Origin of the sequence: Weizmannia sp. FSL W8-1119 (assembly GCF_038008605.1) — a bacterium.
Lineage (GTDB): Bacteria > Bacillota > Bacilli > Bacillales > Bacillaceae_C > Weizmannia > Weizmannia coagulans.
This window is the reverse complement of sequence record NZ_JBBOZL010000001.1, coordinates 3,047,667-3,163,009: the sequence shown is the minus strand read 5'-3', so window position 1 is coordinate 3,163,009 and position 115,343 is coordinate 3,047,667. Positions and strand designations below refer to the sequence as shown.

Sequence of the window (115,343 nt, the reverse complement as noted above, 5' to 3'; positions counted from 1 at the left end):
ACTGTCCCGCAATACGCCTTTATTGATCCAGTTATTTTTCCTTTTTTACGGGCTTCCGCAAGTCGGGATCAAATTTTCTGCCGAGGTTTGCGGGATTATCGGGATTATTTTTCTTGGCGGCAGTTATATGGCAGAAGGGTTTTCCGGAGGGCTTGCAGGCGTTTCGAAAACACAGATTGAATCCGGGCTTGCGATCGGTCTGAGCAGGTTCCAGCTGGCACGCTACGTCATCTTTCCGCAGGGATTGATGCTCAGTGTCCCGGCATTCGCCGCAAATGTCATTTTTTTAATCAAGGAAACCTCTATCTTTACCGTGTTGGCGATTCCGGAACTGACCAACACGGCACTTGACTTGATCGGGATGTATTACAACACGAATGAGTATCTGTTTATGCTCGTTGTGGCTTATGCCATCATTTTAATTCCATTGTCCATCTTGCTGACATGGCTGGAGAAGAAGGTGCGTTATGGGACATTTGGGAATTAATATCTTTTTTGAAGGAGCCAACTTTTTACGTTTACTGGGTGGATTATACGTATCGGCAAAAATTGCTTTTCTGTCCATCGTTTTCGGCGGTATCCTCGGCATCGTGCTGGGGGTTTTAAGGACATTGCACAATCCGTTGCTCCGCCTTTTACTCAGGCTGTATTTGGAGTTTTTCCGCATCGTGCCGACGATTGTCCTGTTATTTTTGTTTTACTATATTCTGCCGCAAAGCTTTAACATCAACTATAAGGCGGATACGGTCGGGACGATTGTCTTCAGCCTGTGGATGGCTGCCGAAATGAGCGATATTGTCCGTGGTGCGCTGATTTCTGTCCCAAGGCATCAGGTGGAATCCGGAAAAGCGGTCGGTTTAAGCACGGTTCAGCTTTACCGGTACGTGCTGCTGCCGCAATCAGTCCACTTAATGATTCCGGCGACCATTAACCTGATGACCAGAATAATTAAGACGACTTCCCTTTTGCTATTGATCAGCGTAGTGGATGTCATCAATGTCGGCCAGCAAATCATCGAAGCGAATAGCCACCGCTATCAGGATGGCGCGTTTTGGATATACGGTTTTATATTTATCCTGTATTTCATTTTATGCTATCCGCTTTCCCGGCTGGCAAGGCGGTTAGAAAGGAGGGGCAAAGCAGGGGCTAATGGCTGAACCTTTACTGAAAGTCGAACATTTAAAAAAATCGTACGGTGAAAAACAAGTGCTGGAGGATATCTCTTTCGAAGTGGAGGAAGGCAGTGTTGTTGTTCTCCTCGGGCCGTCGGGATCGGGAAAAAGTACATTGATCCGCTGCTTAAACGGTCTCGAAGCCTTCCAGGGCGGCACCATTCTGTTTAATGGGGAAACCGTGCGGCCGTCGCCGAAAAATTGGCGCAGGCTCAGGCAGCAGATCGGAATGGTTTTCCAGAGCTATGATCTGTTTCCGAATATGACGGTGTTGGAAAACATCCTGCTCGGTGCAGTGAAAGTCCAGAAACGGAAAAAAGACGAAGCGGCGCGCCAGGCAATGGGCCTGTTAAAGGAAGTCGGCATGGAGCAGTATGCCAATGCCTATCCGCGCCAGCTTTCCGGCGGGCAGAAACAGCGGGTGGCGATTGTCCGCGCGCTTGAGCTGAACCCGAAGCTGATGCTGTTTGATGAAGTGACCGCCTCGCTTGACCCGGAAATGGTGCGCGGCGTGCTCGAGATCATCCTGCGGTTGGCAAGAGAAAAGATGACGATGATTGTCGTCACGCATGAAATGAATTTTGCCCGGAAAATCGGGGATAAAATCTTGTTTTTGGAAGACGGGAAGATTCTCGAAGAAACCCCCGGGCGCCAATTTTTCACAAAACCGCAGACAGAGCGGGCGAAAAATTTTCTGGAAAGCATGGATTTTTAAAAGAAAAATATTTTGGAGGGTTAGACCATGAAAAAGCATCGATTGTTTGGTTTGGTTTCAGCATTTTTACTGATTTTGTCGCTGGCGCTTGCAGGCTGCGGCAAAAGTTCCGGCAATTCTTCAAGCAGCAATCCGTCCAGTGTTTCAGCCATTAAGAAAAACGGCACGATCAAAATTGCCGTATTCGGCGATCTTCCGCCGTACGGATGGGTCGATAAAAACGGGCAACGCCAGGGATATGATGTTGCGCTCGCCAAACAAGTTGCCAAAGATCTTGGCGTAAAAGTGAAATTCGTGCAAGTGAATGCCAACAACCGTGTGGATGCATTGAAATCGAATAAAGTGGATCTGGTTCTGGCGAATTTTACAGTCACACCGGAACGGAAGCAAGTTGTTGATTTTGCCAAGCCGTACATGAAAGTTTCCATCGGTGTCGTTTCACCGAAGAAAAAGCCGGTCACAAGTGTCAGCCAATTAAAAGGCAAGTCTTTGATCGTCAACAAGGGCACCACTGCGGAAAACTATTTTACAAGCAAACAAAAAGATGTGAAATTGCAAAAGTACGATTCCAAAACAGAACAGTTCAATGCGCTTAAAAACGGGCGGGCCGTTGCACTGGCGGACGACAATTCCTACCTGTATGCCTGGGTGAAAAACCATCCGGATTATACGGTTGGCATTAAAACGCTCGGGCCGAACCAATATATTGCCCCTGCTGTGAAAAAAGGGAATCAATCGCTCCTCAATTGGATGAACAAAGAAATTACGAAGTTAAACAACAATGGCTTTTTCAAAAGTGATTACAACAAAAATCTGGCGCCATATTTTGGCAGTGATATCCGTGCGGAAGACATCATTATAACGAAGTAAAAAAGGCAGGCTGCCGTTTTTGCAGCCTGCCTTTTCTTTAATTGGCGGGGCTTTTTTCGGTTTCCGCGGGCCGGCTTTGCTTTGTTCCGCGCGAAAGCAGAAACTGTTGTTTGTAAGGCTCGGTTGTGGCCGCACCATGGACGTACGTTTTATAAACATACGGAGACGTCATGGCTCTCAGCATCGCGCCGTAGTCCATATAAAATCTCACCTCATCGCCCGGCACGAGAACCGCATTTTGTGTATCCAAAATGATATGGTCGCTGCTTGAGCCAATGATATGGAACGGCCGGACAGGGGTAAGGCCTGAAACAAGCACATCATGCCGCCCTGCACTGACAATCGTCCGCCTTCTGTTGCCCCTGTCGATAAAGGTGACCTGTTCCCCGAATGCATTTTTGCCGATTGTCCCATACGGCACGGAAGGTTTGATTTTTGATTCGATGACTTCGGCAACAAAGCAAAAGGCATCCTGATATAAAGACGGAATGGTATGCCCGCCTGATGTTTCGCGGCCCAGCAAAATGGACTCGCCGAGCCGCACATTGTTTACGGCCCCGGCGTCTTTTGTTTTTACGGCCCAGTTGTAGTTGGCGGAGTTGCCGCCGGAAACATAAGGAAGTTTGAGGGAAAACAGCTCCTGCATGGCATGGACAAACCGGGAAAACGCCTGCATCTTCTGTTCGGTCGGGAGCACGCCTCCAAAGCAGGCAAAATTTGTCCCGATTCCGGCCAGTTCAATCCCGGGGCAGGTTAATATTTCTCTGATCACAGCAGGGGCATCTTTTAATAATATGCCTTCCCTCAAATCTCCCATTTCCACCATCAGGATGATTTTATGGGTTTTCTGTTGCCGCACCGCTTCAGCGGATAATGCGCGGATCGTATCCAGCTCCGTGTTCATGCTGATATCCGCAAACCGGACCGTTTTTTCCGCTTCGCTGATCCCGGGGGCACGGAGCAAAATCAAATCTGCCTTGATTCCCGCTTTTCTCATTTTTTCGATATTTGCAATTTTCGAGTCTGCGAGGCTTTTGATGCCTGCATCCACCAGGGTGCCGGCAATTTTTAAATCGGCTGCGACACCTTTCACAACGCCTGTAATGCTGATTCCTTTCCTCCCGAATAATTGTTTTAATGTTTTCGCATTATGCCGGATCTTCTCCAGATTGATTTCCACCCGTGGCAGAACGGCCATCAGGAAACCACTGCCTTTTTCAGGGAAGGGAAGAAATCGATCAGGGCGTTTATGATTTTGTCTGTGCCGGTTTTTAAAACATCCGTAACCGGAAGATGGTAAGTTTCTTCATAGCGGCGGATGGTGTCTTCCAGTTCGCTGTCTGCCATTCCATCATGGTTGAGCGTAATGCCGATGACTTTTGTCTTTCCGAAATGTTCAATCAGGCTGATTTCATCTTCCACTTTCGGCACTTCGGCAAATGGAAAATCGGATAAATATTTTCGTTTCGGGGCGTGCTGTAAAATGACTGCTTGCGGCCTTGCTCCTTTTAAAATGCCGGTTGAGCTTGCATATGCCGGGTGGCTGAGCGCGCCCTGGCCTTCCACGATGATAATATCCGGGTGTTCTTGTTTATTGGCCCGCAAAATTTCGCGCTCCAGTTCGCCGATTAAATATTGGAGCGGGAAAGCATCCATCGCAAACCCGTACTTGGCGCCCTGGATCAAACCTGTCTGCCCGGTTGCGATAAATGCCGGGCGGTAGCCTTTTTCCATGAATGCCTTTTCAATGCATTTGGCGGTTGTCCGTTTTCCGCAGGCCCCGTCTGTCCCGAGCACGGCAACGACAGGGGTGTTCATTTTCAAAATTTCTCCGGTAAACAAAGTCCATTCTTTTTTCGGCCGCGGTTTACGGATATCGCGGATCGTGACACCGCAAGCCTTTGCATGGGCCGCCATTTCTTCATCATCGGTTAAGAATTCCTGGAGCGGGTTAATGATGTTCAATCCGGCTTCCATTGCCTGCAGGATGACTTTTCTTTCTTCCGGCTTTAAAAAGGCGTTCGCCGGCGCGATGCCGAAAATGAAGTCATCCGGTTTCGGGCCGGAGTGGCTGAGCGCGTCTTCCAGGTCTTTGCAAACCGGAATGCCGCTCCATTTGTTGTCGAGGAGCATGCCGGCATCCTGCCCGTGTTTGCTGCTGTCAATGACGGCAGTAATGGTGTAATTCCCGGGTTCACGGATGAGCCCGTTTGCTGTTTTGCCATCTGTTGTGCCAAATTGGTTTTCGCAATACACAATTGCCCGCTTTTTCATTGCCATCCCTCCATTTATTGAAATTCAGGCAACACAAAAAGAACACCTAATGGCTTCAAATAGTAAAAATACTAAAGAAGATAGCTGTCCGGGTTTGCGTATGGGCATGCCGGAAACCCCAGGTTATTGGAAGCTTCCAAATATTATTATAACAATGTTGTGGAAAAAAGGGAAGCCGGAAGCATGCAACCAAGATAGCAAAGGGGGCCATTCCGCCGCCAGTCCGGCATTGGAAAAGCCCCCTTGCGTTTGGAAGCGGCGGGTGCGCGATTCAGTTAGCTACCCCGCTCTAATTCCCGCTGGTTTTTTTGATTTCTTCAAGCGGATAATCAAGCATATCTGCGATCGTTTCGGGTGGGGTGCCTTTGCTCAGCATTTTTTGATTGCTATTTGTACCCCTTCTTCAATCCCTTTTTGAATCCCTTCTCTGAGCCCTTCCTCTCTTTCACCGCGGATATTCGCGAGCTGGTCGCGTAAAATTTCAGCCGGGCTTCGTACAATACTTTGTTTTCCCGATTGGCACTCAAATTCTCCCACTCTTTGATTGCGTCAAGCACTTCCTACCCATTCATCGCCCATTCCTCCAGTTCCTGCAAAATGTCCATGTTAACCGTCTTTTTCCGGTAATCTGCAGCAGAAAGCATCATCAGCCACGGATAGGCTGCCGGCGGTTTCGCTTTTCTCCCTCGTCTATATTGTTTCCACTTAGCCCGGGTAATGCAGGTATTCACCCGAGTCTCATTTTAAAGTCGTGATAGCCGAATTCACGGACAATTGCGCAGTCGCCGTTTTTATATTGGATCGCGATGGCCGGAAGCGGCATGCCATTAAAGGTGGTATTTTTCACCATGGTGTAGATGGCCATATCGCCAAATACAAGGCGAACGCCTTCTTTAAGCGGCTTATCGAAGGAATAATCGCCGATCGTATCGCCGGCGAGGCATGTTTGGCCGCCAAGCCGGTACGTATACGGTTTTTCGCCCGGCTCCCCGGCCCCGATGAGCGGCGGGCGGTACGGCATTTCCAGCACATCCGGCATATGGCACGAGGCGGACGTATCGAGGATCGCGATGTCCATGCCGTTTTTCACCGTGTCAAGCACTGTCGTGACAAGATAGCCGGCATTTAAAGCAACAGCTTCGCCCGGCTCAAGGTAGACTTCCAAACCGTACTTGTCCTGCATTCGCTTGATGCATTTTTCGAGCAAGGGAATGTCATAGCCTTCCCTCGTAATATGGTGGCCGCCGCCGAAATTGATCCATTCCATTTGCGGCAGCCATTCCCCGAACTTTTCTTCAACGGCATTCAGCGTTGTCTCCAGATCGTCCGCATTTTGCTGGCAGAGCGTGTGGAAATGGAGGCCGGTTACGCCGTCCAGAAGATCAGGGCGGAACTGTTCCTGCGTCACGCCGAAGCGCGAGCCCGGCGAACAAGGGTCATAAATTGCATGCCCGGTCTGTGTCGAGCATTCCGGATTGATGCGCAGGCCCGCCTTTTTCCCGCCTGCAATCACGCGGCCTTTGAATTTCTCAAGCTGTGAAAATGAATTAAAAATAACATGATCGCAAATCGAGACGATCTCATCGATTTCATCTTCACGGTAAGCGGCGGAAAAAATATGGTTTTCTTTCCCCATTTCCTCATGCCCGAGGCGCGCTTCATACAAGCCGCTTGCTGTTGTCCCGCTCAAGTATTTGCCGATGAGCGGGTACAAAGCAAACATCGAAAAAGCTTTTTGCGCCAAAACAATTTTACACCCGGTCCGTTTCATCACGCCGTTTAAAATTTTCAAATTGTCTTCGAGCTTTTGTTCATCAACTACATAGCAAGGCGTCGGCAGTTCTTCAAATCGCATCAGTCGACAAGCTCCGGATTATAGCTTTCTTTCCACGGCAGGCCCCATTTGTTCAGAGCTTCCATGAACGGATCAGGATCGAACTCTTCCACATTATAAACGCCTTTTCTGTCCCATTTGCCCTGGATCAGCATCATCGCGCCGATCATCGCCGGCACGCCGGTTGTGTACGATACCGCCTGCGAGCCGACTTCTTTGTAGCAGGCTTCATGGTCGCACACATTGTAAAGGTAATAGGTTTTGTCCTTGCCGTCTTTTTTGCCGCGGAAAATGCAGCCGATATTCGTTTTCCCTTTTGTGCGCGGGCCGAGGGAAGCCGGATCCGGCAGCACAGCTTTCAGAAATTGCAGCGGCACGATTTGTTTGCCTTCAAATTCAATCGGCTCAATTGAAGTCATGCCGACGTTTTCCAGGCATTTCAAATGTGTCAGGTAACTTTCGCCAAACGTCATGAAGAAACGGATCCGTTTAATGCCAGGGATATTTGCGGCAAGCGACTCCAGCTCTTCATGGTGCAGCAGGTACATGTCGCGTTCGCCGATTTCAGGAAAATCATACACGCGTTTGATCTCCATCGGTTTTGTTTCGATCCATTTGCCGTTTTCCCAGTAGCTGCCGTTGGCGGAAACTTCGCGGATGTTGATTTCCGGGTTGAAGTTTGTTGCGAACGGATAGCCATGGTCGCCGGCATTGCAGTCCAAAATATCAATATAATTGATTTCATCAAAATGGTGTTTCAGGGCATAAGCGGAAAATACGCCTGTTACGCCCGGGTCAAAGCCGCTGCCGAGAAGGGCGGTAATGCCGGCTTCTTCAAAACGTTCGCGGTATGCCCATTGCCATTTGTATTCAAATTTTGCCGTGTCTTCCGGCTCATAGTTCGCGGTGTCGAGATAGTTTGTTTTTGTTTGAAGGCAGGCTTCCATGATGGTTAAATCCTGGTAAGGCAGCGCCAGATTCATGACGACATCCGGTTTCACTTTTTCAATTAAAGCAACCAGTTCATCGACGTGATTGGCATCGACCTGTGCAGTCGTCACTTTCGTTTTTCCGCCGTCAAGCTTTGCTTTTAACGCATCGCATTTTGATTTCGTGCGGCTTGCGATGCAGATTTCTTCAAAGACTTCGCTGTTTTGGACACATTTATGCGCAGCGACCGATGCCACGCCGCCGGCCCCGATAATCAACGCTTTTCCCATTCTTCTGTCTCCTTCAAATAGAATTTTTGCATAATAAAAAGCAAGTGCAATCCGCATACGTGCGCACAACACTTGCTTGAAATCATCATCCTAAGAGCCCTTGCCAAAATGCTATATCCCCTGAAACTGTAAGCAGTCAGACAATTAAAGGTCGTTGATTTATTCCACTAAAGAAAAAAGACGTTTGTAGGAACATTATGACAAATGTAAAAAGAAATTGTGAGTTTTTGATTTTAATGGGGTAAATTTATTTATTATAAGTGTCTAAATTTTTCCACTTTGGTCGGTTTTGGGCGGGTTTCAATAGATTAGGCTACTCATTCCTGTGGTAAATATTGTAAAACGGAAAAGGATGATTTTTTTTGAAAAAAAAGAGCCATGAAAGCCACTCCTTTGTTAAGATATAAGTACGACCAAATATCCAGGGAGTGATTTCATGACTATTTCTATTCTAACACAAACCAGAGACTTTTCAATACAACAAAATTTGATTCCCCACAATTGGCAAGACTATGCCGATATACCATTTGTCATTCCAGCCATGTGTTTCCCATGGGAGATTTTTAAGCCGATTGAACGAGAATACTACACCCTTTTATATTTGCACCTAAAAAATGAAAGAGCACATGATCCTTCTAATGAAATACAACCGGCACTATTTTCAATAACGGAGGAAGAAGACAAGTCTGCGTCTTCATTATTTCATCTCCCTTCCACTGGGAGAAAACCGCATCCTTTCATGCCCTTTTTTCGTGCTTTTGAACTGGCCTCTTTACAGTATATTGAAGTGATGGTGGAGAGTGTCTATTTGCAAGTGAAATCAAACCCGCTATTTGCCACCATGTGTGGATTTACGGAGAAAATTCCGAGCTACCGTTCCTTTGCTCGTTTTGATCAAATCATGACAACAAATGGTCTTTGGGAAAAAGCCCGGCTATTGGTTGTTGAATATAATAAAGGGGAAGGCGTGGTTGAAACGAATGAGGAAGCAGCCGCCGTGGATACATCGCATATAGAGGCAGAAGCAACCTTGAATAAAACAAGGAAGACGTGTTCTTGTGAGGGTAATTGCGATTGCCCCAGAGTCCTTACGGACGACAATGTAGGGGTAATGCGTAAAAGTAATGCAGTCTCCTATATTGCGCATAAATTATCAATGGTATGCGGGGTGAGATCCGGTTTGCCTTTGACGCGGGAAGTATTTAAAGGAAATACACCCGATGGGAAAACATTAGAACCGACATTGGAAACGTTTAAGGCAGAGCACCCCGAGATGGCTGAGCAGTTGAGCTTTATCCTGGCAGATGGAATCTACCAAACGCCGGAAAATCAAAAAGTGACAAAGGATGTATTACAGGCGAAATTGGTGGCACCGATCAATCCACGGAACCGTAAAGATAAACCAACTACCGCCCGGGGGATTGAAAAAATCAACCGGTACGGCACTCCCATCTGTATCAGTGGACATAAAATGGAACTTAGAGGATCTGATCGGGAAAAGGGGCAATATATTTACACTTGTCCTGTATTTCATCCAAATGCCAAGCAAGAAGGTCTCACCTGCCCGCTAGCGAATCACGCGGAATGTTGTAATGGGGCAGCACAAGGAAGAGTATTTAGGATAGACTTTGATCAAACGCCTCAAGTAGATGTCGAGTTGCCTCAACATGGTCGCACATTTGAAGTGTTATATAGTGCCAGGACGATCATCGAAAGAATCTTTGGCATTTTAAAAGACGGATACAGTCTCCGTCGTGTTCACAAGCGTGGGAAACAGGCAGTTGAAGCTCATGTAGATCGATGCATGATATCTATGCACATCATGGCAAATATGGCGTACCATCAGACAGGAAAGGCCAATTGTGGATGGACACGCAATCGGCTGCAAAGAGCAAATTAAGTTATTCACAGGTGGATATGTGAATAAATAAAATGAGCGTTTCCTTTCCACAAAGGGTAGTGAAAAAAACCCATTTTGTGAAGGCGGGATACGTATGCCCTTTTTTTGAAGGAAAATGACCGTTTTACTTCTATTGAATTGAAAATCTGGATGAAAAGGCAAAAAAATCGGGATAATTAATTTTCCAGAGCCTCGCTCAAGGGTATATTTTTATTTTGGCAGAGGCTCTAAAAAAGCATGCATATCCGCATAAACAGATATACGCCTGCCATAAAAGTCCGTGGACAATATGGAAGAAAGCTTTATATTCTTATAGGATCAGAGTCTATATAGCAAATAATTACTTTTACCACTCTTATTGATCGTTTCACAAGTTGATGTGCACAAGCACCGGTTGTAAAGTAACCAACTTATAAAATTTGAGTTTCCCACTCAATCAATAAGGCAACCAAAAGTTGCCGATTCGGCATTTGGCCCGGCACACCGATGCCTTTACTCCACTGGCCAAAATTATCTGCTTGGAAAGACTCCTGATGCTGAATATATGCCTTCCAAATCATGCTCTTCTATCGTATCAGCACGGACTTAAAATAGCAAGAAGAAAAATTTTCTTAAACCATATCGGGACGGCTGCGTTTCAAAGGGGGGCTCCTCCCCGGATCTCTATTTTCCAAAACGGTATGCCCGGATGGCTGAAAAAACGCCATCATTCCGGTATGAGTTCCAGTTTTGAGTGGATCGTTACGTCATTAAAATCAATGCCCAATTGAATGGCAGTTTGCGCCACCTCCGGACGGATGCCGGAAAGAATGCATTTTACCCCGATTAACCGCAGCGTCTCAATCAGCCGGAAAATTTGCTGGGCGACCATCGTATCGATGACGACCACGCCGGATAAATCAATGTACAGAAGGAGAACGCTTTTTTCTGAGCATTGTTCGAGTGTTTTTTCCAGAATAATTTTCGCACGGTTGGAATCAATTTCCCCGACAAGCGGCAGCAGCGCGGTATTTTTGCCGACCATAATGACGGGGGAACTCAGCTCTTTAATCATTTCCTGCTGGGACTCCAACCGCTTTAAGGAATAATAGTGGTTTTCTTTCATAAACCTGAGCATGACATGTTCGAATGTCCGGATGATCGCCCTTCTCCAAAAATTCAGTTCCTCGTATGTATATTTTCCCTCGTGGGCTGCAACAAATGAATCAAACAGATCGAGATATTGTTCCTGCGTGTGGAAGAACTCGCGCAAAATAAAGTGGTTCGGTGTGGAAAGATGCTCTTCATCCTGTGCAACGTTCATTACCCACTTTTCAAAATGGTGTAAAAATGTATCTTCATCTTTTAAAAACACTTCACAAAACTGGACGTGGAACTCGTGGTTTTGCTCTTTCAGTTTTGCAACCACTTCGGGGTCGGTGGACGCATAAACCCCCTGCACGGTGCTTTTGTCGAGCGATGCGTACCAGTCTTCCGTCAATTGCCATGTTTTTTCAAGGAAAAATTGATGCAATGCCTGTCTTAGCTCCATTTTATCACCCGCATGATGTAAGATTTAATTGATTATCATTATCATTTTCGCAGTTTCTTTGTCTTTCTATTTTAAAATAAAATTCTATTTATTGAAATAGAAATGATGGATTTGGGAAAGAAAAAACCCGTTTTCTCTATAGAATGAAAAAACGGTGGGACACGATTCATGATGGTGTCCCGCCGTTTTATATTTCATTGGTTTTTTTCAGCGGCTTTGAAACGCCCGCCCGTTTTTTTCTGCTGTTATTTTATCGCTTGCCACTGCCAGTTTTCGATTTCCGGTAGATCTGTGCCTTCTTCGCGGATGTACGCGTGATGCTTTTGCAGCATGCCGTCCATTTCGCTGATGAGGGCTGCATGCCGGGATGCATCGGGCAGGCTTGACACCACTTCTTTTACAAGGTCAAACCGGTCCATCTGGTTCATCACGCGCATATCAAACGGCGTCGTGATATCCCCGTTTTCACGGTAGCCGTGCACATGCAGATTGCGGTTTGCACGATCAAAGAACAAGTCTTTGATCAGGCTTTCGTAGCCATGGAAGGCAAAAACAACCGGTTTGTCCTTTGTAAAATAGGCGTCGAACGCTTCATCCGAAAGGCCGTGCTAAAAAAATCCGGGAATGACCTGGAAGCGGGCGGGGAACGATGCCGCACATTGGTTGGGCATGCCAGCGACTGAATTTGGGAAAAAGAATGAAACAAGCACCGTTCCGGAACATGGAACAGTGCCCCTCCTTAGTTTTCGCCCGTTTCCTGTACCCAGACAGAAACGCTGCCGCCGTTCACCGGAAATGCCGCATAGCCGTCTTCGCCAATTGTAATTTTTTCCTGCCGGTTGCCGGTGGCGTCCACCCAAACCTCGCCAGCGCGCTCTTTTCCGGCAAGCATTCTTTTTTCGCCGTTCTCGCCGTTTGAGATGACGACGGCACAGCCGGAATGCGGCATCTCCGGAACGCCGCGGCGTACCCAGCCGATGGTGTTCGGATGGTCAAAATAATCATCCTGCTCGCCATACGCTTTTTCCCGCCGGACAGATAAAAGCGGGGAAAGGGCGCCTTTTTTTCCGGGAATCGGATGGTCGCCGCCGATGCCGTACATATCCCCGTAAAAGACGCACGGATAACCGTCTTTCCGCAGCAGGATCAAAGCATAGGCGCTCTGCTTAAACCAGTCGTCCACCCATGATTCCAGCGATTCGTTCGGCTGTGAATCATGATTATCAACAAACGTAACAGCATTCAGCGGGTGTGTTTGGACGAGCGTATCTTGAAAAATGGTCGTGAGGTCAAAATTGCGCCCTTTTTTGGATGCTTCATGCAATTTATAATGAAGCGCAACATCGAACAAATCGATTTTAAACTGGACATGGTCGAGGTATTTTTGGCACGCTTCCAGCTGCGGGTTCCAGAACTCGCCGACAAAATAAAATTGGTCTCCGCGGTGTTCCATTAAAGCAGCGGCAAAGTCTCGGATAAAGTCATGGTTGATATGCTTTATGGCATCGAGCCGGTAGCCGTCGCAACCAGCCGTATCGGCCAGCCATTTTCCCCATTCGATCATTTCTTTTTTGACATCCGGACGGTTGTAATCAATGTCCGCGTACATCAAGTAGTCGAAGTTTCCAAATTCGTTGTCGACATGCTCATCCCAATGCTTATTTTCCCCGACAATGCGGAAAATGCCTTTCCGCCCTGTCCGGTTGTCATAATCGACGCCGGTGAAATGGGTGTGGTCCCACTTAAAAGCAGAATACTTATCTTCCCGGTTTGTAAAATTAAATTTTGTCCAGCCTTCTATTTCAAACGGTTCGGAAATTTCTTTGTTGCGGTCCATCGGGTCGACTTCCACCACTTGGAAAGCTTCGGTTTCATCCGCGCCCGCTTTATGGTTCATGACGACATCGATATAGACCTGGATATCTTGCTCATGGCAGGCGCTGATCGCTTCATGTAATTGCTGTTTCGTCCCGTACTTTGTCCTGACGGTGCCTTTCTGGTCAAACTCCCCAAGGTCGTAATGGTCGTATACCCCATAACCATTGTCCATGTCTGACTGCCCTTTTGTCACCGGCGGAAGCCAGACGGCATCAATCCCGGTTTTCTTTAATTCAGGCGCCATTTCTTTCAGCCGGTTCCAATGGCTGCCGTCTGCCGGCGTATTCCATTCAAAAAACTGCAGAATCGTATGATTTCGTTCCAAGAAAAATACCCCTTCCAAAAGAACTAGGTTGATGCGTTTAGTATAAGTGAATGCGGAAAAATTTTCAATCAATTATGATTTTAAGCATGCCAAAAAGCGAATAGAACAAGGGCACTATTCCCGCTTTTTATCCCGAAAAACCTGTTTTTACAGGCAGGCTTTTCTTTCGCTTTCAAAAATACGGTTCAAATCCGGCTCCCGGCATGGGACTGCCCGCCCAATTTGGTTGTTTGGCCGTTTCATCTATTATAAAATAGTGATAAGTCTGTAAAAAGGGTGGGAAACCGATGAAGAATGTGCTGGAAAAGTTTACGGGAGCATGCGCCGGAAGGAGAGGGAGATGGGTAACGCTTGCTGTATGGATCCTGGCCGTGGCCGTTTTGTCTGCCGTTTTTCCGAATGTGAATAAAGTAACGGATAACAGTGCAGCAAATCTGCCGGCTTCAGCCATGTCCGCCCGGGCTGAAAAGGTGGCCGAAAAACAGTTTCCGGATGCAGGCACGCCGCTTCTTATCGCCTGGTACCGCGAAGGCGGCCTCTCGCAGCAGGATTACGGAACGATTGCTAAATTGTACGCGGATTTAAAGAAAAACCCGCTTCCCGCACAAAGTTTTATTCCACCGTACGAAAAAATGCCGCCGCAGGTACTGGGCAGCCAGGCTTCAAAAGACGGCACTACGATGGTTACGCCGGTATTTATGGAAAAAAGTGCAGGAACGGATGAACTCGCTGATAACTTGAAAGAATTGAAAAAGAGAGTGACATCCCTCGAATCGAAAGCCGTTTTGAATAAGAAACTGGCGGATACCGGCCTGCATGTCCGCTTCACAGGGCCTGCGGGCATATCCACGGATGCGGTGTCCCTATTTAGCAAAGCGGATATCACCCTGCTGGTTTCGACCGTGCTGCTTGTGCTGGTGCTCTTGATTGTACTGTACCGGTCGCCGATTCTGGCGCTTCTCCCGCTCATCGGTGTCATATTTGCTTACGGGGCAATCGGGCCGATATTGGGTATTCTTGCAAAAGAAGGCATCATTACAGTGGATTCCCAGGCCACTTCGATCATGACGGTCCTCTTATTCGGAGCCGGCACGGATTACTGTTTATTTCTTGTTTCGAAATACCGTGAATGTTTGCTGGAAGAAGAAGATAAGATAAAAGCGCTGCACACGGCCATCCGGCATTCGGGCGGCGCGATCATGGTCAGCGCGATTACGGTCGTGCTCAGCCTGTTCACATTGCTTTTTGCGCACTACGGGACGTATCAGCGGTTTGCTGTTCCGTTCAGCCTTGCCATCTTTATCATGGGCATTGCTGCATTGACACTGCTGCCGGCGCTGCTTTCCATTTTAGGCCGGGCTTCTTTCTTTCCGTTTATTCCGAGAACAGAACAAATGGCCAGCGCCCTGGAAGCGAAAAAAGGGAAAAAGATCCGCCGTCATGCTGCGCATGGGAAATGGAGCCGGAAAGTGGGAGAAGCGGTCACAAGAAAGCCTTGGCTGATCATTGTGCTGAGCGTCATCATTCTCGGCGGGCTCGCTTCCTTCGTACCGAAAATCGCGTATACGCAGAACTTGATCGAGTCGTTCCCGAAAGATATGCCGTCACGTGAAGGCTATGAAATCATCGCAGACCATTTTTCGCCGGGCGAGCTGGCGCCTGTCCAGGTAATCGCAAATACGGAAGGAAAAGGCGCGAATGTAAAGGCAGCGCTTGAAAAACTGCCGTTTGTTGACACCGTAACCGGGCCGCAATACGGGGAAAAAAATAAACAGTATGTATCTTACAAAGTACAATTAAAAGATAACCCGTACAGTGAAAAAGCAATTCAATCCAACCCGGTGATACAAAAGCAATTGCAAAAGGCCGGCCTGTCCAAAAGCCAAATCTGGATCGGCGGCGTTACCTCTTCCCTTTATGATACGGCAAAGGTGACTGAAAGGGATATGAAGGTCATTGTCCCGTCTGTCATTTTCATCATTGCCATTTTGTTGCTGCTGTATTTGCGGTCACTCGTTGCCATGGTTTACTTGATTCTGACAGTTCTGCTTTCCTATGTGGCGGCATTGGGCGCAGGCTGGCTGCTGATCCATTATGGGTTGGGCATTTCTGCCATCCAGGACCTGATTCCGCTCTATGCATTTGTATTCCTTGTCGCCCTTGGCGAAGACTACAATATTTTCATGATCTCGGGCATTTGGAAAAATAAACAGCATTTGCCGCACAGGCGCGCGATTGCCCTTGGCGTAACAGAAACAGGTGCTGTCATTACCTCAGCCGGGCTGATCTTAGCCGGAACGTTTGCAGTTTTAACGGTGCTCCCGATCCAAATATTGGTTCAGTTCGGCATTGTAACCGCGATTGGCGTCCTGCTGGATACCTTTGTCGTCCGCCCGCTGCTCGTGCCGGCGATTACCACCGTGCTCGGCCGCTATGCTTTCTGGCCGGGAAAATTATTTGCGAAAGCGGAACCTGTAAAAAGTGAAGACTGATCGCTTTTATTTCGAATGAATGAAAGATTCTCTCGTTCAAAGGGTTTACAGGCGCCGCATCATTTTCTAAAATGGTAAGGAACGCCTTACCCGGCATAGAGCAATTGTGTGTACAGCTGTTTCACTGGCTCAACCAGGACCTGTTTTCAGGAGCGAATCATTCGGATATCTAGATAGACTATATTATTATATAGCTTTATGTAGATTTTCGGAACCAGGTATTGAACAGTTGCATAAGCATGAGGTTCATAGCAAACCCTCTATAAAAAACTATGGATAAATGGATCAAAAAGCCATGTCCATACGGGATATGGCTTTTTTCATCTTATTCAGGCACGGGTCTGCGCCTCTCTTGGAAAAAATGGCGGGAACAATTTTTGATAGGAGGTTTTTTTATGGCTGGAAGAAAACAGGAAGAAGGATTGCAGGACTTGACGTTGCTAGGCAACCAAAAAACAAAATACCCGGCGGATTACGATCCCGGGGTGCTGGAGGCGGTTGACAATCTGCATGCGGGCCGTGACTATTTTGTAAAATTCAACTGCCCGGAATTTACAAGTCTGTGCCCGCTTACCGGACAACCGGATTTTGCGACCATGTATATTTCTTATATACCGGATAAAAAAATTGTTGAAAGCAAATCCCTGAAACTGTATCTTTTCAGTTTCCGCAACCACGGCGATTTTCATGAAGACTGCGTCAATATCATCATGGACGATCTCATCAAGCTGCTCGATCCCCGCTACATTGAAGTGTGGGGAAAATTTACGCCGCGCGGGGGCATTTCCATCGATCCGTGGTGCAATTACGGGAAACCGGGCACCAAATATGAAGATATGGCCCATTTTCGCCTGATGCATCACGATCTGTATCCTGAAAAAGTGGATAACCGGTGAGGGGGATACAGATGAATGCATACTTAAATGGCATGTTTGTCGGGCTGCTGATTTTATCGAATATCATTTCTGTGAAGCTGTTTCATATTGGCGATGCGATTGTGCTGCCCGCTGCCGCCATCATTTACATTTTTACGTATCCCCTTGTTGATGTTACAGTGGAAGTTTACGGGAAAAAGGCGGGCCGGGCAACGGTTCAGGCAGGCTTTCTCACCCAAATCCTTGCCCTGGTTTTTATCGTGGCCGCCATCCATCTCCCGGCTGCCCCTTCTTTTCAGCACCAGGATGCCTTTAAAACGATTTTAAGCGGCAGTTTCCGCGTCGTGTTGGCCAGCCTGATTTCGTATTGGGTCAGCCAAAATCTCGATGTTTTTGTATTTCATAAGCTGAAAATAAGGCACGGTAGAAAAAACTGTGGCTGCGCAACAATGCTTCCACGATGTTCAGCCAGTTGATCGATACGTCTATTTTTATCGTGATTGCTTTTTACGGAACGGTGCCGGCCGGGATGATCGGAACGCTGATTCTCACCCAGTATATTTTTAAATTCGCAGCTTCGATCATCATGACCCCGGTTGTCTATTTGCTTGTCGGCCTGATCCGCAAAACCCGGAGCGAAAATGGGCTGCAAACCGTCCAGGAAGCAGTGGAAAAAGGAAACGCATAAAACTTTACAAGAACGGAAGCGGCTTCTTTTGTGCCCGGCCTGGTCCGGTATGAAGGAAGCCGCAACTGTTTCCGGCAAAATTAACGGGTTGCGAATGCCGATTTACCGATAAAAAAATCATTCCCAGCACCAACCGGAAATGAAATATTGCAGCATAAAAAGCAGCACATAGCCATCTTGCTAATTACCAGAATGAGGAAAGAAAGTTTTGAAAAATTTTCTTGTAAGGGGTTACTACGCGTGATACAATTCTTAAAAGCTAGTAAAAATTTTGTAATACTGGGGGATATTTTGTGTTCAAAAAACATTTAGCGCGCCTGCTGTCGATTTTAATGATTGCGTCCTTGCTGCCCATGCATGCAGGTGCTGAATCCAATGATTCCGGTTCGGGCCATTCAACAGAGAATTCGACAGCGAGCGCCGGTACCGGCCAAAATGAGGATTCAGCGTATCATGAACTTGTGTCGGATAGGGATGCCTATTCCAAAACGTATACCAACAATGAGGGGGATTTTAAAAAGGAAATTTATCAAGAACCGATTCACCGCAAAGATGACGGAAAATGGGTAAACATTTCAGACAAACTTGTGGAAGATGAAGATAACGCCAATGTAGTAGAAGCAGATAACACCACATTGGATGCAACTTTCCCAAAAACTTACAAGACCTCTGACAAAGATATGACCTTCTCTGTTGGAAACCATGACATTATCTTTTCCAATCTCTCTGCCTCGGACGGAAGTACAACCACTGCTGCCAACCCTTCAGCCCGAACAAAATATGAAGACAATCAAATAATGTACCAAAATATTTTTAATGGCATTGATTTGCGGTATGTTACATTCAACGAAGAAGTAAAAGAAGATTGGATTATTAATCAGTATACTGGAATAAACCAATTCAACTACATCATCAAAACAGACCTGGCTGCCCGTCTGAACGGCGATGGTTCAGTCGGTTTCTATCAGGATTCTGATTTTAAAGATCAGGTGTTTGTACTGCCGCGCCCACAAATGGAAGATTCCAATTACAATGATGGACTGGGCAGTGGTGTAAAGTCAAATGATTTGCATTATTCCTTATCTGCTGATGGGGATGGCCAGTATAAACTCAGCTTAACTGCAGATAAAGACTGGCTGGAATCAAAAGACCGCGTTTATCCGGTTTATGTAGACCCTTCTGTTTCCTTAGATGTCAATGCAGATACATTCGTGGCGAGTGCATATCCCACGACAAACTATAACAAAGAGTGGGATTCTTCCCAGGGTGAGTATGTCCTTAAGGTTGGGAAATATGACAATACAACCGGCACCAATTATGCCTATATGAAGTTTGCAATCCCTTCTGATTTAAAAGGGGCAATCATTGATTCGGCGGATTTAAAAGCCTATATCACCCATTCTTACTATGCCACAACTAAAACAAGCATATGGGTGGACCGGGTACAATCTTCCTGGTCGGCTGATACAATGAATTGGAATAACAAGCCGGGCTCAACAAACATTACAAGTACGACAGCAGCCCGGAACCAATGGGCCACCTTCAATGTAAAAGGCACTGTTCAGGGAGTGGTGGATGGTGAGTATCCAAACTACGGTTTTAAATTCCATGAAAATGGCAATGGCCAAACATATTGGAAAAAGATTACTGCTTCAGAAAGTGCAAATAAAGCAAAACTTGTCGTCACGTACCATTATCCGGAAATGAAAAGCCCGACCTTGTCTGCTGCACAGACATCGGCCGGTTCTGCAACAGGCTATGTAAATGTTTCCTGGCCAAAAGTGAACAATGTGGAATCTTACAGCCTGCAGATGTATGACGGGAAAAGCTATGAAACCGTTTATAAAGGAACGGCAACGAGTTGGACTACAAAGGGGAAAAAGATCTTTCCGAAGTCGCCGTATTCCACCAGTTCCGCTTTTAAATCGGACGGGACGGGTGTCGAGCTGCCGGTTGATCCGAGTGCCTTTTACAGTGCAAAAAGCGGCACGGCCACCAAAAATAAAAATTATCAGTTCCGCGTGATTGCCAATTACCCGGGAGGAAGCAGCCCCGCCTCCACCGTTGTATCCAAGCCTATTCCAAACGGCCTTGTAGATACGCCGGACAGGCCGGATGTAAAAGCGAGCGCTTATTCTGAATCCGATTCCGTAAATAAAGGAAGGGGATGGCTGGATATATCGTGGGATCCGGTGGAAGGGGCAACAGGATATATCGTCCGGATCTATAACGGAAAAGACTATCAGGATTTTAATGCCGGAAATGCCACCAGCTGGTCGACCAAAGGCCAGAAACTGTGGCCGACAGATAGTGAAATTGCTGCCGGAAAGTATTTGCTCCACCTGGATAAAACAGGCGCGGAATTGCCGATTGACCCAAATCCGGTATACAAAAATGCAGTGGCCGATGGCGGAGGCTATGATTATTTTCACCGGTATTCGATTACCATCAAAGCAGTCTGTCCGGCGGGAACCACACCGTCAGCCGATACGAATTACGGATATATCCCGCTGGAAACGCCGAAAAATGTTGCAGCAACAGCGGAACTTGCAGACCCTGTGAGTGCGAAGGGTATTTTAAACGTCAAATGGGATGCTGTCACAGGAGCCGGTGGTTACTTGGTGGAAATCTCAACGGATGGCGGAAAAACTTTCCGGTCACCCGTGGATGTCGGAAAAGTGACCTCCTGGAAATCGACAGGAAAACTGGAGCTGGATCCTGGTAAAGGTTACCAGGTTAGGGTAAAGGCATATCGGTACAATGATGCGATAGCCCCATCATCTGAAAAGGAAAAAATCAGCGGTCCGCGGGGTGTCAGCGCCGCATCTGCAATCAAAACCGTCAACATGGCATCACGCGAGGATCTCCTTGGTCTGGAAGATGATTTCACATATGGTACCCATACGATGGGAAATGCTACTGTTTCCGTCAATGTTACAACCGGGAACCTGAATATGGCCATCACAGATGCTTCACTCTATCCACGTGGGGTGCTGGATTTTGATTTTACGAGGTCTTATAATTCAGGATCCACACGCAGCTCCGCATTTGGCACAGGCTGGACATTCGCCGGGAATGAATCGCTTGTAACAAAACCTTCATCATCTAATCTGTATTATGATGATGAAGACGGAACGAGGCATGAGTTCGTTTATAATCCAGGGAACGATTCGTTCACTTCGCCAAAAGGAAAATATCTGTCCTTAAAGAAGCAGACAGTTAATGGCGCTTCAGGTTTTGCTTTAACTGATAAAGACGGATTTACCAAACTGTTTGAATCTGCCCCCACTTCAGGTACTTACCGTTTGTACGCTTATCAGGATACAAATCATAATACGATCCGGTTTAAGTATACAAATAATCAACTGACGGAAATTGCTGAAACCGACAGCTCAGGCAGTACAATTGGCAAAAGCATTACGCTTGCGTATAATGCGGACGGCCTGGTCAGTAAAATGGCTTACAATAATCGCTGGATTGAATACCAATACAACGATGCGGACCGCCCAAAGCTGTTAACAGATACAGTGACGCATGCTGAAGGCACAAGCAAAACCATTACCAATTCGTACGATTATGAGGATAACGGCGACCGGTTAAGTTCCTTTACGGACGGGAACGGCAATGAAGGGACAATGGAATATAAGGATAACGAGATTACGGTTGTCACACCGCAAAAAGACGGAGCATCATCTGTCTCAACAACCTATAATTATGATTTGCCAAATAACAAATTTACGGTAACGGATTCAAATGATAGCCAAAAAGTTTATCACCGGAATACAGCAAACAATACGTTTGCCGTAACGGAAACGGTTGATGAAAATGGGAAATCGGGCACCGTACAATATGATGCAAATTATAATATAATCAAGTCGACCGACGCAGAAGGCAATACAGAAACGAAGGTATATGACGCAAACGGTAACGTAACGAAAGAAACGGATGCAGAAGGAAATGTGACGACATATGCCTATAATGCTCAAAATTTACTCACATCAAAAACAGATCCAAAAGGGGTTACGACTACTTACAGCTATGACGGGAATCGGAATCTCACCGAGACGCAGGTAGGGGACGAAATCACAAAATTTGAGTATGATGCATATGGACGGCAGACGAAAGAAATTTATCCGAACGAGACGTATACGGAAACAGCCTATACCGACCATACTGTTACCGAAAAAGATGCAAAAGGGAATACCACAAGTACGACATACGATGATAACGGCCAGATTGTGTCCCAGACGGACGGTGCCGGAAGGAAAACTTCTTATACGTATGATTCACTGACGCCTGATTTAAAAACTTCCGTAACAGACGGAAACGGTAATAAAACGAGCTATACGTATGACAACAACGGCAATATGCTGACAGTGACAAATGCAAAAAATGTTACAAAAAGCTATACGTATAACAATAACAATCAAGTATTGAGCGTGACTTTGCCGGTCGGTTCGGGATCAGACCCGATGAAAATGCTATATACGTATGATGAAGATGGCAACCTACAGACCTTCAAAAAAGCATCGGGCATTTTAGAGACGTACCAGTATGATGAGGCAGGGCAGCTAACCGGGACAACTGTTGCGGACGCATCAGGAAAAAATGAATACAACATTGCCAACACTTATGATGATAATGGACAAGTAACGAAAACGGCGTTGAAAGATGCGACAGGTGCAGAGATTCTCGCTAAAACCTATGCCTATACGGATAACGGCCTGGTGTCCCAGTACAATCAGGGAGATTCTTATCAGATCAACAATGAATACAACGATGATGATTCCTTGAAAAGCGATACGTATTCGTATCATTCGCAATCTGTTGTAGTGAAAAACAATTACACATATATAGAATCAGGAAAAGCAGATACAGTAAATACAACGCTGAATGGCGATACGCTGTTGCAGTTCCAATACGGGTATGATCTGGATAATCGGAAAGATTCATTAACAGCCAATAACGGCCTGTTTAAGCAAACCACCACTTTGGATACCGCAAACAATATCCAAAGTATCCAGTATTTCAAAGGAAGCAGCACAACAGCAGCTGCCCAGTTTGCTTATCAGTACGACGGATCAGCCAATATCACAAAAGAAACAACGGCAAAAGGCGATACAAGTTACACGTATGACCAGAATAACCAATTAACGAAAGAAATATTGCCGGATGGCACGACGAATAGCTATACGTATGACGCGGTCGGAAACCGGACGCAGGCAACGGTTAACGGGAAAACGTCCAATTATACGTATAACGATGCCAACCAGATCGTGAAGAAAAATGGCACCGCCTTTACGTATGACAAGGACGGCAATTTAACGCAGGATGAAAATGATAAATATACGTATAACGCGTTGGGTCAGATGACGAAAGTTACCACACTCAGCGGAACAACTGTTGCCGAGTATACGTATGATGAAAACGGGCTGCGGACAAAGAAAACCGTTGGAACGAAAACAAATGAATACTACTATGACCAGGACAACAATTTGTCCATGGAAGTAGTGAAAAACAACGGTACCATCACGCAGTACAAGTATTACAAATGGGATTCAGACGGTACAACACCGCTCGGCATGATCATTCGCCAGCAGGATAGCACTGGACAATGGGCCAATAAAGCATACTTCTTCTGGACGAACCATCGTGGGGATGTCATTTCCATTGTGGATCAGTCTGGAAACGAAGTGGGTTCCTACACTTATGACGCATACGGGAATGTGCTGACTGAAACTGGTGAAATTGCCAAATACAATCCGATTCGGTATGCCGGGTACTATTATGATGCTGAGACGAAGGATTACTATTTGAAAGCGAGGTACTATAACCCTGCGAATGGGACATTTTTAGCAATGGATCCACAGCCTGGGGACAAAGATGATCCTTTTTCACAGAATGAATATAATTACGTTAGCAATAATCCAATAGTGAATGTGGATCTAGATGGCGAGATAAAAATAAGTATAGGTACTTTAAAAATCATATCCAAGCATGTCGCTAAAGGATTTCGTAATGCTTGGAAATATATTTCTAAGTATGTAAAAAAAGTAAGAAACAAAATGGGTTTTAGGATAATAAAAGTGGGGAGAATAAAAAATACTGGTAGTAAGGAAAAAGGAAGGTGGGGGATTCTTTACTCAACTACTAGAAAAGGAAAAAGAATTTATCGTTCTATAGAATTTCACCCACCTGAGCACGGACATGGTTATCATATTCAATGCAATAAATATTCTAAACACAATGGAAAATGGATTAGAGGTCATGTTGTATGGCGAAAGACTATAGGAAAAGGAGAATAGGAAGTTTGCAGATGTATTACTCTTTTCAAATATCGACATTTGGTAAATATAATAATGAGACACATGAATATGAAACGATAGAAAATGTAATTTATGAAGTACTAAACCTACTAAAAAATATTAATTTTACCATGTATCAATATACAATTTCAACTTCAAATGATGCTTTAGAATCACCCTTAATAACTATTCCGCTCCAAGGAAAAAAACGTTTCTTATTTGGCGAAAAAAAATTTATCATATGTGAAGCAAACGATGCAAGCTTTTATAGGGATAGAATTGTTTCAAATGATAAATTATTTTTTATTGAAAAGGATAAATCTATAGATCAGATATTTAAAAACAAAACTTTTACTGAAGAAAATTTTAAAAGTGATCTATTAAACATAGTTCCTCTGATTGTTGAAATCTATGAATCCGAAGAGATCACAATAACTTCAGCATTAAAAGAATATATTTTATTTATAGCAAACAAGTTATAAGAGTATATTAATATTTTTCTTGAAGGTGTGGGCTAATAACAAAAAACGGAAAGATTTTCTACCACTTAAATGGTCAGTCAGATTTAAGTTAAATGTTGGATATTAATAACTAAAACTTGAAAGTAAAAAAAGTGAATAACCGGAAAGATTCATTGACAGCCAATAACGGCCTGTTTAAGCAAACCACCACTTTGGATACCGCAAACAATATCCAAAGTTCCAGTATTTCAAAGGAAGCAGCACAACAGCAGCTGCCCAGTTTGCTTATCAGTACGACGGATCAGCCAATATCACAAAAGAAACAACGGCAAAAGGCGATACAAGTTACACGTATGACCAGAATAACCAATTAACGAAAGAAATATTGCCGGATGGCACGACGAATAGCTATACGTATGACGCGGTCGGAAACCGGACGCAGGCAACGGTTAACGGGAAAACGTCCAATTATACGTATAACGATGCCAACCAGATCGTGAAGAAAAATGGCACCGCCTTTACGTATGACAAGGACGGCAATTTAACGCAGGATGAAAATGATAAATATACGTATAACGCGTTGGGTCAGATGACGAAAGTTACCACACTCAGCGGAACAACTGTTGCCGAGTATACGTATGATGAAAACGGGCTGCGGACAAAGAAAACCGTTGGAACGAAAACAAATGAATACTACTATGACCAGGACAACAATTTGTCCATGGAAGTAGTGAAAAACAACGGTACCATCACGCAGTACAAGTATTACAAATGGGATTCAGACGGTACAACACCGCTCGGCATGATCATTCGCCAGCAGGATAGCACTGGACAATGGGCCAATAAAGCATACTTCTTCTGGACGAACCATCGTGGGGATGTCATTTCCATTGTGGATCAGTCTGGAAACGAAGTGGGTTCCTACACTTATGACGCATACGGGAATGTGCTGACTGAAACTGGTGAAATTGCCAAATACAATCCGATTCGGTATGCCGGGTACTATTATGATGCTGAGACGAAGGATTACTATTTGAAAGCGAGGTACTATAACCCTGCGAATGGGACATTTTTAGCAATGGATCCACAGCCTGGTCAAGATAGTGATCCGGTTTCGCAGAATGGCTATACGTATGCGAAAAATAATCCAGTTATGCTTACTGATCCTAATGGGGATGTTTCTCGGAAGCATTTAATTTATGCAATTAAATATGCCATAAAATATTGGCTGGCAAGCTACATCGGATGGGATAATGCTAGTTGGGTTATGGGTTCTGTTTGGGCTTCTGTTGGTGCAGGGAGTGTTGCTTACAAAATTGAACGTGCTAGAACGTTTAGAGAGGCTCTTTTAAAACTAAGTAGAAGAGCAGAAAGAAAGGCTATTTTAAAAGTAGCAAGAAGGGCTGGGATGAGAGCAGCATTGAGGGTTGGAATTAAAGCAATTTTACCCTTTAGCGTGGTTGAAGATGGATATGTATTAACCCAAATTACGAAAGTGCAAAATTGCACTAGATAAAATCCTGTAAATTGGAATTATACGTAAGTAAAATGGAAACATGGACCAAATATGGAACTGTGGTGGCTATTTTCGGGTTGTTAAGGTCATACTTTCCCCCTCCCCACATTTGCGGGCATTTCAATTTCCAGTATTCCGTTTCATTCGCCACGTTCAGTCAATCAGCCGTACACTTTGGATCATTTGCCGGAACGCCTTTTTATTGACGTATGTTTCACAAATATTTAAAATGACACGCCGGCTGTGACAGACCAGTACGCCAGCGGCGTAGATGAATTCTCTCCGGAACCGCCTGATCGTATAGGAGCGATACGCTGGCGGACAGTGTTCTTTTTTAAAGATCTCGAATAAATTGTAGGCCAGCAGTTTAATCAGTAAGTCCATTTGGTTGGCGTCAAATGAATGCGTTGAAATCTTGTCCATTGAGAATCCGTATTTTGACTCTTTGATAAAGTTTTCCATGCAAGCCCTTTGGTTATAGAATCTCCAAATATCAATCGGTTCCCAGTCCATACTTGTCACAATCGCTTCATATTTCCAGAGAGCATCACAAGCTTGAAGCTGGCTTTCTTCATACTTGTCCGCTTTGCGAATGACCGCAACTCTTCTTGGCTTTTCCCAGGTACTTGCCTGGTAATCAACGGCTTTTCCCTCTATCACGGTCAATCCGTCATCAACATAGCGGATCCACGGTGAATCATCGTCTTCAACCCTTTTCTTCAGCCTCGATGTCCACTTCAGTTTGCCCGTGTAACCGATCCCTCGTTTTTCCCAGTAACTGTAGAACGGTTCTCCGCCGAACCCTTTATCAAAACGGGCATAACGAATAAGGTAATGGGGAGAAAGCAACTGGTAAGTTGCTTCTGCAAAGTCGGTTACTCCTTGAGAAGAATGGGAATTTCCCTCTCTAAGCTTGGCGTTTAAACAAAGACGGGATCTCCCCTCAAACACAAGAAGAGGGTGGTAACTTTTTCTCCCCGGTTTGTGGGGATTTCCCCCAACCTCCGCATTCTCCTGATCTCCATAGACGGTTTCCACGGTCGAATCAAAATTTAGAATGAGCTCCTTGTCCATCCAGGGTTCAATCAGATCCAGCATGCGTTCTTTGAATTCAAGATCAGCTTGCTCCATCTTTTCCAGCCTTAACAGGTCCTTATTTAAAAGGGTATAGTGCGGGCATTTCCCGCCCATAAAAGCCCTGATTAAAGGATCATCCTGCAAAGTCCGGAAATGGAACAGCCGGGAACAATTGGCCAGCCAGCCAATCATCAGGTATACAAAGATTTTGCTTAAAGGATACTGGGCATTATAATTTTTCAAGCAGTCAAAATCCCGGAAGGTCTGTTCAATCTTCATTCTTTCCAGAAACTGCAAAATCGGGAGCAGCCCGCTAAAATGCGTACTCTTCTTTAAATGAAACGCATAGTTGATTTTCGAGACAGAGATGGTATAATTCACCTTAAAGGTGCCCTCCTTTCTGGTTTGGTAGTTTTCTTCAAACCCAATTATACCAGAGGTTCGGGGCATCTTTTTATATTATGCTTCTGCTTTACTTTCGTAATTCAGGATAAAAACTAAAATGGAAAGTCCTGTCCTCTGCCTAATTGGAAAAATTAGGTGGGGGAATTTTCAATGACAATGTGGGGGATTTTTCAGTTGACAATTACATATAAACAAACAAGGATTATTTATAAGGCAATTAGTAGATATATTTTACGTAAGATTATCAAAGACCATAGGAATTGCGTCGAAATATTCAATAAGGCAAGCCAAAATGGCGATGTTTGTCCCCACGCATTAGCATTTATTTGGTGGAAAATGGAGTGTGAGGGTATAGATGCACCTTGGAAAATGGAAAAACATACAAAAATTCCCAATACTTATGATTTTGAATGTATAAAAGAACGATTCAGTATATTTCTTCATGGAACATTTATGACACATATTGAAGAAATATTAAATCCTATCAGTAGAGAGGAAGAGTTTGATTTCTTAAAATGTAATGTTAGTAGCATAAATTTTATTCTAAATAAAATCATTTCACATTTATTAATTGAGCGTTTTATTAAATGGGTAGAGGTGGTACAAAACCCAAAAAAATTCAAGCAACTCCATCCAGATGATACCATTCCTATGTTTCTAGCAAAAATTCCACACGATTATAATGAGGAAATTGAGTTTTATTTTCCTAATGGTCGTTTTAAATACATGATAAATCTCATAAAGGAGATCAATGACCAAGTAAATTGTCCCATGAATAAAGCTAAAAAATATCCGGCATATAGATCTCCTATTAGAATAGTAATGGATAGTATGTGAAACCAATTTGGTTCAATAACTTGGAAATTAAATCACTAGAATTTGCAAAAAAATTTTAATCGTGAATAATAGAGTTGAGTGATGCTTAAAATACATTTAAAATTTTAAGGTTGATTTAAACTAAATTTTTTTGAATAGTAAAAACGCTGTATCCTGGTATATATTTTTTATGTTTTGAATAAAACAAGAAATATGAAGAAAAAAATTTGAAGGGATGAGGTCCAATGTAAACTCTTTTTAAATTATTCTTCGTTATAATGAGATTAATTTTAAAGGAGTGAATGAATTGAATAATTTCCGTTCCTTTTTGTTTTTGTGGATCGGCCAAACGGTATCCAATGCTGGCGATATTTTTTATATTGTTGGGATTATCAGTTATTTATATGTGGTTTCGGATTCGGTTTTTGTGGTATCCCTTATCCCGTTTGTCATAACATTCTCAAGATTTATTGGTGGATTAATAGCACCATGGATACTTGACAAGGTTTATCTAAAACAAATTATTGTTGGTTCTTCATTTGGGAAAGCGTTTTTATTGGTATTTCTACTGATAGGAATGCATTTTTCTAAGGGGTTAAACACTCTAGCATTTATAATCCCTTTTGTTAGCATTATTGCATTTCTGGACGGTTGGCAGACACCTGCACGAAATTCCATGATTCCTGTAATAGTAGGAGAGGAAAAATTAGTTAAGGCAAATAGTTTACTTTCAATAACTGACCGAACAGTTCAACTCGGTGGATGGCCGGTTGGGGCGATCATTGTTGCTGCCTTAAGTGGTAAATATTTAATAACAGCTACTTGTTTCCTATTTTTTATATCGAGTTTTATGATGCTATTTGTTAAATATACTCAAAAAGTACAAAGCAGCCAAGGTAATAAAACAAAATTATGGCATTCTTTAAAAGAGGGGTGGAAATACATTTGGAATACACCTACCCTGTTGACGGTTTCTGTAATGGATGCAATAAATTCAATAACAGGGGCTGTATGGATAGCAGCTATTCTTTACGTTTATGTTGATGAAATTTTGCACAAGGGAGAAGCATGGTGGGGATATATTAATTCCGCTTTCTTTGCCGGACTATTGTTAGGTGGAGTTATCAGCTTTAAATTAGAAAGGTTTTATAAAGAGAGAAAACGATATTTAATTATCTATGGTTCTCTTTTGACAGCCTTATTTACTTTATTATTTGGGTTTCCTTTAAGTCCTTTTTGGGCCTTAGGATTTTCCCTATTAGTAGGAGTACCGACTCAAATTCAGGAAATTGCTCAACTTTCACTAATTCAGTCCAGTACTCCTCAAGATATTCTTCCGAAAGTGTTTTCTGCTAGAGATGTGATTTTTACTGGTCTGTTCGGAGTTTTTGCATTGATATTCGGAATGTTTTCTGAATTATTTGGAGTGAGGTCAGTTTTCGTTATCTCATCGCTTCTTCTTTTGGTTTCAAGTGTTTGGGCTTATATGAGACAAAAATATCTTGACCCAGTCAAATCAACCTTATAATTCAAATAAAAATACCAAACTAAACTTTATTAGTTTGGTATTTTTTTGCTTTGTTTAGTTCATAGGTTGCCAATTCGTATTGTTTATTGGTAAGGGTTGTTTTGAATGTCTTCAAATAACTCTGTAAGTAATTCACTTTGTCGGTTAAAGACTTAGTCTTTAATAAGAAAGATAAATCTTGTTCAATTAAGTAACGAAGGATAAAATGTAATGTATTATGCTCATTATTGGAAGAAAATCCACCAATTACGATTTTATGGTGAATAATAAAGTGCTTCAATTCTTCTTGCACTGCATCTAGCATTTCTTGGGCTGGACGGAAAGGGATATTTGGAAATATTAATATCAAAGTTTTGTATTTTCTATCGGAATTTACTGGAGGTAACTGTTTAAATTCATATATTTTTTCTTCAATAAATGCACTGAGGTTTTCTATGGAGTACTGTTCCACTATTTCATACCATACTCCATTTTTAACTAGTGCTGTAGGCAAAAAAGGACAGTATCCGGCCTCTTTACGTTTTGCCATCTCTAATACTAATTTTTGTGCATTCTTTAAACAGGAAATTACTTGGTTTTCATAAATGGCTTGACAGACATTCTCGACATCTTTATTATTTATGGGTTTTGTTATTATTTTGCATCACCTCAACAAAACAATTATCTATAATATAAGAGGTAGCATAGCTTTCTTTATACGGTACTTTGTACAAGGTTGTAAAACTCTTTATCTATGTCGTCTTTTGTGAAACCTAATCCTGGAACGAACAAGCTGGTTGCCACCGAAATATAACTGTGAAGATTATTCAATTCATTTAGTTTACATGATTTGATTAGGCTTTTATTTGAGTTTGAGTTACAACCAATTAGGACTACGTTATGATTTAAAGGATAAAACTGGATGAGGTATTTTTGTAACTTTTCAAGATGATTGTTTTTAGAAAGATCTTCGTAATCCGTTCTGGAGTTACCCACAGAACAAATATGGTAAATATACAGATCAATTTTAGGCTCGATTTTAAGCTGGAATAACAATAAACGGTTTGCATCTATAATTGTAGCTCCGTGGTCTAAAGGGTCGATCTTTAAATCGCTAATCATCGTATCAAAGCTAGAAATACCTTCAATAACATTCAAGTGTATTAAATTTTCCATTGCCATTTTGTTTAAGCTTTTTATCCAAGATACACCTATATAGGGATGACCTGGAACAAGTACCGCAACATCTTTAAACTTAGAACTTACTTCTATAATTTTACTAACTATTCGTTTGTAATTCTCTAGGTCTTGAGCCCCGTTTTTGTACAAATCAGACAAACTTTCCGCATTTTTAACTCCAATACTATTTGTTAACCAATCATGTAATTTATCTTCAATGGGAAAATAAAGAACATAAGATGATTCTCTGATAATTTTAATGCTTTCTAAGGTTAATTGTTTTCGTCCTCTAACGCCTGCACCTATGATGGTGATATGCGGTAACACTTTAGGTTCTTGATGGGAATATTTCATCTTGAATCCTCCCATATGCAAAATGTTTTAATGATTCATCAGCTAAGTTTAACAAGTGCTGCATCCTATTGCTTAGAATCTGCCAACTATCCCTTTGTGATTTGAAACTATCAATTGCATTTTTTGTCTTGGTTATTAGTTCTTTAGAATTACCATGTACACTTACTTCGCTATCGTCATAATTTAATCTGTTTCTTAAATTTAGTAATTCGATTCCAACAATAATACTATGGGCTACTCCGTTAACGGGTCTAGGTTGATTTCTGATAGCAGAAGGTACCCATGTGTTTGGATTCATAATTTCTGAAGGTTTGTCGTAATGTTTGTTTACTAGGTTATCAAAACCAAGTAAATTATGGGTTAACTCGTGAACTAAGGATTCTAAAACGTCAAACATACTCCAATGTTCATCGGGTTGAATCCAAACCACTCCTATAGCTTCAGGAGTAGTAGCAGAACCAGCGAATTTTATGTTAGATGTTAAGGCTATGGTGTCAACCGACAAAAAGAACAATGAATATATATCGTTTAACTGTTGCATGCTTTTCATAGCAGCATTTAATTTATTTAGATTAGATTTATTTACAGCCTCTAAATTATTTTCATTATGTGACCTTATTTCCTTTTCTAAATCGAGTATTTTTATTATTTCTATCAATTGGTGGCCTGATTGTATAATACATGGTTTTAAGGAGTTGCTATAAGTTATATGAGGATTGTGTTTAATAAGGTAATCTGTAATTGCTTTTTTTAATATCTGAATGGTAACTGTTTCTTTATTCTCTAATTGCCCATGTGTTAGAGTACAAAGCGTTTTGAAAACATTGTTAACTCCGACTAGAGACCACATTTTTCACTTCCCCCTTACTTCCCCCTTATTGTAGTTCTCCATAATTAACCTACATTCAGCCAAAAGATCTTTGCCAAAATCAGTAAGCATGTTTTCTCTTTTATCGGTTTCTGAAATGGATTTGATAGAATTGTTGACCATTGGTATCAACTCATTAGTAGGCGGATGTAAAGATCTTTTTTTATAATGTCCTAATACGCGTTCTCTTAAAAGCAAAACTTCTATTGCAACCAGTACACTATGAATTGCTTTATCGAAAGGTCGCACCTGGTTTCTGATGGCTGACAATGCAAATGTTTGAGGGTCGGTCAGTCTGTTTACGTCATTAAATAATCCAAATCGCCATTCGTGGAGAAATAGTAACGTGTGGCCAAGCTCATGTACTAATAATTCGTACATATCTTCATCTGTATAATGACTTCGTGGGTCAATAAATAAGACCCCAACAGCTGCACTTGTAGTACCACCTGAAGCAATTTTGGAAGAAACATTAAACACTGAATTCATAACTAAATTAAAAACCCATGAAAAACCAGGGTGCCTTTCTCCAAGGGTTAAAATAGAGTTTTTTGTTCTACCTAGAATACCAGCAGACTGTGATTGTCTAGACTGTTCCATGTCGTAAAAGGTGTCATCAGCAAGGGATTCGGTACTAAACACTTCCATTAACTTCTTTATAGTTCTTAGATCTGTAATAAACTCGGTGTTTATTTCTTTGGAATGAGGCACCCAAGGTTGAATTTCAGTAATTAATTTATTATAGGAGATTTTTAACGATTCAAATGATGTGAGGATGCTGTTATTTTGATATGGTTTCGTCAAAACATTAACCGTTTGTAAAACTGATTTTTCTCCTCTTAAAAAAAGCATATAATCCCCTTCTTTCTTGGAAATTAAAAGTGTAAATTGAGAAATACCCGCATAAATCAATTGATTATATGCGGGCTGTTACAATTAACAATTATTTATTATCGACATAAGGGGGTTCTGATTTCTCTTCGAAAGGATCCACTGCATACATCCTCCAAACCATTCTTACAGTATCGTCTGACTGTGCTTCTAAGAGGTTTGATTGTGCTTGAGATACTTCCTCTTCAGTTACTTCATTAGCAATCTCAGACAACAAGCTATCAAGAGATGGACTCTGCATGAAAATTACCCTCCTAATATTTTGGTGTGATCCGGATCAATTCTTATATTAACAGAAAAGACTAAATTTGTAAATATTTTTATGTAGGTAATTTGCATCATTTTCCAAATGGTAATACTGCTATTAAAGAAAGAAAATAGAAGGACATATGATTAAAATAATCTTTTAGTGTCTTTGAAAATACACGAAATGGAATATGATATTCAAATTTGCTGAGCAAGTACAACTTTATCTGATACCTGAATCCGTGACGAAAATATAACAAACGCCGTTAATAGGTAGATTTCCCAAGAGTAAGGATATAGTAGTGTCCGACTATTCGATAAATGCACTTTTAGTGATTCAGTATGTAAAAATTTCCCTGTTTCATTCGTTTTTGTGCACGCCAAATAAATCTGCAAATTTCCATTTTTTGCAAGTTTTCGTTTTTATTTCTTTTTTCCTAGTAGTCTATTGATCGGGATGTTTAGTAAAAGGCTTGATACAAACGAGTAAAGACCGGTAACCATTTGTTGGTCTCCGCGACTTTTAATTTCCATTGCCGGCCACGGAAAACCAGCTTTGAGGCCAGTGTGATCATATTCTGGATGACGGTTCGGATTCTTCTTCTTGTTGTTTTCTTTTTCAATGGCGTATCTTGTTTTTTCAAGCTTTCTTGTCCAATCAAGCGAAGCAAGTTATACGCAAATACACCGAAATGGAGCACAAGGCCATTCGTTTCATATTTGCCTGACGGCAGCCGTTCGAGATCCAGTTCTGATTTAATTTCACTATGGAACTGTTCGCAAGTGCCATGGTTATGATAAAGAGAGATCACCACATGAGGCGGCACTTCAAGGTCCGTCCAGTAGGTTTCAAATTCATACTCGGGAATTAAAAAAATTTGTCCGTCTCTTGAGATGGTTCTTTCGGTCACTTTAAAAACTTTTCGGATGCTTCGCTCCTGGTCCTTAATTTGAATGGTTTCGGGGATGGATCCAAGGTAAACCTTCTTTCCTTCCCGTTCTTCACAACAGATCCCATATTTTCGGGCAATGTACAGCCAGTCCTCAGCTTTTTCCTTACGGGGATTGCGTTTGATAATAAAGCTTGCATGGTTTTCTAGGAGAATAATGAGATTATCCCGGCTGTCATTTCCGGAATCAAGCCTGAAAAGCAATGGCTGATCTGTTAGTTTCCGGGCAGATTGAATGGTTTCCTGGATGAAATTTGGTGTACCTTTTTGGCAGTGGACACTTCCCTTTCGCATCTCAACATGCAGGCAGTAACCTTCCTGTCCCATGTAAGCGAACATAGGGGCATAACCGTCACAGCCTTTATAGGTTCTTTCTACCCCTTCCTTTTTTGTCTTGGAGTTATCGAAAGGGGAGACATCCAGATCAACCGGGATATACGGCTTGTCTTTGGCGTAAACCGGGCTGATTTCCGCATTTGTATGGCGAATCAGATCCAGCGATTCTTCGTGCAAGATCGTTTTCCATTTTTCCACCAAGGCGGCCTGGTCCAATCGTTGCCTGAGAGTCGGGCTGGAAGGAACCCTCTGGATATCCAAAGCCAGTGCAAAAAAAGCATCATCACGGAAGGTTTCAATATTGTCATAATCACTTTTTCCCTGGCAAAGCAAGCCGATATAAGATTTAGCCACATCGCCATTGGAACAAGCCGGATACCGGGAGATATCAGGGAGTTTATAGGCATTCAACCTGGAAACTAAATTCGTTTGATTTAGTAAATTTCCTACTATCGCTAAGCCAGCTTGGGCAACAATTCGTTCTTTTGTGGGTTCTATCACAAACTTTTTCATGAGATCACCTGAATGTGGAATGAATTTAATTTGTCTGATATACCAATTATACTAAATTTTATGCGATTTGTTTGCCTTTAAGCGGAAATTTCGTCACGGATTCAGGTAAGTGTTAAATTTTTTTAAAAATTTTGTTGACGCTTACCGGTAAGAATGATATTATCATATTAATAATTTTGAACGTGTTAAAAAAATAATACGGGGTGATTTTTTTGATAACAAAAGTTAAACGTACTAACGACTATCCAATTCCATTTTCTGATGGCGATAAAAATTTTTTTGACTCTACGTATCAACAAGTTTATTCTCAACTACTAGACAGAGAAGTAGATGACCAAATTAGATTTTTAAAAAGGAATCTTTTAAATGAGATAGAGAATCCTCATATTCTTGATTTTTGTTGTGGGCATGGCAGACATTTATTGAGATTATGGAGAGATGGTTATAGTGTGCATGGCCTTGATATTAATGAAGATTATCTCAAACTTATAAATCAAAAAACCAGTGGTGAAGTAACAACTTTTTTAGCAGATGGGAGATACTTTAAATCAGAACAAAAATACAATGTTTTACTTAATATGGAAACATCAATTGGATATTTAAACGATGATGAAAATTTTAAAATGTTAGAGTGTATGTATTCTTGCTTAAATTCAAACGGAAAGCTTCTCCTTCATCTTGCAAATAGAGAGTATTTAATTAAAAATTTCAATCCCTTAGTTTGGTTTGGAAACGAACAAATAGGGTTTTCTTTAGAAAGGAGGACTTTGGATTTACAAAGCAGTTCATTAAGTATTAATCAGACTAGAATTATAGACAACAAAGTCACTAAATATAATCTCAAACTAAGATTATACAGCTTAAGCGAGATTGCAAGTTATTTAAAACAAGTAGGATTTAATATTGAGAATGTTTTTGGTGATTTTAGTGAAAGTAAATATTCAATAGAGTCTCCTAGTATTATTTTAATTTGTACTAAATAATTAAAGGAGGTGAGAATAATGCTGGAAAAACAATTTGAACAAAGAGGCGTTGTTATTATCATTATTCCTGACTGATTTAAGTGTAAAAAGGTCATGTGCTCTAATTTTTTCTGCACATGACTTTTTAAAAAGTTTCGTTTTTTTCATTCTAATACGTATTAATGTATAATTACATATTGTAAAAATAATACGTTTAGGATGTGTTTATGTATGGACAATGTTTTCTATGTAAATAATCTAAATCAATTAAAAGCCTTAAGTGATCCCTTTAAGGTAAAAATTTTATGGGAAATAGACGAAGTACCCAAAACGGGGAAAATGCTCGCCGATCAATTACATTTATCTCCGTCAAAAGTAAGATATCATTTAACTGAACTCGAAAAAGTTGGGCTTATTAAAGTTGATAGAACGGAGGAAAAAAACGGTATTATCCAAAAATTTTATCGTACAGTTGCAAAGGTTATTTCTCTTGAGAAGGTAACTCCATATATAAATAAAAATAATGCAACGCTCAGTGCAGGATTAAAGGAAAGTATGATGATATCTTTAAACAGATCAGTACAAGTATTGGCGGAACAGAAGATCGTCGATGTTTCTGATATGAATCAAGTTACGGGAGATTATTATCTAAATAGGGAAGAAATTGAAAAGCTGAAGATATTGTTAAAAGAAATATATTCGCTCTTAAAGGATGTAAACCAAAAAGATTTAAATCAAGAAAAAGAAGGTGAAAAATATCACATCAACTTAACTGTTTTTAAAAATAGTTAAAACGGGTGGTGAGTATAGTTTTGATATTACTTAAACAGCAATCCTCCTTCTATTTTTTTTTAGGCCAATTTATTTCACGCTTTGGTGACGGAGTAACTACTACTATTATTTTGTATATTATTGGAACTATGTCGGAAGATCCTTTTTTAATTGGTCTTGTTCTTTTTGCACAATATGGTCCTATGCTTTTATTTGGATTTTTTACTGGAACAATAGCAGACAGATTTCCTAAACATTATCTAATGATCGGAACTGATTTATATCGGGCCCTTGTTATGCTAGCCATGGTTTTCTCAACACATTTTATTTGGTTATTAATTGTTTTAGTTTTCCTCTCTGGTATTGGAAATTCAATTAATTATCCAGCCAGATCTTCATTTATTCCTCATTTAGTTGGGGAACAGCATATTACAGAAGCTTTAAGTATTTCTCAAAGCATTAATTCAATTATGCAAATTGCCGGACCAGGTATAGCAGGGATATTGCTTGTTCTTGCATCTCCCTCCAATATACTCATGATTGATGTTGTAACTTTCTTGTTATCAGCACTTTTTACAGGTATCACCGTCAAATTGATTAAATATAAACAAACATTCAGCGAAAATCATCGTCCAAATCCATCAATATGGAGCGCTGCAAAAGAGGGGATAAAAACAGTTTTTGAATTGGCACCACTTACATTTCTCATTGCTTTGATCATGCAACTTATGTTTGCTGTGGGTATTTTTAACACTACATCTACTTCGTTATTGCTGCAGGTGTTCGATGTTTCCAGTTTTCATTATGGCATGATTGAGGCTATGGTAGGTGCAGGTGCATTCATAGGTGCTGCAATGGGCCCATTTTTGTTAAGACATTTCAAGCCGGGTCATCTCCTCTTTTTTTCAACAGCCTTAATGGGTGTATGGATGATTTTGATTGTTCCTTTACACCAGTTTTCTCACGTTTATACTATTCCGTCTTTATATGTTTGGGTCTCCATAATCGGATTGATTAATGCGTTCCTCAGTATCCCAATAAGCAGTTTGTTTCTTGGTCTAACGCCAGATATTTATAGAGGTAGAGCAATGGCTATTTTACAGATGTCGTCTAATACTGGATTGCTACTAGGGATAGTAATTTCGGGACTACTTTCCAAATTTTGGGGGTCCATATTCGTAACTGCCATTTCCGGTACTTTACTAATTCTAATTTCGATCATCACAATTAATATGAGGGGGTTCAAGGCACTCCTAACGATTGATAAGAAAGTAAAGAAAGAGCCTCTGCCAAAATAAAAATATACCCTTGAGCGAGGCTCTGGAAAATTAATTATCCCGATTTTTTTGCCTTTTCATCCAGATTTTCAATTCAATAGAAGTAAAACGGTCATTTTCCTTCAAAAAAAGGGCATACGTATCCCGCCTTCACAAAATGGGTTTTTTTCACTACCCTTTGTGGAAAGGAAACGCTCATTTTACTTATTCACATATCCACCTGTGAATAACTTAATTTGCTCTTTGCAGTCGATTGCGTGTCCATCCACAATTGGCCTTTCCAGTCTGATAGTACGCCATATTTGCCATGATATGCATAGATATCATGCATCGATCTACATGAGCTTCAACTGCCTGTTTCCCACGCTTGTGAACACGACGGAGACTGTATCCGTCTTTTAGAATGCCAAAGATTCTTTCGATGATCGTCCTGGCACTATATAACACTTCAAATGTGCGACCATGTTGCGGCAACTCGACATCTACTTGAGGCGTTTGATCAAAGTCTATCCTAAATACTCTTCCTTGTGCTGCCCCATTACAACATTCCGCGTGATTCGCTAGCGGGCAGGTGAGACCTTCTTGCTTGGCATTTGGATGAAATACAGGACAAGTGTAAATAAGCCCCCCAACCCCCCGAATCTTCGGGGGGCTCCCATTTGGATGAAATACAGGACAAGTGTAAATATATTGCCCCTTTGCCCGATCAGATCCTCTAAGTTCCATTTTATGTCCACTGATACAGATGGGAGTGCCGTACCGGTTGATTTTTTCAATCCCCCGGGCGGTAGTTGGTTTATCTTTACGGTTCCGTGGATTGATCGGTGCCACCAATTTCGCCTGTAATACATCCTTTGTCACTTTTTGATTTTCCGGCGTTTGGTAGATTCCATCTGCCAGGATAAAGCTCAACTGCTCAGCCATCTCGGGGTGCTCTGCCTTAAACGTTTCCAATGTCGGTTCTAATGTTTTCCCATCGGGTGTATTTCCTTTAAATACTTCCCGCGTCAAAGGCAAACCGGATCTCACCCCGCATACCATTGATAATTTATGCGCAATATAGGAAACTGCATTACTTTTACGCATTACCCCTACATTGTCGTCCGTAAGGACTTTGGGGCAATCGCAATTACCCTCACAAGAACACGTCTTCCTTGTTTTATTCAAGGTTGCTTCTGCCTCTATATGCGATGTATCCACGGCGGCTGCTTCCTCATTCGTTTCAACCACGCCTTCCCCTTTATTATATTCAACAACCAATAGCCGGGCTTTTTCCCAAAGACCATTTGTTGTCATGATTTGATCAAAACGAGCAAAGGAACGGTAGCTCGGAATTTTCTCCGTAAATCCACACATGGTGGCAAATAGCGGGTTTGATTTCACTTGCAAATAGACACTCTCCACCATCACTTCAATATACTGTAAAGAGGCCAGTTCAAAAGCACGAAAAAAGGGCATGAAAGGATGCGGTTTTCTCCCAGTGGAAGGGAGATGAAATAATGAAGACGCAGACTTGTCTTCTTCCTCCGTTATTGAAAATAGTGCCGGTTGTATTTCATTAGAAGGATCATGTGCTCTTTCATTTTTTAGGTGCAAATATAAAAGGGTGTAGTATTCTCGTTCAATCGGCTTAAAAATCTCCCATGGGAAACACATGGATGGAATGACAAATGGTATATCGGCATAGTCTTGCCAATTGTGGGGAATCAAATTTTGTTGTATTGAAAAGTCTCTGGTTTGTGTTAGAATAGAAATAGTCATGAAATCACTCCCTGGATATTTGGTCGTACTTATATCTTAACAAAGGAGTGGCTTTCATGGCTCTTTTTTTTCAAAAAAATCATCCTTTTCCGTTTTACAATATTTACCACAGGAATGAGTAGCTTAATCTATTGAAACCCGACCAAAATGGAAAAATTTAGACACTTATAATAAATAAATTTACCCCATTAAAATCAAAAACTCACAATTTCTTTTTACATTTGTCATAATGTTCATACAAACGTCTTTTTTCTTTAGTGGAATAAATCAACGACCTTTAATTGTCTGACTGCTTACAGTTTCAGGGGATATAGCATTTTGGAAAGCCCTAGTTAACGAAAGAAGTATTGCCGGACGGCACGACAAACAGCTATACGTATGATGCAGTTGGAAACCGGACGCAGGCAACGGTTTTATGAAAAATACTTGAACATCTATTGATCTTTGGAATTCTATTGATAGTACAAATTTATTTAGAAGAACATGAGATTTTGCCGCTACATGCTTTTAAAATAAGAGGCGATTTTAGTTGGACTACATTCCTTTTATAAGGAGCAATCTAAAGAGAGGGAAAAAATATACCGGTATGGCGGTTCTGAAAACGAATGGCCGGATCATCAATTATCGAAAGAAGTATTGCCGTACGACACAACCGGCATATACAGGAAAAGTTCCTCAATGAATCTGTTAAAAAACCAAAAATTGCTCAGACGCCTTCATCGGGGATTGCCATAACGTCATTCAAAAGCAAAAAATCGTGCTGCCGCCAGGGCCGGAAACAGGCCAAGGCGGCTTAGGCACGGGGATTTTCTTTAATCGATCGTTATCAGGCCATCTGTTGCTTTTGCACGGAGACTGGCCATGATTTGTACGCCGGAACTTGTGCCGATCCGTTCGGCGCCTGCTTTGATCATCGCAAGGAACGCTTCGGCGTCGCGTATGCCGCCTGCAGCCTTTACTTTTACGCCGTCCCCGGCAATTTCTTTCATTAACTTGACATCTTCTATCGTGGCCCCGCCTGTTCCAAACCCGGTAGAAGTCTTGATAAAATCGGGCTTCACTTTTCCGGCAATCCGGGCCAGCGCCTCGATTTCATCTTTTTCCAAATAGCAGTTTTAAAAGGTCACTTTTGAAATGACGCCTTCTTCCCTGCAAATGCCCGCAATGGTTTCCATCTCTTTTTCAATATAACGGTAATTTTTATTTTTCACTTCAGACCGATTCACGACATAGTCAATTTCGTCTGCCCCGTATTTGATCGCATCTTGTGTTTCAAATACCTTGGTTTCAAGCGTGGTCTGCCCGAGCGGGAAAGAAATGGCTGCGCCGACATGGATATCCGTACCCTCCAGCAAGTGTTTGCAAAGGGCGGTTTGGACGGAGTGGATCGCCACCATTTTAAAATGGAGCTGTTGCGCCTCCCTGCAAAGTGATTCCATTGCCGCTTGATCCGCGAACGGCTTTAAATGGGTATGGTCAATCATCTGTGCCAGCTGGTCGATTGTGTAATGTTTCATATTCTTCCTTCCTTTCATCATCCATCAATATCGTCATAACGCAAATTGCATGTGAAAGGGTTTGTCTATTTTGCGGCAGCGGGCAAAAATGCAATCGCTTTAAAAATGTGTATTAATATCTTTTACATATGGACTAATACAGTTTTGTGCAAAACAAGCATTTTATAATTTTTTTCATGCAAAAACCTTGTTTTTACCGCATATATAGGTTTAATATATAAATGTGAACTTTTTATGAACAAATATAGTACAGATTTATTTTTTACTATAACAGTTTGTATGCCAAATGCCGAAGGGTGCAAGAACAGCGGAGAAAGAAGGGATCATTGGCCAGGTTTGCCGCAATGCGGATAAAGGAATTAGGAGATTGAAAGCCGGCATTTAGGGGATACTAACGAAAAATAAATGGAAAAGAAGGGGATTGACAAATGGCAAAAACGATAGCGGATTTGCTGATTGATTCATTATTAAATGCAGGTGTAAAAAGAATTTATGGGATCGTCGGGGACTCTTTAAATGCAGTGCTCGACTCCATCCGGCGTTCCGGGCGGATTGAATGGGTCGGCGTGCGCCATGAAGAAGTGGCCGCTTTTGCAGCCGGCGCAGAGGCTACCTTAAATAACAGCATTGCGGTTTGCGCAGGCAGCAGCGGCCCTGGAAACTTGCACCTTATCAATGGGCTGTATGACTGCAACCGTTCGCGTGTGCCGGTATTGGCGATTGCCGCCCATATTCCGAGCAGTGAAATCGGAAGCGAGTATTTCCAACAAACACGGCCTGAATTGATTTTCAAAGACTGTGCGCATTTTATTGAAACAGTACAACGCCCGGAACAAATGCCTTTAATGGTAAATATGGCGATGCAACAGGCGGTCGCAAACCAAGGCGTCTCCGTTCTTGTTTTGCCTGGTGATGTTGCAGGCCTGGATGACAACGTAGCAGTGCCGCAAGTACCGGTCCATGTTGCCAAACCGGTCGTGAAACCGTCAGAAGAAGATTTAACACAGCTTGCTTCTTACTTAAACGACGGGAAAAAAGTAACGCTGCTTTGCGGTGCGGGTTGCCAGGGTGCCCATGACGAAATTATGGAACTGTGCAACAAACTGAAATCGCCAATGGTTGTCGCGCTGCGCGGCAAAGAATTTTTGGAATACGATAATCCTTACTTTGCCGGGCTGACAGGTTTGATCGGATATTCTTCCGGCTATGACGCCATGATGGAATGCGATACGCTGCTGATGCTCGGCACAGACTTCCCGTACCGCCAATTCTATCCGAAAAACGCAAAAGTGTTGCAGGTCGACATCCGTTCCGAACATCTGGGACGCCGGACACCGCTGACACTCGGCGTTGTCGGGGATGTAAAAGATACGGTTGAAGCTTTGCTGCCAATGATTCAGGAAAAAGACAGCAGCAAGCATCTTGAAAAACATGTCAAAGCTTATCAAAAAGTAAGAGAAGATCTTGATAAATTGGCTGTTGGCAAACCGGGACGCAAACCGATCCACCCGCAATATTTGACAAAACTGGTCAGTGATTTGGCGGATGAAGATGCCATCTTCACTTGCGATGTCGGTACACCGACATTGTGGGCGGCGCGTTACGTGCAAATGAACGGAAAACGGCGCCTGCTCGGTTCATTCAACCACGGTACGATGGCCAATGCGCTTCCACAAGCGATCGGCGCGGCTGTTGCACAACCTGGCAAACAAATTGTTTCACTCAGCGGGGACGGCGGCCTGTCCATGCTGATGGGTGACATGTTAACGCTCCGCCAACATAAACTGCCAGTTAAAGTCGTTGTCTTTAACAACACGGCATTAAGCTTTGTTGAACTGGAAATGAAAGCAGCCGGCTATCCGGAAACCGGAACAGGCCTTGACAGCCCGAACTATGCAGCCATTGCCGAAGCGATGGGCATGAAGGGGATCCGTGTGGAAGACCCGGCTGATCTGGAAGGGGCACTCCGTGAATCATTTGAACATGACGGCCCGGCCGTGATTGATGTTGTCGTAAACCGCCAGGAATTGTCCCTGCCGCCTAAAATTACGTATGAACAAGCACACGGCTTTACGCTGTGGATGCTGAAAGCCGTATTAAACGGCCGTGCCAATGAATTAATTGATTTGGCTAAAACGAACTTGATCCGATAATCAAAGAAAAAGCCCGGTATCCGTCATGGGAAACCGGGCTTTTTCTTTTAAATAAGGGTTTTTTCGTATTTTTGAATGGTGCTTGTGGCCGCCGAAAAGCTGCCGGAAAAGCGGGCCCGGCAAATGGTATGCAGGTTTCCGCGCACCGCCCAATATTACAGAAGGGGCGCCCCATCCGCCAGTTTCAGGCTTTTGGGGCGCCCCTTTTTAGTTATTCGTTTTCCAAATGGAGCAAATTCAGCAGTTTAAAGAACAGGCTTGCGATAATGGCGACAACTGTTGCAAGCCCCATCCCGCTTAATGAGGCGGTACCGATATTGATCGTTGCGCCGCTTAAGCCGACAGCGAGAACAAGGCAGGTCAGAATCAAATTTTGTGATTTTCCGTAATCCACTTTTTGTTCGACAAGCATCCGCAGGCCGCTTGCCGCAATGACGCCGAACAAGAGTAGAGAGATGCCGCCCATAACCGGCTGCGGAATCGATGAAATGAGCGCCGCCAATTTTCCGCAGAAGGAAAGGATAATGGCGAGGACCGCAGCACCGCCGATCACCCATGTTGAGTAGACACGCGTAATTGCGAGCACACCGATATTTTCGCCGTACGTCGTATTTGGCGTGGCACCGACAAAACTGGATATAATTGTGGAAATTCCGTTTCCGAGCAAAGACCGGTCAAGCCCGGGGTCCTTGGTTAAATCTTTTTTGACAATATTGCCTGTAACGATTAAGTGGCCGATATGTTCCGGAATGATGACGAGCGCTGCCGGCGCAATCATCATGATGTCGGACCAGTTCAGTTTGATTGGATAGTACGTTGGCAATGAAATCCAGGCTGCCTCCTGGACGGGTTTGAGGTCGACAATCCCGAATGCCAGGGAAATCAAGTAGCCGCAAATGATCCCGATTAAGATCGGAATGATTTTAAGAAAGCCGCGCAGGGTGACCCAGCAGACTACTGTAATGGCAAGTGTTAATAAGGAAACCGTGATGGTCTGCGGGTCCGGGCTCCAGTGTTTCACGGAAGCACCCGACTGGACAAGGCCTGCCATCTGGGCAGCGGTCGGGACAAGCTGGAGCCCGATAACGGCTACGATCGCGCCCATTGCAGCAGGCGGAAAGACAACCTCAATCCAGCCCGTGCCGGCAATTTTAACGATAAGCGCAGTGATGACAAGAATAATGCCGACTGCAAGGAATCCGCCCAATGCGTAACTGTATCCGGTAAGGCCCGCATGTTTTGCAAGAACGGCAAATACCGGCGAGATGAAAGCAAAGCTGGACCCGAGATAAGCCGGGATTTTTCCTTTTGTGATCAGGATATAAAGCAGCGTCCCGATCCCGTTCATGAATAAAATGGTCGCAGGATCAATTTTAAACAGGACAGGAACGAGAACGGTTGAACCGAACATGGCAAACAAATGCTGAAAACTTAGCGGCAGGCTTTTGAGAAAAGGTAGTTTTTGGTTAACTTGAATTTCATGCTGTTCCATATTTCTCCCCCTCAATGGATTGGTAAAATGCGAGGCAGGGGTTTTCCAGGAAGTGCCCTTTTGGCAAAAAGAAAGCACCTTGCCCGAATGAAAGCAAGGTGCATGGAAGTGCACATTTATCCGGAACCTTGCCAGCCTCACGGGACTGTTTTAAAGGCATTCATTCATCTTTTGTCCTTGCTATTATGGCAGTTCCAGCCGGGTTTGTCAATTCTTATTTTGCATTTGCCGGCTTTTGAACCGCGGGATGTGCCAAGTTTTCTATCGCCATGGTGCCCCCTTTCCCGGCGCTTTATCGGACTGGTGTTGGCTGTTTAGAAAGTTCTTTTCCCGATAACCTGTTGAGCGATGATTGCCCTCTGGAAAAAGGAGCCATCATACAAATCCTCAAGTCATCTTTCCTTGGAATAACACCACCTTTTAAAAGGCAGATGCTTTACTCTCCGTCCTCTTCGAAACTTATGCGAAGGCCTTTTATTTTTCTTAAACGATCCATTTCATACTGGTCATCGGTCAATATATAAGCCATTTGTTCATGTGCAATACTCACCAGCCATGGATTCTCCGATTTGTAAAAAGAAAGATCCTCAGGGAGTATTGGCTGTTCCCATCCGAACAGGGATTTAGAAAACTTTAGAATTTTATCCTTTGACAGTTCATTTGCGGAATAATAATATACATACGCCGTTTCACCATCCAACTCAGTCCCTGCCCATTTAGATGTTTCTTTCTTTTCTTTTAGAAAAGGATGCAATTCATTTAATACAGGATCGTAATCATTCAGTGGACCAAATTCTTTTCGAATCACCAAATGAAATATATCACATCTTTCAAATGCAAAATCGATTAAATCTTTATATACCTTATTTTTGGGATTTTTGTCTATATATATCAAACTTACCACTCCTCAACTCATTTAACTAGGGGCACCGAAAAAAGAATGGGCACCTGCTAGACGTATGCTTTTTCCATGTTTATACCCAGTAACTGGATGATAATGATAAAATTTGTTCTTGCCATTCGAATCTTTCTCTGCCGCAGTAACTTTTCCTATAGGGCTGGCGCTCTTTGCAATAGATTTAGCACGCTCTTTACTGTCGGACCAAGTATTATCATGGCTTTTCAACCTGCTCACCGCTTTTGATCGGGAAATTCCATCACCAATAAATAAGCCTTTTTTCTTATCAAGGTACGCTTTAAAATAATGATAGTTTTTGTTTCTCTTTTTTATAAACTCGGAGTATGCAATATATGTAGCTCCAGATATGGTTACTGCTAAAGAAGCAGCTAACAAATGTGAAAGTAATACTTCACCTATTTCAACTCCTATCGGAATTAAAAATGCAAACGATGCTTCGGCAACATTATTATCAAAGTAATATTTTTTATCTGTATCTAAGTCGATAAATACTGCTTTAATTTTGTCACCATAAGCATCTTCTATTTCAACAGCATATTTCTTTGTTAAGGTATTGCCACCATGTTCTGTTTCCTTGGAAGTTAAAGTAACTTTGTTTGTATCTTTATCCAACTCTGCAGTTACTGTTGCTTTATCGACATCATCTTGTATTTCTGTTATGTTATTAGAAGTATCATCAGTAAAATCAAAATTTTTCTCAGATATATCACTTTCTAATGTAGCATTATTATACTCAGAATTTCCAGTACTATCTTCTATATCTTTTGACGAGTTTTCACCAAAGTCGATATTATTGCGCTCTGCACTCTCGCTATTAATGTCTGTGCTTACTTTTAATGTGATTGAATTGGCAGTATCAGATACTTTTACTTGACTGCTATCTATACCTTGTTCTTCAAGTGACTTTTCAATGTTCTTAGAATTTATTTCATTCATATTTATGGAGTTATCGGCAAATGTTGCTTTTTGAGGTAAAAGACTCAAGAAAATTATTACTACAATAATGCAACTAATGAAACGTAGACTCCTCATTTTTCTCACCCCTTAATAAATTAACATCCTGTAGTCATACTTTGATTTACATTGAAGCTTTTTAATTGATATGCTTTTCTTTTTAATAGTTGTCATAACCTTCGCATGGGATGTCATATCGTAGCCGCTACCAATTAATAGTGAAAACAATCCTGTTACAAAAGCCGCAGACATAGAGGTGCCGTTATATAAAGAATAGGAATTGTGAATATTGGTACTTAATATATCCTTTCCTGGTGCTACGACATCCACTTTACCTTTCAATGAAAAGTTAAGTAAATTGTAATTCTGATCGAGAGAACCTACTGAAATAACATTTTTATATCTTGCGGGAAAATCGGCATTCCCAATATAGTTATTTCCAGCAGCAGCAACTACAATTATTCCGGAATTTATAGCTTTATTTACAGTTTTTCGTAACATATCAGAATCCGCCTTAAAGCCAAAACTAATGTTAATAATATTGACATGTTGTTCAATACACCAATTTATTCCTTTTACTACTGATTCCAATGTCCCTTTGCCTTTTTCGTCTAAAACTTTAACAGAATATAATATAGAGTCAGGATTTACCCCAATTACACCGATACTATTATCTTGTGCAGCAATTATTCCGGCAACAGCTGTTCCATGTCCCAAAACATCTTCAGTTTTGCTTGAACTTATCGAATTAATTGCATCAAATTCTTTTATAACTACATTTTGTAGATCAGGATGATTTTTTTTAATTCCGCTGTCAAGAATTGCGACTTTAACTCCATTTTTAATATTCAATCCTCTTTTTATTGTTGCCTTTACACCCCATGGAGTTATTTGTTTATTAGCATTTCTTTTAAGCAGGGTAAGATCGTCAACTTGTTTTGCATTCTTACAGTTCTGAAGAGTAAATTCATCAATTTTTAGATGTTTTATGATAAAATGACTTATCCACATTTAGAAAATTTTTCCATCTATTTTTTCTGCTTTCAAAGTCAAAAAGAGCCGAATTTGCAAATTTCTTTTTTAAAATTGTGGATAACTTCAAAAAAACCTTTTTTTACATCACATCCTTTGCTATAATATAACCATTAAGTAAACCTTACTTGTATTGGCTTACTTAAATGGGTGAAATCCTCGTCTGTTAAAATGCGTGTCCGAAACGATTCCAACAGATTTGAGGATTTTTCTTTTGCCGTTTTTTTGAGTGCTTTTAAGATTGACGAACCTTTTTCAAACAGCTGTCTAATAATATCTGTTATTTGAACTAATAAATAATGATTTTTCATGGCTGTGTAGTTTTGGCTATTGGCATGTTCTATATTGTAACGATTATTTTTTTGTTCGTTAAATCCTTGATTTTCAATCTTCCAGCGGCTTCTTCCTGCAGCGATGAGTCGTTCCACGTTCTTTTTCGTGATTTTAATATCCGTTATAAATACATACTCTTTCGATTTCCCATCCTCTGTTTTCATTGTGGCCTCCATCAGATTGACCGTTCTGTCTTTGTAGGCAATATCATTCACCCAAACTAATGAATTCTGATCCTTACTTTGTTCCAGCTCTTTTATTGCCTTAAACTCCGTCGAGATACTTTTAATTCTCCCTTCCTTAAATCTGCATATATATTTCCATTTGTGCGCCCTGCACAGATTAAATACCGTTTCACATGCATAGAGACTATCTCCCAAGATACAAATCGGTAGTCTTTTAAATATTTTTTTTATTTTCTTTGCCAGCCTGTCGAAGGCTTTTAATTCACAATCTTGCTTAGAAACATTTTCTGATTCATTTTCGATAAATTCGGAGGCAATACTGAAGACCATATCCCCCACGACAAGCTTGGCTTCAAGTACATGGTGCATATAAAGTACGTTCGTTTCTCCTGTTTCTTTATTTGTATATGCCCGTCTCAGGCAGTGTTTACAATGTTTCTCATGAAAGGTGTGTAATCCAGTTCCATCAATGATGACACCCCAGTACTTTCCTTCAATTCGATAAGACTCGAGAGACCTTTTTTTCAATAATTCTTTAATCATATACGTTCTAATTTTTTCTAATTCATTTACATCTAAGCCAGATAAAAAGTCGTTAATTGTATCATAATGTGGAAGTTCTTCAAGAGAATCTAAGCCTAACACCTTCCCTACATTTTTAATACATTCTTCTTTATTAAAACTCTCACTCATGTTTCTCATGGATTTTAGGCCGGTCATATTTTTCAACATCATCGTAAATAAAAGGACCTCTGGACCATAAGTGATATAGCTTTGATGTCGGTGGTCTGCTACCTTTTTTAGGTTATTCATCAGGTCTTTGAAAAAATGCTTCTGAATTTTAAGGAACTCGAAAAAATAATTTGCTTCTTTTTCACGATTTCTTTTTTCTTTTCTAGTAACCAAAATAAAAACCCCCTCAAAACAGCCAAGTTTAATTAGGGCTTGCTGAACGAATCAAATTTTAGCTTGTATTCGACTTGTCACTAAGCCATGCCAAAATATTCGTCCAGCAAGCTCTAATTATTTAAATTATTACATATTTAGCCGCATTTTTGGGGGGAATAGTTAAATTATCACGAAAAATTTTTACTCCTCAGAGCTGGCATTCTTAAAGGGTTGTATACAATTTGTACTATTTTGATGTTCCCTTCCTTTCTGATAGTTTTTTTTAGAGATTTTAATGCTAATAAGTCCAATAGATCCGAATATTAATACAAACACTACTAATACAAAAACAAACATCTTAAACCATTTTGAAATATTGTTCCCCCCTTTCAATGAATTATATTTTATAGCAAGACTGTTTTTTTTGTCAACACAGTTTTTTGTTTTTTTTTAGAATATTTAATTGAATCTCTTAAATAGGGCTTGCTGAACGAATCAGATTCTGTCAGATACAAGCCAAATTGCGGTTATTAAAATATAAAATAGTGTTGTGTAAAAATTTCAAAAAAAGAACCCTGAGCTTCCGCTCCAGATTCATTATAAGGAATTGAAGGGCTACTACTGTTTCACTGGTCTCCTGAAGGCGTGCTCGAATAAGGCCTAGCCCATACTTGCGCTTGCCTTCGCCAAATTTGCTTTCAACGGCATTACGTTCGGAGGCATCCTGCCTTGCCACGCGTTCTAAGGTTTTGTCTTCCGTTTTGGATGGGCGTCCCAACCTTGGCCCACTCAGACGAATGCCAAGAGATTTGCAGTATGCCAGGTTGTGACGGTTTCGGTAGATTTTATCTGCTAAAATCGCTTCTGGATAAAATCCGAACCGGTTGTAGTAGTTCTCAGTAGTAGTTCTCAATAGATTCTCTAAGGGTGATCCCTTCATTGTAATTTTCCCAGTCGAGTTGCTCAATCAAGGCATAGCCATCTACAACGCTAATGGCGACTTTTGAGCCGAATACCACGTTCGCTTTTGCCTTGCCACGCACAATTGGACGGACATGCGGCTGGGAAATGCACACAATCCGGTGGTCAATCCGATGGGTTTTCTTTTTGTACATTCCTGCCTGTTGGCAGTATAGTTCATGAATCACGAGGAGTTGTCGGTATTCATCTTTACTCAAAAGAGACAGAGAGCTTTGGGTAATGAGATTTCCAATGATCTCCAGATTCCATTTCACATATCCGAGTTGTTTGCCGACAGCTTTCCGGATTTTCCAGACACCAGCTTTGCGTTGCTTAGCGACAGAAAGATAGTCCTTACAGGCCCCTTTTTCTGTAGGTCCGTGGATTTTGTAACTTTCCTTTGTGCGGTTCATGCAGTACATCAATGATATGTTCCAGTTTCTCACGAGCTTCGTTCAATAGCCCCAGGTCAGTAGGGTAAGCAATATTAGCCGGTGCACAGGTTGCTTCCAGAATGAGCTTTCCTTTGTTCTTCATTTTAGGAGACGCTGATCCAGTTGAATTCTTTTCCGAAGCAGAACCGGAAGGTTGATGATCATCATCGTTGTCATTTTCTTTAGATGCTTCTTCCGATTGGCGTTCTTGTTCTTCCAGAACAATCCATTCATTCAGTTCATTGATGATGTTTGCACCCAAACGTTTTCTAAAACGAGTCATCAGAGAATGATCGAATGGGGCTTTTTCCGGAATTCAGGCAACCCGATAAAATACTGAAGATACGGGTTTTCCGTGATCTGTTCGACTGTTTCCCGGTCAGATAGCCCAAGCCGTTCTTTGATATAGAGAGCCCCAAGAGCAACTCTGACAGAATAAGCCTTTTCACCTTTGAATTTTTTCTTGAAGGACTTGGCATACTTTTCTTCAGCCCACCAAGGGATTAATTCAGCAAGACGGACCCAGCGATTTTCTTTATTTAATTTTCCACCGAATGGTAGAAAAAAATCTTCTACAAAAGTTAATTGATGTTCGGTCTTTTTGTACATCGTAGCGGCCTCCAAGTGCAAGGTTTTTTACACGTTTCCTATAAAATCCTTACACTTTATATTAGACAAAAGTAGCCAAAATCCTTGTCAAATTTTTGTTTATTCAGCAATCCCTAATTAAGTAAACTTTTCTCTTGACTTCCAGCATAAAATGAATAAAATAGTTAGAGTACCGAAAGTTTACCCTCTCTAAATAATTGAAACGCTTTCTTTCTCCCGCTTGAGTGGCGGGAGTTTTCTTCAAAACTTCTGCCAAACGAAAAACCATCTGCATTTCCGGCATAGTTCCGGTATACAACGTTTACACTAACATCATGAATGGGGGATTGGAATGGAAACAATGAATACAAAAAATAGTTCTATCAGGATTGTCCCTTTTTTTGCGGTGATGATGGCTGGCGCACTGGTGGCGTTTTTAAACCAGACGCTGATTAATGTTGCCCTCCCGCAAATTATGAATCATTTACACATTTCCGCTTCTACGGCAAACTGGCTTTCTACGATTTACATGCTCACAAACGGGATTGTCATTCCGGTCACGGCGTACCTTATGAGCCGATTTACAACAAGACAGCTGTTTTTGTTCTCCATTGGGCTGTTTGCGGTGGGGACGCTGATTTGTGCAGTCGCACCAGGGTTTTCTGTGCTGCTCATTGGCCGGGTGGTCCAGGCGGCCGGAGCGGGGATTATTTTTCCGCTGATGACAAACGTCATTTTCGTGCTGTTTCCACCTGACCGGCGCGGTTTTGCAATGGGGATTTTCGGCGTCGCAATGAACTTTGCACCGGCAATCGGGCCGACGCTTTCCGGGTGGATTGTGGAAAACCACTCGTGGCGGACGCTGTTTTTCATTATTTTGCCGATCGCAATCATTGACTTAATTTTCGCTTTTGTTTTTGTAAAAAATGTGACGGAAACGAGCCGGCCGAAACTCGATAAAATCGGTGTCATTTTGTCTTCGCTCGGTTTCGGCGGTATTTTATACGGATTTTCAACCGGCGGCACGAAAGGCTGGGACAGTGTGGAAGTAATGACGACGCTGGCAGTCGGGGTGATTGCTTTCGGCTTGTTTGTCTGGCGCCAGTGGGTCATAGACCATCCGATTTTGGAATTCCGCATTTTCCGTTATCCGGTGTTTACGCTAACGATGGCGATTAATATTATTGTGACGATGGCATTGTTTTCGGGCATGATTTTAATGCCGATTTATATGCAAAACGTGCGTGGTTTCTCGCCGCTTATGTCCGGGCTGATGCTTTTGCCGGGCGGGGTCATCATGGGGATTATGTCGCCGATTACAGGGCGGCTGTTTGACCGCTATGGTGCAAAATGGCTTGCTTTAATCGGGCTTGCCATTACCATTGTGACTACTTTTGCATTGACCCGTCTGAAATTGGATACATCTTTTACTTATGTCGTCACCATTTATACGATCCGTAGTTTCGGGATTTCTATTTTGATGATGCCGATCTTTACGGCCGGGTTGAATGACCTGCCGCTTGCGATGAATAAATACGGCACTGCGATGGTGAACACCTTCAGGATGGTAGCAGGCGCTGTCGGGACGGCCTTTTTTGTCTCGGTCATGACGAATAAAGGGATTGCGCATACGAAGGATATTATGGTCTCCAGTCAAATTTCCCCTGCGGATAAAATTCATGCGGCGCTTGCTGCAAGGCAGGGAACGGTGATGGGGATCAATGATGCCTTTATGGTTGCCACCTACCTGGCTGTGATTGCCTTTATTCTTGCTTTCTTTATCCGGAAAACCATCCCGCGCGACAGCCTTCCGGAAAATACAGCCCAGCAGGTAAAACCGATAACGGAATCATAATCAAAACGCGGTGTCCTAAAGCCGGCAGTAGCTGGCGAAAGGACACCTTTTTATCTTGTCCAACGGCATGAAAGAGGCCTGCCTTTTTATTCTGGTGCAGCGGGGTGTTCAAACTAGCCCTCTCTGAAATGATTTTAAAATCTCTGCAAATGCCTGTTTGGTTTTGGTGGAAAAATATAAATAGGGCTTGCTGAACGAATCCGACGCTGAGTTTGTGCCCAATTTATCTGCAACCTCTGTCTCAAAATATAGAAGAATCCATTTGCGAAAAGGGGTGATTTGATCTTCTCCGGACGTTGAATCGGCTTTCGCGTGCAGGCATTTCCCTGGATTTGTTGTAAACCCTTGCATTTAAATGATCGCCAAAGCTGTCAGCATCCTTGCCAAATCTAGGAATCTCGCTTATTCAGCAAGCCCTAAATACAAAAAAACCGCTGGAAATTCACCTATTCCAACGGTTTTTTTCATTTCTGGCCTTTTTAAAAGCCCCGGCAGTCGAAATATCGGCTGTTTTGTTTACGCTCTTGCTTCAAACCGTTTTGCAATTTCAACAATGACTTGGACGGCTTTTTCCATTGTTTCCACTGAAACGTATTCGTATTTGCCGTGCATGTTTTCCCCGCCGGCAAAAATGTTTGGTGTCGGTAGCCCCATGTAAGACAGCTGTGACCCGTCCGTGCCGCCGCGGACAGGAGAGATGACCGGCTCAATGCCAAGGCTCTTCATGGCGTCATGCGCAATATCGACAATTTCCTTTACCGGTTCAATTTTTTCTTTCATGTTGTAATATTGGTCAGCCAATTCCAGTGTAATGTTATCTTCGCCGTATTTTTCTTTTAAGCGGTTGACAATCGACTGGAGGTTTGCCTTTTTTGCCTCGAATTTTTCGCGGTCATGGTCGCGGATAATGTAGTACAGTTTTGTTTGCTCGACATCTCCGTGGATGGACAGGAGATGATAAAATCCTTCATAACCTTCCGTCCGTTCCGGCACTTCATCCTCGGGCAGGAGGTTGTGCAGTTCCATCGCAATTTTTGCCGAATGGACCATTTTCCCCTTTGCGCTCCCAGGGTGGATATTATTGCCGCGGACTGTAATTTTAGCGGAAGCGGCGTTAAACGTTTCATATTCGAGTTCACCGAGCGGGCCGCCATCCATCGTATAGGCAAAATCGGCACCGAACGTTTTCACATCAAATTTATGCGGCCCTCTGCCGATCTCTTCATCCGGGGTAAAGGCGACCCTAATTTTGCCGTGTTTGATTTCAGGGTGCTTCAGCAAATAGTCCATGGCCGTCATAATCTCCGCCACGCCGGCTTTGTCATCGGCGCCGAGCAGCGTCGTGCCGTCCGTTGTAATCAAAGTCTGGCCGATATAATTTTTTAAGTTCGGGTATTCATCCGGAGATAGGACAACCCCTTGCTCTTTGTTCAAAACGATGGCCTTCCCGTCATAGTTTTCGATAATCTGCGGGTTGACGTTTTTTCCCGTAAAATCTGTCGCCGTGTCGACATGTGCCAAAAATCCGATGACCGGGACTTCTTTATCTGTATTGCCAGGCAAAGTGGCAAAAAGATAGCCGTTTTCATCCAGATGGACTTCCTCCATGCCGATCGATTCCAGCTCATCGCGAAGCATGCGAAGGAGTGTCCATTGCCCGTCTGTGGAAGGGCAATGGACACTCTCTTCGTTAGACTGTGTGTCGACCTTAACGTATGTAGTAAATCTTTTCATTAACGCTTCTTTCATTATCTTCACTCCTCATTTTCGGTATGTCTATATTTTACCAAACCCGGCCCAAAAGCTTGTATTTATTCGCAATATTTTTGGTAAAAAGTTCCGAGCGCATATTTGTAGTTGGGATGCCATGGTTTGTCTTTTCCGCAATAATGGATAAATACGGTGTGCTTTTTAATCCACTCTATGTCCTGTTTTTTAATAAATGCGGCACGTTCAAAAAAACGGGCGTCATAGTTATACCGGTAGCTTTCGGCAGGTTTTATTTTGTTCCAGAACAGGGCATTGAATACGTCCTGGTCGGGCAGGAGCAGCTTCAGTTTATTTTCCTCAATGAATTGAAAGATTTCCTCCACTTTCACATGTTGCCGGATCAATTCCAAATTCATAAGGAGGACGCCGGTGTTAAAATACCCTTTTGCATTCGGGGTCCGTAGGCGCAGTTTATTGATCAGGCGGGCCTTTTTTGCCGAGTGCTCATGTTCGGATGCAATAAAAAAATGCCCTTCAAAATCTGAGTAATAAAATGCGGCGGCGGGGTTGATACAGACGATATCGGGATCGAGATAAAGAATCCTGTCAAGATGCTCCGGCAAAAACAAGTGGGCAGTAAGCCGGTAGTACATTTCTGAAGTGTAATGCCTGAGGACCGGCGCATCTTTAAACAGATCCGGCGGAATCCGCACCGGGAAAAAATGGTGCCCTTTCTCTTCAATATAGTGATGCAGCCCGGAAAGTTTTTCTTCAGAAATGGTGGAATGTAGCAGGTAGATCGAAAACTCTTCTTCGGGATTGTTTTGGATAAGAGAGTTTATTAACACTTTCAGGGGAGGGAGGTAATTTTCATTTAACGTAACAAGGATATTCATGGCTTTTCCACCTTTTGGCTGTAGTTTCAACTACTTCCATGATACAGGTTTCCTTTTCCGCAAACAAACCTTTTGGGTTCCGGAAAGATGAGCCTTTTTTCACCGTACAATCCTGGCTGCCCGCTTGCAGGGAAACAGTGCATGATGCCTGTAGAAACCGTGCACCCTCCGGCGTTTCCACAGAAAAAAAGCCTGCCATTAAAATGGTCAGGCTCTGAGAAGCGACAGTCTTTCCCAAGGCTTTGAAAGCCAGCGCCGGGTGGCAAAGATGCCCCGGAACCATTCGTCAATGCCCTGTGCAATCCAAATGCCGAGCAGCCCAAGGCCGAAATGCACCCCAAGGACATAGCTTAAACCGGCTGCAAATACCCACATGGAAAAAATGCCAATCATGACCGGGAAGCGGACATCGCCTGCTGATTTCAGGGAACTCATCAGCACGATATTCATGGCCCGCCCCGGTTCTGTAAAAACAATGGCCCAAAGAATCGGGATGCTGACGGCGAGAATGTCTTCGCTTTTCGTAAACACGTGCAAAACAGGCGAGCCGATGAGCGCAATCACAAGCGAAGTAAAAAAAGAAGCCATCATTGCAATCTTTAAAGTTTTCATCCCGCGCTTCAGGGCGCGTTCATACGTTTTCGCACCGACATACCGGGCGACAAGCAGCTGGGTGCCGGATGCAATGGCAAGGGTAAACAGATAACAGATCATCGAAATATTATTTAAATAAACGCGCGCAGCCAAGGATGCTTCCCCGAGTACGGCGATAAACCCGGTAATCACCAGCTGGGAAAACTGGTAGGAAAAATTTTCGCCGGCCGAGGGAATTCCGATCTCAAGCAATGCACGGATATCTTCTTTCTTTATAGAAATGATATCACGGATGCCCATTTTCAACGCGAGCCTGCGGTAGACAAGGAAAAGAAGCGCCGATACCGCAAAAACGCGGGCAACCACAATGGCCCACGATACCCCGATGACGCCTGTAACCGGGAGCCCGAAAATGCCCGTAATGGCCAAAATGTTCCCGAAGATGCTGATTAAATCCATTAAAACGGTGACAAGCATCGACTCCTTCGTATAACCGTGGCTTCTCAGCACTGCGCTTAAAGCGAGGGAGATGGACTCGAGAAAAAGGGAAGCCCCGCAAATTTTGACAAATGTCAGCGCGTATTGATAAACCTTGCCGTGAATGTCGAAAAACCCGAGAAGCAGTTGCCCGAACAGAAAAACAAAAAGCCCGACGGCAAGGCCGAACCAAAAATTCAGACCGAAAGCGGAATGGGCGACCTGGCGTGCCTCTTTCATTTTCCCGGCACCAAGATTCTGCCCGATCAGGATAATCGCGCCGACGGATGTGACATTAAAAATGAGAATAAACATATTCAACAGCTGGTTGGCCACGCCCACCCCGGCAGCCGCATCATCGGCATAGTGGCCGAGCATAAGGGTTGCGATGATCCCGATCCCCATATGCAAAGAAAGCTCAATAAAGAGCGGCCAAGAAATCTGAAACAGGGTCTGGTCTTTGTAATATTGCTGTTGTGTTGTCAACAATTTCCCCCCTTTTATATGATACCCCAAGCCTTTTATACCGGTTTTATTGCCAGGCCTGGTGGATGTTCATTCTTCAATACTATGAAACATTGTAGCCTTTATTGCCGTACTGTCAATTGGAATTTTGGAAAAACCCGTGAATTTTTTATGGAGGGCGGATATTGGTCATGTTTGCGCATTTGTTTGCATGTTTTCAAATCTGTTTACATGTTTACGCAAGCGCAAACACTTGTATACAAAAATGCAAACTTGTTTGCAAAGCTGTAAACATGGCTATATGACAACATTTTTCAAAAGTTTACAAGCCGCAAACAAGTTTACATTTTCGTTAAAAAAGTTCAGAGTATTGATTATTTTTATAGACTCAGATATTCTTAGAGTAAGCCAAAGAAAGCGATACAGGGAGGAAAAATGAATGGGAAAGACGCGGATTGCCGCAGTCGATGTAGGCAATGATTCTTTAAAAGGCATTTTTGGAAAAATGGAGTATGAGCTCAATATCCCGAACGTCATCGCGCGGGATATAGAAGACCGGCCGGTAATCGGCATTGAGGAACTGGACAGCAAAGATCCGCTTGAAGGCATCCATGTAAAAGTCCACTCCCCTGCTTTAAAGGAAAATAACGTGATTTACCGTGTCGGGGAGCTCGCAACCAAAAGTGATAATGCAACCGAACTGGACCCTGGGAGTAGCAAATCGGAAGAGGACCAGACCCTCGTCCTGCTTTTTACAAGCCTTGCGCTTGACGCAGTAAGGGAAGAAAACGCCAAAGTTTTTACCCGCAACCAGAATGTGATTGATGCCAATTACACACTTGGGACAGGCCTGCCGCTCCGCGAAGTAAAAGAGGGGAAAGATGCGGGCTACCGGTCGCAGTTGCTTGGATCCGTCCACCAGGTGGAATTTCTTGTCACGCCGAAATACCAGGGATTGAAAGTCAACCTGAAGTTTGACGAAATCAAAGTGTATCCGGAAGGCTTTGCCGCTTTTATCAATCTCGTCATGGATAACGATTTAAACATCATTAACCGCGATTTGATTGACAAACGCATTTTGATCCAGGATATCGGCGGCCTCTCAACGGATATCGCCGTGATCAAAAACAGGACAGTCGATGATGACCGGGCGCAGGGCTTTAATCTCGGCGTATCAGAAGCGCTTGAACAGATCCGTGAAGAAATCCGCGTCAAATACGGGGTCGAACTGGACAGCCGCCGCGATGTGGTCGATATTATCACGAAAAAGCATGACCGCAACCATATTATGGTGAAAGGCAGCCGGACAAGCGTGCACGACATTACAGACCGCATCCTGTTTGACCTTGCGAAGAAACAATACCGCCTGCTCCGGAACGTTTGGCAGAAAAACTCGCAAACAGAGATTTGCTATTTTGTCGGCGGCGGTTCTGTTGTCCTGAAAGATTACTTAAAAACGTTGAACAACAGCCTTGATGGCTACAATATCGATTTCTTTGAAGATGAAAAAGAGAGCATCTGGATGATGGCCAATGCTTACTACAAATTAATTTCGGATTATGTGAGGAAAAACAATAAACCGGAAGACAAAGGAAAGAAACCGGTCGAATCCAAATAAGGTGAAAAAATATGGAAAATCAAAGCGGGATGAAGCGGGGCCAGACGATTGCGTTCCGGATCCCCCAGGATACGCCCGATCATATTTTAAAAGAGTTGTCAAAGTTAAAAGAAAAAGAGAAACGGAACTTCTCCGCCAAAATAGCCGGGTATGTGATACAGGGCGTGAACCAGTCGCTTGTAAAAGACAAAGAAACGATTACAATTCCGCTGCCGCGCAAACTGACAAAAGTGCAGCATGACTGGCTGAAGCATGAACATTCGGAAGCAATGCTCGGCAGCATTGTTTACGAGCTGATTCAGGATCCGCTCCGGGCGACTTCGCTTTTTGCTGCCCTCTCGAAACAACCTGTTTCTATGGATGAGACGCTTTTTTTACAGGAAGACGAATTGCCACAAACTAGTAAAGAAGCGGACGCGGAACCGGTTCGATCCGGTGGTGAGCCGCCTGGATCGGATGATCTTGATGCATTTGACTGGAGAACTGCCGCCACCGAACCGGCACCGCCTGATGCGGAAGCGCCGGAAAAAGAAGATGCGGAAGACCTGCTCGGGGATTTTCTCGCCAGCATGAATAAATAAAGTGCGCAGGGTGAACCCCTGTGTGTCTAAAACTTGTACGAAATGTAAGGGGATGGCACAGATGGAAAATGTAATCGAAGTTGCCGATGTGAGCCTTGTGCGCGACGGCAAAAAACTGCTCTCGGACATTCACTGGACGGTCAAAAAAGGGGAGCATTGGGCTGTCCTCGGCTTAAACGGTTCCGGCAAAACCACTTTGCTCAATATGATCAACGGGTATATTTGGCCGACAAAGGGCAGCATCAAGGTGCTCGGCAAAGCGTTCGGAAAAACAAGCCTGCCGGAACTGCGGAAATCAATCGGCTGGGTCAGCTCCTCCATCCAGGAAAGGATACCGCGCACCCAACTTGCACGCGATGTGGTCATCAGCGGCAAATATGCATCCATCGGGCTGTATGAAGCGGTGGATGCACAAGACGAAGAAAAAGCCCTGCGCTTGATGGAACAATTGCATTGTGCCGCCCTTTTTAGCCGTGCTTATGAACATTGTTCGCAAGGAGAGCGGCAGAAACTTTTAATTGCGCGTGCGTTAATGGCGGAACCGCGCATCTTAATTTTGGACGAGCCTTGCAATGGACTGGATTTGTTTGCCCGGGAAATTTTGCTGGAAAGTGTAGAAGAGCTGGCAAAAGATAAGCACGGATCGACGCTTGTATATGTCACGCACCATCCGGAAGAAATTTCTCCCGTTTTCCAAAAAACATTGCTGATCAGAAACGGGGAAGTTTTCCGGCAGGGCCGGACTTCCGAGATGATTGAAAAACAAGTGCTTTCCCGCTTTTTTGAGCATGAAATTCAGGTGGAGTGGCGCGGAAACCGGGCTTTGTTTCAAGTTGTCTGACGATTGAAAAACAAAAAAATATAAAATAATGAATTGACAAATCCCGAGCCGTCCACTAATATTTAAATATAACAAATGAATAACTTATCCAGAGAGACTGAGGGACAGGCCCGATGACGTCCAGCAACCTTCAAATCTTTTTTTGAAAGGTGCTAATTCCTGCAGAATGGTTCATTCTGAGAGATAAGTCACTTGACCGGCAAACCTCTTTCGAATGAAAGCGGGTTTTTTTTTGCTAAAAGGAACAGAAGGAGATTTCAACATGCTGGTATTAGAAGATATTCATAAAGTATACGGCAAAGGGAAGGACAAAAAGGTTGAAGCGTTAAAAGGCATCAATCTGCGTGTTGAAAAAGGGGAAATTTTCGGGGTGGTCGGCTACAGCGGCGCCGGGAAAAGCACGCTGATCCGATGCGTAAATCTGCTCGAGCGGCCGACTTCTGGGAAAGTGCTCGTTAACGGGATCGACCTTGTGCGCCTGCCGCCTGCAAAGCTGCGCCAAGAGCGGAAAAAAATCGGCATGATTTTCCAGCAGTTCAATCTGCTTCAGTCAAAGACGATTTTTCAAAACGTAGCCATGCCGCTTGTGCTGGAACACCGCCCGAAGGAAGAAATAAAGGCAAAAGTGGCAGAATTATTGTCTTTTGTCGGGTTAGAAGAGAGAATGCACCACTACCCTGACCAGTTGTCAGGCGGCCAGAAACAAAGGGTTGGCATTGCAAGAGCCCTTGCGACAGACCCGGACATCCTGCTTTGTGACGAGGCAACATCGGCCCTTGACCCGAATACGACCGAAGCCGTGCTTGCCCTTTTGCGGAAAGTCCGGGACGAGCTGGGCATCACGATTCTTATGATCACCCATGAAATGAACGTCATTCGTGACATTTGTGATAAAGTGGCAGTGCTGGACGGCGGAAAAATTGTGGAGCAGGGCCCGGTAATCGACCTGTTCACAGAACCGAAAACGCAAATTGCGAGAAGCTTTGTGAAAACCGTGCTGAATGATTCGATTCCGCCGTCGGTGCAAAAACTGATCGATGAAAGCAGCAAAGACAATCCGCACGGCATTTACCGGATCCTGTTTAAAGGAGCTTCCACCAATATGCCGCTGTTATCCAATACGGCAAAACATTTTTCAATCGACCTGAATGTGCTTCATGGCATGATCACCGAACTTCAGGGCATTCCTTTCGGCAACCTGCTTGTCGAATTGAAAGGCGACCCGGAAGAAATGAAGCGGGCCATTCAGTACATCAACGATCACGAAGCCATCATTCGGGAGGTGGAGAAAAATGGCATTTGATTGGTCATGGTTTTGGCCGCAATTTTTCACGGCAATGGGCCAGACGCTGTATATGGTGGCTGTATCATTAATCATTTCCATCATCATCGGCGTTCCGGTCGGCGTGATCCTCGTTATTACCCGGGAAAACGGCATTTGGGAAAACAAATGGATTTTTAATATTTTAAATGTGATTATCAATATTTTCCGGTCGATCCCGTTTATTATTCTCGTTGTCGCGATCATTCCGTTTACGCGCTGGGTTGTCGGGACAGCGATCGGAACAACGGCAGCGATTGTGCCGCTCGTTTTGTACACTGCTTTTTACATCGGGCGGCTCATTGAAAGTTCACTGCTTGAAGTCGACAAAGGGACAATCGAACTTGCGCAGTCAATGGGGGCGACGAACTGGCAGATTATTTGGCGGTTTTTGCTTCCGGAGGCAAAGGCGTCCATGGTGCTCAATTTAACGATTGCCACCATCGGGCTGATCGGGGCTTCCGCGATGGCGGGCGCGGTCGGTGCCGGCGGGATCGGGGATTTGGCGATCACGTACGGCTACAACCAGTTTCAGACAGGCGTCATGATCGTTACCGTTATCACGCTGGTTATTTTCACCCAGCTTGTCCAGACATTGGGCAACTTTCTTTCCAAGAAAATCCGGAGAAAATAATATTGGAAAAATGGGTTACACCTTTTTATAAAAAATGAAATGCAGGGGGACTTAGAGCGATGAAAAAATTTGCGATTCTATTATTGGGGCTGATCCTGGTTTTGGCAGGATGCGGGGCCAAAAACAATTCGGGCAGCACAAGCACAAAGACAATCAAAGTCGGGACAACCACTTCTGAAGTGCCGACATGGAATTTAATCCAGAAACTTGCGAAAAAGAAAAATATCAATATCAAGATTGTCCGCTTTGACGACTATGTTCAGCCGAACCTCGCATTAAGCGACGGGGAAATTGATATTAACGCATTCCAGACGGTTGTTTATTTCGATGACTTTATAAAACAACGCAATCTGAAGCTATCGGCGATCGGCACAACGAATATCTGGCCGATGGGGATCTACTCGAAAAGGTATAAAAAGATCAGCGAAGTAAAAGACGGCGACCAGGTTGTGATTCCGAAAGACCCGACGAACCTCGGAAGGGCTTTGCTTTTGCTGCAAAAAGCCGGCTTGATTACGACGAAAAAAGGTTTCACAGGCAAAGGCGGGCTTGAAAATGTCGCTTCAAACCCGAAACATTTGAAAATTACTGCCGTGGATGCCGCCCAAACACCGCGCGGCCTAGATGATTCGGCACTCGCTGTGATCAATTGCGATATGGCCATTAATGCTGGCTTAAACCCGACGAATGACTCCATCTTCCGTGAAGATGCGGGCAACAAAGCGTATATCAATATTATCGCAGCCCGGACAAAAGACAAGAATGACAAAACGCTGAAAGAAATTGTAAACATTTATCATTCAAAAGAAGTCTCCGACTTTATCAAAAAGCATTATAAAGGCGCAGCCGTCCCGGTCAATAAACCGGTATCGTATTTAAAAGACTATAAGCAAACACAATGACGGCAAAAAGTTTCACAGCAGCCCCCTGAAAAACAGCGGGCTTTCAGACAGGCGGTTTATCCGCCCCATGGCAGAAAGAACGGCAGGATACGGTTAGACCGGTATCCCGCCGTTTTTTAATTGATTTTGGGTTTTGGACCGTTGCTTTTTTTACTTTCCTAAAACCGGGGAAGTCATCTATAATGGAAGAAAGGGTTTTCAATACGGACGGGTGGAAAAACAAAGGGGGGATTGCTAACTGCTGAAAATAAGTTATAGAAGTTGCAAAAGTTATTGACTTTCAAATCTTATCAGAATATATTTACCTATAAGGGAGGCGAGCCAAGTGGAATATTATTCTAGGGCTTGCTGAATAAGCAAAATTTCTAGATTTGGCAAGGATGCTCACGACTTTTGCTTAAATTGAATGCAAGGGTTTTATAAAAAATCTAGGGAAAAGCTTGCACTTCAAACGCACCCTATATGAAGGAAGGCCTTCGTTTTTTCGTGCTTCCTTAACGTAGACAGCCTCTATGTAAAGGAACAACGTTATTTTTCCGCGCTTTCTTAACTTAGACGCGCCCTATGTGAAGGAAGGCCTTCGTTTTTTCGTGCTTCCTTAACATAGACGGGTTCTATGTGAAGGAAGACCCTCGTTTTTTCGCGCTTCCTTAACGTAGACGCACCCTATATGAAGAAAGACCGTTCATTTTCCTCGCTTCCTTCACATAGGGCTTGCTGAGAATAAGCAAAATTCCTAGACTTGGCAAAAATTTAATCTTGCACTTGAAAACTGGTTCAAAGTATAGAGCAGACAGAATCGTATTTTCAAAGATGGATTCTTCTATATTTTTAGGCAAATCTTGTTGACAAATTGGGTACAAACTCAGAGTCGGATTCGTTCAGCAAGTCCTATTCTAAATTCGCCCTCTTATCCTTGGATATTTGCATTTTGCCGGAAAACCGCTTTTACAGCGTGCATAACTTATAAAATATAAGCGTTGAGAATGACAAAAAAGGAGGCTTTCACCAAATGAATGCGATTACAATTGTAATCGGCTCCATCTGTATCTTAATGATTGCTTATCGTTTATATGGTACGTTTATGGCCGTAAAGGTGTTAAAGCTGAACAATGATACGCCGACGCCGGCACATGAGTTTAACGACGGGAAAGATTATGTGCCGACCAATAAATGGGTGACGTTCGGCCACCATTTTGCGGCGATTGCGGCTGCAGGCCCGCTTGTCGGACCCATTTTGGCAGCGCAGTTCGGCTACTTGCCGGGCCTCTTATGGCTCTTGATCGGCGCTGTTATCGGCGGGGCCGTACACGATGCTGTCGTGCTCTTTGCCTCCATGCGCCGGAAAGGGAAATCGCTTTCTGAAGTGGCGAAAGAGGAAATGGGGCCGGTTGCCGGGTTCTGTACAGGCCTTGCCATGCTGTTTATTATTGTGATTACGATGGCCGGCCTTTCCATGGTTGTCGTAAATGCCCTGCAAAGTAACCCATGGGGCACCTTTTCCGTGGGGATCACGATCCCGGTTGCAATGGGCGTTGGCTTGTTTTACAAAAAAACCGGCAATTTGAAGCTGACCACAACGATCGGTTTCCTCCTGATCGTAGCGGGCGTTTTTGCCGGGCCGTGGATCCGCCATACGGTAATTGGCGAATGGCTTACGTTTGATCCGAAAAGATTGGCCATTATTCTTCCGGCTTATGCATTTTTTGCTGCGGCCCTGCCGGTATGGCTGCTGTTGGCGCCGCGTGATTATTTGAGCAGCTTTATGAAAATCGGCGTATTTATTGCCCTCATTATTGGTATATTTATCATTAATCCGCCGATTCATATGCCGGCGCTGTCGCAATTTATCCACGGCGGCGGCCCGACGATGACAGGACCGGTCTGGCCGTTTATTTCGATCACGATTGCCTGCGGTGCGATTTCCGGTTTCCATGCCTTTATCGGCTCCGGCACAACGCCGAAAATGCTCGATAAATGGACGGATATCAAGCCGGTTGCATTTGGCGCCATGCTTGTCGAATCGCTTGTCGGCGTGATGGCGCTTGTCGCTGCGACCGCCCTGCAGCCCGCCGATTACTTTGCCATCAACTCCACGCCGGAAGTCTTTAAGACACTCGGCATGCATGTTGTCAATCTTCCGCATTTAAGCAGTGAAATCGGGATGGACCTGGCTGGCAGAACCGGGGGTGCGGTAACGCTTGCAGTCGGCATGACGTATATTTTTACAAAAATCCACTGGTTTAGCAATCTTGCACCCTATTTCTATCAATTTGTCATTTTGTTTGAAGCCGTGTTTATCCTGACGGCGATCGATTCGGGGACACGGGTCGCGCGCTACCTGCTGCAAGACTTTTTAGGGGAATTGTATAAACCGCTCAAAAAGACCGACTGGCTACCGGGATCCATTCTCACAAGCGCCGCGGCCTGCTTCATGTGGGGCTATTTGCTTTACTCCGGCGATATCGGTTCAGTCTGGGCGCTGTTCGGCGTATCGAACCAGCTGATGGCCTCGATCGGGCTGATTGTCGGGGCAACCGTCATTTTGAAAATTGCCGATAAAAAACGGTATATGTTCACTTGCCTGATTCCGCTTGCGTATTTGTATGTTACGGTGAACTATGCCGGCTATTGGATGGTGAAAAATGTTTACCTGAACCATGCCGCGCCGGGCTACAATGTACTGAACGGCATTTTGTCGATCATTATGCTCATTCTCGGGCTCGTCATTATGATCTCCGCTTTCAAGAACTGGTACAGCCTGCTGAGAACGCCTGCCCTGCCGGATTTGGAGGCATCGGCAAGGAAGGCTTGATGCAAAACTTGCCGAATCCGCTTTAAAGGAAAAACTTTGCATGCACCAGCTGGTTTAATGTACAGGCATTCTTGGGGGGGGATATCAGATAAAAGCGGCGGGACACGATTTACCGTGGCCCCGCCGCTTTTATCATGTATGCAGCCTGTTTTACAGGGGGAGTCTAAAGTTGTATCTGCTATTGGTTCGGAAAGCGCTTCACTCAAAAAATTTTAAAAATTTCATAAAGCCTCTGGTCTTTTCTCCGTAAAGTTGTTATAATAGATCGAAAATAATAATTTCACGTATTAGAAAGGGATGCTATCGGTTTGAATCAGGTTATCGAATTAGTGAAAGCAGATGTGAAAAAGGAAAAACCGGCTGTTGAATCATTGGGTTTTGGCAAACATTTCACGGACTATATGTTTGTCATGGACTATAATGACGAAGAAGGCTGGCACCAACCACGAATAACACCGTACGCACCGCTTGTATTGGATCCGGCAGCAATGGTATTCCATTACAGCCAGTCTGTATTCGAAGGATTAAAAGCCTATCGCGCAAAGGACGGCAGGGTTCTGTTGTTCAGGCCTGAAAAAAATGTTGCCCGGATGAATGTGTCTTGCGCGAGGTTAAGCATCCCGCAAATAGACGAGACCATTGTGCTTGATGCCATTAAGCAGCTTGTTAAGCTTGAAAAGGACTGGATTCCGGACGGGGAAGGGACATCGCTTTACATCCGCCCGTTCATTATTGCAACGGAGCCCAGCCTTGGCGTACACCCGGCACACGAATATAAATTCATGATTATCCTTTCTCCTGTTGGTTCGTATTACGGCGACCAGCTGAAACCTGTCCGCATTTATGTGGAAGACGAATATGTCCGGGCTGTCCCGGGCGGCGTCGGCTTTACAAAAACAGGCGGCAATTATGCAGCAAGTTTGAAAGCACAGGAAAAAGCAGAGGAGTCGGGCTACGACCAGGTGCTCTGGCTGGACGGTGTGGAAAGAAAATATATTGAAGAAGTCGGCAGCATGAACATCTTCTTTAAAATCAACGGAGAAGTCGTCACTCCGAAACTGAACGGCAGCATTCTCGGCGGTGTCACAAGAGACTCCGTTATCGCGCTGCTGAAGTACTGGAATGTCCCTGTAAAGGAAACGAAAATTTCCATTGATGAAATTTATGACGCTTATAAAAAAGGGCATCTGGAAGAAGTGTTCGGCACAGGAACGGCAGCTGTGATTTCCCCTGTTGGCGAACTCGGCTGGAAGGATATTGCGATGAAGCTTCCAAATGCTGAAACGCCGGATTCGGTTGCAAACCGGCTTTATGATGCTTTAACCGGCATCCAGCTCGGAAAAACGGAAGATCCGCTCAATTGGACCGTCGAAATTAAATAATTTTGACATTGAAGACGGCGCGTTTAGCCAGTTTTTCAATAAAAAGCCGGCCCTGAAAAATGGAGCCGGCTATTTTAATGGCCGGCAAACTGTGGTTAAATAATTGCAGGTGAATCGATAGGGAGAAATGAGCATGTATCAGAATGAAGCCCAGCAGGTCATGAAGGTTTGCCTATTAGCCGGAAAAATCATGCTGATGAGCGGCGCGGAAACGTACCGTGTGGAAGATACGATGTCAAGAATTGCTGCAGCTGCCGGGATCAGTGGGTCGCACAGCTTTGTCACCCCAACAGCCATTATTTTTTCACTGGACGGGGCGGAACTGACAAAGTTGATCCGCATCTCTGAACGTTCAACGGATTTGAGAAAAGTCGACCAGGTCAACAGCATCTCGCGGCAAATCAGCAACCGGGGCATCACCCTCGAGGAAGCGTATGGACAGTTGAAAAAAATTGAAACGGAAGAGGAAGCTTACCCTCTCTCGCTGCAATTTGTGGCTGCGGCGATTTCAAGTGGCTGTTTTGTCATCATTTTTTTAGGCGGCTGGATTGATTTTCTGCCTGCGTGTATTGCAGGCGGCCTTGGCTTTCTCAGCACGCATTCCATCCACCGGTTCGTAAAGGTGCGTTTCTTTGCTGAATTTGTCGCTTCGCTTGTGATCGGGATCACGGCTTACATCCTTGTCCATGCAGGCATCGGCCGGGAACTGGATAAAATCATTATCGGTTCTGTTATGCCGCTTGTTCCGGGGCTGGCGATTACCAACGCATTGCGCGACCTGATGGCGGGGCATCTTTTTTCCGGCGTCACAAAAGGCGCAGAAGCATTTTTGACCTCATTTGCCATCGGTGCCGGCATCGCGATTATCCTTACGATTTTTTAAAGATGCCTGCGCTTTTACACATCTCCATGATTACAGTTTTTCAAAAGGGTGACGGAAGTTGTTCCAACAGCTATTAACCAGCTTTTTTGCTTCGGCGGGATTTGGCATTCTTTTCAATGCACCGAGAAAATTGTTGATCCAGTGCGGGATTACCGGCATGATCGGCTGGGGCATTTATTTTCTATTTTACTTGTATGAGCAGAACGTCGTGTATGGTACGTTTATTGCTGCTTTTTTCGTCGGGGTGATCAGCCAGGTGTTTGCCCGTTTTTATAAGACGCCGATCTTGATTTTTACGGTCGGCGGGATTATCCCGCTTGTGCCAGGCGGCCTTGCGTATGACGCCATGCGGCACTTCGTCCAAAACGATTATAACGGCGCCGTATCGCTTGCCGCAAAAGTGCTGCTTCTCTCTGTTGCAATTGCGATCGGCCTGGTGGCTTCTGAAGTGACGAACCAGTTTATCAAAAAACTGCCGGACAGACGGCCAAAAAGAATGAAGTAGCCTTAAGCCGGGTTTGCTTGAGAGCCCGGCTGTACTATATAAGTCGAACTAAACATTCCTATTTCTTTACGTGTTGCCAGAAGCAGTCTATCCTTGTTTATTGCAAAATTAAAGTGCAGAGATGTGCAAAATTTCTATGCAAATGGTTATGCAGAGGGGCTTTACATGGAGGGGTAGCCATGATAACCTGTTTGGGTTTGCCAAATCTGTTACAGCTGGCCGCTTGGCAAAAGAATCATGGCTGCAGAGGCTCCATGTCAAGCCCTTAATAGCGAGAATTCAGATTGAATTTTTATGCGGTATAAACGAATTTATATACTGCAATACTCTGCACTTTTTTCTTGCAAAAAACATATCCTGATCGTAATGATTTTGACGCGAAAAACAAAAGTGCATTTTAAATAGTAGCAGAGGAACTGACACATTTTGTATATTGATAAAGCTGTATTCGGCTTCTATAATTAGGGCTTGCTAAACGAAACCAGTTTTGACTTTATCAGCAAACTTTGCCTCAATATATAGGAGAATTGATTCACCCTTCTCTATTCGTTGAATCAACTTTCGAGTGCAAGCTTTTTCCTGGATTTTTTAAAAAATTTGCATTTGGTATAGGTAGAAAAGCGATGGTGTTTGTAAGTAGTAACCCCCTTGCCGATGGTGAAGCAATACAGGCAACAAGGACATCAATTCCGCAACAGATTGGATAAACAATCTTTAAAGCCATAGGGAAACTCTTTTCACGGAATTATAGGGATAGACAGCATTGACTGATTGCCCAGCGATAAATGAGTAATGTTTATACAAAGATAAGTCTGCGTGTCCGCTGCCACACTTATTTGTGCTTGGAAAGGCAATCTACACATATAAACACGGTCACTTCATCACCTCGACGTGATTTTTAGTTAACTGTTACCCCTCTGACTTTAGAATAATAAAAATGACGCTCAAGGCAACATTTATTTCATTGCGTTTTGTACCTTGGGTAAAGCGAAAGGAATGAGTATAAACTTGAACAAAAACATTTACATCATCAGGCATTGTGGATTTAAGTCAATATTTTGGACACCAATAAGTGAAATTTAATTTTGATCTCATGCCATATTTTTCATGACATCGCTGGTCGCTTGACATGGAGCCTCTGCGGGCGTGGTGTTATGCGAAGGGCGAAAGGGGCAATGATTTCTTTCGCATGGCAAACAAGCCTGCCACACCCGCCACTCCATGTAAAGCGGATGCTTGTAAAATTGTGAAGAGCACTACGCTGCCCCTTTGATACTGTCTTCTGTCTCTTGTGGCGTCATATAGCCCAAGCAGCTATGAATCCGTTTCCGATTGTACCAGCCTTCTATAAATTCGAATAAGGCTCTTTTGGCAGCTTGAAAGTTCAAATAGTTGACTCTGTAGATCTCTTCCTTTTTCAGAATTGCATGGAAAGACTCAATGCAGGCGTTATCGTATGGGCAACCTTTTTTACTGAAGGAGTGTTTGAACTGCTTCTTTTCCATGTATTCTGCAAATTTCTCGCTTGTATACTGGGATCCCAAATCAGAATGCAAGATCAATCCCGGACCTGGACGTTGTGCCTGATAAGCGTTTTCTACTGCCTTTAAAGCCAGTTCAGTCGTCATGTGGCGGTCAAAAGCGTAACCGACAATCTTTCTGGAATGTAAATCCATTACGGAAGCCAGGTAGCACCAACCGTCTCTCAAAGTATGAATGTACGTAATATCCGTAACCCATTTCTCGTTGATGGTTGTCGTTGAGAAGTCCTGGTTCAGCAGGTTATCGTGTTCTTCCATCTTGCCCTTATTGGAATGGGGACGGTACTTTTTTCTGATAATGGAATAAATGCCTGCAGCCTTCATCAAACGCTGAACCCGTTTCAGGCTGACTTTGAGCCCTTCTTTTTCAAGCATATGGCGGATCTTCGGCGCTCCGTACCTCTGCTTGCTTTCCGTATGGATTTTTCGTATTCTGTCTGTCAACTCCCGGTTTTCCCGTTTTGTTTTTGACTCTTTTTTTTGTTTGGATTGATAGTAGGTACTTCTCGGCACGCCAAGGACCGTACACATGGTTTTAAGGTCATAATGGTGTTTGGCTCTTATCTCGTCAATCATGGATATAACAGTGGTTTGATCTACTTCTTTGCGAATATGGCCATAGCTTTTTTTAAGATTTCGTTTTCCTCTTTCAGCCGGTGCAATTCTTTTTGCAGGTTCAGAAATTCTTCCGGGGTAAAAGAGCTCCCGTCATCCAGCTTAACCGGTTTTTGTTTTCTGATCCATTTGTAGATTGTCGTTTCAGACAGGCCATATTCGCTGCAGATCTGTTTTACTGGTGTTCCAGTTTGATAAAGCTCAACCACCATTTCTTTAAATTCAGCATGATAACTTTTACGTTTTTCGCTTGTGTTACCCATATCAGGACACATCCCTTCGTTAATATTATATTTCACTAAAGGGTGTCCATGAAACTATACTAGCATCATTGGTTTATCTTTACGGTTCCGTGGGTTGATCGGTGCCACCAATTTCGCCTGTAATACATCCTTTGTCACTTTTTGATTTTCCGGCGTTTGGTAGATTCCATCTGCCAGGATAAAGCTCAACTGCTCAGCCATCTCGGGGTGCTCTGCCTTAAACGTTTCCAATGTCGGTTCTAATGTTTTCCCATCGGGTGTATTTCCTTTAAATACTTCCCGCGTCAAAGGCAAACCGGATCTCACCCCGCATACCATTGATAATTTATGCGCAATATAGGAGACTGCATTACTTTTACGCATTACCCCTACATTGTCGTCCGTAAGGACTCTGGGGCAATCGCAATTACCCTCACAAGAACACGTCTTCCTTGTTTTATTCAAGGTTGCTTCTGCCTCTATATGCGATGTATCCACGGCGGCTGCTTCCTCATTCGTTTCAACCACGCCTTCCCCTTTATTATATTCAACAACCAATAGCCGGGCTTTTTCCCAAAGACCATTTGTTGTCATGATTTGATCAAAACGAGCAAAGGAACGGTAGCTCGGAATTTTCTCCGTAAATCCACACATGGTGGCAAATAGCGGGTTTGATTTCACTTGCAAATAGACACTCTCCACCATCACTTCAATATACTGTAAAGAGGCCAGTTCAAAAGCACGAAAAAAGGGCATGAAAGGATGCGGTTTTCTCCCAGTGGAAGGGAGATGAAATAATGAAGACGCAGACTTGTCTTCTTCCTCCGTTATTGAAAATAGTGCCGGTTGTATTTCATTAGAAGGATCATGTGCTCTTTCATTTTTTAGGTGCAAATATAAAAGGGTGTAGTATTCTCGTTCAATCGGCTTAAAAATCTCCCATGGGAAACACATGGATGGAATGACAAATGGTATATCGGCATAGTCTTGCCAATTGTGGGGAATCAAATTTTGTTGTATTGAAAAGTCTCTGGTTTGTGTTAGAATAGAAATAGTCATGAAATCACTCCCTGGATATTTGGTCGTACTTATATCTTAACAAAGGAGTGGCTTTCATGGCTCTTTTTTTTTCAAAAAAAATCATCCTTTTCCGTTTTACAATATTTACCACAGGAATGAGTAGCTTAATCTATTGAAACCCGCCCAAAACCGACCAAAGTGGAAAAATTTAGACACTTATAATAAATAAATTTACCCCATTAAAATCAAAAACTCACAATTTCTTTTTACATTTGTCATAATGTTCCTACAAACGTCTTTTTTCTTTAGTGGAATAAATCAACGACCTTTAATTGTCTGACTGCTTACAGTTTCAGGGGATATAGCATTTTGGCAAGGGCTCTTAGTTAAATACCTTATGGTTTAAACGGAATTATAGATACCTTGGTTGGAAGAGAAAGTTAAATTAGACGCCAAGAGAGTTATAGAAATAGTTTCCTAACTTCCTGTTATTTTGGTTGGCAGCAATGTCTTCCAAGTAAATAGCTAAATCCATTTATTCAATGGGACATTGAGAGAACGCTATCTGAAACACTGTTCAAGAAGCGCGAGAAAGTAACTGAACTTGAAACAATCCATCAGGATGTCTCAACTCCTCTTATTCATCTTTGTACAGAAATATTACGGCAATTTACGCACTTCGGAAAATACTACTGAGCTAGGAGAGCAACCGAAGCACGGCAGCCGAAAGTGTACAAAAAGAGTGTCCTGAAATACTCGATTTTTAAACCTTATCGAGAAAAACTTGACACATATAACTCTAAATTTAGTATTTTCAATTAGCTTAATATGATACAATTTGTTTTTGGTGGGACAATTCCCGTATAAGCTATACGGGAATTGTCCTTTTCCTTTCTCTAGAGATAAATACGAGGAAATGAAACTCGTCAAATTCCAGACAGGCAATACAGTCAACTTACGTCTATTTTTGGATGTAAGGAACATATTATAAAATCTCGTAAAAGAGAGTTCTAAGGTAAATTACAACATTGACAAGCTTTAATACCATATTTTGATGCTAGTGCATTCTTTGCATTTTTTAACTCCTTAGAGTACTCCAAACAAATGTTTTGGTAAAGTTCTTTTTGAGATATATCGCAATCCTCTATGCACTTCGACATTTTTAATAAATCAATTTTTAGTTGATTATATTTTTCCAGCTCTTCTTCAATACTCATTTATTACACCTCACTCTAAGAGTAAAGGTGGTACCCGGATTTGAACCGGGAAATGAAGGTTTTGCAGACCTTTGCCTTTACCTTTTGGCTATACCACCGTTCATCATATAAAGTGAATGCATTTGCATGAAATGAAACTATATTTTCTTGAAAAAACTCAAAAAAAGAGGTATAGCTTTCTTGAAACAAATATTTCGCTTGCTTAAGTACAAATTTACCTTAATTTTTGAATGAACTTTATCTAAAATGATATCTTCTTATTTTTGAGGGATTTTCTATAGAATTCTATTTAATTCGACATTTTTAAAGTTTCCACCTGCAATGTATTATTCGACTTTATCTTCGAAATTTTATGTTATAAGTGTTGATAGATCATACCTGCATCCTTACATCTAAAAATTGAAAAATTTCTCCTCGGAGCCGGAATTTAAAACAGCTCTGAGGAGTAAAAATTTTTCGGGATAATTTAAATATACTTCCCAAAAAAGGGGCTAAATATGTAATAATTTAAATAATGAGAGCTTACTAGACGAATATTTGGCAATGCTTACTGACAAATCGGATAAGCTAAAATTCGATTCGTTCAGCAAGCCCTAATTAAACTTCGCTGTTTTGAGGAGGTTTTTACTTTGGTTACCAGAAAAGAAAAAAGAAATCGTGAAAAAGAAGCAAATTATTTTTTCGAGTTCCTTAAAATTCAGAAGCACTTTTTCAAAGATCTGATGAATAACCTAAAAAAGGTAGCAGACCACCGACATCAAAGCTATACCACTTATGGTCCAGAGGTCCTTTTATTTACGATGATGTTGAAAAATTATACCTAAAATCCATGAGAAACATGAGTGAGAGTTTTAATAAAGAAGAATGTATTAAAAATGTAGGAAGGTGTTAGGCTTAGATTCTCTTGAAGAACTTCCACATTATGATACAATTAACGACTTTTTATCTGGCTTAGATGTAAATGAATTAGAAAAAATTAGAACGTATATGATTAAAGAATTATTGAAAAAAAGATCTCTCGAGTCTTATCGAATTGAAGGAAAGTGCTGGGGTGTCATCACTGATGGAATAGGATTACACACCTTTCATGAGAAGCATTGTAAACACTGCTTGGGACGGGCATATACAAATAAAGAAAGAGGAGAAACGAACGTACTTTATATGTACCATGTACTTGAAGCCAAGGTTGTCGTAGGGGATATGGTTCTCAGTATTGCCTCCGAATTTATCTAAAATGAATCAGAAAATGTTTCTAAGCAAGATTGTGAATTAAAAGCCTTCGACAGACTGGTAAGGAAAATAAAAAAATATTTAAAAGACTACCGATTTGTATCTTGGGAGATAGTCTCTATGCATGTGAAACGGTATTTAATCTGTGCAGGGCGCACAAATGGAAATATATATGCAGATTTAAGGAAGGGAGAATTAAAAGTATCTCGACGGAGTTTAAGGCAATAAAAGAGCTGGAACAAAGTAAGGATCAGAATTCATTAGTTTGGGTGAATGATATTGCCTACAAAGACAGAACGGTCAATCTGATGGAGGCCACAATGAAAACAGAGGATGGGAAATCGAAAGAGTATGTATTTATAACGGATATTAAAATCACGAAAAAGAACGTGGAACGACTCATCGCTGCAGGAAGAAGCCGCTGGAAGATTGAAAATCAAGGATTTACCGAACAAAAAAATAATCGTTACGATATCAAACATGCCAATAGCGAAACTACACAGCAATGAAAAATCACTATTTATTAGTTCAAATAACAGATATTATTAGACAGCTGTATGAAAAGGGTTCGTCAATCTTAAAAGCACTCAAAAAAACGGCAAAAGAAAAATCCTCAAATCTGTTGGAGTCGCTTCGGACACGCATTTTAACAGACGAGGATTTCACCCATTTAAGTAAACCAATGTAAGGTTTACTTAACGACTTCATTATAGCAAAGGATGTGATGGAAAAAAGGTTTTTTTGAAGTTATCCACAATTTTAAAAAAGAAATTTGCAAATTCTGCTCGTTTGGACTTTAAAGACAGAAAAAGCGGATGGAGAAATTTACCAAATGTGGATAAGTCATTTTAACATAAAACATCTAAAAATTGATGAATTTACTCTTCAGAGCTGTAAAATGTATGTTGTAAAATTTTACTCGAAGGGGCAAATGAGTGAAAAAAAATGGGAAGACACTCTATCATCTAAATGTACACCATGAAATGAACATCTAGAGAGAGGTCTTCCCATGGATATTATATCAATAATTGCTGGATTATTAAAGGATACAAAGAGTCTTATTGAATTTGAAGAACAGGTTAAAATTCTGATGCAAAAAGTTTTTACACAATGGGTTGGGGATGTATTTGAGGAGTTAGATAAAACAATTAAACAAAAGAAGTTGGAGGAAGGCTGGGAGTACTGCCGGAGTGATAACAGAAGCGTTCAGTTTCTATTTGGAAGTGTGACTTTTAAACGTTCATTAATGCGTGATAAGAGAGGGAACCCACATTATCCCTTGGATGAATGCTTGGGGCTGGTACCCCACCAGAGATATAGCCCGTTAGTGGAATTAAAGGTGGCAGAGTTGGCAAGTGAGAACACCTATCGGGAGGTGGCGAATATTTTAAAAGAATGGACAGCCGTGAGTCTTAGTCATACAACTGTAGGGGAAATGGTGAAACGCGTAGGAAAAACGCAGGCAGAAGCCGACAAGGCCCTTGTAGAAGAGATGGAAATAGCTGCTTCACTGCCTGATGGGAAGAAGGTAGACTACCTGTTTTCCGAAGCAGATGGCGTATTCATCCGGGGACTGGAAAAGAAACAGGGTATGGAAGTCCACCATGCCATTCTCTATGAAGGTTGGGAAACCAATGGAAAAAGGGTCTCCCTGCGTCAGCCCACAGTCATCATGACGACGGAAGACATTCAGACATTTTGGGATGAAGTCCAAGCCACAGCTGCCAACACCTATTCCCTCGAAAAAGCGCATGTCATTACAAACAGTGATGGAGGTGCTGGGTACACAGCTGAACGGTTTCAAACAGCATTCTCACAGTCGGAATTTCCGGTGCTCAACCAGCTGGATACCTACCACGTTGCACAAGCCATCATAAGGACATTTGGGGGCGGAAAGAGCGAGATCAAGGAGCAAATTAGAAAAGCGATTAGAATGCATGACCTGGACCAATTCACGTTATATTTGGATACGCACGAAAGCACCTTGACGGATAAAAAGGCCCTCAAGAAAATCAAGGAATTCCGTTCGTATATCTTGAAAAACTGGGACCGCATTTTTGACTGGAGAGACAGGGTGAAAAACGTGCCGGAAGTTGCGAGAGGCCTAGGAGCGATGGAATCGAATCAAAGGCATATCTCCTTCAGGATGAAAAAAAGGGGCATGCATTGGAGTGAACTTGGCGCAGAAGCCATGGTGAAAATCAAACAAGGCATGCTCAATGGCACATTGAGAGAAGCCTATCTGAAACACCGTTCAAGAAGCGAGAGAAAGCAATGGAACTTGAAACAATCCATCAGGATGTCTCAACTACTCAAGCAGCCTGTACGCCCGTCAGTGGGCGTAAAGCACGGTAGCCGAAAGTGTACAAAAAGAGTGTCTTGGAATACCCGATATTTAAACCTTGTCAGGAAAAACTTGACACATACCTGTAAAATGAGCGTCTTGACAATGGAATTCAATTTAATTTATAATAAAATCATACTAGTCTTTATTCTTTGGTAAAAACATTATTATGGATGAATGTGCTTTAAAAATGTTGTATTAAACATTGAAAATGATTTAGCTGTACTATTAATATTTCAAACCATTATAAGTTTTTATGGGTTGTTTAGGCATTTAGGAGGGCAGTATTAATCTGAGTTTTGTTAAACTATATACTTGCGTGGAGGAGAGGGAAAAATGGATAAGGAAAACAGAATTTTTAGCAAACTTTCTTTTTTTATGTTTATCATCGGACTTATTCTTTTTATAATTGCAATTACCTTGTTTTTAACTGGGCAAGATATAAAATATTATACTCGTTTTCACCATTGGGGCTGGTTTGCTTGGAGCATAAGCTTCTTAGCAAGTATTGTTTCATTTGTTAGAAAAGAGCCTGGAAAATTAAAAATTATTCCTTATATTGGCGCTCTTATTTTTGGAGTTATTATAGTAATATGTCTTCTGTACTGGAGCTTTCATTTTGTATAGAATTTGATGAGGGACTAGTAATTAACAATCAATTACTAGTCCCTTTGTTTGTGCGCCGTGTATGGCGATTCGCTAGGCGGTGAAAGTCCGCTATGGAGGTAGGTAGCGACCAACCATTAGCCAAGAGCAAGTGTGTCCATTGTGAGATGGAATCTGAGGGAAGCTGGAGGCAAAATTCCGACCCGAGGAACACGAACATCATTAGGCGTACTCTCACAGCTTATATTCGTCATAAACAGAAATTGAGGTTGTATCGTTATGCAGTACACCAATAGGAAGATTCAATTTTTTTAGTGCTTTTAATGCAAGGGTGGAATAGACTTTCCATGCTTCGGCTTCATACAAGTAATCTAATGCTCTTCCTAATGCATCATCATTTAATTGATCGGGTGAAACCGATGTATCGAAAAGCATCTCAGAATCTAGGTTTTGATAGAATTCATGAACCTTATAAAGGGGCTTGCCACTGCATAAAATGTTTAAGACAAGGGCTTTAATCCTTGTTCCGGGTGAGATATGACAACGGACAGAATCCCATTTGACTAAATCATTAATGGTCTTTTCGAGTTCTATTTCATCACACAGTTCAGATAAAAGTTGAGACGGCCCCACATGTAAGGTTAAAATTTGATCTGACATAAAAATTTCCTCATCTTCCCCTAGTTAGATAATCATTCAATTCTACAAAGAAGGAGAAAATTCCTTTAAAAAAATCACAAAATGGAAAAATTTACGTGGGGAATATGCGCTCACAGGGTAAGGCTGCAAAACAAGTCAAAGCCCAAAAGCTATCCGGATGTGGAAACGTAAATGGTGCGGGTACATGGAATGAAAGTGAATCACCTTACCACGGGAGGTCTCACGGACAGGTGGAAACAGAGTATGAAACCTGGTTGAAACAAGATTTGCCGTGGTATGTGTCAAGTTTTTCTCGACAAGGTTTAAATATCGGGTATTCCAAGACACTCTTTTTGTACACTTTCGGCTACCGTGCTTTACTTGCTCGGTGTAATTTTCGGAAAAGATGTAATATTTCCGTATAAAGATGGATAACGGGGATGTTGAGGCGCGCGAAATTCACTCGCTTTCCGCGGGCGGCCGGCGAGCCTCCTCGCTCGTACCTCGCTGCGGGGTCTCTCCTGGCTCGCTTTTCCCGCAGGAGTCTCGTAAATTTCGCGCGCCTCAACGATCAGTCCCCACTGAGCCAAGCTTAAAACGAAAGCTCTAATATTTTGCTTAAATGTCCCATTGCCGATGAACTGCTTGAATGCAGGGCAACTGATCCGTGCTTTACGCCCACTGACGGGCGTACAGGCTGCTTGAGTAGTTGAGACATCCTGATTAATTGTTTCAAGTTCCGTTGCTTTCTCTCGCTTCTTGAACGGTGTTTCAGATAGACTTCTCTCAATGTCCCATTGAGTATGCCTTGTTTGATTTTCACCATGGCTTCTGCGCCAAGTTCACTCCAATGCATGCCCCTTTTTTTCATCCTGAAGGAGATATGCCTTTGATTCGATTCCATCGCTCCTAGGCCTCTCGCACCTTCCGGCACGTTTTTCACCCTGTCTCTCCAGTCAAAAATGCGGTCCCAGTTTTTCAAGATATACGAACGGAATTCCTTGATTTTCTTGAGAGCCTTTTTATCCGTCAAGGTGCTTTCGTGCGTATCCAAATATAACGTGAATTGGTCCAGGTCATGCGTTCTAATCGCTTTTCTAATTTGCTCCTTGATCTCGCTCTTTCCGCCCCCAAATGTCCTTATGATGGCTTGTGCAACGTGGTAGGTATCCAGCTGGTTGAGCACCGGAAATTCCGACTGTGAGAATGCTGTTTGAAACCGTTCAGCTGTGTACCCCGCACCTCCATCACTATTTGTAATGACACGAGCTTTTTCTAGGGAATAGGTGTTGGCTGCTACAGCTTGGACTTCATCCCAAAATGTCTGGATGGATTTCGTCGTCATGATAACAACGGGATGGTGTAGAGAGACTCTTTTGCCATTGGTTTCCCATCCTTCATAGAGAATGGCGTGGTGGACTTCCAAACCCTGTTTCTTTTCTAGTCCCCGGACGAATATACCATCAGCTTCGGAAAACAGGTAATCTACCTTCTTTCCCTCAGGTAGTGAATCAGCTATTTCTAGCTCTTCTACAAGTGCCTTGTCGGCTTCAGCTTGCGTTTTCCCTACGTGTTTCACCATGTTCCCTACAGTTGTGTGACTAAGGCTCACTGCTGTCCATTCTTTTAAAATATCAGCTACCTCCCGATAGGTGTTCTCACTTGCCAACTCTGCCACCTTTAACTCCACTAACGGGCTGTATCGTTGGTATGGTAAAAGCCCTAACCATTCATCCAGAGGATAATGTGAATTCCCTTTCTGGTCATGCATTAGTGAACGTTTAAAGGTCACATTTCCAAATAAAAACTGAATGCTTCTGTTATCACTCCGGCAGTACTCCCAGCCATCCTCCAGCTTTTTTTGCTTAATTGTTTTATCTAACGTCTCAAATATTTCCCCAACCCATTGCGTAAAGGCATTCTGGATCAGAATTTTAACTTGTTCTTCAAATTCAATAAGACTTTTTGTATCCTTTAATAATCTAGCAATTATTGATATAATATCCATAGGAAGACCTCTTTCTAAATGTATTCGCCCACAAGCGTACATTTAAATGATAGAGCGTCTTCCCATTTTTTCCACTCATCTGCCCTTCGAGTAAAATTTTACACATACTTTGCCGTGAGAAGTCAGCAGAAGCCATAGTACGGAGATGTCTGGGGCATCGAAGGAAGGGCTGAACTAAAGGAAGTGGAAGTCAATGAAAGTTACCGAAGAAACGAACAAATGCAGAAAACAGGAAGAAACCTGCTGTCAAAAAGATACTGCGGAACAGGAAGGATATGACAGAGGGCATAGTTTCAAGAGGATAACCGAAAACAACACCACTAACACCAACAGACAGAACGAATGGATGCTCGAACGAATCCTTTCAAGTAATAACCTGCACCGTGCCTATAAAAAGGTAAAGAAAAACAAAGGTGCGGGCGGTATCGATGGAATGAATACAGAATTACAGGAAAAAGCAACGGATTAAGCGTAGAGGAAAGAAAAAAAAGGCTAAATGACACTGTCCGAGGATGGGTAAATTACTACAAGCTAGCGGATATGAAAAATCTGGTAACCAGACTGGACCAATGGACACGAAGAAGAATGCGAATGGTAACTTGGAAAAGATGGAAGAGAGTACGCACAAGATTTCATTGGTTCAAGAAATTAGGGATCAATAAAAGAAAAGCGTGGGAATGGGCTAACAGAAGAAAAGGCTACTGGAGAATCTCCAGCAGCCATATCTTAGCCAGAACCCTTACAAACGAACTCTTTCGAAGAGCAAGATATATAAGTTTTCTGGATTATTATCTGTCTGTACGGTCGTAAACTTTAGAACCGCCGTGTACGGAACCGTACGCACGGTGGTGTAAGAGGTCGGCTAATTAAATAATGATTAGTCCCTACTCGATCAAGAGCTCCTAGCATAGGAAGGCCGCGCGTTTTGCTACGAATGCAGCAATAATTACAGATTTTCCAGGAGAACTTGTTTTATTAGCACACTTTATTAGATTTGCGTCACATGTGCAACGATTTGGTGGTGATGTCCGGTAGTGTTTGTATTTACCGTAACAGGCATCATGGGATTTACAACATGAATCAAGCGCATTTACCGGTTTACCACTCCCACAACCAGGTCCGCACCAATTATACTTTACTTTACCAAATTCACAACAAGTACCATTCTTAAAACACAACGTTGAATATTTTTTAGCCATTAGTTGTGACATCTCCTTCGCTTTCACTACTCAAATCTTCAAATTCATCAATAGGTAAAGATAATGTAGTTTTGTCAGTAACTTCTTTGGAATGATCAAGCAGTTCGAAGTCTATATACATTAATAAATTTTCATGAGTGTGATCGCCTTCCTGGGATAAAAAGGCAATTTGTAAGGTTAGATTCGATGTATCTTCCTTTAAATTTGAGCTTTTAATTAAATTTATATAGGCAGTGTCTCCAAAGCGAAAGAATATGTTTGTTTGCTCTACGATATTATTAGTAATACTCCCGTTGGTTTTATTTGCATCAATTCCCTCATCCGATAATTCTGGTTGATAAGTGATATTATAAGCCACAACTTGATCCGGAGTTGGATAAGAATCATTGTGGAAAAGTCCAGATTCTTGAATAATATTTTTAATTTTATCCAGTTGTAAATATGCTTTGTATAAATTTGCTTGATTCTCCTGTATTTTTGTTACAACAAATTCCATAGTAAATCCTCCTCGTATAATAAGTTTAAATCCAAAGTGGATGTCAATTTCCAGTTCATTCTGCTGCTCATTGACAAGTGAATATAAGATTTTGTATTCCGGGCGAGCCCGGAATACAAGTTCGGACTTGGACGCTTCGCGATGTTCCCGGATAATGGTCTTAGGATCGTTTGGGTCAATGCTTCCCCTCCTTGTAGCCTGACTACTCGAAAAGTCTGCATCCCCAGGTTCTTGCTTGAACGTCTAACCCGTAGGCCGTTCCTCCGGATCTCCGTGCTGGAAATGAGCAGTTCCAGGCAGCCCACGGCCCGGATGAGTTCTCATACGCGAGGCTGACAGATCGGCAAGCCATCTGGGGATATCCCGAAGCGTCCGATTCCATCGATCCCAATACAGAGAGGAGGAAATCATATGCCCTTATTTGTCGGTATTGACGTGAGCTCCAAAAACCTCGATGCCTGCCTGATGGATGGAATGGGGGAAACGTTGGCCACCCAAACGGTGACAAACAATCTTCCCGGTGCCTCTGAGTTAAGAGACACCATCCTCCAACATGCGGAGGCGGATGACACCATCCAGATCGCCATGGAGGCCACATCTGTGTATAGTTGGCACCCGGCAATGTTTTTCCATGAAGATCCCGAGCTGAAACAGCGTCGTACAAAGGTGTTTACCCTGAATCCGAAGCTGGTGAGAAATTTCAAAAAGGCTTATGCCGAGATGGACAAGACCGATCCCAAAGATGCCTGGGTAATTGCGGACCGCTTGCGTTTCGGGAGATTGCCGAAATCCGTGATTCAGTCAGAACAATACCTTGCCCTTCAACGGTTAACACGGATGCGCTATCACCTGATTCAAAGTTTAACCCGGGAACAACAGGTATTTTTGAATCATCTGTTTTTCAAATTCAGTGCCTTTAACCTTGAAGTGGATACATCGGTCTTCGGCCATGCCATAACGGAATTTTTGCTTGAGGCCTATAGCCTCGATGAAATTGCCCAAATGCCTCTGGAGGACTTAGCGATGTATCTCCAGACCAAAGGCCATGGCCGCTTTAGCGATCCCGAGGATTTGGCCGCATCCATCCAAAAAGCTGCCCGGTCCTCTTACCGGCTTTCTAAATGTGTGGAGGATTCGATTGACTTGGTCCTGGGCAGTTCTATTGAGATCATCCGGCATCTTAAACGCCAAATCAAGGATTTGGATAAGGCGATTGCCCGCGTTCTTGATGGAATCCCGAATACCCTCCAGACCATTCCGGGAATAGGCCCGGTGAGCTGTGCTGGGATTCTCGCTGAAATCGGCGACATTGAGCGCTTTGACGACCAAGCCGCGATCGCAAAATTTGCCGGATTGTTCTGGCCCCGCCACCAATCGGGTGATTTTGAGGCTGATGACAAAATGCTTGCGCGTACAGGCAATCGTTATCTCCGGTATTACCTGGTTGAGGCTGCCAATCTGGTCCGGCGACACGAACCTGAGTACCGCGCCTTTTACCAAAAGAAATATCGTGAGGTGCATAAGCACTCACACAAACGCGCCCTCGTCTTAACGGCAAGAAAACTGGTGCGCCTGATCGATGCGCTGCTCCGCAACGATCAAATTTATGCGCCGAAAAAGAAGGTGACGCGATGAGGTAACCAGGTAACCATCATCGATAGCCTGAACTTGAAAACTTCCAGATTATTCCAATTATCTGGAGGCTTAGTTCAGTATTGCCATTTTTATGACATAGAGCCAACAAAATTTCCAATTCACTTGTTTTTAACCCTTGACATCACACCGTAGGACTTCTTAAAAATTTTACTTCTGGGTTGATCAGACCCGGAAATAGTTGCAACTATTTTTAAGGGGCAGCATATGAATGTAAATAAAGCAAAGGTGCTTATTGTGCTGCCGTGTTTCTTACTTTATAAAGAGAAGCAAATTAGATAAAAATAAACCATTGAATTAGGGCTTGCTGAACGAATCAAATTTGGTCAGATACAAGCCAAATTCCGATTATCAAAATATAAAATAGTGTTGTGTAAAAATTTCAAAAAAAGAACCCTGAGCTTGCGCTCCAGATTCAGTATGAGGAATTGAAGGGCTACTACTGTTTCGCTGGTCTCCTGAAGGCGTGCTCGAATAAGGCCCAGCCCATACTTGCGCTTGCCTTCGCCAAATTTGCCTTCAACGGCATTACGTTCAGAGGCATCCTGCCTTGCGACGCGTTCCAAGGTTTTGTCTTCCGTTCTGGATGGGCGTCCTAACCTTGGCCCACTCAGACGAATGCCAAGAGATTTGCAGTATGCCAGATTATTACGGTTTCGGTAAATTTTATCTGCCAAGATCGCTTCCGGATAAAATCCGAACCGGTTGTAGTAGTTTTCAACAGATTCCTTGAGAGTGGTCCCTTCATTGTAATTTTCCCAGTCGAGGTGCTCAATCAAGGCATAACCATCTACGACACTGATGGCGACTTTTGAACCGAACTCCACGTTCGCTTTTGCCTTGCCGCGCACAATTGGACGGACATGTGGCTGGGAAATGCTTACAATCCGGTGGTCAACCCGGTGTGTTTTCTTTTTGTACATTTCTGCCTGTTGGCGGTAAAGTTCATGAATCACGAGAAGTTGCCTGTATTCATCTTTGCTTAAAAGAGACAGAGAGCTTTGGGAAACAAGATTTTTAATGATCTCCAGATCTCGTTTCACATATCCGAGCTGTTTGCCTACAGCTTTCCGGATTTTCCGGGCGCCAGCTTTACGTTGCTTAGCGACAGAAAGATAGTCCTTGCGGGCTCTTTTTCTGTAGGTCCGTGGCTTATGTAATTCCTTTTGTGTGGTTCATGCAGGACATCAACGATATGCTCCAATTTCTCACGGGCTTCGTTCAACAACCCAAGGTCTGTAGGGTAAGCAATATCAGTCGGTGCACAGGTTGCGTTCAGAATGAGCTTTCCTTTGTTATGCGTTTTAGGAGAAACCGATTCAGTTGAGTCTCTTCCGAAGCAGGACCAGAAGGTTAATGATCACCACTACCATGATCGTCATCAACGTCATCATCATTGTTGTCGTGATGATCATCATCGTTGCTCTTTTCCTCTTCCAATTGACGTTTTTGTTCTTCCAAGACGATCCATTCATTCAGTTCGTTGATGATATTTGCGCCCAAACGTTTTCTAAAACGAGTCATCAGAGAATGGTCGAATGGGGCTTTTTCCTGGAATTCAGGCAAGCCGATAAAATACTGAAGATACGGGTTTTCTGTGATCTGTTCGACTGTTTCCCGGTCAGACAGCCCAAGCCGTTCTTTGATATAAAGAGCCCCAAGAGCGATTCTGACAGAATAAGCCTTTTCGCCTTTGAATTTCTTCTTGAAGGACTTGGCATACTTTTCTTCGGCCATCCACCAAGGAATCATTTCAGCAAGACGGACCCAGCGATTTTCTTTATTTAATTTCCCACCGAATGGTAGAAAAAAATCATCTACAAAAGTTAATTGATGTTCGGTCTTTTTGTACATCGTAACAGCCTCCAAGTGCAAGGTTTTTTACGTGTTTCCTTTGAAATCCTTACACTTTATATTCGACAAAAGTAGCCAAAATCCTTGTCAAATCTGGAATTTTTGCTTATTCAGCAAGCCCGAATTATAAGAATTAAACAAACGGGACAAGTCATTTTTGAATTAAGGATTGTCCCGTTCTAAAAATACCCAAAGGGATATCTGGTTATTTTTTTCGAAAAAATTGTTTATTGTACAGCATGTTTGTATAATCCTATAGGTAATATCCGGATTGATCCCAAGAATGATGGTTTACTTAACCTATGCTTTACATTTGACCATGTCAGTAAGGTTTTCTGTAACGTTTTCTCGAAAGAGATGTCTTCATAAATGTCTTCATATGATATGGAAATAATCCCAAAAGCTTGGTGTTTCTTTTTTAAAGTTTAAATAAGACGACTTTTCATAAATTTTCATATATAGCTCCTGCCGTAAATCATCTCTTTCTTGTGGATCCGTTTGATAAAGAGATTTTTCGACAGTTTTTTCAAATTTTTTTAAGAAGTCGTTTTCGGAGTATTCATTGTTTTTTGTATTCATAGTTCTCACCCACCATTATTTTTCTTAATTTTTTTATTGCTTTTCTGTGGATATTGGATACGTTCTGCGGGGTTGATTTTATAATATCTGCAATTTCTTTCGTTGTGAGTCCTCTCGCATAAATCAATTCCAAAATCCTGTACTGGGTTTCAGTTAAGGATTTTAAAGCATTATACAGTTTTTCGTCACTAATTGCTTCTTTGAGTGTTTTCTCGTATATGATGTTTTCATTTACTTTTTCGTCAGGAATCAGAGACAACAATGTTTCTGCTTCTTCATTACCAGATTCCAATGGTGTCTCAAGAGTAAGGCTATATTTGTCTCTTGCCTTTCTTAATCTTTTGTCAAAGTCAATTGCATATTGTTTGATGAGCCTGTGGTAATAAGCGACCATGCGCACTTTTTCATAGTACGAACTGAACTTTTCTTCAACTTTAGTTTTGTTTTCTTTGGTTGGAGATAAAACTGCTTTTTGAAACAAGCGAAAGTTCTCTTCGTTTTCTAAGAACCCTTTAATTAATGGATTTTTTAACACCCTGCTTGTATTTAACAAATCTTTAACCTTAGGATCACATTTGTTGAAGAACACAGCAACCTACCCCCCTGTGTAAATATCTTATTATATAAAGTGAATGGGATACTACAATTATAAAGCAAAAAACGAACATACGTTTATTTTTTTAATAAATAAGATTATTTTTATCAAGGGTATAAAGATGGGACTATGGGGGGCAAGTTAGTGCCTGCAATTGCGTTCTAATAGGTTCTTAAGAATGGTGACCCTAAGACAGACGTAAAAGAGCCCAGTCTGTCCTTCACAACGGGGATGAAAGACAAAAAGAGAATCCCCGTCCCCCAAAATGTCCTTCATAACAGGGATGAAGGACAAAAGGAGAATCCCTCGCGTCCCAAATGTCTTTCATAACACGTATGAAGGACAAAATAAGGAATTCCGCCCCCCAAAATGTCCTTCACAGCAGGAATGAAGGACAAAAGGAGAATCGCCGGCGTCCCAAATGTCCTTCATAGCGGGGATGAAGGACAAAAAGAGAATCCCCGCCTTCCGAAATGTCCTTCATAACAGGGATGAAGGACAAAAAGAGAATCCCCGCCTTCCGAAATGTCCTTCATAACAGGGATGAAAGACAAAAGGAGAATCTCCCGCCCCCAAAATGTCCTTCATAACGGGGATGAAAGACAAAAGGAGAATCTCCCGCCCCCAAAATGTCCTTCATAACAGGGATGAAAGACAAAAGGAGAATCCCTCGCCCCCAAAATGTCCTTCATAATGGGGATGAAAGACAAAAAGAGAATCCCTCGCCCCCAAAATGTCCTTCATAACACGGATGAAAGACAAACGTAGTATCCCTTGCCCCCCAAAATGTCTTTCACAACCGGAATGAAGAAAAAAAGATAGCCCGCCGCGCAAATGTCTTTCATAACAGAAAAAGAACAAAGCGGGAGCCATCCCTATCCTTTTGTAAATCTGTCTTCAACCCTCTTATACAAACAAAATCACGACAAAATAAACGGCCATGGCGGCGAGGCCGATTGGGAGGCCGAACCGGGCCCATTCCCGGCTTGTGATCCGGAGTTTTCCGGCGGAGATAATATTCGGGATATTGCCGGGTACAAGCATGCCTCCGCTGATCAGCAGTCCGAGCAAAATGGCCTGTACCGTTTTGTCCGCCATTTTCGGGCTGATTTCTGCTGCTGCCAGTGTCGCATTGTCCAGCACGGCTGAAATCATATTGATCCAGTACAAAATAAACGGGCTCAAATCGAGCAGGAAGCGGTTAATGAGCGGTTCAAACCCTGCGCCGAGCAGGGTCAGCCCCATCACAAACAAGTAAATTTTCACTGTCCGCCCCGCAATTTCCACATACGACTCTCGTTTATGCGCCGTTTTCAGCCCGATCGCCGACTGTTCGGGTTTGATCACAATGGCAGCCAGAATGCCGAAAATCACAACTGCCGAAATGACTTCCGGCCCGATCAGGCGAAGCAAATAGAAAAAGTCCTCCCCCAGCTTGCTGATCGCAAGGGTGGAGAGCGGTTCGCCGATCGGCGTCAGTGCGGCGCCGAGCCCGATGGAAAAGCAGGAGTAGACGACGAGCTGTGTTTCCGATTTCCGGTCAAGCCGCAGCACGCTGACAATCACGACTAAAATTAAAGCGGCAATAATGGCCGTGATGACACTCGAAAGCAACCCGAGAATGATTACCGTCAAGGCAGCCAGAAGCGGAAACGGTATCCCCCGGTTAATGGCGGAAATTACTTTTTCAAGCGGCCGCTCCAGCCAGCGGAACAACAGGCCGGCTACAAATACGGCAATGGTGATGTTAACCGGGTCTTCCAAAGCCTTTCTCAACAGAGGCTTGTCTAGGACACCGCCGGCAATGGCCGCAGCCCATCCCATGATAAACAAAAATATTTCCAAATTGCGCTCGACAAATGGCACAAAAAAAGGCAATAACAAGACGAGCGCCAGGATGATGATCAAAGCGGAAATCATCGGCTCAACCCTTTCTGTAAAAAAACTTATATAAAATGAACTTAAGTTTTTACATCAAGCCCGAGCATCCATTTGCATGAGAACTACTTTTTTGCGGCAGGCAATAGAACGGCAATATTTTGTCCATTTTATATAGTTTTACCTGAAATATTCATAGCTACAAATCCCATTTGATAAATTTTGTTAAATTAGTTGAAAATAACGGTATTTAATTAAGAACCGTAGCCAATTCATAAAATAACTGAATTTTCAATAGAACAACTCTGGTATTTTGGGCATACTTGCCCCTTGACTGAAAAATTTATTTTTTCAGTTATGAGAAGTATTCTATTGGTCATTCCAATTGTAGCTTTTGAATTCGATTCAGTACATCCCAAAAGAAATTTTGATACACAAAACTCGATGATAGTTTGAAGTAAAGGGATCTGCCTGATTTCACGACTTTACTTGCCGCTTTAATTAACCGAGTACGTATCGTATCAATTTGCATCGTTTTTTGACCTTCCGGAAAACAAAGAGTTCGTAACCAATTGGTCAAATTATATGCAAGAAGTGTTAACATCATTTTTACTTCGTTCACTAGAAAAGCGTGGCTATTCATATGATCAAAGTAAAAGCCATTTTTTGCTTCTTTGATATAGTTTTCCATCGTCCCTCTTTTTTGATAAGCTCGGACGATATCTTGAGGAAAAGCTAATTCAAAGTTAGTAACAAAAAAGGAATGGGTAAAGAACAGCTCACCTGCAGGACGTACCGATTGAATAATCACCCTTCTTGGTTTTGACCATGATTTTGCTTGGTAAATCGTTTCTTCATAATAGGTTTCCGTCTTGGAAACATCTAAAGGTGCGGAAGAAGGATGGTATTCCTTCGCTAAACTTTGTAGTTGTGAATTCGATTTCAACCGAATAATATACAAAACAGATTCTTCTTCACACAGATCGTATAATCCCGGAACAGCAAACCCGCTATCTCCACGAAGAAACAGGGTAGTTTCCGGAAACATTTCGTTATAATGTTTAATGAGAGGCCGAATAAATTCCACCACACCATTTGATGTATAAACATTTCCGGGACGGAGTTGTGCTTTCAAAAAGTCACCAGTCGCACCATCAAAGGCGACTAATGGATGAAAACCCATCGTGCCATAATGAGTATTATATGACGAAGATTCTTGGTCCCCATATGTATCCGAATGAGTCGAATCCAAGTCGATAAATAACTCTTTCGATTGTCGAAAACAATGAATCTTATCAAGCATTTCTTGGTTAGCCAGATTTAATTGTTCAATTGAATCTTTATCAAATCGTGTATAAAAGCGAGACAAACTGGGCTGGGAAGCAAGTGTTGGAGTTTCAATGATTTCCTTAAACACAGGATCATGAGTCAACTGATCAGCCGCATCATCTTCCGCATACCCGGCAATGAGTTGATAGACTTTTTGACGTAACAAGTTTTCATTTGAATGAAGATAATATTTCCTTGAATCGTTAAGTCTCAAGTACTTAGGGCTTGCTGAATAAGCAAAAATTCCAGATTTGACAAGGATTTTGGCTACTTTTGTCGAATATAAAGTGTAAGGATTTCAAAGGAAACACGTAAAAAACCTTGCACTTGGAGGCTGTTACGATGTACAAAAAGACCGAACATCAATTAACTTTTGTAGATGATTTTTTTCTACCATTCGGTGGGAAATGAAATAAAGAAAATCGCTGGGTCCGTCTTGCTGAAATGATTCCTTGGTGGATGGCCGAAGAAAAGTATGCCAAGTCCTTCAAGAAGAAATTCAAAGGCGAAAAGGCTTATTCTGTCAGAATCGCTCTTGGGGCTCTTTATATCAAAGAACGGCTTGGGCTGTCTGACCGGGAAACAGTCGAACAGATCACAGAAAACCCGTATCTTCAGTATTTTATCGGCTTGCCTGAATTCCAGGAAAAAGCCCCATTCGACCATTCTCTGATGACTCGTTTTAGAAAACGTTTGGGCGCAAATATCATCAACGAACTGAATGAATGGATCGTTCTGGAAGAACAAAAACGCCAATTGGAAGAAGCATCTAAGGAAAACGACAACAATGATGATCAGGATCACGACGATGACGATCATGATGATGAAGATCGTAATGATCATGATCATGATCGTGGCGATCTTCAGCCTTCCGGTTCCGATTCAGAAAAGCATTCAACTGAATCGGCTTCTCCCAAAACGAAGAACAGAGGAAAGCTCATTTTGGACGCAACCTGTGCACCGGCTGATATTGCTTACCCTACAGACCTCGGGTTGTTGAACGAAGCCCGTGAGAAATTGGAACATATCATTGATGTCCTGCATGAACCACACAAAGGGAAATTACGTAAGCCACGGACCTACAGAAAAAGAGCCCGCAAGGACTATCTTTCTGTCGCTAAGCAACGTAAAGCTGGCGCCCGGAAAATCCGGAAAGCTGTAGGCAAACAGCTCGGATATGTGAAACGAGATCTGGAGATCATTAAAAATCTTGTTTCCCAAAGCTCTCTGTCTCTTTTAAGCAAAGATGAATACAGGCAACTTCTCGTGATTCATGAACTTTACCGCCAACAGGCAGAAATGTACAAAAAGAAAACACACCGGGTTGACCACCGGATTGTAAGCATTTCCCAGCCACATGTCCGTCCAATTGTGCGCGGCAAGGCAAAAGCGAACGTGGAGTTCGGTTCAAAAGTCGCCATCAGTGTCGTAGATGGTTATGCCTTGATTGAGCACCTCGACTGGGAAAATTACAATGAAGGGACCACTCTCAAGGAATCTGTTGAAAACTACTACAACCGGTTCGGATTTTATCCGGAAGCGATCTTGGCAGATAAAATTTACCGAAACCGTAATAATCTGGCATACTGCAAATCTCTTGGCATTCGTCTGAGTGGGCCAAGGTTAGGACGCCCATCCAGAACGGAAGACAAAACCTTGGAACGCGTCGCAAGGCAGGATGCCTCTGAACGTAATGCCGTTGAAGGCAAATTTGGCGAAGGCAAGCGCAAGTATGGGCTGGGCCTTATTCGAGCACGCCTTCAGGAGACCAGCGAAACAGTAGTAGCCCTTCAATTCTTCATACTGAATCTGGAGCGCAAGCTCAGGGTTCTTTTTTTTAATTTTTACACAACACTATTTTATATTTTGATAATCGGAATTTGGCTTGTATCTGACCAAATTTGATTCGTTCAGCAAGCCCTACTTAACTAAAGTCTTTGAAAAACCAATTTTTTCATCGAATTCTCTAAAAAGAAACTCACCTGTATCGGAGGAAAGAGAACCTCCATCATTTGACAATTTAATTTTATGATTGAAATCAAGTGTTTTTTGCGTTAAAGTAACCATATAAAGAGTCCTTTCTGTTTGGTTTTTGTTTTGGTTACTTTAACTTTAACAGAAATGGATTCTTTTTTCATTTTTTTAATGAATTACAATAAAGCCGAAAAGGCTTGGTAATCCATAAGTTATAATAAGTTTCTGAATTTCTGTGAATAATTCAGGTTTTATTTTACCATAAAAGACATTTTCACTTCGTTTCACACCACAGCCTCCCATTTTTTTCCACCCCGTTACCCCTTCACGTAAAATTTTACACATACGGGCCATGCACATTTCCGGGCATGCGCCTATATACTAATACAGCCGGTAAGAAAAATGGCACGGCAAAGCGGCTTTTGCATGGGCCGCAGGAAGTAGAGAAATTCAGGAAGGGTGAGCCGGAATGTGCGGAATAACCGGATGGGTCGATTTTCAAAAAGACTTGCGGAGTGAACTGGAAACGGTCAAAAAAATGACAGAGACGTTGACCAAACGGGGACCGGATGATACGAATTACTGGCTTTCGCCGCATGCGGCATTCGGCCATAAACGGCTCGTCGTTGTTGACCCTTTATGCGGTGTGCAGCCGATGACGCGGCAAAAGGACGGAAAGATGTATACAATTTGCTATAACGGCGAATTGTACAATACGGAAGATTTGCGCGCGGAGCTTTTGAAAAAAGGCTATACTTATCAGGGCCACTCGGATACGGAAGTGCTTTTAACCGCTTATATCAAGTGGGGAGAGGCATGTGTGGACCGTCTGAACGGTATTTTTGCGTTTGCGGTCTGGGACGGGAATAAGGAACAGGTATTTGCGGCACGCGACCGCCTCGGGGTAAAGCCGTTTTTTTACAAAGCACACGGAAGCGGGCTTTTGTTCGGCTCGGAAGTAAAAGCGATGCTCGCCCACCCGGACGTGAAAGCGGAAGTGGATGAGGCAGGGCTTGCCGAAATATGGGGGCTCGGGCCGTCGAGGACACCGGGGACGGGAATATTTCGCGGCATGGCGGAACTGCGCCCGGCACATGCGCTGAAGATGGATCGTAACGGATTAAAAGTGTGGCGGTACTGGAACGTGAAAAGCACGCCGCATACGGAGGCAGCAGAGGAAACGGCGGAAACGATCCGTTCGCTCATTCAGGATGCGATTGTCCGTCAGCTTGTCTCGGATGTCCCGGTTTGCACGTTTTTATCCGGCGGCGTCGATTCAAGCGCCATTACCGCCATTGCTGCAGGCCATTTTCAAAGGGAAGGAAAAGGGCGGCTGCATACTTTTTCCATTGATTACGAAGGGAACGACCGCTATTTCAAAGCGAATGATTTTCAGCCGGATGCTGACGGGGTATTTATCCGCAAGATGTCAGAAGCATTTGATACAGTCCACCATCATTGCGTGATCACGCAGGAAGAACTGGCCGAATCTTTAAAAGCGGCGGTTCTCGCCCGGGATGTGCCGGGAATGGCGGATGTTGACTCATCGCTGCTCTGGTTTTGCCGCGAGATCAAAAAGGATTTTACTGTAAGCCTTTCGGGTGAGTGCGCGGATGAAATTTTCGGCGGGTATCCGTGGTTCCGGCGCGAAGATGATTTGAACCGTGAAGGCTTCCCGTGGATGCGGTCCCTCGGTGAACGGATCGGCCTGTTAAAAGAAGGCTGGCAGGAAAAATTGCAGTTAAAAGATTACGTGATGTCGAAATATGAAGCGTCTGTGGCAGAAGCGCCGCTTTTGGACGGCGAAACCGATTTGGAAAAAAAGCGCCGCCAGCTGTTTTACATCAATATGCTCTGGTTTATGGCAACGCTCCTTGACCGGAAAGACCGGATGAGCATGGGGGCGAGCCTCGAGGTGCGCGTGCCGTTTGCCGATCACCGGATTGTGGAGTATGTCTGGAATATCCCGTGGGAGATGAAGATGTACGGCGGCAGGGAGAAGGGCATTTTGCGGAAAGCGCTGGAGGGCATTTTGCCGGAAGAGATTTTATACCGAAAAAAAAGCCCGTATCCGAAAACGCACCATCCGGCTTACACGGCAGCGGTGAAGCGGTGGCTCAGTGAAGTTTTGGAACAGAAAGATTCCATTTTGTATGAATTTCTGCATCGCGATCAATTAATGGAGCTGATGGAGACAAACGGGAAAGCATTCCGGACGCCGTGGTTCGGACAGCTGATGACGGGCCCGCAGCTGCTTGCCTACCTCGCCCAGATCCATTACTGGTTTGAAACATACAGGATTGACATCAAAGCTTAGCCGGCTGCTTCAAGCCGGTTTTTTTGATTTCAGGGAGCTTCACAAGTGCTTTAAAACGTGAAATAGTCCAACCGGATCATCAGGAGAAGTCCCGGTTCAGGCAAATTTCGCAGGTGCCTCAAACCCCGCCCCTGCTGATCCGATTTTCCCTGTTGCTGAACCCGTGCGCCTGTTTTTTACTTTCTTTTTTTCGTTGCTTCTTCCGGCTGCGGCACGGCAGGCCGGATCCCGCTGCCGAATAAGTTCTTTGTAAACCGGATCCACTCTTTTACCGCAAAAGAAAGGTATTGGTGTTTCGGCCAGATGATTGCCAGATTCCACGGGAGGACAGGTTCTTCCAGATGAATGATTTTGACGCGTTCCGGGTTAAACGCATGGCATATCGTACTCGGCAGCAGGGCAATGCCGAGATTGGACGCCACCAATTCGCAGATAAGGTCCCACTGCGTGCTTTCGTAAACAATATTCGGCATAAACCCGAGCTTCAGGCATTCCTTTATAATCTGGTCGTGAAGGGCAAAATCTCTGTGGAAAAAAATGAATCCCTCCTCTTTCAGCTGTGTCAGCCGGACGCTTGTGCAGCCTGCAAGCGGATGGGACGGGTGCACAAGCAGCACAAGCCGGTCATGGACAAACGAAAAATGCCCGAACACCTCATCATCAACCGGCATCACGACGGCGCCGAGATCCAATGTCCCATTTTCGACATCATGGACTACTTTTCTTGTGACATCCTCCACGAGCTGGATTTTAATATCCGGGTAGGCATGATGAAATTCATCAATAACCCGGGGAAAATAGCGCGACCCGATCATTGGCGGCAGCCCGATCCGGATCGTGCCTTTTTTCAGGCCGGCCACATCATTGATCGCATCTGTCAGCTGCCGGAAAGCTTTCAGCGTTTTTTGCGCCTGCTGAAAAACGGCCTGCCCGGCATCGGTTAAGACGATTTTTTTCCCGGCGCGGTTAAACAAGGGGACGCCGAGTTCTGCTTCAAAGCTTTTAATCATTTTGCTGATTGTCGGCTGCGATACATAACATTCCCGGGCGGCTTTCGTGAAGCTGCCGTGGGTGGCAACGGAAACAAAGTACTGGAGATGCTGGATATCCAACTGGAACCCTCCTTGTATAGATAAAAGGCATTTTTACCATTCTATATATTCATTTTACCTATTATCGCAGGCGCGGTAAACTAGTTATAGAAGGTGAAAATATTGAAAAAAATCCTGATCGGAATGTTACAGATTGCCGGTTTGTATCTGTTCGCTGAAGCCATGGGCGCGGTCGCAAAACTGTTGCGCATCCCGCTGCCGGGCAGCATGCTGGCAATGATTGTCCTCTTTCTCCTGCTGCAATTCGGCATTGTAAAAATGGGCTGGATTGAAATCGGGGCCAATTTCCTGATGGCGGAGCTGCTGTTGTTTTTTATTCCGTCAGCAGTCGGCATGGTAAAGTATAGAAACCTGCTTGTCCATAACGGCCCGGAAATCCTGGTTGTGATCCTGATCAGCCTGATTGCCGCGATGGCTTGTTCGGGATGGCTTGCGGACAAAATTGCAAATCGAAGGAGCGTGAAGATGCGTGATCGTTAAAATTGTGTGCCTGCTGTTAACGGTTGGAAGTTACTGGATTTTCAAAAAACTGCACGGGAAATATAAAAAAATCTTTGTTTCCCCGCTCTTGGTCACGCCGGTATTATTAGGCGCCTTTTTACTCGGGGAAGATATACCGTACCGGGACTACCAGAAAGGCACCTCTGTTTTAACGGATTTGCTGCAGCCGGCCATTGTTGCTTTTGCTGTGCCGCTTTACCGCCATTTTAAAATCGTCCGCCAATATGCGGTTGAAATTTTAATCGGCATCGGGGCGGGATGGCTGATGGCAGTATTCCTTTCCTCGGCCATCGCCACGCTTTTCCATTTCAGCAAAAGCCTGGAGCACAGTATCATCCCGTTTACGATCACAACCCCGATTGCAATGGGCGTCTCTGAAAAAATCGGCGGCGTGCCGTCTATAACGGCTGTCTTTGTGATCTTGAACGCGATTATCGGCTCTGTGATGGCGCCGTGGCTGATCAAGCATCTGCGCATTAAAAACGAAATTGCCCATGGCATCCTGCTTGGAACGCATGCGAACGGGATCGGCACCTCTAAAGCGTTTGAACTCAGCGCCCGGTCAGGCGCCATTTCCAGCGTCAGCATGATTATCGTTGCGGCCATTTCCATTTTTGTTACGCCGTGGATGGTATCCCATATCATTCATTAATCTGAAAGCCGCATATTCTTCCTTTTTCAATGCAAAATATAGCTGTAAAAAAGGAAAGGAGCGTGCAAATGGGCAGGCAAAAATACGGAAACCAGAATGCTGAGCGGAATAAAAATGCCAAGCTTGGAAATGAGGTTGCAGAAGAACTCGTGGAATTCTCCACGGGGAGAAAAGATGAAATCGACCAGAAAAAGAAAAAAGGTGTGCGTAAATAAAGGAAGCTGGCCTCGCCCCGTGCAGGCCGGCTTTTTTGTTTTGATGGAAAATCCGCCCCGAAACCGGTACAATGATAGTAACAGGCCTCTGGAGGAAGTGGTGAATTTGGCAAAAATAGCAAAAACAAATGCGATGCGGCTGCTTGATGCGCAGAAAATCCCGTACGGCATGCTGTCGTATGAGGTAAAGGACGGGAAAATCGACGGCATCTCCGTTGCGGCAAAAATCGGCAAACCGCCGGAAGCCGTTTATAAAACCTTGGTCACGCAGGGGCACAGCGGTGAACTTTATGTGTTTGTCATCCCGGTTGCGGCAGAACTCGACCTGAAAAAAGCCGCAAAAGCAGCGGGCGAGAAAAAGATCGAAATGATCCATGTGAAAGATATCCAAAAATATACCGGCTATATCCGCGGTGGCTGTTCCCCGATCGGTATGAAAAAGCACTATGTGACATTTGTCGATGAGAGCGCAGCAACGCTTGATGAAATCGTTGTAAGCGCAGGAAAAATTGGGACACAGATCACTCTTTCCCCGCAAGGATTGCTGGAAGCTGCCCATGCAAGATATGCCGCTTTAACGCAGGAAACGCGATAAAGCGGCATATCCTTTATTTTGCCGGTGCAGATGTTTCGCCCGGCATGTTATAGACCATTTTCCCGCCGTAATGGCCGGTCAAAGCCAGCGTGGTTGTGCCAGCAATGCACAGGACAAGCACAAGCGGCATGATCCATTTATACGGTTTGAAACGGGCGAGCAGTTTGAAAAATAGGACGGCGCCGAAAATCGCCATGGTAATCAGGGCGTAATGTTCATGTGTTTCGACCATCGAATGTACCGCCTGCCCCCATTTTTCCCTTGCATCCGGAATCGCGGAGTCGCCTGTCATATAACTGGCGATTCCCATCACAAAACCGCTGCCGAATAAATACAGCGCCATCTTATTGAAAAATTCTTTTTTCCACAGTGCAACAAACTGAAAGATAACCCCGAATATCAGCAGGGCAATCGGAAAATGCACTAGTAACGGGTGTATCGGTGTTCCCATTTTGATAATCCCCTTCTTCTTTAATTTACAGGCCCAGTATACAAGCCGTATCTGAAATGAAACTGAAAAAACAAAATTAACTTAGAAGCTTTTCTACCCGCATGGTATGATAAAAATAAGAAATCTTTTCGGACGAGGGGATGAAATATGAAAATTTTACTGGCGGAAGACGATAGGCGTTTCGGCAAATTGCTCCATCATATGCTGGAAAAAGAAAAACATCAGGTCGCATGGGAACAGGACGGTGAACGCGCTTATGACGAAGCGGTGTTCGGGTCTTATGACATGCTGGTGCTGGACTGGATGATGCCCGGCCTGGAAGGGATTGAGATCTGCCGGAAACTGAGGAGACAGGGTTTCCAGGGGGGCATTATCATGGTGACGGCACGGGATGCAGTTGATGATGTGGTTGCCGGGCTTCGGGCAGGCGCAGATGATTATATTGTCAAACCATTTGCCTTTGATGAACTGGTGGCGAGGATTGATGCGCTCGGCCGCAGGAAGTTGAAAACATATCAGGAAACCATCACATGCGCTTATCTGGCATTGCATCTTGAATCCAAGCAGGCGGAAGCAAATGGCAAAATGATCCCGTTAACAAGACAGGAATACCAGCTTTGTGAATATTTCATGCGCAATAAAAACCTTGTTTTGCCGCGCGAAAAGATCATCGAGCATATTTGGGGGCTGGACGAAGATATTTCCGATAACGCGCTCGATGCCCTGGTAAAACGCGTACGTAAGAAAATTGACAGAGAAGGGGAAAGGTCCTTGATTGAAACTGTGCGGGGGCTCGGATACAGAATGAATGATGGCCATGTTTAAACCGATCCGGAAAAACTTAACCATTGTTTACATATTGACCTTTTTTCTGTTTCTTATCTTTATTCTTGCCGTCATGTATGTAACCGTCCAAAAAGTGGCGGAAAGGGAACAAGCAAGAGAAATCCGCCAGTATATGAAACAGGAGGCGGCCATCAGCAAAAGCGGGATCGCACGTTTAAAAGGAAAACCTGCCGAAAAGGTGAAGGAAGCGGACCATCCGTATTTCTACTATATTTTTAAGCCGGACGGCACCCTGCTCAAGGGAGAGGAACTGATTCCCGGCTTCCACACAAAGATGAAAAAATTTGTTACGGAGAAAAGCTCCCCATCTGGCATGTATGAAACGGAATATAAAGAACGGCATGCAATGTACCATGCCGGGATGAGAACCGTCCCGGGCATAGGCCGTGTGTACACGGTGGTTGGAATTGAAACAACAGGCGCGCATCTTGTTTTGAAAAAACTGCTTTTGCTGTTTCTATTCCTGGCTGCTGTATTTACGGGGGTGCTTGCGCTGCTCAGTTATTTTCTGGCCGGAAAAGCAATTGTGCCCATCCAGCAGGCTTTTGACAAGCAGCGGAAATTTGTGTCGGATGCATCGCATGAACTGCGGACGCCGGTCAGCGTTTTTTACAGTTCGGCTGAGCTGCTGGAACGGGAAGAGGGGGAGAATTTGAGCGCGTTCGGCAGGGGAATTGTCGCCGATTTAAAAACGGAAGCCAAATTAATGGCAGCCATGCTCGATGATTTGCTTTTCCTCGCAAGGAGCGACCAGAACGTGCAGCCGTACCGTTTCGAAGAAGTAGGGCTTTATGATTTATGCACTTCCATCGCCCGCCGGTTCCAGTCCGGGCTGCCGGAAGAGATTCTGCTTGTGAACAACCTGCAGGACTGCCCGGTTGTCTGGGGGGATCCGACAAGGCTGCAGGAACTGGTTTATATTTTTCTTGAAAATGCGCGCCAATACACGGAAAAAGGGTTCATCAAACTGTCGTTGTACAAAAGAGGCAGCTTTGCCGCGATTGAAATCGCGGACAGCGGAATCGGCATTGACGCCCATGACCTTCCCCGTATTTTTGAACGGTTTTACAGAGGAGATAAAGCAAGGGTGCGTGACGGAACCGGTCTCGGCTTGTCGATTGCGGAGACCATAGCGAAAAAACATGGCGGCAGGATTGAGGTGGAAAGCAAGCCGGGAGAAGGCACCATTTTTACCATTTTCATTCCTTTAAAGGAGGTGCATCATGGATAAACTGGAAGTGGAATACCAAATTGCCGATTTGAAAGCGGATTATGTCCGCCTGCAGCAGGATTTGGAAAAACTTGAGTATGTAAAAGGGAATCTCCACCCGCTCGAAAAACAGCTCGCGGAGATTGAACAGGCATTAAAGAAACTGTACCAGCAATTGGACCGCTTTTAATTCTTTTGCTTGCAAAGAAGAGGGCAGATTGCTTTTTCACCGGATCGCTTCAACTTTAATAAGATTGCAAGAGCCGGTTCCGGCAGAAAAGGAAAAACGGTTTCCCCGGGTTTAAGCAAAAAAAAGCGGCAAATGCTGCTTTTATGCAGGTATCGCCGCTTTTTTCTATTTTTTTGCATCCCAAAGAAAGTCCGTGACAATCCGGTCCACGCGCTTATTCTCATGAAGGCTGCTGTGTTGCGCATTTTTTCCGTAAACAATTTTGGACGTATACTGCTTTTTCGGCACGATGAACCTGCCGCCAAGCGCGCTGTCCAGGGAAACAAGGGAATCCCCCGATGCCGGTTTTTCCACAACGCCTGCAATGGCAAGCACCTGAATATGCGGGCTGAAGCGGTTTTTGTTGGCATATAAAGCTTTGAACGCTACGGAACCCGGAAGCAGGTCGCGCGCCGCATCGCCGGTATTATTCGGATTTTGCTTAAAAACACGGATAAGCACGCCTTCATAAGGGCTTCCAATCGTGACAAGCTTTTGAATGACCGGATATTGCCGCCTGCCGGAAGTATCTTCAATATATTTTGTGCAAATCAAACCGCCCATCGAATGCCCGACGAGATTTGCTTCTTTCACATCGTATTTCGTATAAAGAATGTGCATGGTTTTTTCAAGCCAGCCGGCCGTTTGCCGGAAACTTGCACGGTTATCGGAAAAAATGACCTGGATCATCGGATGCCGGGCCCGGTTGGAAATTTCCCCATTGACCACAATCATCCCGTCTTTTGTGACGCGAATCACCATTGCTTTTTCAGCAACTCCGCTTTTTTCCAGCCGGCCGAGCATCCCGTTAAACGATCGGGCCGTTCCTTTATACCCGTGTACAAAAACAGTCGGAACGGGTTTTTGTGCCGGCGGGGCCGCAGCAGCATTGCTTTTGTCCGTACGATGGGAAAACCATACAGTTGAAAGGCTGAGCATAAGAAACAAACAAATCATGGCCAGAATCGCATTCCGATGTTGGATATATGGCATGCTAACACCCCTTGATGGAAGTCATGGTGTAACTTTCCTGCGAAATGATGTTCATTTTATCATACAAAATAGCGAAAGGGAATAGGGAGAAAGCGGTTGTAACAGAATTTTTCCGATGCCATTGACGAAGAAAAAGTTTCATTCTATGATGTGGAAAACGCTGGTTTCTTTACTGGTGAATAGGCAGGCGTAAAGGAGGGAAAACTCTTGTTGTCTCGTGTATACGATGATGGTTATAAATGGAGGAAAAGTTGTGGATTCAATACTTGAACGAATTCAAAAGGAAATGCATCACTTTACGGGCACTGAAAAGAAAATTGGCACATATATTTTGGAGCATTCTGAGATGGTTCCGACGATGACCACAAAAGATTTATCAGAAAAAACCGGCGTAAGTGAGTCAAGCGTTGTCCGGTTTTGCAAAACAATCGGCATGGCAAGTTTTAAAACGTTTAAGCTGGAGCTTGTGAAAAATTTAACTTTAACCGAAAGCCATATGACAGATTTTTCAATTTTGCAACAAAAAGATTCTCCTTATGATTTATTCCAAAAAGTCACTTATGGGAATAAAAAGGCGATAGAATCGTGTGTTTCTTCACTTGACAGGAGAGAGCTGGAAAAAGCCGCCGATGTGCTTGAAAATGCCAGAAAAGTGGTGTTTTTCGGTGTCGGCGGGTCGGTAACTGCCGCTGTCGATGCATGCTATAAATTTACAAGGCTGGGCTGCCAGTCTATTTTTTCCCAGGATTACCATTACCTGATCTCCCTGATTCCCTATATGAATAAAATGGATGTGTTTGTGGCGCTCAGCGTTTCAGGGCGGACGAAGGATGTACTCGAACTCGCTGATTTTGCGAAAAGGAAAGGGGCAAAAGTGATTGCCATCACGAATATGGAGAAATCCCCGCTGTACAAAGAAGCGGATATTAGGCTTTGCACGCCGGTAACCGAGGAAGATTTCCGGATCGGAACGACGTCTTCGAGAATGGCGCAGCTGAATATCATTGACGCGCTCTATTTAAGTGTTTTTCAGCGCAAGGGGGAAGACATTTTGAAGTATTACAATGAAACGAGAAACGAATACCTCAGGCTGCGAAGATAACGGGAATTTTGTAAAAGCCCCTACACAAGATTTATATCTTTCTTTTACAAATCCAACATACTTCCTTCAAAATCCTTTTTTACAATAAGAGGCGTAAGCACAAAACGAAAAAGGGGAGGAAGAACATTGGGTAAAAAGAACCGTATGATGAAAGCGGCAATTGCCTTGTCTGCAGTGGCGGTATTGGGGATATCCGGGATTGCAAATGCAAAAGCTTACAAGCCTTCGCAACACACCGGTCACGCCACTTCCGCGAAGACGAAGAACGTGATTCTGTTTGTCGGGGATGGTATGGGGGCTGCGCAACGGGATGCGATCCGCCTTGCTTCAACCGGCCTGAGCGGGGACCTTGAAATGAACAAAATGCCGTATACGGGGGTTGTACATACAAGCTCCACCTCCGTGGTGACCGATTCGGCTGCGGCTGCGACCGCTATGGCGTCAGGCGTTAAAACGTATAACGGGGCAATCGGTGTCGATGCCAATAAAGTAAGCAAAAGGACCGTCCTTGAAGAAGCAAAGCAAGCCGGCAAGTCAACAGGATTGGTCACGACAAGCCAAATCACAGATGCAACGCCTGCCGCTTTCGGTGCCCATGTCAAAAACCGTTCTGAACAGAGCAAAATTGCAAAGCAATATTTGAAAAACAGCAAAGTGGACGTGTTGCTCGGCGGCGGGGAAGATTACTGGTACCCGCAAGGCACACAGGGCGCTTATAAAGACCACCCGGCAAAAGATACTTCCGAAGCAAGCAAAGGCACGGAAGGAAATCTTGTCGACGAAGCGAAACGGCTCGGTTACCAGTATGTTTCAGATGCTTCCGGACTGAAAAAGGCAGGCGGGAATAAGCTTTTAGGCCTTTTTGCCAATGAAGAAATGTTTGAACAGCGAGAGGAAGGCCAAGGCGACCAGTACGACCCGGTTGTTTCACTTCCGGAAATGACAAAAAAAGCAATCAGCACGCTGTCAAAAAATAAAAACGGCTTTTTCCTGATGGTTGAAGAAGAAGCCATCGATGAAATGGCCCATGAAAATAACGCCTCCCAGCTGATCAAGGCGGGCCGGCAACTGGATCATGCCGTAAAAGTGGCAAAGGATTATGCGAAAAAGCACCCGGATACACTTGTGCTCGTCCTGGCCGACCATGACTGCGGCGGCATGACGGTTGAAAATGTCGATAACAGCGACGAATCCGGGGACGGCATTTCAAAAGAAGACGGACCGTTCCAGGTGGCGGGTTCAAGCGCGCAATTTGTCGTGGACTGGACAACTTCCGGCCATACGGCAGTCGATATCCCGCTCACGGCGATAGGCAGCGGCGCATCGTTGTTTGAAGGCACTTATGAAAACACATATATCCATGATGCTTTGCTGAGAGCGATGGGGCTGAAAAAATAATATATACCGGCCGGACAACTGCCGGGGTGGTTTTCTCCGTATACCACCCCGGCAAAATCTGTTATAATAGAGGCAAATTTTGCGGAAAGGATGGGAGCCTTGTGGCAGCAATGGAAAAAGCCAAACAGGTTTTAAAGCAATATTATGGCTATGATCATTTCCGCCGCGGGCAGGAAGCCATTATCAGCCGGATCATGGATGGCAAGGATACACTGGGCATGATGCCGACCGGCGGGGGGAAGTCGGTTTGCTACCAGGTGCCGGCCATGCTTTTATCAGGGGTCACGCTTGTCATTTCGCCGCTGATTTCCCTGATGAAAGACCAGGTGGATACACTTTCAGGCATGGGGATACCGGCAACATATGTGAACAGCTCCCTGGATCCGACAGAAATCAATGAGCGGCTTGCGGCTGCATCAAAGGGCGCATACAAATTAATTTATCTCGCACCGGAACGGCTCGAATTTCCTCCTTTTTTGCATCTTCTCGAAAACATCAATGTCTCCCTTATCGCTGTCGATGAAGCGCATTGCATCTCACAATGGGGCCACGACTTCCGCCCAAGCTACCGTTTAATCGAAAAACTAATTTCACAATTCAAGCCAAAACCGGTGACGCTTGCTTTAACCGCTACAGCGACGCCGCAGGTAAAGAAAGACATTTGCCAGCTGCTCATGATTCCGGAAGAAAACACAGTGGCTACAGGTTTTGCCCGTGAGAACCTGCATTTCCAAGTGGTGAAAGGCCAGGACCGCGATGCCTTTGTGCTGGACTACATCCTGAAAAATAAAAACCAGTCCGGGATCATTTACACGGCAACGAGAAAAGAGGCCGAACGCATTTATCATTTTCTTGTTAAAAATGGCATTCGTGCGGGAAAATATCATGCAGGGATGAAAGAAGCGGAGCGCGGCAGCTTTCAGGACCGGTTTTTATACGATGATGTTTCCGTGATGGTCGCCACCTCCGCTTTCGGGATGGGGATCGACAAAAGCAATGTGCGGTTTGTCATCCATTATCATATGCCGAAAAATATGGAGGCGTATTACCAAGAAGCAGGACGGGCCGGGCGCGATGGGGAAGAAAGCGACTGTATTTTGTTGTTTGCTCCCCAGGATATCCATACGCAAACTTTTTTAATTGAGCAGTCAGCCAACGAAGACAGAAAACTGGGCGAGTATGCCAAGTTGCGAAAAATGATTGACTACTGCCATACGGAAGGCTGTTTTCAGCAGTTCATTTTGCATTATTTCGGCGAAAAAGAGGCACAGCCGTGCGGCAAATGCGGCAACTGCTTGGATACCCGCGCAAAAACAGACGTGACAAAAGAAGCGCAAATGGTTTTTTCCTGTGTCAAAAGGATGCAGGAACGGTTCGGCAAAACCATGATTGCAAAAGTGCTGGCCGGGTCAAACGACCAGAAAATCAGGCAATTCGGTTTTGACAAGCTGTCCACTTTTGGCATTATGAAAGACAAAACGCAAAAAGAAGTGGCTGAACTGATTGATTTTCTGACAGCTGACGGTTTTTTGCGTGCCAAAGACGGTACATACCCGGTGCTTATGCTGACAAAAAAGGCAGTGGAAGTCCTGCTTTCAAAAAAACAGGTTTTCCGGAAAGAAAGTGTCAGGGCGCAGCAAATTGCAACCGATAACCTTTTATTTGAAAAACTGCGCACACTTCGCAAAGAGATTGCTGACCGTGAAAAAATACCGCCTTATATTGTCTTTTCCGACCAGTCGCTGAGGGAAATGAGTGCCAGGATGCCGGTAACCAGGGAGGCTTTCCTGCAGGTGAAAGGGGTTGGGGAAAGAAAGGCGGAACAGTACGCCGAGCTGTTTATGCACGTGATCCGGACATACATGGAAGAAGAAGGGATACAAGCGCAAGCGCAGCCGAAAGCATTGCCGCATACAAAAAAAGCGCGTGAAGACGGGAAAGAAAAAAGCCATCATGTGACATACCGCCTGTTACAAGAAGGCAAAACGATCCGTGAAATTGCGGAAATCCGCGGCATGTCGGAAAGAACGATTGAAACGCATGTGATCAAATGTTCAGACGAGGGATTTCCGGTAGAATGGAGCCGCTTTATTCCCGAAAGGTACCGGGAGCGAATCGCCGATGCCGCAAGCCGGGCAGGTACCGGGCGGCTTACGCCGATAAAGGAATTGCTGCCGGATGAGGTCAGTTATTTTATGATCCGGGCTTTCTTACAGGAAAGGAAGCATCATCCGGACCAAGGAAAAACAGTATCATATATTTCTGGAGGGGATTGGCATCATGATTGAATGTATCGCGTCTGATATGGATGGAACTTTGCTCAACTCAAGGCAGGAAGTCAGCCCGGCAAATGCCGAAGCGATTAAATTGGCACAGAAAAAAGGGATTCACTTTGTCGTGACAACTGGCCGGTCTTATGAAGAAGCGCGGCTTGTGCTCGATCCTGTCGGCATTGACTGTACGGTCATCGGGCTGAACGGGGCCGAAGTGCGGGATGAAAAGGGAAAATTACTCAAAACAAGCGGGCTGGATCCCCTGACAGCTTCCCGGGTTGCTGATGTTTTCGACCAACTCGGCATTTATTATGAATTTTTTACAAATAAAGGCACTTATACGGAAGATTACGAGGAAAACATGGATATGCTGGTCGATTTGTTCCATTCCGCAAACCCTGAAGTGCCGGTGGAAGAAGTGCGAAATTATATTGAGCAGCGCGGCATCCGGAGATACGTCCATAATATTGGAGATACAAAGGATATTTTTCACGATCCGTCCATTTTGTTTTACAAAATACTGGCCTTTAATGAAGAAGAACAAAGGCTGCGGAAAATCGGCAAGGATCTTGAAAAAGACTTTCCAGATATTAAAGTGACTTCATCAGGATTCCGCAATATTGAAATCAACCATGTGTCGGCGCAAAAAGGGATTGCGCTCAAGGAATACACGGAAAAACACGGGCTCTCGATGGAAAAAACGATGGCCATCGGGGACAACTTAAATGATATTTCCATGCTCGAAAGGGTGGGCTACCCGTTTGCGATGGGAAATGCCGAAAATGAAGTATTGGAAATTTGCCGCTACCGGACGAAAAGAAATGATGAAGACGGCGTGGCAAAAGCGATTTACAGAATGCTTGAAATGTGTTAGAACACAATTGCCCCCCGTTTATATTGGTAAACCGGGGGGCAATTATATTGCAATGACGGCGTCAGAGCCCCTTGCACCACTCAGCCCATGGCGCCTTTACGGGCTCGCTTTTTACCATTACCGGACCCGGTCGTTTTCCCAGTCATACGTCCAGAAGTATTCATAATGGAGCCATTCCAGGGTTTCCGGGTCCTTTTGCTTCAGTTTTTCTTCCCGTTCCGCCATCATCCAGCCGGTCTGGGAAAGGTGGGCTTTCATGGCGCCGATTTTTTGTTCGGCTGCGCCGCTCACATCATTGCGGACATCCGGCTTTCCGATCTCCGCTTCATGGTTTTTGGAAAAGGCAACGCAGTGGAGTTTCGGGCGTTTGTCTTCAGGAATCCGGCGGAGCGCGCGGACAACGGCTCTTCCGGTTGCTTCATGGTCAGGGTGGACAGAGTAGCCCGGGTAAAAGGTAATGACAAGTGACGGGTTCAGCTCATGGACGAGGTCGAGTACCATTTTGGCCATCTTCTCATCATCTTCAAATTCTACCGTTTTATCGCGCAACCCCATCATGCGCAAATCCTGGATCCCCATGATTTCGGCCGCTTTTTGCAGTTCTCTTTTCCGGATATGCGGCAGCGATTCCCTTGTGGCAAAAGGGGGATAGCCGAGATTTCGCGCCATTTCCCCGAGCGTAAGGCAGGCATAAGTGACCGGCGTGCCGTTTTTCACATAGGTTGCGATCGTGCCGGATACACCGAAAGCCTCGTCATCGGGATGCGGGAAAATCACCAGAACATGGCGCTCTTTTTCCATTTTTCTCATCTCCTCACTCAAATGGTGTTGTACTCAATTCGAGGGCAACGGCCAGCTTCCCGTCAAAACCGTGGCCTGCAAAAAGCAGGCGGTCGAATTCATCTTTTTCAAAGTGGGTCAGGCCTTCTGCATAAATCCAGCCGATTTTCATTTTCAGGCCGATCCGGTACGGGCCGTCCCCAACAATTTTTCCGTGTTCATAGGATACTTGCGCATTGCGGATATAGGCGCCTGCAGAGAAAAATGACTCATTGACATGGGAGGCATAGGCGCCATTGGTTGTTTCCAAATGGATATACACCGGTTTTCCGGCAAGTTCGTCCAGCCATTTTTGGGCTGTTTGTTTTTGTATCGGTTCCATTTTTTTCCTCCTTTTGGCCGTCCGCTCCTGTTTCTTTCCATTATACCAACCGGCGGCGCTTTAAGGAAAAATTAAAAACCGGGTCCCCGGCGGAATGTTCCGGCAGGGTCCGGTTTGGCTTAAGAGTTGGTATGCGAAAAACGGGTATAGGCTCCGTGCATCACAGGGCCGACATATTCGTTCAGCTTAAAGCCATGTTCAATCGCCATATGGACAAATTCTTTTGCCACTTTCACTGCGCCGGACACTGTGTTGCCCTTTGCCAGTTCGGCCGTGATGGCTGCGGCAAATGTGCAGCCTGCACCGTGGTTATATGTTGTTTTTATTTTTTTCGATTCGAGAATTTCAAAATCTTCCCCATCATAGAACAAGTCGATGGCCTGATCCGTATCCAGCCCCCTGCCACCTTTGATGACAACATTTTTCGCGCCCAGTTCATGGATTTTGACCGCTGCTGCTTTCATATCCTCAACGGTTTTAATCGGGCCGGTTTGTGCCAGTTGCCAGGCTTCAAACAAGTTCGGCGTTGTAATCGTCGCCCGCGGCAGCAAAAGCTCGCGCATTGCATCCGTATTTTCCGGCTGCAATACTTCATCTTCGCCTTTGCATACCATAACCGGGTCAATGACCACTTTGTCGAGATGGTATTCATCTATTTTACGGGCGGCCAGTTCAATAATATCCACTGAACCGAGCATACCGGTTTTCATGGCATCAATTCCGACAGAAAGGATGGTCTCAAGCTGCGGTTCAACAATGTTGACATCAATCGGGAAAACATGATGATGCCATCCGTTTTTAGGATCCATCGCAACGATGGAAGTAATCGCGGACATGCCGTAAACCCCGAGTTCCTGGAATGTTTTCAAGTCCGCCTGAAGTCCCGCGCCGCCGCTCGAATCAGAACCGGCCAGCGTAAAAGTTTTCTTTAAACCCATCACGCACCCATCTCCTTTAAAATAAGCTTTACACTATTTTAGAATATAATACTGCCATAAAAAATACAAATCCCGGGGACGGGCACAAAAGCGGCCGGATGCTTGATGGAACAGGGCATGGGCTTGCTGCGCCATTGCCTCCTGATTGTTTGTTAAAAAAGGCTGGCATTCTTATCCAATTCTTAAATTTCGCTTAAGGTCTTATTAAATTCCCTAGCTACTATAGGGCTTGCTGAACGAATCAGATTCGGTCACAAACAATCCAAATTCCGATTATCAAAATATAAAATAGTGTTGTGCAAAAATTTTAAAAAAAGAACCCTGAGCTTCCGCTCCAGATTCAGTATGAGAAATTGAAGGGCTACTACTGTTTCGCTGGTCTCTTGGAGGCGTGCTCGAATAAGGCCTAGCCCATACTTGCGCTTGCCTTCGCCAAATTTGCCTTCAACGGCATTACGTTCAGAGGCATCCTGCCTTGCCACATGTTCTAAGGTTTTGTCTTCCATTTTGGATGGACGTCCTAACCTTGGCCCACTCAGACGAATGCCAAGAGATTTACAGTATGCCAAATTATCACGGTTTCGGTAGATTTTATCTGCTAAAATCGCTTCTGGATAAAATCCGAACCGGTTGTAGTAGTTCTCAATAGATTCTCTAAGGGTGATCCCTTCATTGTAATTTTCCCAGTCGAGTTGCTCAATCAAGGCATAGCCATCTACAACGCTAATGGCGACTTTTGAGCCGAATTCCACGTTCGCTTTTGCCTTGCCACGCACAATTGGACGGACATGCGGCTGTGAAATGCTCACAATCCGGTGGTCAATCCGATGTGTTTTCTTTTTGTACATTTCTGCCTGTTGGCGGTAAAGTTCATGAATCACGAGGAGTTGTCGATATTCATCTTTGCTCAAAAGAGACAGGGAGCTTTGGGAAATGAGATTTCCAATGATCTCCAGATTCCGTTTCACATATCCAAGTTGTTTGCCGACAGCTTTCCGGATTTTCCGGGCTCCAGCTTTGCGTTGCTTAGCGACAGAAAGATAGTCCCTGCGGGCTCTTTTTCTGTAGGTCCGTGGCTTTCGTAATTTTCCTTTGTGCGGTTCATGCAGTACATCAATGATGTGTTCCAGTTTCTCACGGGCTTCGTTCAAAAGCCCCAGGTCAGTAGGGTAAGCAATATCAGCCGGTGCACAGGTTGCGTCCAGAATGAGCTTTCCTTTGTTCTTCGTTTTAGGAGAAGCCGATCCAGTTGAATTCTCTTCCGAAGCAGGACCGGAAGGTTGATGATCACCACTACTATGATCGTCATCATCATGGTGATCATCATCGTTGTCATTTTCCTTAGATGCTTCTTCCGATTGGCGTTCTTGTTCTTCCAGAACAATCCATTCATTCAGTTCATTGATGATGTTTGCACCCAAACGTTTTCTAAAACGAGTCATCAGAGAATGATCGAATGGGGCTTTTTCCTGGAATTCAGGCAACCCGATAAAATACTGAAGATACGGGTTTTCCGTGATCTGTTCGACTGTTTCTCGGTCAGATAGCCCAAGCCGTTCTTTGATATAGAGAGCCCCAAGAGCAACTCTGACAGAATAAGCCTTTTCGCCTTTGAATTTTTTCTTGAAGGACTTGGCATACTTTTCTTCAGCCTTCCACCAAGGGATTAATTCAGCAAGACGGACCCAGCGATTTTCTTTATTTCATTTTCCACCGAATGGTAGAAAAAAATCTTCTACAAAAGTTAATTGATGTTCGGTCTTTTTGTACATCGTAACGGCCTCCAAGTGCAAGGTTTTTTACACGTTTCCTATAAAATCCTTACACTTTATATTCGACAAAAGTGGCCAAAATCCTTGTCAAATCTGGAATTTTTGTTTATTCAGCAAGCCCTATTTATAACTATGCTTTTTCTAAATAGTATTCAGTCACTATTTAATGATGATAATAAATCCGGCTTTTTAGACTTTCTAAATACAACAGGTGTATCTTTCAATAGGATAGTATTTGCACGTTATTTAACGGGTGTTTCGTTATGTCTTATCTCAAGCATTTTTTCTTTTTTAGTTAATTTAATTATATATGTCTTTTATAAAAATTTGCCTTTAAAATCTTACTTATTTATAGGGCTTTTAACCCTGTGTATTTCTTTAATGTATATGCTTATTTTAATTCCATTTATATACTTGTTCAATCAAAACGGATTAACTATTGCTGTCATATTGATAATTTTGATTGCTTTTATACTCTCCAAAGTTAATCATTCAGCCTTAAAGATTTCAAATTTTTTCAATCTCCTAACCTAAAATTAGGTTTTTATTTTGTGCTTTGTGTTTTATTAACTGCTGGTATTTCTTATATAGTCTCCGTCATTATATGCAAAAAGCGCTTTTATAACTGAAAAAATGATAAAAATGAGGATTCCATAAATGTTATTATTTGAATTAAAAATTACCCTTAATCGAGGCGCTGGAAAATGAATGATCCCGTATTTTTGGCTTTCCTTCCAGGTTTTCAAATTCAATAAAAATAAAAAGGGCATTTTTCTTCAAAAAGGGCATACGTATCCTTCTTTTACAAAATGGGTGTTTTTTTTCAATGCCCTTTGTGAAAAGAAACAATCTTGTGCGGCGTTTTTAGTTTATGGGAGGAAACTGCTCCTGCTTCACGTCGCGTTCCACAACGATGAATTTGCGCAATTCCGGACCAGCTTCTTCTAAAAGTGCATTCCCATCGTTGTTTTACCTATGTTTAATCTGGCAACTGGCCCAGGAAATTGCTGGTATGAATGCTTATTTTCGTAATTTCTGTTGCAACTTTTTGTCTATAAAATAGGCTGCGATAAAAATCGCCGGTATAAACAATAACTTTGGAATAGATATATTTGAAATCCCCGTTTTTTTAATATAGACAAAAACAAAAATGGCGATTAGTACCAGCGTGAACATGGCGGATTTCATTCTCCCACACCCCCATCCGTGTTATTTAAACTTTTTAACTGCCAATTTTCGCTATTTAATTCATGTGTGAAAGACAGGCTTGCTTCCTTTTCATGTGACACAATAACAAACGTTTTTTGCTTACTTTGTGTGATGATGTCAGATAAAACTTTTCTACTGGAAGTGTCCAAGGAATTAAACGGCTCATCCAATAAGACCAATTCTGAAGGGATCGATAAGTTAATGGATAAAAAGATTTTTTGCCGGGTCCCTAATGACAAATTTTTCACTTGCTCATTCTTATAGGCATCAACATCAAACTTTTTACAGTATTCATATACTTGTTTGCTGAATACAGGGCCGTAATGAAATAACAAATTGTAAAATTGAATATTTTGTTCCATTGTTAATTCTTCATAAAATACAGGAGAGTCTCCAACAAATACTCTACGCTTGCGAATGTCTGCAAAACTTAGCTTTTCACCAAAAAACCGCAACTCATAAGACAGATGAGGATCGTCTATAATATTTGCAATGATTTTCAGCAAAGTAGTCTTTCCTGAACCGTTTTTTCCATATAATCTTACAATACTGTTTTGATCTATCTCGATATTTACGTTATTAAATAACCTGGGTTGATTTTCATAACCATAAGTTAAATGCTTTATTGATATCCTTTCCATATCTATTTCACTTCCGTTCATACATGTGATATGTCCGCTTCAATCCATGCAGCAATTACCAATAAAATGGTTGCGAAAAGAAAAATCGATACTAACTTTATAATTTCAACTTTATATCTTAACTCTTGTTCACTTTTAGAATTCAATTTTAAAATGTTAATGCAACGCAGGCTTTCAAAGCCAATTGTTGCAAAAAGCAAAAATGCAATTACTTCTATAATCCCATGTGGGATTATTCCGGTTAATACAGGTTTGAGCCCATGGTTTCTTATAATTGCAAATGAGAAAGCACCTAAAAAAACCCCATTATACCCCAAATATATTATACTAATTACACCCAAACTAATCCAACCTAATACCATGATTTTAAGCCCCAATGTATAATTATGAAGAAACAGGTCAACAAATCTTTGCTCATTTTCGGTATACTTGAAACTTAAAAATTTTGATAAGAATGCTCCGGTTATAAAACTAATACAATAAACGGCTAAAGAAACAAAAAAGTATTTTTTATATGTGGTAATTATATTTTTCATAAATTCTTAAATCCCCGTGTTTAGTTATTTTTTGTTTTAATAAACCTATTGACAGGACTGTTTGATTTTTTTGTAATCCTTGTTGCTGTAAACTACTTGTCCAAAAAGAGTAAAGGCGATAGCCAAGAAGGGGCAGAGCCAATAAATCCCCGAGATAAATTTGAACATCGCTATTATGATCAACCCTAATATTGTAAATTGGGTTACAAGCTTAGATAATACATTATTCGCTGTAGCAATTAAAGAGAATCCATCGAATTCATTCAGCCTGTTAATTTTGGGAGGATTACTTTTGCTAAGTAATAAAACAAAAACGTCATAATTGGTTCTAAGTGAGTATAAAACATATTCGTTTTTTATTGCATAAAAAAATGGAATTAAAATCAAAAAAGATAGACTTTGTTGAAACGAAATAAACAAAGTTGCAATAAAGAACAAAAACAAATGACAAAATAAATATATATTGATCGTTCTTTTTAATAATTCATATTTTGAGAATAGAATACAATTCTTTTTTAACTCATATATTTTAAAAATTTCCATCATAGAACATTCTTGTTCAAGCTTAAAAATTTTTTTGTAGATAAAGCTTGTAGTGCTTATCGCTCCCTTCAGAATGATGTGGAGCTGAAAAAACATAAAAATAAGGGTAACGATGATATTATGAATATAAGGTGCCGAGGCCAATGAAATTCCTGTACTGACAGAAAGTTCTCCCGTGATAAACAGGTCAAAAGGATTGTTCAGTAATTCTTTTGAGTTTGCTTTTAAAGAATAGTAGTCAGCATAGGTATAATAGTGCTCCTTATTCAATGTTTTATATAAAAAACCAAAGAAGGGCGTTTGATAATAAACTTCCTTCGTATCTTTTGAGAAAGCAAAAATGATAATACTAATGATGAATAGCAATACCACGGTTAAAGTAGCCGTGAGAATATGCATATGGCTAACAAACAAGGCTGCATTTTTAAAAATGATAAACAAATTTGAGCTTAGAAGTATTTCTTTTGCTTGATTATTTAAATTTGTGATGGCTTTTAATTTATATCCATAAGTAGATATGTTACGTCTTGATTCATAAATGATTTGCATGAAGATGGAAGCAACGGTATAAACGAAGCAGCATAACAAAGCTTTTGTTGTCAGGTTTAGTACAATACGGAAACCTTTATGATAAGATAACGATTTTCCAAGTAAATGAATACAAAACAGGAGCAGTTCGAACAAAATCACAATCAATATGTACTTCGTTCCCATCCTGTGTAAATAAAAAAACACCCCAAACGGCACGATTTTGGTTAAACTTTGCACCATGCTAACCATCCAGTCGAGCAGTATAACCTTTTTCATTAAATTGTTATTCTTCCCGAGATACCTGCTAAAATGATAGACCAAGTACCTTTCATCTAACATTTTTCTTGTTGTCATAACAGCTTTCACTTGGTCGCCAACAGTCAGAATCAGAGCCACTCCAATAAGAATATTTTTATGGTCCGGTAAAAAGAACCTGTTAAAAATAGAAATTAAAAATACAGATATAAAGACTTCAAACAAAAAACTCAATAGAATGTATTTTTTAGTGCTCTTTATTTTCAGTACCTTTTTTATTAAAAAACCTCGGGTTGAGTATGTATTTATGATATATAGCATAACAAGCCTAAAAATCCCCATAAACATCACTCCACAATAAAAATCAATAAATGTTTTTTAACAGCCAGGACTGTAGATCCTGGCTGTTCCAGTTTTTACCAAGCAATAGCTCTTTTTTTGCCATATTCCTTAGCTAAATGTTTTACTTCTGCAATAAACGCTGTCCATCCCATATCGAGGATTGCATCAACGCCACCTGACATAACTACTGTGACGGCTCCTATTATAGATGCTATAGTACCAGCATGCAATACAGCTGTAACAACACCAGATGCTATTCCTGCAGAAACATGAAACTTAGATGCAACGTGGAATAATCCCATATTATATTCACCTCCCTTTTAAAAGTAGACCCTCGGGATTAGTTACATTTTTAAAATTTAATATTTTTATTATTTTAATTTAACCCGAAGGGCCTATTTTAATAACTTTTATATAAATGTTATGCACATTTATATCATTTATTGCTTGGAAATTATCAATTTGTTCAAGTGTATGTTATTAAAATGTGTGTTTGTTGACAATAGACACATGTGTCCAGTTATACCTGAAAACGAGCTTTTTGCGATGTTAACAATTTTTCTTTCAATGCAAATAGAACACCACCAGAAATATAATATTGTCAGATAAATATATGCCCATTTTCACTATAAAGTCAATTTTACACGCTTAAAAAATGTACTGTTATCAGATAATTGTTGAAAAAATATAGAAATGTATCTAAAAAAAGGCGCACGAATCCAAT

General features: G+C 43.1%; 91 protein-coding genes, 1 tRNA gene, 10 pseudogenes and 1 riboswitch (1 of these 103 only partly in view). Of the genes and pseudogenes, 51 read left to right on the top strand and 51 right to left on the bottom strand.

Going from position 1 to position 115,343, the window contains the following annotated elements:
• The 4 genes in view from NSQ19_RS15375 to NSQ19_RS15360 are tightly spaced (at most 27 nt apart) and all read left to right on the top strand, a layout consistent with a single transcriptional unit that may run on beyond the window.
• Positions 1–487, top strand: partial view of an amino acid ABC transporter permease gene (locus NSQ19_RS15375; protein ID WP_061566046.1) — the 3' portion only. Its footprint begins 173 nt before the window's first position; 487 of the gene's 660 nt are visible here — the last part of the coding sequence; the start codon falls outside the window, past its left edge; the stop codon is at positions 485–487.
• Entirely contained in the window at positions 468–1,157 is a 690-nt protein-coding gene (locus NSQ19_RS15370; RefSeq protein WP_013860859.1) for an amino acid ABC transporter permease, read from the top strand. The genes NSQ19_RS15375 and NSQ19_RS15370 overlap by 20 nt, the downstream gene beginning before the upstream one ends.
• Positions 1,150–1,887, top strand: coding sequence for an amino acid ABC transporter ATP-binding protein (locus tag NSQ19_RS15365; RefSeq protein WP_017551200.1), 738 nt, complete (start codon positions 1,150–1,152; stop codon positions 1,885–1,887). The genes NSQ19_RS15370 and NSQ19_RS15365 overlap by 8 nt, the downstream gene beginning before the upstream one ends.
• Positions 1,888–1,914: 27 nt before the next feature.
• Positions 1,915–2,757, top strand: a complete 843-nt coding sequence (locus tag NSQ19_RS15360; protein WP_017554225.1) for a cysteine ABC transporter substrate-binding protein — start codon at positions 1,915–1,917, stop codon at positions 2,755–2,757.
• Positions 2,758–2,794: 37 nt separating this feature from the next.
• On the opposite strand, the gene NSQ19_RS15355 is transcribed toward NSQ19_RS15360, so the two are convergent.
• Positions 2,795–3,955, bottom strand: a complete 1,161-nt coding sequence (locus NSQ19_RS15355) for an alanine/ornithine racemase family PLP-dependent enzyme (RefSeq protein ID WP_013860855.1) — start codon at positions 3,953–3,955, stop codon at positions 2,795–2,797.
• Positions 3,955–5,031, bottom strand: coding sequence for a DUF1611 domain-containing protein (locus NSQ19_RS15350; RefSeq protein WP_013860854.1), 1,077 nt, complete (start codon positions 5,029–5,031; stop codon positions 3,955–3,957). Before NSQ19_RS15350 ends, NSQ19_RS15355 begins: the two co-directional genes overlap by 1 nt.
• A gap of 49 nt (positions 5,032–5,080) precedes the next feature.
• On the opposite strand from NSQ19_RS15350, the gene NSQ19_RS15345 reads away from it, so the two are divergent.
• The gene (locus NSQ19_RS15345) at positions 5,081–5,449 is read left to right on the top strand and encodes a hypothetical protein (protein WP_340703142.1); all 369 of its coding nucleotides are present in this window, start codon (positions 5,081–5,083) and stop codon (positions 5,447–5,449) included.
• A gap of 142 nt (positions 5,450–5,591) precedes the next feature.
• Here NSQ19_RS15345 and NSQ19_RS15340 read toward each other — a convergent pair whose 3' ends face one another.
• Genes NSQ19_RS15340 through NSQ19_RS15330 form a run of 3 tightly spaced genes read right to left on the bottom strand, consistent with a single transcriptional unit; the run spans position 5,592 to position 8,085 of the window.
• Positions 5,592–5,762: a hypothetical protein gene (locus NSQ19_RS15340; RefSeq protein WP_340703141.1), complete on the bottom strand. Its 171-nt coding sequence runs from the start codon at positions 5,760–5,762 to the stop codon at positions 5,592–5,594.
• Positions 5,759–6,886: a carboxynorspermidine decarboxylase gene (gene nspC / locus NSQ19_RS15335; RefSeq protein WP_013860853.1), complete on the bottom strand. Its 1,128-nt coding sequence runs from the start codon at positions 6,884–6,886 to the stop codon at positions 5,759–5,761. Before nspC ends, NSQ19_RS15340 begins: the two co-directional genes overlap by 4 nt.
• Complete coding sequence (locus tag NSQ19_RS15330; RefSeq protein ID WP_013860852.1) at positions 6,886–8,085, bottom strand: saccharopine dehydrogenase family protein; 1,200 nt, start codon at positions 8,083–8,085, stop codon at positions 6,886–6,888. The genes nspC and NSQ19_RS15330 overlap by 1 nt, the downstream gene beginning before the upstream one ends.
• A 436-nt stretch (positions 8,086–8,521) precedes the next feature.
• On the opposite strand from NSQ19_RS15330, the gene NSQ19_RS15325 reads away from it, so the two are divergent.
• Complete coding sequence (locus NSQ19_RS15325; RefSeq protein ID WP_328192315.1) at positions 8,522–9,985, top strand: transposase; 1,464 nt, start codon at positions 8,522–8,524, stop codon at positions 9,983–9,985.
• 706 nt (positions 9,986–10,691) lie between these two features.
• Here NSQ19_RS15325 and NSQ19_RS15320 read toward each other — a convergent pair.
• From NSQ19_RS15320 to NSQ19_RS15310, 3 genes and pseudogenes are all read right to left on the bottom strand, one after another.
• A complete protein-coding gene (locus tag NSQ19_RS15320) occupies positions 10,692–11,516 on the bottom strand; it encodes an STAS domain-containing protein (RefSeq protein WP_340703140.1) in 825 nt (274 codons plus the stop codon).
• 245 nt (positions 11,517–11,761) lie between these two features.
• Positions 11,762–12,112: pseudogene (locus NSQ19_RS15315) on the bottom strand (phosphoketolase family protein); the annotation flags it as partial.
• A 143-nt stretch (positions 12,113–12,255) separates the two neighbouring features.
• Positions 12,256–13,719, bottom strand: a complete 1,464-nt coding sequence (locus NSQ19_RS15310) for an alpha-amylase (RefSeq protein WP_326247939.1) — start codon at positions 13,717–13,719, stop codon at positions 12,256–12,258.
• Positions 13,720–14,006: 287 nt separating this feature from the next.
• Between NSQ19_RS15310 and NSQ19_RS15305 the strand changes: the two genes are divergently transcribed.
• The 6 genes and pseudogenes from NSQ19_RS15305 (at position 14,007) to NSQ19_RS15280 (ending at position 26,056) form a co-directional block, all read left to right on the top strand.
• Complete coding sequence (locus NSQ19_RS15305) at positions 14,007–16,211, top strand: MMPL family transporter (protein WP_340703139.1); 2,205 nt, start codon at positions 14,007–14,009, stop codon at positions 16,209–16,211.
• Positions 16,212–16,606: 395 nt separating this feature from the next.
• Complete coding sequence (gene queF, locus NSQ19_RS15300) at positions 16,607–17,107, top strand: preQ(1) synthase (RefSeq protein WP_017553497.1); 501 nt, start codon at positions 16,607–16,609, stop codon at positions 17,105–17,107.
• An 11-nt stretch (positions 17,108–17,118) separates the two neighbouring features.
• Positions 17,119–17,774, top strand: a pseudogene (locus NSQ19_RS15295) (queuosine precursor transporter).
• Between the two features lie 293 nt (positions 17,775–18,067).
• A complete protein-coding gene (locus NSQ19_RS15290; protein ID WP_340703138.1) occupies positions 18,068–24,079 on the top strand; it encodes a DNRLRE domain-containing protein in 6,012 nt (2,003 codons plus the stop codon).
• The gene (locus NSQ19_RS15285) at positions 24,049–24,561 is read left to right on the top strand and encodes a hypothetical protein (protein WP_327077457.1); all 513 of its coding nucleotides are present in this window, start codon (positions 24,049–24,051) and stop codon (positions 24,559–24,561) included. The genes NSQ19_RS15290 and NSQ19_RS15285 overlap by 31 nt, the downstream gene beginning before the upstream one ends.
• Positions 24,562–25,036: 475 nt before the next feature.
• Positions 25,037–26,056: an RHS repeat domain-containing protein gene (locus NSQ19_RS15280; protein ID WP_340703137.1), complete on the top strand. Its 1,020-nt coding sequence runs from the start codon at positions 25,037–25,039 to the stop codon at positions 26,054–26,056.
• Between the two features lie 153 nt (positions 26,057–26,209).
• Here NSQ19_RS15280 and NSQ19_RS15275 read toward each other — a convergent pair whose 3' ends face one another.
• On the bottom strand, positions 26,210–27,514 hold the full coding sequence (locus NSQ19_RS15275; RefSeq protein ID WP_340703136.1) for an IS1380 family transposase: 1,305 nt from the start codon (positions 27,512–27,514) through the stop codon (positions 26,210–26,212).
• 174 nt (positions 27,515–27,688) lie between these two features.
• Between NSQ19_RS15275 and NSQ19_RS15270 the strand changes: the two genes are divergently transcribed.
• Entirely contained in the window at positions 27,689–28,375 is a 687-nt protein-coding gene (locus tag NSQ19_RS15270; RefSeq protein ID WP_328196806.1) for a hypothetical protein, read from the top strand.
• Positions 28,376–28,661: 286 nt separating this feature from the next.
• Positions 28,662–29,882, top strand: a complete 1,221-nt coding sequence (locus NSQ19_RS15265) for an MFS transporter (protein ID WP_328196805.1) — start codon at positions 28,662–28,664, stop codon at positions 29,880–29,882.
• Positions 29,883–29,901: 19 nt separating this feature from the next.
• Here the strand turns inward: NSQ19_RS15265 and NSQ19_RS15260 are convergent, their stop codons facing one another.
• The 6 genes from NSQ19_RS15260 to NSQ19_RS15235 form a co-directional block, all read right to left on the bottom strand.
• Positions 29,902–30,411, bottom strand: a complete 510-nt coding sequence (locus tag NSQ19_RS15260; RefSeq protein WP_328196804.1) for a DUF6875 domain-containing protein — start codon at positions 30,409–30,411, stop codon at positions 29,902–29,904.
• Positions 30,412–30,575: 164 nt separating this feature from the next.
• Positions 30,576–31,394: an SAM-dependent methyltransferase gene (locus NSQ19_RS15255; protein ID WP_328196803.1), complete on the bottom strand. Its 819-nt coding sequence runs from the start codon at positions 31,392–31,394 to the stop codon at positions 30,576–30,578.
• On the bottom strand, positions 31,369–32,244 hold the full coding sequence (locus NSQ19_RS15250) for an aKG-HExxH-type peptide beta-hydroxylase (RefSeq protein ID WP_328196802.1): 876 nt from the start codon (positions 32,242–32,244) through the stop codon (positions 31,369–31,371). Before NSQ19_RS15250 ends, NSQ19_RS15255 begins: the two co-directional genes overlap by 26 nt.
• A 3-nt stretch (positions 32,245–32,247) precedes the next feature.
• Positions 32,248–33,114: an aKG-HExxH-type peptide beta-hydroxylase gene (locus NSQ19_RS15245; RefSeq protein ID WP_328196801.1), complete on the bottom strand. Its 867-nt coding sequence runs from the start codon at positions 33,112–33,114 to the stop codon at positions 32,248–32,250.
• Positions 33,115–33,205: 91 nt separating this feature from the next.
• A complete protein-coding gene (locus NSQ19_RS15240) occupies positions 33,206–33,394 on the bottom strand; it encodes a hypothetical protein (RefSeq protein WP_328196800.1) in 189 nt (62 codons plus the stop codon).
• A gap of 466 nt (positions 33,395–33,860) precedes the next feature.
• Positions 33,861–35,198: an IS1380 family transposase gene (locus NSQ19_RS15235; protein WP_081355869.1), complete on the bottom strand. Its 1,338-nt coding sequence runs from the start codon at positions 35,196–35,198 to the stop codon at positions 33,861–33,863.
• Between the two features lie 212 nt (positions 35,199–35,410).
• Between NSQ19_RS15235 and NSQ19_RS15230 the strand changes: the two genes are divergently transcribed.
• From NSQ19_RS15230 to NSQ19_RS15220, 3 genes are all read left to right on the top strand, one after another.
• Positions 35,411–36,181: an SAM-dependent methyltransferase gene (locus NSQ19_RS15230; RefSeq protein ID WP_340703135.1), complete on the top strand. Its 771-nt coding sequence runs from the start codon at positions 35,411–35,413 to the stop codon at positions 36,179–36,181.
• A gap of 210 nt (positions 36,182–36,391) precedes the next feature.
• A complete protein-coding gene (locus NSQ19_RS15225) occupies positions 36,392–36,952 on the top strand; it encodes an ArsR/SmtB family transcription factor (protein WP_340703134.1) in 561 nt (186 codons plus the stop codon).
• Positions 36,953–36,972: 20 nt separating this feature from the next.
• Positions 36,973–38,229, top strand: coding sequence for an MFS transporter (locus NSQ19_RS15220; RefSeq protein WP_340703133.1), 1,257 nt, complete (start codon positions 36,973–36,975; stop codon positions 38,227–38,229).
• A 210-nt stretch (positions 38,230–38,439) separates the two neighbouring features.
• On the opposite strand, the gene NSQ19_RS15215 is transcribed toward NSQ19_RS15220, so the two are convergent.
• Together NSQ19_RS15215 and deoC are read right to left on the bottom strand one after the other, a co-directional pair.
• A complete protein-coding gene (locus tag NSQ19_RS15215; RefSeq protein WP_340703132.1) occupies positions 38,440–39,969 on the bottom strand; it encodes a transposase in 1,530 nt (509 codons plus the stop codon).
• Positions 39,970–40,781: 812 nt separating this feature from the next.
• Positions 40,782–41,453: pseudogene (deoC, locus tag NSQ19_RS15210) on the bottom strand (deoxyribose-phosphate aldolase).
• A gap of 461 nt (positions 41,454–41,914) precedes the next feature.
• Between deoC and poxB the strand changes: the two are divergent.
• Positions 41,915–43,639: a ubiquinone-dependent pyruvate dehydrogenase gene (gene poxB / locus NSQ19_RS15205; RefSeq protein WP_340703131.1), complete on the top strand. Its 1,725-nt coding sequence runs from the start codon at positions 41,915–41,917 to the stop codon at positions 43,637–43,639.
• A 211-nt stretch (positions 43,640–43,850) separates the two neighbouring features.
• Here poxB and uraA read toward each other — a convergent pair whose 3' ends face one another.
• The 6 genes and pseudogenes from uraA to NSQ19_RS15175 all read right to left on the bottom strand — a co-directional run bounded on the left by uraA (position 43,851) and on the right by NSQ19_RS15175 (position 51,445).
• Positions 43,851–45,131 (bottom strand): uracil permease, encoded by a 1,281-nt coding sequence (gene uraA / locus NSQ19_RS15200; RefSeq protein ID WP_340703130.1) that lies wholly within the window; start codon positions 45,129–45,131, stop codon positions 43,851–43,853.
• A 436-nt stretch (positions 45,132–45,567) separates the two neighbouring features.
• Positions 45,568–46,026 (bottom strand): hypothetical protein, encoded by a 459-nt coding sequence (locus NSQ19_RS15195; RefSeq protein ID WP_019720302.1) that lies wholly within the window; start codon positions 46,024–46,026, stop codon positions 45,568–45,570.
• 21 nt (positions 46,027–46,047) lie between these two features.
• A complete protein-coding gene (locus NSQ19_RS15190) occupies positions 46,048–47,082 on the bottom strand; it encodes an SAR2788 family putative toxin (RefSeq protein ID WP_019720301.1) in 1,035 nt (344 codons plus the stop codon).
• A gap of 12 nt (positions 47,083–47,094) precedes the next feature.
• Positions 47,095–48,015: a S8 family peptidase gene (locus NSQ19_RS15185; RefSeq protein WP_340703129.1), complete on the bottom strand. Its 921-nt coding sequence runs from the start codon at positions 48,013–48,015 to the stop codon at positions 47,095–47,097.
• A gap of 134 nt (positions 48,016–48,149) precedes the next feature.
• Positions 48,150–49,460, bottom strand: a complete 1,311-nt coding sequence (locus NSQ19_RS15180) for a transposase family protein (protein WP_013858128.1) — start codon at positions 49,458–49,460, stop codon at positions 48,150–48,152.
• Between the two features lie 487 nt (positions 49,461–49,947).
• A pseudogene (locus NSQ19_RS15175) lies at positions 49,948–51,445 on the bottom strand (IS5 family transposase).
• 331 nt (positions 51,446–51,776) lie between these two features.
• Between NSQ19_RS15175 and NSQ19_RS15170 the strand changes: the two are divergent.
• Entirely contained in the window at positions 51,777–53,279 is a 1,503-nt protein-coding gene (locus NSQ19_RS15170; RefSeq protein ID WP_340703128.1) for a DHA2 family efflux MFS transporter permease subunit, read from the top strand.
• A 516-nt stretch (positions 53,280–53,795) separates the two neighbouring features.
• Here NSQ19_RS15170 and pepT read toward each other — a convergent pair.
• The 3 genes from pepT to NSQ19_RS15155 all read right to left on the bottom strand — a co-directional run bounded on the left by pepT (position 53,796) and on the right by NSQ19_RS15155 (position 57,442).
• Positions 53,796–55,028, bottom strand: a complete 1,233-nt coding sequence (pepT, locus tag NSQ19_RS15165) for a peptidase T (protein WP_026104792.1) — start codon at positions 55,026–55,028, stop codon at positions 53,796–53,798.
• Between the two features lie 62 nt (positions 55,029–55,090).
• Positions 55,091–55,885 (bottom strand): glycosyltransferase family 8 protein, encoded by a 795-nt coding sequence (locus tag NSQ19_RS15160; protein ID WP_118498675.1) that lies wholly within the window; start codon positions 55,883–55,885, stop codon positions 55,091–55,093.
• A 207-nt stretch (positions 55,886–56,092) separates the two neighbouring features.
• Positions 56,093–57,442, bottom strand: coding sequence for an MATE family efflux transporter (locus NSQ19_RS15155; protein WP_340703127.1), 1,350 nt, complete (start codon positions 57,440–57,442; stop codon positions 56,093–56,095).
• A 418-nt stretch (positions 57,443–57,860) separates the two neighbouring features.
• On the opposite strand from NSQ19_RS15155, the gene NSQ19_RS15150 reads away from it, so the two are divergent.
• The 10 genes from NSQ19_RS15150 (at position 57,861) to NSQ19_RS15105 (ending at position 68,903) form a co-directional block, all read left to right on the top strand.
• The gene (locus NSQ19_RS15150) at positions 57,861–59,039 is read left to right on the top strand and encodes a ParM/StbA family protein (protein WP_017553483.1); all 1,179 of its coding nucleotides are present in this window, start codon (positions 57,861–57,863) and stop codon (positions 59,037–59,039) included.
• Between the two features lie 11 nt (positions 59,040–59,050).
• Positions 59,051–59,620 carry a hypothetical protein gene (locus NSQ19_RS15145; RefSeq protein WP_340703126.1) on the top strand — a complete coding sequence of 190 codons (570 nt, stop codon included), beginning with the start codon at positions 59,051–59,053 and terminating at the stop codon, positions 59,618–59,620.
• A gap of 61 nt (positions 59,621–59,681) precedes the next feature.
• On the top strand, positions 59,682–60,461 hold the full coding sequence (locus NSQ19_RS15140) for an ABC transporter ATP-binding protein (protein ID WP_340703125.1): 780 nt from the start codon (positions 59,682–59,684) through the stop codon (positions 60,459–60,461).
• A gap of 81 nt (positions 60,462–60,542) precedes the next feature.
• Positions 60,543–60,651: riboswitch (SAM riboswitch) on the top strand.
• A gap of 72 nt (positions 60,652–60,723) precedes the next feature.
• The gene (locus tag NSQ19_RS15135; RefSeq protein ID WP_340703124.1) at positions 60,724–61,764 is read left to right on the top strand and encodes a methionine ABC transporter ATP-binding protein; all 1,041 of its coding nucleotides are present in this window, start codon (positions 60,724–60,726) and stop codon (positions 61,762–61,764) included.
• Positions 61,754–62,416, top strand: a complete 663-nt coding sequence (locus NSQ19_RS15130) for a methionine ABC transporter permease (RefSeq protein ID WP_017552056.1) — start codon at positions 61,754–61,756, stop codon at positions 62,414–62,416. The genes NSQ19_RS15135 and NSQ19_RS15130 overlap by 11 nt, the downstream gene beginning before the upstream one ends.
• A 59-nt stretch (positions 62,417–62,475) precedes the next feature.
• Positions 62,476–63,318 carry a MetQ/NlpA family ABC transporter substrate-binding protein gene (locus tag NSQ19_RS15125; protein WP_013860819.1) on the top strand — a complete coding sequence of 281 codons (843 nt, stop codon included), beginning with the start codon at positions 62,476–62,478 and terminating at the stop codon, positions 63,316–63,318.
• A 1,012-nt stretch (positions 63,319–64,330) separates the two neighbouring features.
• Positions 64,331–66,133: a carbon starvation CstA family protein gene (locus tag NSQ19_RS15120; protein WP_340703123.1), complete on the top strand. Its 1,803-nt coding sequence runs from the start codon at positions 64,331–64,333 to the stop codon at positions 66,131–66,133.
• A 308-nt stretch (positions 66,134–66,441) separates the two neighbouring features.
• Positions 66,442–67,515, top strand: coding sequence for a branched-chain amino acid aminotransferase (locus tag NSQ19_RS15115; protein ID WP_340703122.1), 1,074 nt, complete (start codon positions 66,442–66,444; stop codon positions 67,513–67,515).
• A gap of 133 nt (positions 67,516–67,648) precedes the next feature.
• A complete protein-coding gene (locus NSQ19_RS15110) occupies positions 67,649–68,398 on the top strand; it encodes a threonine/serine exporter family protein (protein ID WP_340703121.1) in 750 nt (249 codons plus the stop codon).
• A gap of 58 nt (positions 68,399–68,456) precedes the next feature.
• A complete protein-coding gene (locus NSQ19_RS15105) occupies positions 68,457–68,903 on the top strand; it encodes a threonine/serine exporter family protein (RefSeq protein WP_328013987.1) in 447 nt (148 codons plus the stop codon).
• A gap of 532 nt (positions 68,904–69,435) precedes the next feature.
• Here the strand turns inward: NSQ19_RS15105 and NSQ19_RS15100 are convergent.
• The 5 genes from NSQ19_RS15100 to NSQ19_RS15080 all read right to left on the bottom strand — a co-directional run bounded on the left by NSQ19_RS15100 (position 69,436) and on the right by NSQ19_RS15080 (position 73,636).
• On the bottom strand, positions 69,436–69,627 hold the full coding sequence (locus NSQ19_RS15100; protein ID WP_201627968.1) for a hypothetical protein: 192 nt from the start codon (positions 69,625–69,627) through the stop codon (positions 69,436–69,438).
• A gap of 532 nt (positions 69,628–70,159) precedes the next feature.
• Positions 70,160–71,322, bottom strand: a protein-coding gene (locus NSQ19_RS15095; protein ID WP_406601754.1) for an IS3 family transposase whose coding sequence is annotated in 2 segments (ribosomal slippage) — positions 70,160–71,079 and positions 71,079–71,322 — 1,164 coding nt in all. Because the reading frame shifts where the segments join, the coding sequence is not laid out codon by codon here.
• A gap of 54 nt (positions 71,323–71,376) precedes the next feature.
• A complete protein-coding gene (locus NSQ19_RS15090; protein ID WP_340703120.1) occupies positions 71,377–72,360 on the bottom strand; it encodes a transposase in 984 nt (327 codons plus the stop codon).
• 971 nt (positions 72,361–73,331) lie between these two features.
• Positions 73,332–73,538, bottom strand: a complete 207-nt coding sequence (locus tag NSQ19_RS15085; RefSeq protein ID WP_035191069.1) for a hypothetical protein — start codon at positions 73,536–73,538, stop codon at positions 73,332–73,334.
• Positions 73,539–73,563: 25 nt separating this feature from the next.
• Positions 73,564–73,636, bottom strand: a tRNA-Cys gene (locus NSQ19_RS15080).
• 531 nt (positions 73,637–74,167) lie between these two features.
• On the opposite strand from NSQ19_RS15080, the gene NSQ19_RS15075 reads away from it, so the two are divergent.
• The 5 genes from NSQ19_RS15075 to NSQ19_RS15055 all read left to right on the top strand — a co-directional run bounded on the left by NSQ19_RS15075 (position 74,168) and on the right by NSQ19_RS15055 (position 77,739).
• Positions 74,168–74,362 (top strand): hypothetical protein, encoded by a 195-nt coding sequence (locus NSQ19_RS15075; protein WP_340703119.1) that lies wholly within the window; start codon positions 74,168–74,170, stop codon positions 74,360–74,362.
• A 61-nt stretch (positions 74,363–74,423) separates the two neighbouring features.
• Positions 74,424–74,771: a hypothetical protein gene (locus NSQ19_RS15070; protein WP_340703118.1), complete on the top strand. Its 348-nt coding sequence runs from the start codon at positions 74,424–74,426 to the stop codon at positions 74,769–74,771.
• A gap of 101 nt (positions 74,772–74,872) precedes the next feature.
• Complete coding sequence (locus tag NSQ19_RS15065; protein WP_340703117.1) at positions 74,873–75,277, top strand: hypothetical protein; 405 nt, start codon at positions 74,873–74,875, stop codon at positions 75,275–75,277.
• Positions 75,278–75,777: 500 nt separating this feature from the next.
• Positions 75,778–77,271: an ISLre2 family transposase gene (locus tag NSQ19_RS15060; protein WP_340703116.1), complete on the top strand. Its 1,494-nt coding sequence runs from the start codon at positions 75,778–75,780 to the stop codon at positions 77,269–77,271.
• A 177-nt stretch (positions 77,272–77,448) separates the two neighbouring features.
• Positions 77,449–77,739, top strand: a complete 291-nt coding sequence (locus NSQ19_RS15055; RefSeq protein WP_035191363.1) for a hypothetical protein — start codon at positions 77,449–77,451, stop codon at positions 77,737–77,739.
• A gap of 219 nt (positions 77,740–77,958) precedes the next feature.
• Here the strand turns inward: NSQ19_RS15055 and NSQ19_RS15050 are convergent.
• Positions 77,959–78,378 (bottom strand): annotated as a pseudogene (locus NSQ19_RS15050) (DUF4277 domain-containing protein); the annotation flags it as partial.
• 571 nt (positions 78,379–78,949) lie between these two features.
• On the bottom strand, positions 78,950–80,365 hold the full coding sequence (locus NSQ19_RS15045) for an ISLre2 family transposase (protein WP_340703114.1): 1,416 nt from the start codon (positions 80,363–80,365) through the stop codon (positions 78,950–78,952).
• A 193-nt stretch (positions 80,366–80,558) separates the two neighbouring features.
• Between NSQ19_RS15045 and NSQ19_RS15040 the strand changes: the two genes are divergently transcribed.
• Both NSQ19_RS15040 and NSQ19_RS15035 read left to right on the top strand, forming a co-directional pair.
• On the top strand, positions 80,559–80,834 hold the full coding sequence (locus NSQ19_RS15040; protein ID WP_237348709.1) for a hypothetical protein: 276 nt from the start codon (positions 80,559–80,561) through the stop codon (positions 80,832–80,834).
• Complete coding sequence (locus NSQ19_RS15035; RefSeq protein ID WP_340703194.1) at positions 80,810–81,175, top strand: group II intron maturase-specific domain-containing protein; 366 nt, start codon at positions 80,810–80,812, stop codon at positions 81,173–81,175. The genes NSQ19_RS15040 and NSQ19_RS15035 overlap by 25 nt, the downstream gene beginning before the upstream one ends.
• 92 nt (positions 81,176–81,267) lie before the next feature.
• On the opposite strand, the gene NSQ19_RS15030 is transcribed toward NSQ19_RS15035, so the two are convergent.
• The gene (locus NSQ19_RS15030) at positions 81,268–81,564 is read right to left on the bottom strand and encodes a hypothetical protein (RefSeq protein ID WP_235801744.1); all 297 of its coding nucleotides are present in this window, start codon (positions 81,562–81,564) and stop codon (positions 81,268–81,270) included.
• Positions 81,557–82,060: a hypothetical protein gene (locus tag NSQ19_RS15025; protein WP_035191344.1), complete on the bottom strand. Its 504-nt coding sequence runs from the start codon at positions 82,058–82,060 to the stop codon at positions 81,557–81,559. Before NSQ19_RS15025 ends, NSQ19_RS15030 begins: the two co-directional genes overlap by 8 nt.
• Positions 82,061–82,471: 411 nt before the next feature.
• Between NSQ19_RS15025 and NSQ19_RS15020 the strand changes: the two genes are divergently transcribed.
• Entirely contained in the window at positions 82,472–83,695 is a 1,224-nt protein-coding gene (locus tag NSQ19_RS15020) for an IS110 family transposase (RefSeq protein WP_237349286.1), read from the top strand.
• A 344-nt stretch (positions 83,696–84,039) separates the two neighbouring features.
• Here NSQ19_RS15020 and NSQ19_RS15015 read toward each other — a convergent pair.
• From NSQ19_RS15015 to NSQ19_RS15000, 4 genes and pseudogenes are all read right to left on the bottom strand, one after another.
• Positions 84,040–85,567: pseudogene (locus NSQ19_RS15015) on the bottom strand (IS5 family transposase).
• Positions 85,568–86,126: 559 nt separating this feature from the next.
• On the bottom strand, positions 86,127–86,735 hold the full coding sequence (locus tag NSQ19_RS15010) for a sigma-70 family RNA polymerase sigma factor (protein ID WP_035190688.1): 609 nt from the start codon (positions 86,733–86,735) through the stop codon (positions 86,127–86,129).
• Positions 86,736–87,647: 912 nt separating this feature from the next.
• Complete coding sequence (locus NSQ19_RS15005) at positions 87,648–88,661, bottom strand: DUF1646 family protein (protein ID WP_014096687.1); 1,014 nt, start codon at positions 88,659–88,661, stop codon at positions 87,648–87,650.
• 334 nt (positions 88,662–88,995) lie between these two features.
• Positions 88,996–90,168: pseudogene (locus NSQ19_RS15000) on the bottom strand (IS1380-like element ISBco1 family transposase); the annotation flags it as partial.
• A 122-nt stretch (positions 90,169–90,290) separates the two neighbouring features.
• Here NSQ19_RS15000 and NSQ19_RS14995 point away from each other — a divergent pair.
• Positions 90,291–91,843 (top strand): annotated as a pseudogene (locus NSQ19_RS14995) (IS5 family transposase).
• Between the two features lie 28 nt (positions 91,844–91,871).
• Here the strand turns inward: NSQ19_RS14995 and NSQ19_RS14990 are convergent.
• Positions 91,872–92,015 (bottom strand): annotated as a pseudogene (locus NSQ19_RS14990) (transposase); the annotation flags it as partial.
• Positions 92,016–92,391: 376 nt separating this feature from the next.
• On the opposite strand from NSQ19_RS14990, the gene asnB reads away from it, so the two are divergent.
• A complete protein-coding gene (gene asnB, locus NSQ19_RS14985; protein WP_340703113.1) occupies positions 92,392–94,239 on the top strand; it encodes an asparagine synthase (glutamine-hydrolyzing) in 1,848 nt (615 codons plus the stop codon).
• A 176-nt stretch (positions 94,240–94,415) separates the two neighbouring features.
• Here asnB and NSQ19_RS14980 read toward each other — a convergent pair whose 3' ends face one another.
• Complete coding sequence (locus NSQ19_RS14980) at positions 94,416–95,351, bottom strand: LysR family transcriptional regulator (RefSeq protein ID WP_340703112.1); 936 nt, start codon at positions 95,349–95,351, stop codon at positions 94,416–94,418.
• Between the two features lie 102 nt (positions 95,352–95,453).
• On the opposite strand from NSQ19_RS14980, the gene NSQ19_RS14975 reads away from it, so the two are divergent.
• The 4 genes from NSQ19_RS14975 to ybaK all read left to right on the top strand — a co-directional run bounded on the left by NSQ19_RS14975 (position 95,454) and on the right by ybaK (position 97,314).
• The gene (locus NSQ19_RS14975) at positions 95,454–95,831 is read left to right on the top strand and encodes a CidA/LrgA family protein (protein WP_019720397.1); all 378 of its coding nucleotides are present in this window, start codon (positions 95,454–95,456) and stop codon (positions 95,829–95,831) included.
• Positions 95,821–96,504 carry an LrgB family protein gene (locus NSQ19_RS14970; protein WP_017552357.1) on the top strand — a complete coding sequence of 228 codons (684 nt, stop codon included), beginning with the start codon at positions 95,821–95,823 and terminating at the stop codon, positions 96,502–96,504. The genes NSQ19_RS14975 and NSQ19_RS14970 overlap by 11 nt, the downstream gene beginning before the upstream one ends.
• Positions 96,505–96,572: 68 nt before the next feature.
• Complete coding sequence (locus NSQ19_RS14965; RefSeq protein WP_013860809.1) at positions 96,573–96,719, top strand: hypothetical protein; 147 nt, start codon at positions 96,573–96,575, stop codon at positions 96,717–96,719.
• A gap of 106 nt (positions 96,720–96,825) precedes the next feature.
• Positions 96,826–97,314, top strand: coding sequence for a Cys-tRNA(Pro) deacylase (gene ybaK / locus NSQ19_RS14960; protein ID WP_026104576.1), 489 nt, complete (start codon positions 96,826–96,828; stop codon positions 97,312–97,314).
• A gap of 13 nt (positions 97,315–97,327) precedes the next feature.
• Here ybaK and NSQ19_RS14955 read toward each other — a convergent pair whose 3' ends face one another.
• Entirely contained in the window at positions 97,328–97,765 is a 438-nt protein-coding gene (locus NSQ19_RS14955; protein ID WP_013860807.1) for a DUF2231 domain-containing protein, read from the bottom strand.
• A 147-nt stretch (positions 97,766–97,912) separates the two neighbouring features.
• Between NSQ19_RS14955 and NSQ19_RS14950 the strand changes: the two genes are divergently transcribed.
• From NSQ19_RS14950 to NSQ19_RS14940, 3 genes are read left to right on the top strand one after another with little or no spacing between them, the layout of a single operon-like run.
• A complete protein-coding gene (locus NSQ19_RS14950; RefSeq protein ID WP_013860806.1) occupies positions 97,913–98,590 on the top strand; it encodes a response regulator transcription factor in 678 nt (225 codons plus the stop codon).
• Positions 98,574–99,842: a sensor histidine kinase gene (locus NSQ19_RS14945; RefSeq protein WP_041819555.1), complete on the top strand. Its 1,269-nt coding sequence runs from the start codon at positions 98,574–98,576 to the stop codon at positions 99,840–99,842. The genes NSQ19_RS14950 and NSQ19_RS14945 overlap by 17 nt, the downstream gene beginning before the upstream one ends.
• A complete protein-coding gene (locus NSQ19_RS14940) occupies positions 99,835–100,011 on the top strand; it encodes an SE1832 family protein (RefSeq protein WP_013860804.1) in 177 nt (58 codons plus the stop codon). The genes NSQ19_RS14945 and NSQ19_RS14940 overlap by 8 nt, the downstream gene beginning before the upstream one ends.
• A gap of 165 nt (positions 100,012–100,176) precedes the next feature.
• Here the strand turns inward: NSQ19_RS14940 and NSQ19_RS14935 are convergent, their stop codons facing one another.
• Positions 100,177–101,043, bottom strand: coding sequence for an alpha/beta hydrolase (locus NSQ19_RS14935; RefSeq protein WP_340703111.1), 867 nt, complete (start codon positions 101,041–101,043; stop codon positions 100,177–100,179).
• Positions 101,044–101,296: 253 nt separating this feature from the next.
• Here NSQ19_RS14935 and NSQ19_RS14930 point away from each other — a divergent pair, with 253 nt between their 5' ends.
• The 4 genes from NSQ19_RS14930 (at position 101,297) to NSQ19_RS14915 (ending at position 106,690) form a co-directional block, all read left to right on the top strand.
• On the top strand, positions 101,297–102,145 hold the full coding sequence (locus NSQ19_RS14930) for a MurR/RpiR family transcriptional regulator (protein ID WP_118498706.1): 849 nt from the start codon (positions 101,297–101,299) through the stop codon (positions 102,143–102,145).
• A gap of 126 nt (positions 102,146–102,271) precedes the next feature.
• A complete protein-coding gene (locus tag NSQ19_RS14925) occupies positions 102,272–103,543 on the top strand; it encodes an alkaline phosphatase (protein ID WP_340703110.1) in 1,272 nt (423 codons plus the stop codon).
• 101 nt (positions 103,544–103,644) lie between these two features.
• Complete coding sequence (recQ, locus tag NSQ19_RS14920) at positions 103,645–105,831, top strand: DNA helicase RecQ (protein ID WP_017550995.1); 2,187 nt, start codon at positions 103,645–103,647, stop codon at positions 105,829–105,831.
• Positions 105,824–106,690, top strand: a complete 867-nt coding sequence (locus NSQ19_RS14915; RefSeq protein WP_029142597.1) for a Cof-type HAD-IIB family hydrolase — start codon at positions 105,824–105,826, stop codon at positions 106,688–106,690. Before recQ ends, NSQ19_RS14915 begins: the two co-directional genes overlap by 8 nt.
• A gap of 117 nt (positions 106,691–106,807) precedes the next feature.
• Here the strand turns inward: NSQ19_RS14915 and bshB2 are convergent, their stop codons facing one another.
• The 4 genes and pseudogenes from bshB2 to NSQ19_RS14895 form a co-directional block, all read right to left on the bottom strand.
• Complete coding sequence (bshB2, locus tag NSQ19_RS14910; protein WP_327076506.1) at positions 106,808–107,491, bottom strand: bacillithiol biosynthesis deacetylase BshB2; 684 nt, start codon at positions 107,489–107,491, stop codon at positions 106,808–106,810.
• A gap of 13 nt (positions 107,492–107,504) precedes the next feature.
• On the bottom strand, positions 107,505–107,852 hold the full coding sequence (locus NSQ19_RS14905) for a YojF family protein (protein WP_017550997.1): 348 nt from the start codon (positions 107,850–107,852) through the stop codon (positions 107,505–107,507).
• Positions 107,853–107,971: 119 nt separating this feature from the next.
• Complete coding sequence (gene pdxK / locus NSQ19_RS14900; protein WP_017550998.1) at positions 107,972–108,790, bottom strand: pyridoxine/pyridoxal/pyridoxamine kinase; 819 nt, start codon at positions 108,788–108,790, stop codon at positions 107,972–107,974.
• 251 nt (positions 108,791–109,041) lie between these two features.
• A pseudogene (locus tag NSQ19_RS14895) lies at positions 109,042–110,562 on the bottom strand (IS5-like element ISBco3 family transposase).
• On the opposite strand from NSQ19_RS14895, the gene NSQ19_RS15805 reads away from it, so the two are divergent.
• On the top strand, positions 110,542–111,096 hold the full coding sequence (locus NSQ19_RS15805) for an ABC-2 transporter permease (RefSeq protein WP_445798447.1): 555 nt from the start codon (positions 110,542–110,544) through the stop codon (positions 111,094–111,096). The pseudogene NSQ19_RS14895 and the gene NSQ19_RS15805 overlap by 21 nt on opposite strands.
• 650 nt (positions 111,097–111,746) lie before the next feature.
• Here NSQ19_RS15805 and NSQ19_RS14890 read toward each other — a convergent pair.
• The 4 genes from NSQ19_RS14890 to NSQ19_RS14875 form a co-directional block, all read right to left on the bottom strand.
• Positions 111,747–112,412 carry an ATP-binding cassette domain-containing protein gene (locus NSQ19_RS14890; protein ID WP_013860792.1) on the bottom strand — a complete coding sequence of 222 codons (666 nt, stop codon included), beginning with the start codon at positions 112,410–112,412 and terminating at the stop codon, positions 111,747–111,749.
• A gap of 17 nt (positions 112,413–112,429) precedes the next feature.
• Positions 112,430–112,948, bottom strand: a complete 519-nt coding sequence (locus NSQ19_RS14885; RefSeq protein WP_017550353.1) for a stage II sporulation protein M — start codon at positions 112,946–112,948, stop codon at positions 112,430–112,432.
• Positions 112,949–112,993: 45 nt separating this feature from the next.
• Positions 112,994–114,619, bottom strand: a complete 1,626-nt coding sequence (locus tag NSQ19_RS14880) for a hypothetical protein (RefSeq protein ID WP_340703109.1) — start codon at positions 114,617–114,619, stop codon at positions 112,994–112,996.
• A gap of 74 nt (positions 114,620–114,693) precedes the next feature.
• Positions 114,694–114,921: an uberolysin/carnocyclin family circular bacteriocin gene (locus NSQ19_RS14875; protein WP_017550351.1), complete on the bottom strand. Its 228-nt coding sequence runs from the start codon at positions 114,919–114,921 to the stop codon at positions 114,694–114,696.
• Between the last annotated feature and the right edge of the window lie 422 nt (positions 114,922–115,343).

Excerpts from the sequence above, each read along its gene's own strand:
- NSQ19_RS15225 (WP_340703134.1), top strand. The coding sequence starts at position 36,392 with ATGGACAATGTTTTCTATGTAAATAATCTAAATCAATTAAAAGCCTTA.
- NSQ19_RS15030 (WP_235801744.1), bottom strand. The coding sequence starts at position 81,564 with ATGGCTAAAAAATATTCAACGTTGTGTTTTAAGAATGGTACTTGTTGT.
- NSQ19_RS15045 (WP_340703114.1), bottom strand. The coding sequence starts at position 80,365 with ATGGATATTATATCAATAATTGCTAGATTATTAAAGGATACAAAAAGT.
- NSQ19_RS15160 (WP_118498675.1), bottom strand. The coding sequence starts at position 55,885 with ATGAATATCCTTGTTACGTTAAATGAAAATTACCTCCCTCCCCTGAAA.
- NSQ19_RS14935 (WP_340703111.1), bottom strand. The coding sequence starts at position 101,043 with ATGCCATATATCCAACATCGGAATGCGATTCTGGCCATGATTTGTTTG.
- NSQ19_RS15125 (WP_013860819.1), top strand. The coding sequence starts at position 62,476 with ATGAAAAAATTTGCGATTCTATTATTGGGGCTGATCCTGGTTTTGGCA.
- NSQ19_RS15325 (WP_328192315.1), top strand. The coding sequence starts at position 8,522 with ATGACTATTTCTATTCTAACACAAACCAGAGACTTTTCAATACAACAA.
- NSQ19_RS15145 (WP_340703126.1), top strand. The coding sequence starts at position 59,051 with ATGGAAAATCAAAGCGGGATGAAGCGGGGCCAGACGATTGCGTTCCGG.
- NSQ19_RS15190 (WP_019720301.1), bottom strand. The coding sequence starts at position 47,082 with ATGAGGAGTCTACGTTTCATTAGTTGCATTATTGTAGTAATAATTTTC.
- NSQ19_RS15320 (WP_340703140.1), bottom strand. The coding sequence starts at position 11,516 with ATGGAGCTAAGACAGGCATTGCATCAATTTTTCCTTGAAAAAACATGG.
- NSQ19_RS14940 (WP_013860804.1), top strand. The coding sequence starts at position 99,835 with ATGGATAAACTGGAAGTGGAATACCAAATTGCCGATTTGAAAGCGGAT.
- asnB (WP_340703113.1), top strand. The coding sequence starts at position 92,392 with ATGTGCGGAATAACCGGATGGGTCGATTTTCAAAAAGACTTGCGGAGT.
- nspC (WP_013860853.1), bottom strand. The coding sequence starts at position 6,886 with ATGCGATTTGAAGAACTGCCGACGCCTTGCTATGTAGTTGATGAACAA.
- NSQ19_RS15370 (WP_013860859.1), top strand. The coding sequence starts at position 468 with ATGGGACATTTGGGAATTAATATCTTTTTTGAAGGAGCCAACTTTTTA.
- NSQ19_RS15185 (WP_340703129.1), bottom strand. The coding sequence starts at position 48,015 with ATGTGGATAAGTCATTTTATCATAAAACATCTAAAAATTGATGAATTT.
- NSQ19_RS15345 (WP_340703142.1), top strand. The coding sequence starts at position 5,081 with ATGGCTTCAAATAGTAAAAATACTAAAGAAGATAGCTGTCCGGGTTTG.
- NSQ19_RS14965 (WP_013860809.1), top strand. The coding sequence starts at position 96,573 with ATGGGCAGGCAAAAATACGGAAACCAGAATGCTGAGCGGAATAAAAAT.
- NSQ19_RS15025 (WP_035191344.1), bottom strand. The coding sequence starts at position 82,060 with ATGGAATTTGTTGTAACAAAAATACAGGAGAATCAAGCAAATTTATAC.
- NSQ19_RS15365 (WP_017551200.1), top strand. The coding sequence starts at position 1,150 with ATGGCTGAACCTTTACTGAAAGTCGAACATTTAAAAAAATCGTACGGT.
- NSQ19_RS15130 (WP_017552056.1), top strand. The coding sequence starts at position 61,754 with ATGGCATTTGATTGGTCATGGTTTTGGCCGCAATTTTTCACGGCAATG.
- NSQ19_RS15245 (WP_328196801.1), bottom strand. The coding sequence starts at position 33,114 with ATGCTTTTTTTAAGAGGAGAAAAATCAGTTTTACAAACGGTTAATGTT.
- NSQ19_RS14945 (WP_041819555.1), top strand. The coding sequence starts at position 98,574 with ATGATGGCCATGTTTAAACCGATCCGGAAAAACTTAACCATTGTTTAC.
- bshB2 (WP_327076506.1), bottom strand. The coding sequence starts at position 107,491 with ATGGAAAAAGAGCGCCATGTTCTGGTGATTTTCCCGCATCCCGATGAC.
- uraA (WP_340703130.1), bottom strand. The coding sequence starts at position 45,131 with ATGGAACAGCATGAAATTCAAGTTAACCAAAAACTACCTTTTCTCAAA.
- pdxK (WP_017550998.1), bottom strand. The coding sequence starts at position 108,790 with ATGGGTTTAAAGAAAACTTTTACGCTGGCCGGTTCTGATTCGAGCGGC.
- NSQ19_RS15110 (WP_340703121.1), top strand. The coding sequence starts at position 67,649 with ATGTATCAGAATGAAGCCCAGCAGGTCATGAAGGTTTGCCTATTAGCC.
- NSQ19_RS15060 (WP_340703116.1), top strand. The coding sequence starts at position 75,778 with ATGGATATTATATCAATAATTGCTGGATTATTAAAGGATACAAAGAGT.
- pepT (WP_026104792.1), bottom strand. The coding sequence starts at position 55,028 with ATGAAAGAAGCGTTAATGAAAAGATTTACTACATACGTTAAGGTCGAC.
- NSQ19_RS15135 (WP_340703124.1), top strand. The coding sequence starts at position 60,724 with ATGCTGGTATTAGAAGATATTCATAAAGTATACGGCAAAGGGAAGGAC.
- NSQ19_RS15260 (WP_328196804.1), bottom strand. The coding sequence starts at position 30,411 with ATGGCAAAACGTAAAGAGGCCGGATACTGTCCTTTTTTGCCTACAGCA.
- NSQ19_RS15170 (WP_340703128.1), top strand. The coding sequence starts at position 51,777 with ATGGAAACAATGAATACAAAAAATAGTTCTATCAGGATTGTCCCTTTT.
- NSQ19_RS15255 (WP_328196803.1), bottom strand. The coding sequence starts at position 31,394 with ATGAAATATTCCCATCAAGAACCTAAAGTGTTACCGCATATCACCATC.
- queF (WP_017553497.1), top strand. The coding sequence starts at position 16,607 with ATGGCTGGAAGAAAACAGGAAGAAGGATTGCAGGACTTGACGTTGCTA.
- NSQ19_RS14915 (WP_029142597.1), top strand. The coding sequence starts at position 105,824 with ATGATTGAATGTATCGCGTCTGATATGGATGGAACTTTGCTCAACTCA.
- NSQ19_RS14950 (WP_013860806.1), top strand. The coding sequence starts at position 97,913 with ATGAAAATTTTACTGGCGGAAGACGATAGGCGTTTCGGCAAATTGCTC.
- poxB (WP_340703131.1), top strand. The coding sequence starts at position 41,915 with ATGGCAAAAACGATAGCGGATTTGCTGATTGATTCATTATTAAATGCA.
- NSQ19_RS15350 (WP_013860854.1), bottom strand. The coding sequence starts at position 5,031 with ATGAAAAAGCGGGCAATTGTGTATTGCGAAAACCAATTTGGCACAACA.
- NSQ19_RS15120 (WP_340703123.1), top strand. The coding sequence starts at position 64,331 with ATGAATGCGATTACAATTGTAATCGGCTCCATCTGTATCTTAATGATT.
- NSQ19_RS15055 (WP_035191363.1), top strand. The coding sequence starts at position 77,449 with ATGGATAAGGAAAACAGAATTTTTAGCAAACTTTCTTTTTTTATGTTT.
- NSQ19_RS15020 (WP_237349286.1), top strand. The coding sequence starts at position 82,472 with ATGCCCTTATTTGTCGGTATTGACGTGAGCTCCAAAAACCTCGATGCC.
- NSQ19_RS14875 (WP_017550351.1), bottom strand. The coding sequence starts at position 114,921 with ATGGGATTATTCCACGTTGCATCTAAGTTTCATGTTTCTGCAGGAATA.
- NSQ19_RS14885 (WP_017550353.1), bottom strand. The coding sequence starts at position 112,948 with ATGAAAAATATAATTACCACATATAAAAAATACTTTTTTGTTTCTTTA.
- NSQ19_RS14955 (WP_013860807.1), bottom strand. The coding sequence starts at position 97,765 with ATGGGAACACCGATACACCCGTTACTAGTGCATTTTCCGATTGCCCTG.
- NSQ19_RS15240 (WP_328196800.1), bottom strand. The coding sequence starts at position 33,394 with ATGCAGAGTCCATCTCTTGATAGCTTGTTGTCTGAGATTGCTAATGAA.
- NSQ19_RS15270 (WP_328196806.1), top strand. The coding sequence starts at position 27,689 with ATGACAATGTGGGGGATTTTTCAGTTGACAATTACATATAAACAAACA.
- NSQ19_RS15305 (WP_340703139.1), top strand. The coding sequence starts at position 14,007 with ATGAAGAATGTGCTGGAAAAGTTTACGGGAGCATGCGCCGGAAGGAGA.
- NSQ19_RS15140 (WP_340703125.1), top strand. The coding sequence starts at position 59,682 with ATGGAAAATGTAATCGAAGTTGCCGATGTGAGCCTTGTGCGCGACGGC.
- NSQ19_RS15090 (WP_340703120.1), bottom strand. The coding sequence starts at position 72,360 with ATGACTATTTCTATTCTAACACAAACCAGAGACTTTTCAATACAACAA.
- NSQ19_RS15005 (WP_014096687.1), bottom strand. The coding sequence starts at position 88,661 with ATGATTTCCGCTTTGATCATCATCCTGGCGCTCGTCTTGTTATTGCCT.
- NSQ19_RS15355 (WP_013860855.1), bottom strand. The coding sequence starts at position 3,955 with ATGGCCGTTCTGCCACGGGTGGAAATCAATCTGGAGAAGATCCGGCAT.
- NSQ19_RS15235 (WP_081355869.1), bottom strand. The coding sequence starts at position 35,198 with ATGAAAAAGTTTGTGATAGAACCCACAAAAGAACGAATTGTTGCCCAA.
- NSQ19_RS15285 (WP_327077457.1), top strand. The coding sequence starts at position 24,049 with ATGGCGAAAGACTATAGGAAAAGGAGAATAGGAAGTTTGCAGATGTAT.
- NSQ19_RS15250 (WP_328196802.1), bottom strand. The coding sequence starts at position 32,244 with ATGTGGTCTCTAGTCGGAGTTAACAATGTTTTCAAAACGCTTTGTACT.
- NSQ19_RS15100 (WP_201627968.1), bottom strand. The coding sequence starts at position 69,627 with ATGGCTTTAAAGATTGTTTATCCAATCTGTTGCGGAATTGATGTCCTT.
- NSQ19_RS14880 (WP_340703109.1), bottom strand. The coding sequence starts at position 114,619 with ATGGGGATTTTTAGGCTTGTTATGCTATATATCATAAATACATACTCA.
- NSQ19_RS15040 (WP_237348709.1), top strand. The coding sequence starts at position 80,559 with ATGAAAGTTACCGAAGAAACGAACAAATGCAGAAAACAGGAAGAAACC.
- NSQ19_RS15330 (WP_013860852.1), bottom strand. The coding sequence starts at position 8,085 with ATGGGAAAAGCGTTGATTATCGGGGCCGGCGGCGTGGCATCGGTCGCT.
- NSQ19_RS14890 (WP_013860792.1), bottom strand. The coding sequence starts at position 112,412 with ATGGAAAGGATATCAATAAAGCATTTAACTTATGGTTATGAAAATCAA.
- NSQ19_RS15360 (WP_017554225.1), top strand. The coding sequence starts at position 1,915 with ATGAAAAAGCATCGATTGTTTGGTTTGGTTTCAGCATTTTTACTGATT.
- NSQ19_RS14905 (WP_017550997.1), bottom strand. The coding sequence starts at position 107,852 with ATGGAACCGATACAAAAACAAACAGCCCAAAAATGGCTGGACGAACTT.
- NSQ19_RS15805 (WP_445798447.1), top strand. The coding sequence starts at position 110,542 with ATGTTCGGTCTTTTTGTACATCGTAACGGCCTCCAAGTGCAAGGTTTT.
- NSQ19_RS15085 (WP_035191069.1), bottom strand. The coding sequence starts at position 73,538 with ATGAGTATTGAAGAAGAGCTGGAAAAATATAATCAACTAAAAATTGAT.
- NSQ19_RS15150 (WP_017553483.1), top strand. The coding sequence starts at position 57,861 with ATGGGAAAGACGCGGATTGCCGCAGTCGATGTAGGCAATGATTCTTTA.
- NSQ19_RS15215 (WP_340703132.1), bottom strand. The coding sequence starts at position 39,969 with ATGACTATTTCTATTCTAACACAAACCAGAGACTTTTCAATACAACAA.